Source organism: Micromonospora sp. NPDC005215, from assembly GCF_040607915.1.
Taxonomy (GTDB): Bacteria; Actinomycetota; Actinomycetes; order Mycobacteriales; family Micromonosporaceae; genus Micromonospora.
The window spans coordinates 1-109800 of sequence record NZ_JBEXHQ010000008.1 but is presented as its reverse complement, the minus strand read 5'-3'; the positions used below and the strand labels follow the sequence as shown (position 1 = coordinate 109800).

Below are 109800 nucleotides of genomic sequence, written 5' to 3'. Positions count from 1 at the left end.
GCCGATCGCCGGCGCGCCGGAGACGAAGCCGGTCGCGGCCCAGAGCAGCATCCCGGCCGCGAGCACCAGCCCGGCGCGGCGCATCGTCGCCGCTGCCGGCAGCGCGTGCCGGGCACCCCGACTCAGTCGTACCGCGAGCAGCACGGTGAGCAGCGTGTTGACAAGCAGCATGGCGGAGATCGTGACCGGCGGAGCGTCGGTGCGGGTCACCACCCACAGTGGCAGCAGCAGTGTCAGCGCCACCCAGTGCAGGGAGAGCACGGCCGATGCCCCGGCGACCGCGAGGAACCAACCGTCGCGCAACGCCCGGCCGGGTTTCGGCCGCAGGAGCCGCCGGACCGGCGGATACCCCGGCAGTCGCATGATCAGCGCCGCCGAGACCAGATAGGTCGCGGCGTTGCCGACCACGAGCAGTCGGTACGCCCACCCGGTGTCCGCCACCAGCGCGAACCCGGCCAGCCCCGCGCCGAGCGCCACCCCCAGGTTGGCCACCGCGCGCAGGGTGGCGAAGGCCTGCACCCGGCCCTCCGGCCCGCCGACCGCGGCGACAAGCGCGGCGCGAACCGCCAGGTTGCCGGAGATCAGCAGCGCGTCCAGTGTGGCCACCAGCAGAAAGACCGGGAACGAATCGACAAACAGGTACGCGACGGCGACGGCGGCCTGCACCAGCTGTAGGACCGCCCGGAGGCTTCGCGGATCACGCCGGTCGGCCAGCCCGCCGAGCGGCACGCTGGCGGTCAGCCCCACCAGACCGGCGAGCGTGAGCCCCAGCCCCACCCGCGTCGGGCTCAGCCCGACGACGCGAGTGAGGTAGAGCGCCGAACCGGTCACCCACAGCCCGGTCCCGACGGTGTTGGCGAGCGTGGCCAGCGACAGGGTACGCAGCCGACCCGGCGGCGGCAGCGGCGACAGAGACCGCCAGCGGCCGCGAATCCCCGCCCGGGTGCCCATCCACCGACCCTAGAGCCGACGCACGCACACCGATGTCCCGAACGCTGCGGCACCCGTCACAGCTCGCCTCCAATGTGTTCGTTGCCCCAGCGACCGCTACCCACAACGGGCCATCCGGATGCAGAGGCGAAGGGCCTGGTGAACGTCGAGGTCGTCAGCCTGGCGGTCCGTCCTCCTGGGGATGTTCACGTACCTGGATCCCGATAGCGGGCTGCACCTTCCGCCTATACGGAGGGCAAGCGAATTGGATAAGGACAGAGCAGCAGGACGACTACGACGACACGCCGCACTACCTAAAGTAGAGCGTTCGGCCTCTTGAGGCCCGTGACGCGGTTCGGCCGGCTACCACGTACCACCGGGCCGCATTCGCGTCTCTGGGGTGAGCTGAGAGCCCTTCGCGTTGGCCTCGCGTCGCATCGGTCGGATACCCTTGCCGAGTCCCGCCGCCGGTTGCAACCAGCGGTGGGGTACAGGGCCTGACTTCTGTATATTTGCGAGTGCTTAAAAGCAGCAGGAAGCTCTGGGGTAGGAGTCGCCGACGGCCTCTTGCCTAACTAAATCTTGTTCGCCAGTTTTCAATGTAGTCAAAGCGGAACATCGGGTGCCTTCGCAGGCACTCAATCAGATCTGAGATTCTGCTCAGTCGGTGCAGGAACTCAGCTTCACCAGTCGCGTACTGGTCGAGCTGAGCCCTGCATGGCCTCACTCGACCCGACCCGAGTGAGGAGAGACGGGCAGTGTGGCAGTCGATCATTGAGCCGGTGTTAGCCGCCGGACCCTGGGCGCTCGTAGCCCTCGCGGGGGTCCTCGTAATCGGAAAAGTCCTGGTGGCGCATATCGCCATCCCTGGGACTGAATCCAAAGACCGCGCAGTGATCATCAGAGCAATAGCGGAGATGTTTCGCTGGTGCCGGCGCAGGTAGCTGACGGACGTTGCGGTAGCCGGGTGTGGTGACCATCAGTGACCGCACCCGGCACCCTTGCTCACGCGTCGAACTTGCCGGCCTTGATCCCTTGGACGAAGTCAACCCATTGACCCGCGTTGAAAGCTAGCGCCGGTCCCTGCCGGTCCTTGGAGTCCCGTACCTGCGCGGTGTGGTCCGTGTACCGGGCCTCTACGCACGCGCCGTTGCCGCCGCTGCGGGTGCTGGTGCGCCACTGGTTATCGAGCGCCCTCATGGCGTCTCCTTGTCACGAAGTTTCTTGATCAATGTGGTTGATGCGGTAGGCGACAGCGCGGCTGCCCGCAGGTTGCTGAACACCCGTGCACACCTGTCGACGTCCTCGCCCTCAGCGTAGAGGTCACCGGTCAGTCCCTCGATGTAGACCACTCCGGGACCTTCCGCAAAGCCAAGGATATGGAAGCTGGACATCATCGACGCGTAAGCGCCCTCGCGAAACGGGATGACCTGGACAGTGACGTTCCAGCGCTTCTGGGCTTCGAGCAAGGTCGCGAGCTGTTCGGCCATGACCTCCGGTCCGCCGATCTGGCGGTGTAGTACCGCCTCGTCGATGACCGCAACGAGCTTCAGTTGACCCTCGGTCAGCAGCTTCTGTCGTTCCGTCCGTGCGGCGACTCGCTGGGCCACACCATCCGGGGTTGGTTGCGAGGCGTCGGCGCTGATGATTGCTCGGGCGTACTCAGCGGTCTGGAGTAGGCCGGGTACCACAAGCGTTTCGAAGTTGAGGATTTCGGACGCTGCGGATTCCAGGCCGATGTACTGGCGGTAGGAGTTCGGCAGGTCGCCGTACTTCGCCCACCAGCCGCGCTGCTTGCCGCTGCGGGCCATGGACAACAACGTCTCCCGCAGTTCGGCATCGACGACGCCGTACAGGTCGAGCAATGCGTTGAGCGCTGGACCCTTCAAGCCGACGCGACCCTGCTCGATCCGGCGCAAGGTGCTCGGTGAGACTTCGATCAACACGGCGGCTTGCTCGACAGTGACGCCTGCTTCCTCGCGTGCTCGCTTGAGCTGTGCGCCGAGCTGGAATCGCAGGAACGTCGGGCTCTCCATGAGCGCCATGATGCCTCGCCTCCCTCGCGTTCGTGCGGCCACACGCCGTGCGCCATTGACAACCGTAGGTCATTGACCCCGCTTAAGTGCGCGCGCAAGATGGTGGTGCGAACTACACCACGCAAACGCGAGGGAGTGAACATGTCCAGGCGCGTGCCCTACGGCGAATATTTGGCGGCGGTAGCGATGACCCTGGCTCGCAGGCATAGGCCCGTGTGGTCGTGGGTCAGGTGGCGGAACGTCTGCAAGTGCGGGAACGAGTTGCCATGTCAGGCCAGGCACAAGATCCCGATCAACCGGGGCCACTGGCCGGGTGAGAGCTGATGACCACACACGGACCGGTCCTGCCGCTCTGGCTGTGCGAGGGGTGCGACAAGCCTTGGCCCTGTGCCAGACGCCGCGCGGAGCTGCTGGCCGAACAGGAGCAGGTGCCGCTGGCGTACTACATGAGCCTGTGCCTGATCTCTGCCGGACAGGACATGAGTTGGGCACCCCCGGATGTGCTCCGACGCAGGTTCATCGGTTGGCTTGCATGAAGGCGGGAGACGTCGTGTTCATCGGCCCGGACTGCTCGGTGCAGTTCACGGGGGACCGGACGCTGTTGATGCGGGTGGTGTCCCTCGGCGAGGACGACCCCTACAACGACTGGGTGTGGATCACGGGATACGTGCTCGACGCGCAGGGTATGGCCACGGCCAAGCGTGAGCTGTACGTGATCAAGTCCGGGCTGCGTTCCTCCCCCGCACCCATGGTGATCGGAAAACCGGGGCGTAAGGAGCGCGTCAGTCGGCGCGTACGGGCCTAGCAGGTACGGGGCTATCGGGCACCCTCACCAACGCTCAGCGCATGCATCCGCCGGCTGGTGGCGCACGAGGGTCACGTTCGTCGGTGGTAGTGGTTGCGGCGGGGGACCTGTGTGGGGTCGAGCCAGGCGGGTGGGATGAATTCGGGGTGGCCGTCGCCGCCGAGTTGGATGGTCCAGTCGCTGTGGTGGAGGTGTCGGTGGTGGTGGCCGCAGAGCAGGACCGCGTTGGCCAGGCTGGTGTCGCCGCCGTCGGCCCAGTGCCGGATGTGGTGGCCGTCGCACCAGCGCGGCGGGCGGTCGCAGCCGGGGAAAACGCAGCCCCGGTCGCGCAGGACGAGGGCGCGGCGGAGCGGGCCGGCGATGAGCCGGCGTTGCCGGCCGACGTCGAGGACCTGACCGGCGCCGGTGAGGACGGCGGGCAGGATGCTCGCGTCGCAGGCGAGCCGCCGCACGGCCTCGGGGGTGAGCTGCAGGCCGGTGTCCAGAGCGCCGGTGCCCAACTGCCGAGTCAGCCCGTCGTAGCTCGTGGTGACGACCACCTGGGCGAGGTCGCCGCCGTTTTCGGGTAGCTCGCCGGTGCGCAGGGCCAGCCGGCAGACGTCGGCGATGGCGTCGTGGCGGCGCTGGCCCGGGGTGCGGGTGTCGTCGGGACCGGTGGGCGCGGTCAGCGGGTCGATGGCGGCTCGTAACGCGGCGGCGGCTTCGGTGTCGAGGATGCCGGCGAGGCGCAGCCGACCGTCGGACTGCTCGCTGATCGTGACGTGCCGGTCGCGGACGGCCCGGGACTCCTGTGCCCGCAGCGCGGCCTCGGCGGCGGCCTCGGCGACGTCCGGGGCGACGTGGTCGAGGATGCGGGTGCTGAGTTTTCGCAGCAGGGTGGCGTCGAACTGCGTCGCCCACTCGACGAGAACGCCGACGGCCTTGTCGGCCGCCTCCGCGCCGGCGCTGGCGTGGACGGTCTCGACCGTGCCGGCGATGACCCGCACCTGCTCCAGGTCGACAGTCCCGCCGGCCAACGCGTCCCGCACGCCGGCCGGGGCGGCATCGAGCGCCGCGGCCAGCTCGACCAGGCGTCGGGCGGCACCGACCCCGAGGCGTAACCGGTCACGTAGCCACACCGCAGTCGAGGACGCGCCCTGCGCGGTCGCGGTGCCTCGACCGTCCAGCTCGCGGACGAGGGTCAGCTTGACTGCGGCCAGGCGATGCTCGATGCGGTGTGTGGCGTCCAGCGCCGCCACGAGATCGCGCTCGGAGACGGCCCAGGCCGCCGTGTCGAAGCAGGCCGCCACGGCAGCCTCGGCCTGCTCCAACGCTTCAATCACACCCACAGATTAGAACAGACGTACGACAATTTCTGTCGTCTGGGCGCCCCGGGGAGCGCCACCCGAGTCTGGTGTGAGCGCGTCACAGCGGTACGAGGTAGAGGGTGCGCGGCCGCAGGACGGCGGCAGTGGTGACAGGCCCCGGATCAGCGCGCAGGATCGCGGTCAGGGCTCACCGCCCGAGTCGCTGGCGATGCCACTGTTGTAGGCCTGGTTGTCGTTGCCGCCGTACCCCTTGCCGCGCATGGTGCCCCGGCGTTGGCGGCGCTGACGGTGCCCGCTCGCCTGAATCGCCTGGCGCGCCCGGCGCATCGTCTCGTCGGTTCCGGCCGGGGCGCGACGCCGCCGCGCGAAGACCAGCAGCGTGGCGAGCAGCAGCGCAGCGAGCAGCAGGACGACTACCCCGACCAGGACCCACGCTCGTCCATCCATGCTCGCGATGGTAGGTGCGCGGGCCACGTGAGCCGGTGGCCCCCCGGGTGCGGGAGGCCACCGGCTCGACGAGCGTCGGTCAGGAGAGCGAGCAGGGTTTGCCGTTGACGGTGACCAGGCCCGGGTTCGGGTTGGCGCCGCCGGAGGTCGTCGCGTTGAAGCCGAACGTCACAGTGCCGCCGGGTGTGATCTTGGCGTTGTGTGACTCGTTGCGGGCGGTCACCGTGGCGCCGGACTGGGTGACCTTCGCCAACCACGCCTCGCGGACGCGCTGGCCGCCGGTGAATGCGAAGCGCACGCTCCAGCCGTTGACGGCTGTGGCACCGGTGTTGCGGATGGTCAGCTGTGCGGTGAACCCGGTGCCGCCCTGCCAGGTGCCGTAGTTGCTGTAGTTCACCGAGCAGGTGATGGCCGGCACCGCGCCGGCGTCACCCTGGTCGGCCAGGAACGAGGAGATCCAGGTCAGCGCCGAGTTCCAGTTGATCGCCACCTCGTTCGTCGAGTACGAGTTGATGTCGTCGACGTAGCAGAACATCGGGGCGCAGCCGGGGAGCAGCTGTGCCACGAACGGGTCCTGCAGGGCCGCGTTCGGGCCACCGGCGAGGGAGCCGGCGGGCGGGTGGGGCAGGTTCGGGTCGAGTTGGTTGCCGAAGATCCGGCTGTGCTGGTTCTGTGCGGCGTGCTCACCCCAGCCCGTGACGTAGGAGATGTTCAGGGCGTTGCGGCCGAGGATGTAGTCCATCGCCTGGACGGCGCCGTCGCGGTAGGTGGGGTTCCGGGTCAGGTCGAACGCGGTGGCCAGCACGACCGCGTTGTTGATGACGTTGCTGTTGCCGCCCCAGAAGTAGCTGTTGGCGTCCCCGGGCATCGGCAGCCCGTACGCCTGCCGGCGCAGCTCGGCGAGGTACGCGTCGGCCGCGGTGGTGACCGAGGCGCGGACCCGGGTGAGGTCGGCGGTGGGCAGCCCGCTCGGCACTGTGGCCAGGTCGAGGCGGCCCAGTGCCGCCGTGCTCTGCCAGCCGAAGCCGCGCGGGTCGAACACGTTCCCGGTGTGGTGCGGCGACGCGGTCAGGTCGGTCAGGTAGGTCTGCGCACCGGTGCTGAGGTACAGCTCGGCCGCCGCCCAGTAGAACTCGTCGGTGACGTTGCTGTCGTCGTACGCGCCGCCGCCGGTGCCGTCGGTCGGGCTGGCGTACACCGCGGGGTGGGCCTTGGCCGCGGCGTAGGCCTTGGTCGCGGCGGTGCCGCAGCGGGTCGCGAACGCCGCGTCGTAGGGGGCGAAGAGCCGCGCGCACTGGGCGGCGGTGGCGGCCAGGTTGAGGGTGGCCGCCGTCGACGGCGGGTGCAGCTCACGCGGCTGCGGGTCGTCCTGCGGGGCGAGCGGCAGCCCGGTCCAGTTCTGGTCGTGGATCTTGTGGTGGACCATGCCGGCCAGCGGTTTGCCGGCCGGTACCTGCATGCGCAGCAGGAACTCCAGCTCCCAGCGGGCCTCGTCGAGGATGTCCGGCACACCGTTGTCGCGTTCGGGCACCCGCAGCGTGCTGTCGCCCAGCTCCGCGCCGCCGTCGGCGGTGGCTGCGGTCTTGGTGCGCTCGAAGGTGTTCAACAGTTGGTAGGTGGCGATGCCGCCGTTGACCACGTACTTGCCGTGGTCGCCGGCGTCGTACCAGCCGCCGCGCACGTCCAGCGAGTAGTCGCAGACGCCCGGTTGGCAGGGCACGTTGGTGTCGCCCTTGTTGGGTGCCACGTCGAGATGACCGGCGGGGCGGGCGTACTCGTCGCCGATCAGGTCCCCGTCGATGGCGATGCCGCTGCGCTGGGCGTAGAAGAACTGCAGCGAGTCGGAGCGCAGCTGGTCGTAGAGGGCGCCGGAGATGTCGAACGGGTGACTGGTCTCGCCGTCGACGGTGAGCGTCAGTCCGCTGCCGGGGGTGCGGTAGCTGGAGAAGTCGACAGTCTGCACGTTCTGCCCGGAGGCGGCGTCGACGCCGCGTGCGGTGGTGGTGCCACTGGCCACGACGGCACCGGCACCGCTGCGCAGCTGCCAGGGCAGCGGGTCGGCGGACTCGGTGACAACTGTGGCGTTCTTCGGCCCACCGGGCAGGTAGCCGACCTGGTTGACGCGGACCCGTGGCCCGGTGTCCGGCACGTACGGCTCGGGCGGTTCGCCGCCGCGCAGCGAGACGTCGTCGAGGCAGATGGTCTGCGCCTGGGCGGAGCCACCGACCTGGAAGATCAGCTGGGCGCTGGGGTTGCCGTCCGGGACGGTGAAGGTCTGCTCGACCCGCTGGGCGGTGCCGGTCGCGGTGGCGTCCACTGCCGCGTACGTGGTGTACGGGGCGGTGCCGAGTTGCAGCACGGCCTTGACGGCGGCGCCGGGGGTGGCGGAGACGGCGAAGCCGAGGGTGTATTCGGCGCCCGCGATCAGCGGCACCCCGTCCTGGCCGATGCCGGCGTCCCAGGGGTTGGCCAACCCGGCCGGGACGGTGGTGCAGAGCCGGCCGTCGGTGACCGCGAGTGGGCCGGTGCCGAAGGAGAACCAGGGGCTCACCCCGGCGCTGAAGTCGCCGTTGTCGATCTGCTCCGGGGCGTCCGGTGGTGGCTCGGCGTAGGCCGCGCCGGCGCCCGCGCCGGTGAGGGCCAGGGTGGTCGCCGCAGCCAACAGGAGGCGGCGTCGGGATCTCGTCACGAGGAGTCCTTCCGGACGGGTGGGGGACGGTGGTGGTGACTGTTTACCTGGGAGCGCTCCCAGGTATCGGCTCGATGTTTCCAGCGGCGGCATCCCGTGTCAATTGATCTGACTGGATGGGTTCTGGCGCGCGACGAGGGCGAGCGCCGCTTCCGGCGCGGCCCGGAAGGCCGGCGGGCGGACGTGAGATTGGCCGCGCCACGCGCCGTCGTCCTGATCTCCTAGAGACAACTGCGCCCTTCGCCTGGCAGGCTGCCTCCCATGACCCTGAAGCTGCGTTCCGTGGGAACGAGCGACCGTGGGCTGATCCGCAGCGGAAACCAGGACGCCCTGCACGCCGGGAACTGGCTCGTCGCCGTCGCCGATGGCATGGGCGGGATGGCCGCCGGCGACCTGGCCAGCTCCCTCACCATCGACGCGGTGGCCCCGCTGGACGTGGAGACCCCCGAGGACGCTCTGGTGGCCGCGCTCGAAGGTGGCATCGCGTTGGCCACCTCCCGGATCCGGCAGGCGGTCGCCGAGGATCCCGAGCGCCAGGGCATGGGCACCACGCTGACCGCCCTGCTCTTCGCCCGGACCGGCAGCTGCCTGGCCCTCGCGCACGTCGGCGACTCCCGGGCCTACCTGTTCCGCGAGGGCGTGCTCAAGCAGGTCACCCGGGATGACACGTTCGTCCAGATGCTTGTGGACCAGGGCGTGATCACCGCGGACCAGGCCAGCAGCCATCCGCGCCGTGCCGTCGTCACCCAGGCCCTGCAGGGTGAGGAGGTCAGCCCGTCGTACTCGACGATGGTGCCCCGGGCCGGCGACCGCTGGCTGCTGTGCAGCGACGGCCTCTCCAACGTCGTCCGCCCGGACACCCTCACCGAGGTGCTCACTGAGTATCCCGACCGGACCGCCTGCACGGGCAAGCTGATCGATCTGGCACTGCACGCCGGCGCGCCGGACAACGTGAGTGTCGTGGTGGCCGACGTCCTGGAGGAATAGGGCCGGCGCTCAGCGTCGGCGTGGCGCGGCGCGCCGGGTGGGGGTCGCCGTTCGCGGATCCTCCGGCCACGGGTGCCGGGGATAGCGCCCGCGCAGCTCGGCGCGCACCTGCGGGTAGCCGGTACGCCAGAACGACGCCAGGTCGGCGGTGACCGCCACCGGCCGGCCCGCGGGGGAGAGCAGGTGCAGCAGCACCGGCGTCCGGCCGGCACCGACGCGGGGCGCCGCCGACCAGCCGAACGTCTCCTGAAGCTTCACGGCGAGCACCGGTGCGGCCGGGTCGGTGTAGTCCACCCGCACCCGAGACCCACTCGGCACCTCGATCCGCTCCGGGGCGAGCTCGTCCAGGCGGGCGGCCTGCGCCCAGGGCAGCAGCCGGCGCAGCGCCGACGTCACGTCCACCCGGGCCAGGTCGGACCGACGCCGAGCCGCGACCAACTCGGGGCCCAACCAGGTCGCGGCGGCGTCGAGCAACGCCTCGTCGGTGACCTCCGGCCACGGGGCGCCCAGGTGGTGCCGGAGGAAACCGAGGCGTTCCCGCAGTGCCCGTGCCGCCGGCGTCCAGGTCAGCAGCCCCAGCCCCTCCTGACGAAGACCGGTCAGCACGGCCGCCGCCACCTCCGCCCGCTCCGGCCGCTCCAGCCGCCGCTGGAGCAGCTCGATCGCGCCCAGCCGGGTCACTTCCCGGGCCACCACGTCGCCGTCGGACCAGCCGACCTCGCGACTCGTCCGCAGCAGCGGGGCGGCGGCCTCCCGGGCCGTCGCCTCGTCCACCGGCGAGGCCCGACGGATCCGGGCCGACGGCGCGCCGGGGGTGCGGTCCGCGACGGCCACCGCCAGCCAGTCGGACCCGGTCAGCCCCGACCCGGCCATCAGCTCCGCGGCGGTCCCGCCGGTCATCAGGTACGCCGATCCGCCCGGCCGCCGCACCCGGGCCAACCGCTCCGGGTACGCCAGACCGACAAGCAGCCCGGCAGCGAGATCGTCGCTCAGCCCGCCCGAGCCGGTGGCGGTGCGGCTGTCGGTTGGGGAGCCGGAGGGCAACGCCGCGCGCAGTCGACGTACCTCGGTGCGCCAGCGGGCGGTCGCACCCGCGTCGACGCCGCCGCGCAGCCGCCGCCAGCTGGCGACCAGGTCGTCACCGGGGCCGGCCGCGCTCTCCTCGGAGAGCAGGGCGACCACCTCGGCCGCCCGGTCGGCGCCGACCCGACCGGCACCGTCGAGCAGCGCCCGGGCCAGCCGTGGGTGCGCCCCGGCGGCAGCGATCGCCCGCCCCCGCGCGGTGATCCGACCCTCGGCGTCGACAGCGCCCAGGGTTTGCAGGGTGTCCCGGGCCACCGTCAGCGCGGCAGCCGGTGGCGCGTCGGGCAGCGCGAGCCCGACGCCGTCCGGCCGGCCCCAGGCGGCCAGCTCCAGTGCGAAGCCGGTCAGATCGGCGGTGGCGATCTCCGGCTCGGCTCGGGCGGGCAACCGTTCGTGGGTCGCCGCGGACCAGCAGCGGTAGACGAACCCGGGGGCCTCCCGGCCGGCCCGGCCAGCCCGCTGGGTGGCGGCGGCTCGGGAGACCGGCACGGTGACCAGCGCGCCCAGCCCACGGGCCAGGTCGATGCGGGGCACCCGGGACAACCCGGCGTCCACCACCACCCTTACGCCCGGCACTGTCAGGCTGGTCTCGGCCAGCGCGGTGGCCAGCACGACCCGGCGTCGATCGGCGGGGCGCAGGGCCGCGTCCTGCTCGGTGCCCCGCTGGCGACCGTGCAGCGGCAGCAGCGCGACGGTGTCCCGCAGGTCGGCCAGCCGACCGCTGACCGCCGCGATCTCGCCGGCTCCGGGCAGGAAGACCAGCACGTCACCGGCACGCTCGCGCAGCGCCCGCCGGACGGTCGCGGCCACGTGGTCGAGCAGGGCTCGATCCACCGGCCCGGCTCCGGACGCGACGATCGGGCGCGCCGGCGGTGCCCAGATCCGCTCAACCGGGTGCAGCGCCGAGTCGGCCCGTACCACCGGGGCCGGAGCGGACCCGCCGAGCAGCGCGGCGAAGCGGTCGGTGTCCGGGGTCGCGGACATCGCCAGCAGCCACAGATCCGGCCGGAGCGCGGCCCGCGCCTCCACAGTGAAGGCCAGCGCCAGGTCGGCGTCGAGTTGCCGCTCGTGGCACTCGTCGAGCAGCACCGCACCCGTACCGGGCAGCTCCGGGTCGTGGTGCAGCCGGCGGACCAGCAGGCCGGTGGTGACCACCTCCACCCGCGTCGCCGGGCTGACCCGACGCTCGCCGCGCACCGCGTAACCGACGCGGTCGCCGACCCGCTCACCGAGCAGCTCGGCCATCCGTCGGGCGGCGGCGCGCGCGGCCACCCGGCGGGGTTGCGCGATCACCACCCGGCCGCTCACCCGGTCGGCCACGGCCAGCGGCGCGAGGGTGGTCTTGCCGGTGCCCGGCGGGGCGACCAGCACGCCGGCCCCGGCCGCGTCGAGTGCCGCGACCAGCGCCGGCAGCGCCGGGCGTACCGGCAGGTCCACTGTTACGTCGGAGAGCACGGCCCAGTCTCGCACCGGCGCGGGTGCCTCAGGGGCGGCGGACCTCGCCGACGCCGAGCACGAAGGCCCGCCAGGCCACCGGGTCGAAGGCGAGCGAGGGGCCGGAGCGGTCCTTGCTGTCCCGGACGGCGACCTGGTCATCGGCTGTCGCGACCTCCACGCAGTTGCCGTTGCCGCTGCTGCGCGTGCTGGTGCGCCAGTCCGCCCGGGTCAGGTCGTGCGCCGTCATCCGTGGTACCTCTCGTCTGCGTCGGCGTGCCGCAGAGGCGGTCACGCAAAGTAACGAGAAGCCTGCTCCAGGCGGATAAACGATGCCGCCGGATCGAGCGCCATCCGGCACAGCTCCTCGTGCAGAAGGCTATACCGCAGCACCTGGTCGACATCCTCCAGCGCCAGTCCCATCGATAGGTTATCCAGGTAAACCACTGACGCGTCGGCGGTGTCGGCGAAGTTGAGGAGCACATAGGGGGTGCTCATCGCGGGATGCCCGCCGGCCGCGAATGGAAGTACCTGAATTGTCACGTTGGGTAACTGTGCGATTCGACTCATGTGGGCCAGTTGTTCGGCCATCACAGCGGTGCCGCCCACCGGCCGCAGCAGCACCGCCTCGTTGAGCACCACCGACAGGTGGACCGGATCGTCGCGGCGCAGCACCTCCTGGCGACGCAGTCGGGCGGCGACCTTGCGCTCCAGACCGTCCTCGCCGGCGGTGCGCCGGAAGATCTCCCGGGCGTACGCCTCGGTCTGCAACAGTCCGGGCACCGACTCGGCCTCGTACGTGCGCAGCGCCGCGGCCTCCGCTTCCAACCCGACGTAGAACTCGAACCACTCGGGCAGCACGTCGCTGTAGCTCTGCCACCATCCGCGTTGCTGCGCCCCTCGGGCGATCTCGATCAGCGCCTCGGCGTCCGCGCCGGTCACCTGGTACAGCGCGAGCGCCGCCCGGACGTCGCGGGGTTTGATGCCGATCAGCGCGTTCTCGATCCGGGAGAGGTTGCTCTTCGACATGTCGAGCTGGCGGGCGGCCACATCGAGGGTCATGCCCGCGCGTTCCCGAAGCTGGCGAAGCTCCCGGGCGATGCGTCGACGGCGCACGGTAGGGCTGGCGGCGGGTCGGCTGGCGGGGGTGGCGGTCACCGTCCGAGTCTGCCACGCCAAGATCCGCAGGTCGCGCCAGCACGGAGTGCAACTTTCAAATCTGGGAGTTGCGTTGCAGTAGCGGTCGGTGCATCCTTTCCCGGTCGCGATCACTGTGGACACATCTGTGCGGGAGGGCCGTTGCTCATCGCCGACGAGTTCTTTCTGGTCGCCCACAACGACAGTCGTGGCAAGGCGAAACTGCACCCGGCGGCGACCGGGCTCGGGCTGGCCGGCGGGCTGCTCGGCGAGCTGCTCATCTACGGACACATCCACATCTCGGCCGGACGGGTCACCGTCATCGACCGGCGTCCGCCGGCGGACGCGCTGGCGCACACAGTGCTCGACCAGCTCATTGGCGAGTCCCAGCACCAGGAGCTGCGTACCTGGCTCAGTTTCCTGGCGCAGAGCGCGACGACCTCGGTGGGGGAGCGGCTGGCCCGCGCCGGCGTGCTGCGCCGCCAGGAGAGCCGCCGGCTGCTGCGCACCTCGGTCAGCTACCTGCCGATCGACCTCAACGCGGTGGCCTGGCCGGCCACCCGGCTGCGGGCACTGCTCGACCGGCCGGACCCGCCGAGCGTGCCGGACGCCCTGCTGCTCGGCCTGGTCGTGGCCGCGGGGCTGACCCGCGAGGTGCTGTGGAGCGCCGGCCCCCGCGCGCACCACCGGCTGAACGTCCTCGTCCCCGCGCTGCCAGCCCCCCTGAAGGAACTCGTCGGGCACACCGAAGCCGCCGTCGGCGCCGCAGTGCTGCGCGGCATCCCCTGATTCCCCCGGTAACCCCCTACCCCTCCCCTCGACAACCGGAGTAGTCGCATGCCCCCGACATCGACAGTCGACAGACCCAGCAACGTCTCCGAAGCCCTGGCCCGAGGCCGTCTCGGCATCCCCTCGGTGATCTTCTTCGTGCTCTCCGCCGCCGCGCCGCTGACAGTGGTGGCCGGAGTCGTCACCACCGGCTACGGCGTCATCGGGGTGACCGGTATCCCGCTGGCCTTCCTGCTTGTCGCCGCGGTGCTCGCCCTGTTCTCGGTGGGCTACGTGGCGATGTCGCGGCGGGTGGAGAACGCCGGGGCCTTCTACGCCTACATCTCCCGTGGACTGGGTCGGCCGGCCGGCGTCGGTGCCGCCTGGGTCGCGCTGATCGCCTACAACGCGCTCCAGGTCGGGCTGTACGGCACCATCGGTGTGGCGGCCGAGCCGGTGCTCGACCGGATCTTCGGCGGACACCCGCACTGGGCCGTCGTGGCAGTGGTGGCGTGGGCGTTGGTCGGTCTGCTCGGTCTGCTCCGGGTGGACATCAACGGTCTGGTCCTGGCCGCGCTGCTGGTCGCCGAGATCGTCGTGATCCTCGTCTTCGACCTGGGACAGCTCGGCAACCCGGCCGGCGGTGAGGTCAGCTTCGCCACGTTCTCGCCGGACAACCTCTTCGTGCCCGGCGTCGGAGCGGTGCTGGTGCTCGCCATCCTCGGCTTCGTCGGCTTCGAGTCCGCAGTGGTCTTCAGCGAGGAGAGCAAGGACCCGAAGCGGACGGTGCCGATCGCGACCTACCTCTCGGTGGCGATCATCGCCGGGCTGTACGCGCTGTCGTCGTGGACCATGACGGTCGCCGTCGGGCCGGACCAGATCGTCGCCGCGTCCGGTGAGCAGAGCGTCGGGCTGATCTTCAACCTGGCCGCGGAGCACCTCGGCGACACCGCAGTCACCATCGGGCAGGCGCTCTTCCTGACCTCGGTGCTCGCCGCGATGATCTCGTTCCACAACACCACGGCCCGGTACACGTTCGCGCTCGGTCGGGAGCGGGTGCTGCCGGCGGTGTTCGGGCGGACCTCGACAAGCAGCGGCGCGCCGCGGGCCGCCTCGCTGGCGCAGAGCGCCCTCGGTCTCGTGGTCATCCTGCTGTACGCGATCAACGGCTGGGATCCGGTGGTGAAGCTGTTCTTCTGGGGCGGTACCACCGGTGGGTTCGGCGTACTGCTGTTGATCGCCACCACCTCGGTGGCGGTGATCGGCTACTTCGTCCGCTCCGGCGGCGACGAGAACCTCTGGCGGCGAGCCATCGCACCCGGCCTGGCCACCATCGCGCTCTTTGTGATCATCTGGTTGGCCGTGTCGAACTTCGCCAACCTGCTCGGTGTCGCGCCGGACTCCACCCTGCGCTGGGCACTGCCCGCCGTGTACCCGGTGGCGGCGCTGGTGGGCATCGGCTGGGCGCTGGTGCTGCGCAACAACCGTCCGGACACGTACGCCCGGATCGGCCTCGGCGCGGCGAGCGCCGCCGTCACGCCGGAGACGGCGGCGAAGGTGGAGGTGACCCGATGAGCGTGACCATCGAGCGACTCGGGCCCGAGGAGACCACGGTGGTGGCCAACCGGATCGCCGAGGCGTTCACCGCCCTGCGGGTGACGAACTGGCTGGTGCCCGACGCGAGCAAGCGGGAGGCGGTGCTGGCCGGTGACTTCGAGATTCTGGTCGGCCACGCGATGCGGCACGGCATGGTCCACGCCACCGCAGACCGGGCCTCGGTCGCCGTCTGGTTTCCGTCGGTCGGTGAGCCGGCTCCGCCACCGGTGGACTACGACGCCCGACTGGCCGCCGCCTGCGGCGAGTGGACCGACCGGTTCCAGCACCTCGACGAGCTGTTCGCGGCGAATCACCCGCACCCGGACCACCACCACCTGGCCTTCCTGGCGACCCAACCGGGCCGGCAGGGTGAGGGGTTGGGCAGCGCGTTGATGCGGCATCACCACGCGTGGCTGGACGCCAACGGGATGCCGGCGTACGTCGAGGCGAGCAGTCCGCGCAGCCGGGACCTGTACGCGAAGCACGGCTACCTGGCCGGCGAGCCGTTCCGGGTGCCCGACGGCACCCCGTTCTGGCCGATGTGGCGGCAGCCGGCCGACCGCTGACCCACCGCGGACGGACGGGCCGGCGCTGGCCGGGGACCCTTCCCCGTCCGTCACCTGAGCGGAGGTACGACGGTGGGCCGGGTCGACAGACCCGGCCCACCGTCGTGACCTACCTCAGTACGTGCCGTCGAGCTGGCCGCGCAGCTTGGTCAGCGCCCGGGTCAACAGCCGCGAGACGTGCATCTGCGAGACACCGATCTGGTCGGCGATCTGCGACTGGGTCAGGTTGCCGTAGAAGCGCAGCGTGAGGATCTTCTGCTCGCGCTCGTCGAGGGTGGCCAGCGCCGGGCCGAGGGCGACGCGCAGCTCCGCCAGCTCGAACTCGCTGTCCTCGCCGCCGAGCATGTCGCCCAGCTCGGTGGCGCGCTCGCCGTCACCGGTCGGGGTGGACAGGGAGACCGCGTTGTAGGCGCGGGCACCCTCCAGGCCCTCCAGCACCTCTTCCTCGGTGAGCTTGAGGTGAGCGGCGATGTCGGCGACCGTCGGCGAGCGGCCGAGGGTCTGCAGGAGCGAGCTGTTGGCGTCGGAGATGGCCAGCCGCAGCTCCTGGAGCCGGCGGGGCACCCGGATGTCCCAGGTGCGGTCGCGGAAGTGCCGCTTGAGCTCGCCGATGATGGTGGGGATCGCGTACCCGGCGAAGTCGACACCGCGGGACGGGTCGAACTTGTCGATGGCCTTGATCAGGCCGACCGCGGCGGTCTGGGCCAGGTCGTCGGTCGGCTCGCCGCGACCGCTGTAGCGGTGGGCCAGGTGGTTGGCCAGCGGCAGCCAGGCCTCGATGGCCCGGTCCCGCAGCGCGGCGCGCGACGGGTGGTTGGCGGGCAGCGCCGCCATGGCGTTGAGCAGGTCGGCGGCGCTGTCGGTGAGCGCGCGCGGGTCAAGCTTGGTGGTGGCCTTGGCAGTGGTGCTCGGCTGCTCGGTGATCGTTGGCGCGGTCATGGGTGGTCCTCCCTGCACCTCGTCCGCGGACAAAAAGGTGTGACGCTTCGGTTTAACTTTCAATGGGCCGTTCGGGACTCACCTTAACCTGATCGTCTCCCCGAAATCTAGCCGAAAGGCTGAGGTACTTAAGGGGTGTCGCACCACAAATAGCGCAAATCGGGCGAAGGTCGGGAGGGGTGTGATCACCCTTACCCAGGGTTGGGCGCCACTCAGCCGCTCGGCCAGCCCGGACCATCCGGTCAGCCCGCCGGCCCGACCGAGTGGTCAACATGAAATCCGACAGGTGGACAAGAGTGTCGACTATCCGTCGTTGTCCCGCCGGTGGGACCGGCCGTACCGTCGCGTGTACACACCCGGTTCGGAGGCACCGTGCTCGATCCAGCCGCTCCCCAGCTCGTCGTGAACAGTCGCACGCTCTACTTCAGCTGGGTTCCGGCGGACCCGGACGCCGTCGCCGCACTGGTCCCGCCGGGCCTGTGCCCGCGCCCCGACCACCAGGTGTTCCTCAATCAGTACGTCGTCGAGGACGAGACGCAGACCTCCGGCTTCGGCGCGTACTCACTGACCTACCTCGGCGTCTCGCTACTCGGCGTCGACGCGCCCGGCGGGCTCAACCCGGGCGGCTGGTGGACCACCTACGTGGCCTCCAGCAGTGTGGTCCGTGAGTACGCTGCCGCCCGCGGCGCCCCGGTGTTCACCGGCCGGACCCGGATCGAGGTGAACGGCGAGGCCCTGCTCTCCGAGACGGAGATCGACGGGACGACGTTGATCCGGGCACGGTGCCGAGTGGGGGAGACCGGCCACGCGATCAGCAGCGGGCACCACCGCTACTTCACCCGCCGCGACGGCCAACTCCTCAGCTCGGTCTACCCGTTCGTCGCCGAACCGGTCGCCCCGTTCGAGATCGAGTCGGTGGAGTTCCTCCAGCCAGGGCACCCGATGTACGCGCTCCGCCCGGCCAACCCGCTGACCATCGGCTTCGGCTACTACTCGCCGCGCTCCTCGTTCGCCTACCCCGGTGGGCTGAGCGTGCATCCCGTCGTCGCCGCGGCGGAGCCGATCCGGTCCACTCACCAGGTGCCGGCGAGCCTCGCCCGCAGCGGCCTGCCATCCGGGTCGTAGACCAGCCGGTACACCGGCAGCGCCCAGGCGCGGGTGAACCACGGCAGCCGCTCGGGGCGGTGCGGGCGCAGCCGGCCGGGCGGTCGCTCGCCCACCTGGCCGTCGTCGTACCACCGTTGTAGCGCGTCGGCGGCGCCCGTGACGGCCGCGACGGCGTCCGCCGGGTCGAGCAGGTCGGCGTCGTCCGCGCCGTCCGGGTCCCGGTCCAGGTGCTCGCGCCAGAGCCGTAGCCGCAGGTCCCGGGCGAAGGTCCGCGCACCGTCGCCCTGGCCGGCCGGGTCGGTGGGCGCCCGCTGGTCGCGGGTGTCGTCGAGCACCGCGCAGGACAACTCGCTGTCGTGCGTCCAGGACCGGCGGTTGAAGTTGTCGCTGCCCACGCTGGCCCAGACGTCGTCGATGACGCACACCTTCGCGTGCACGTAGACCGGGTCGCCGGCGTGGTTCTCCACGTCGAACACGTGCACCCGGTCGGGTGCGGCCCGTTCGCACAGCGACAGCGCCTGCTCGCGGCCGACCATGTTCGGCGGCAGCGCGAACCTGCCGTCCACGTCCGGGTGCCGGGGCACCACGGCGATCAGGTGCAGCTCCGGGTTGTCCCGCAGCGCGTGCGCGAACAGGTCCGCCACCTCGGCCGACCACAGGTACTGGTCCTCCAGGTAGATGAGTCGGCGGGCGCGGCGTACCGCCTTGGTGTAACCCCGGGCCACGGTCCGCTCGCCGTCGGGTGCGAACGAGTAACGCGGGCGGACGGCGGGGTAGGTGCGCAGCACCTGGATCTGGTGCGGACCACACTCGGGCGGGTCGGCGGGTTGCTCGGGCAGCGGGTCCGGCCGCAGGTCCGCGCCGCGCAACCGGTCCCGTAGGTAGGCCGTCGGGTTCTCCGAGTCCAGTGGCATCGGGTCGGTCCAGCGTTCCCGGAACAGCGTGTCCAACGCGCCGACCACCGGGCCGCGCACCGCGAGCTGCACGTCGTGCCAAGGCGGGTTGGGCCCGTACCGGGGCGACATCTGCACCGGCTGCGGATCACCGTGGTGAGCGGCGTCGTCGCGCCGGCTGTGGCACAGGTCGATCCCGCCGGCGAACGCGACGTCCCGTTCGGGCGCGGCCAGGTGCCGCAGCACCACGAGCTTCTGGTGGTGCGAGCCGCCCCGCCGGACCCGCTGGTCGAGCAGCACCTCACCGCCGGCCGCGGAGATCGTCTCGCTGAGGTCGCGGTTTTCCGCCTCGCTGTAGGCGAGCACGTCGAGGTGCGAGCGCCAGATCAGTCCCTTGACCACCACGCCGCGCTGGGCGGCCTGGGCGAAGAGTTGGGCCACGGTCGGGCCGTCGGGACGCAGCCGCTGGTCCGGGTCACCGCGCCAGTCGGTGAAGAACAGGTGGTCGCCGTCGGTCAACGCCTCCACCTCGTCGACCAGCCGGTCGAAGTACACGGCACCGTGAATCAACGGCTCGGCGAGGTTTCCCGTGGTCCAGACGGGTAACCCAGACACCGGGTTGGCACGTTCCTGCGCGGTGAGGAACCAGTCTTGTAACGGCACGTCCAGCCCCCCGGAGGTCGACTACGTCCTCACGGTAGGACCCCCGACGCGGGTCCGCATGCCAGGCCAGCCTAACGGTGACCTGGGTGACGCCCACGCCAGCACGCGATACAGCCGAGGAGGCCACACCATGCCCCGCGAAACAACGAATCCCGTGACCGAGTACCGCGAGCCGGCGGTGGAGAGCGAACGGGGCGCGCTGGTAGCGGTGTTGGTGATGGTGATTCTGGGTGTCGCCGGGATATTCGCGGTCTCCTGAGCCGCCTGGGCGCCCCGTCCGATCGACGGGGCGCCGGCGGCGATCTTGCTGGCTCAGGTCAGGGCCGCGCGCCCTGGCCGCCGGTGTGCGGGACCCGCTCGGTGGGGATCACGCCGAGCCGACCGGCCTTGAAGTCCTCGAACGCCTGGAGCAGCTCGTCGCGGGTGTTCATCACGAACGGGCCGTACTGCGCCACCGGCTCCCGGATCGGCTTGCCGCCCATGATGTAGAGATCCAGCGCCGGGGTGTTGCTGTCCTGCGCGGTGTCGGCGCCGAACCGCAGCGCGTCGCCCGGACCGTGCACGGCGAGCTGGCCGGTGCGTACCGGCCGCCGGTCGGTGCCGACCGTGCCGCGACCGCCGAGCACGTACACCAGGGCGTTGAAGTTGGGCTGCCAGGGCAGGTCGACCTGCGCTCCCGGTTGCACAGTGACGTGGGTGATGGTGATCGGCGTGAAGGTCGACCCCGGGCCGCGGTGCCCGGCGATCTCACCGGCGATGACCCGGATCAGCGCGCCGCCGTCGGGCGTGGTGAGAAGCGCCGACTGCCGGCCCCGGATGTCCTGGTAGCGGGGCGGGTTCATCTTGGCCGAGCGGGGCAGGTTGACCCAGAGTTGGGTGCCGTGGAAGAGCCCGCCGCTCATCACCAGGTGCTCCGGCGGCGCCTCGATGTGCAGCAGGCCGCTGCCCGCCGTCATCCACTGGGTGTCGCCGTCGGTGATGGTGCCGCCACCGCCGTTGGAGTCCTGGTGGTCGAAGATGCCGTCGATGATGTACGTGACGGTCTCGAAGCCGCGGTGCGGGTGCCACGGCGTGCCCTTGGGCTCGCCCGGCGCGTAGTCGACCTCGCCCATCTGGTCGAGGTGGATGAACGGGTCCAGGTCGGCTGTCGACACCCCGGCGAAGGCTCGACGGACCGGGAAGCCCTCACCCTCGAAGCCGGTGGGCGCGGTGGTCACCGTGCGGACCTTGCGGAAGGTGGTGCTGTCGCCGAGTTGGGGCAGGCGCGGCAGGACAACGACGTTGTCGACGGTGATCGCGGGCATCGGGGGGCTCCTTAGCGGGTGGCGTGGGTGGACGAGGCGGCTCGGGCCGCTCCCAGGCGGCGGCCGAGCCGGTCGAAGACCCGGGTGAGGCAGGCGACCTCGGCGTCGTCGAGGTCGTCCATGAGGTGGGCCCGGACCGACGCCAGGTGGTGCGGCGCGGCTTCGGAGAGGGCGAGCAGCCCGGCGGCGGTGAGCACCGCCTCGCTGCCGCGTCGGTCGTCCGGGCAGGGCTCCTTGCTGACCAGGCCGCGGCGCTGCATGGAGGAGATCTGGTACGTCAGGCGGCTGGGCGAGAAGATGAGCCGGTTGGCCAACTCGCCCATCCGCAGCCGCTGCCCCGGTGCCTCGGAGAGTAGGACCAGCACGTGGTAGTCGGCGAAGCTCAGCTCGCTGTCGGCGCGCAGGTCCTCTTCCAGCTGGGTGTAGAGACGCTGGCTGGCCTCGATGTAGGCGCGCCAGGCGGCCTCTCGGGTGCGGTCCAGGCTCTCGGTCATGACCACGACGATAGCACTACTTAAAAATTTAACTACCGGTGTCGAGCGTTGCCTGGGTCACCTTTTCGCGGTCGAACGGACGGTTCCTGCAACTTTTAAGGATCTGAACGTGAGACCGGCGGCGCGGTGCTGGCACGGTGTGCCAGACTGCCGCCTCGTGGAACATGTGGAACTCACCGCCGCCGACCTGCTGCTGCGTCCGTGGCGAGACGAGGACGCTCCGGCGGTGCGCGACGCCCTGCGCGACCCGGCCATCGCCCAGTGGAACCCGCAGGGTGGCGGCCCGATCGACGACGAGGTCGCTTTGCTCTGGGTCCGCCGCCGGGCTGACTGGACCGCCGGCGACCACGTCTCCATGGCGGTGACCTCGGCGGCCGACGGGAAGCTGCTGGGTTCGGTGTCGCTGCACTCCATCCACCACGGCGACGCGTCCATCGGTTACTGGACGGCGCCGGCGGCGCGCGGGCGGCAGGTGGCGGTGCGGGCCGTCGTCCGCCTCACCGACTGGGCGTTCACCGACCTGCGGCTGCACCGGGTGGAGCTGTGTCACGCGGTGGCCAACCCGGCGTCCTGTCGCGTCGCCGAGCGGGCGGGCTACCTCGCCGAGGGGACGCTGCGCGAGTCGTACCGGTACGGCGACGGTCGCCGCTACGACGAGCACCTGCACGCCCGTCTGGCCACCGACCGTCAGCTCACCCGTTGACCTTCCGGAGGAACGCCGTGAGGGTGGCCCGGACGCGGTCGATCCGCTCCGGCAGGGGCAGAGGCTCGGGCATCGGCGGCCCGGCGTGCTTCTTCCCCCGCACGTAGAGAGAGCAGGCCAGGTCGGAGCACATGTACGTGCCGACGGAGTCGCCCTGGCGTCCACTCGGACCGGCCTTGGGGGCGGTCATCAGCGAGACGCCGTCGCTCAGGTGCGTGGTCAGGCAGAGCGAGCACATGCTGCGCCGCACGCGCCCGGCCTGGTGCGTCGCGGCCCGCAGCACCACTGCGACGAGCCGGCCGTCGAATTCGGCGAGCAGGTAACCCCGCTGCGGCGCCGCCGGGTCCCGCCAGCCGAGGAAGTCGAGGTCGTCCCAGGGGCGCCCGGCCAGATCGTTCGGCACGGTCAGCCTCTTCGCCGCACCCTGACTGCAGTTGACGAACGATCTGCGGATGACGGATTCGGTAACGGCTAACATAGGTAGTAGCCTAGCCCTCTTAGGCAAACAATTAATAAGGCTAGGTTTGGGGTGTGCTGCATGGCACGTGCGGGGGTGACAGTCGAGCGCCTCACGCTCGCCGGGGCCGAGCTGGCCGACGAGGTGGGCGTGGAGAACGTGACAGTCGCCGCGCTCGCGCGCCACTTCGGCGTGAAGGACGCGAGCCTGTACTTCCACCTCAGGAACGCCCAGGACCTGCGGGTCAGGATCGCTCTGCTGGCTCTGGCGGAGTTGGCCGACCGGGTCGCCGCCGCCCTCGCCGGCCGCGCCGGCAAGGACGCGCTGGTGGCCTTCGCCAACGCGTACCGGGACTACGCGAGACAGCACCCCGGCCGCTACGCCGCCATGCAGATCGACCTCGACCCGGAGACCGCCGCCGCGAGCGCGGGCGTCCGACACGCCGAGATGGCCCGGGCGATCCTGCGCGGCTACCGGCTCTCCGAGCCCGACCAGACCGACGCCGTCCGGATGATGCACAGCACGTTCCACGGGTTCGTCAGCCTGGAGAAGACCGGCGGCTTCCGACACACCTCGCGGGCGGCGGACGACTCGTGGTCGCGCACCCTGGACGCCCTCGACGCCGTCCTGACCAACTGGCCGCCGCGATGACGGTCATGTCGTGGGCGCTGTGACGTTCACCAGCCAGTCGGTCCCGAACCTGTCGGTGCACCTGCCGTAGCGGGCACCCCACGGCGATCTGGCGAACGGCGCAGTGACCGTGCCGCCGGCGCAGAGTCGCTCCCAGTACCCGCTGAGTTCCGCCTCGTCGTCACCGCCGAGAGTGATCGACGCGCCGCCGCCGGCCCCGTCCCCGGGCGTCCGGTCCGAGCCCATCAGCACGATCCCGGTCGCCCCCTTGAGCATCGCGTGCGCGACCAACTCGTCCTGCGCGGCACCCGGCGACGCGTGCAGGTCGGCGAACGTGGTGATCTGGACGCTGCCCCCGAAGACCGACCGGTAGAACTCCATGGCCTCCCGGGCGTTGCCGTCGAAGCTGAGGTAGGGGCTGACCCGGGCGGTCATCGACTCACCGCCGCGGCGAGCGGGCGGCGCTGCGCGGTCCGCTGCCGGAGCAGGACGAATCCGAGGCCCGCCAGGAACCAGGTGGCCAGGACCGCGAGGGGTACCAGCGTGTGCGCGCCGTCGAAGTAACCGAAGTTGTTGACCGCGCGTACCGCCGCGCCTGGGGGGAGCTTCGCCGAGATCGCTTGCGCCCATCCTGGCAGCAGGTCCACCCCGATCGTCGCTCCGCTCGTCGCGTTGCCGATCGTGGTGAGGGTGAGGACGGCGAGGGCGATACCGGCCGGGCCGAGCCAGGCCCCGAGAGCCTTCGTCGTGAAGGCGCTGGCGGCCGACAGGAGAATGAGCGAGAGGGCGAGCAGTGGGAACGGTGCCGTCAGCGACCCGTACACCGGTCCCGCGACCGTCGCCGCGATCACGCCGATCAGTACGGCGAATCCACCCATCGCGAAGAGCCGGTGGCGGAGGCGCACCTTCGCGGTGACCGCCGTGAGCCCCTGCGCGAGGACGAACGACGAGAGGGTGACGCCGAACACCACGTAGAAGGCGGACAGTCCGCGGCTGTCGTAGGTCGCGAGCGGCACGATGTCGTGCTCCTGGACGGTCGCCCCGGCCCTCGCGGCGAGACTGGCGACGAGTTGACGCGCGGCGCCGCTCTCGCTGAACCCGCTCGCACCGGCATAGTCGAGTGTCAGCGAGCGGGGCGAGGCCGCGCCGAGTACCGCGACAGCGTCGCCGTCGCGCACCAGGGCCTCTCCGGCCGCGAGGCTCGGGACCTGCCTGACGGCGACAGCGTCGCCGAGCCCGGCATGGGCGGTGGTGGCCAACTGCTCACCCACCACGGCGATCGGCAGGTGCGTCGGCGCGGGACTGCGTTGCAGCCCGACATAGACGGCGATGAACGCCGTGCCGATGATCAGTCCGGTGAGCACGAGCGAGATCCAGGCTCGGCGTTGCGTGGTGACGGGTGCGTTCGCGTCCTACGAGGTTCGGGTGACGACGACATGGGCGCTTCCTCGGGTAGTGTGGTTTGAATGTCCAACCAGACGAACCGTAGCACCGATGGTTTGAAATCCAAACCAGAGCGGGACACTCTCGCTGTGGCGCTCGACGCAGTCAACGACAGGTGGTCGCTGCACATCGTGCGAGCGCTCGCCTTCGGTGCCTCCCGATACACCGAGATCCTGCGAGCCGTCGGCGCACCCAGGGACGTCCTCGCCGCCCGGCTGCGCAAGCTCGCCGAATCCGGCATTCTCCAGCCGCGCTCCACCGAGAACGGCAACGCCGCCGGGTACGAACTCACCCAGAAGGGTCGAGACCTCGGGCAGGTCATCCTTGTGCTCAAACGCTGGGGAGACACCTACAGCGACGCCGACGTACCCAAGGTCGATTTCATCCACGACGTCTGCGGCGAGGTGTTCGTCGCCGAGGTTCGTTGCCAGGCGTGCGGTCGGCCGCTGCGGTCCGGGGAGTTGTCCCTCGACCGAGCATCCGACACCTGCTGACGCCTAGGCTCGGTGGGTGGATGATCTGGAGTTGGCCGACTGGCGAGAGCGGGTCGCCCGGCTGTACCTGTCCGACGTCGACCTGACCGGGTTCCGCGCGGGGCGCGACGAACTGTTCGCCACCCACCCGCAGAGCCCGATCCCGGCGGCGGAGCGGAGCGGCTTCTCCGGGGTGCGCTATTTCCCGCCCAACCCCGACGCCGTGGTGGAGGCACCGCTCCGGCCGGCCAGCGGCGAGCTGCGGATCGACACCGGCGGCCCGGACGGGGTGGTCGCGTACCGGCGGGTGGCGGTGGCCGAGACGCCGTGGGGGCCGCTGACCCTGTGGTGGATCGAGGCGTACGGCGGCGGGCTGTTCGTGCCGCTGCGCGACGGCACCTGTGGGCGGGACACCTACGGGGGAGGCCGCTACCTCACCGACACGGTGAAGGGCACCTTCGGTCGGGGTGTCGAGCTGCTGTCCGGCGACCGCGTCCGGCTGGACGGCAACTACCTCTACAACCCGAGCTGTGCCTATGACGATCGCTGGGCCTGCCCACTGGCACCGCCGGAGAACCGGGTCGAGGTCGACATCCGGGCCGGGGAGTTGACATACGCGACACACGGCCACGGTGGTTGATCCGCGCCGCCACAACGGCACGACGAAACGGCCGCCCCGGCGTGCTGCCGGGACGGCCGGTCGAGCGTCGTTCAGCGGGCCCCGTCGTTCAGCGGGCCTTGTCGCTCATCGGGCGTTGTCGCTCAGCGCGCGTTGGCCGGCGAGCCGGGCATCTGCATCCGGCCCATCAGCTGTCGGGCCTGGTCGGCGAGCTGCGCGTCGACAGTCACCGCGTACTGGCCGGCGCGCAGCGAACTGGCCGAGGTGAAGTCCCTCTGCCCGCCCGTCATCGCGTGCGCGACCGCGCCGAACACGGCACCCCAGATCGCGCCGATGACCAGCCCGACCACGATCACCGCCAGCCAGTTGCCGACGGTGAAGATGCCGAACAGCAGGCCGATGAAGAGCCCGAACCAGGCGCCGGTGCCGGCGCCGAGCAGTCCGGCTCGACCGGTGGTCATCCGCCCGAGCACCGTCTCCACCAGGGTGAGGTTGGTGCCGACGATGGCGGTGTGCTCCACCGGGAAACGATTGTCGGCCAGATAGTCGACGACCCGCTGCGCGGCCGGATAGTCCGGGTACGAGCCGATCGTCACTGTCGGCGGGCCGGTCTCCGGCCCGTGGCCGTTACCGCCGTCCGGTCTCGACAGGCGACCGGCCGGTCCGGTTGGAAGCGGGTCGCCATCCTGTGTGCCGGGCCGCCACGCGGCGGTCGGCCCCGAAGCTGACGTCATGAGCATCCTCCCTCGTCAGCCTGCCGCGTTCCCGCCCACGTCGACCGGTAACACCGGCCGGCGCGGCGCGGGCCATCCCCGACCGAGGGGAATGGGTACGGGTGCCTCGGGTAGCCAGTCAGGTGGAGAACGGACAGATCAGTGACTACGGGTTCCTCGCCGACGGCCGCAGCGCGGCGCTGGTGGACGCCTCGGGCTCGGTGAACTGGTGGTGCCCGGGCCGGTTCGACGCCCCGTCGGTGTTCGGCCGGCTGCTCGACGACGGCGCCGGACACTGGTCGATCCGGCCTGAGGGCGACTTCACCGTGGAACGCTGCTACCTCGACGACACCCTGGTGCTGCGGACCGTCTTCCGCACCGCGCAGGGGGAGGTCGCGCTCACCGACGCGCTCGCCTTCGAGCCCGGCAGCCGTGGTCACGACATCGGGATGCACCCACCGCAGGTGCTGGTCCGCAGCGTGCGAGGACTCACCGGTGCGGTGCCGATGCGGGTGCACTATCGGCCCCGCTTCGAGTACGGGCGCACCATCGCGTACCTGGTTGAGCGGGAGGACATGCTCGAGGCGATCGCCGGGGCCGCGCGGCTCACCTTCCGCAGCAGCGTGCGGCTGGCGTGCGGCGACGATGGCGATGCCACCGCGACCTTCACCGTCCGTGCCGGCACGACCCACAACTTCACTCTCGGGTACGCCCCGACCTACGACGCCCCACTGCCGGAGGTGCCGGACGCCGACCAGACGATCGCCGACACCGTGGCCGGCTGGCGGTCCTGGGCCGACGAGCACGACTACGACGGCCTCTACGCCGAGCAGGTGCGGCGCAGTGGGCTTGTGGTGCAGGGCATGACGTACCGGCCCAGCGGCGCGGTGGTGGCCTCGGTGACCACCTCCCTGCCGGAGAAACTCGGCGGGGACCGCAACTACGACTACCGCTACGTCTGGGTACGCGACTTCAGCCACACCCTGCGGGCGCTGTGGCGGGCGGCGTGCTTCGACGAGGTGCGGCGACAGTTCGCCTGGTTGGGTCGGGCGATGGGCCGGATCGACGACCAGCCGGTGCCCATCATGTACGGGGTGCTGGGGGAACGGGACCTCACCGAGCACCGGCTGGACCAGCTCGGCGGATACCGCGACAGCCCGCCGGTGGTGACCGGCAACGACGCCTGGCGGCAGCGGCAGAACGACATCTACGGCGCGGCCATGGAGGCCGCCTGGCTGATGCGGGACCAGCTGGAGCCGTTCGACCCGGAGGTCTACCACCTGCTCCGGGTGCTCGCCGACCAGGCCGAGCGGGACTGGAAACAGCCGGACGCGGGGATGTGGGAGGAGCGTGGCGTCCAACACCACCACGTGTCCTCGAAGGTGGAGTGCTGGGTCGCACTGGACCGGGCGGTCCGCTTCGGCGACCGGCTCGGCGGGCCGCAGGACCTGGCCCGCTGGGCGGCGGCCCGGGACGAGGTACGCGCGGCGATCCTCACGCGAGGGTGGAGCGACAGGCTCCAGTCGTACACCGGGATCTTCGATTCCGACGAACTGGACGCGTCGGTGCTGGTGATGCCGCTTGTGGGTTTTCTGCGGGCCGATGACCCGCGGATGCGCTCGACGGTCCGCGCGGTGGAGCGAGGGCTGTCGCACGACGGCCTGCTGCGCCGCTGGGACGGTGACCCGGCGGGCTTCGTCATCTGTTCGTTCTGGCTGGTGAGTTGCCTGGCGTTGGCCGGTGAGCGGGAGCGGGCGCACGAGTTGTTTCGCGCTCTGGCTGGTCGGGTCAACGACCTGGGCCTGTTCGCCGAGCAGATCGACCCGCTCACCGGCGAACAACTGGGCAACTTCCCGCAGGCGTTCTCGCACATCGGCCTGATCAATGCCGCCGGTGTGCTCACCGACGTCGAGCGGGACCTGACGTTGCGCGAGTGCGGGATGCCTCCGGCGCACTTCACCCCGACGCGTCGCTGAGGCCGTACTTTCGTCTAAATCTTGACAACTTTCGATCCGTTGACGTGAAGTTCTATCGCCTTCCAGTGAAAGGCGTTAATGTCCGGGACACCGCGGTGCTCCTCCAGTCGGCGGGAGCGGCACCGAGATCCCCCGGACAGCTGGAGGTCTCGTGTCCCGCACTCCGCGTCGACGTCTCGTCGCCGCCACCACCCTGCTCACCGTCCTCAGCACCCTCAGTCTCGCCCCACCGGCCGCCGCGCGTGCTGGCACCGAACGCCCGGTCACTGTCGCCTCGGCCGGCGCGGCCCTGGCACCGCCCGCCACCGTCGGGTTCGAGAAGATCGCCCTCGACGGCGGGCTGTCCATGGGAGAACCGATCGAGTTGGCCGTCGCCCCCGACGGCAAGGTCTTCTCCATCAACCGGGGCACCAGCAGCGGCGGCGGCCAGGTCCGCCTCTACAACCCGGCGACGAGGTCCACCACCGTCGCGCTGACACTGCCACTGGACGCCCGCTTCGAGGACGGCCTGATCGGCATCACCCTGCACCCGAGCTTCGCGAGCAACCGCTGGGTCTACCTCTTCTACTCGCCCAAGGTCACCCCGTTGGTCAACCGGATCAGCCGGTTCACCTTCAATCCGTCCACGTCACTGCTCGACCCGGGCAGCGAGGACCTGCTCATCGAGTGGCCCACCGAACGGGAGCTGTGCTGTCACTCGGCCGGCTCGATGAGCTGGGACACCGCCGGCAACCTCTACTTCGCCGTCGGTGACAACACCAACTCCGGCGGCGACTCCGCCGGAATGGCCCCGATCGACGAGCGGACCAGCCGCAACGCGCAGTACGACGCCCAGCGCACCGCGGGCAACACCAACGACCTGCGCGGCAAGATCAACCGAATCCACCCGGAGAACGACGGCAGCTACACAGTGCCCTCCGGCAACCTCTTCGCCGCCGGCACCGCGCGCACCAGGCCGGAGATCTACGTGATGGGGGTGCGCAACCCGTACCGGATCTGGGTGGACCGCAAGGCCAACAACACCCTCTACTGGGGCGAGGTCGGCCCGGACGCCGGCGTCGACCTCGCCAACCGTGGCCCGGCGGCGTACGACGAGTTCAACCGGGCCAACGGGCCGGGCAACTACGGCTGGCCGTACTGCGGCGGCCCCAACGTCGCCTACAACGACTGGGACTTCGCCACCGCCTCGCCGCGCGGCTGGTTCCCGTGCGGCGGCTCGACCGGCCCGGTCAACAACTCACCCCGCAACACCGGTCTCCAGCAGCTCCCGGCGACGAAGCCGGCGCTGGTCTGGGAGCAGCACGGCGGCAGCGAGGACTGGCCGGCGCTGGACAACCCCGGTGGGTGCGGGTCGCCGAACCACGTCGAGGTCTACCACTACGACCCCAACCTCGTCTCGGACGTGAAGTGGCCGGCCTACTACGACAACAAGTGGCTCATCTCCGAGTACTGCCGCAACTGGATCAAGGAAGTCCAGTTCGACAACGGCAACCCGGCCACCGGCGTGCCCACTGTCATCGAGCCGGTGCTCGCCGGCATGAGGTTCGTCCACCCGATCGACTGGCAGTTCGGCCCGGACGGCTCGCTCTACCTGCTCGAATACGGAAGCGGCTACTTCTCCGGCGCCGCCGACGCCGGTCTCTACAAAATCAACTACGTGCAGGGCGGCCGATCGCCGCTGGCCAAGGCCACAGTCAACAAGGACAACGGGCTGGCTCCGCTGGCGGTGACCTTCTCCAGCGCCGGCAGCTCCGACCCGGACGGCGACCCCCTGACGTACGCCTGGGACTTCACCGACAACGGCAGCACCGACTCGACCGCCGCGAACCCTTCCTTCACGTACTCCGCAAACGGCACCCACAACGCCCGACTCACCGTCAATGACGGCACCGGACGCAGCGCGACCACGTTGGTGCCGGTGGTGGTCGGCAACAACCGGCCGACGGTCACGCTGAACGGGTTGCCCGCCGGCGGGCTCTTCGACTGGGGGCAGGACCTGACCGTGAGCGCCACCGCCAGTGACCCGCAGGACGGCACGCCGGCCTGCTCGGCGGTGGTCGTCCGGGCCGCGCTCGGCCACCAGGAGCACGCCCACGAGGAGGGGGAGGGGACCGGCTGCGGCGCGACCTTCAACACCGGCCCGGTGCACGCCGGCCCCGACTCGGTGCTGTTCTTCGTCCTGCGGGGCAGCTACACCGATCGCGGTGCGACCGGCTCGGCCGGCCTGACCGGGGAGAAGGAGATCATCCTCTTCCCGAAACAGTGGCAGGCCGAGCACCTCGTCCAACTCAACGGGCCCAAGGTGATCGACCAGGCGGCGGCCGAGGGCGGCAAGCGGCTGGGTGACATCCAGAGCGGCGAGAACGTCCGGCACCACGCCGTGAGCCTCAAGGGCATCACCGGCGTCCGAGCGCGCGTCTCCTCCGGCGGCCCCGGTGGCACCATCTCCTTCCGGTACGACTCACCGACCGGCACCGAGGTCGCCCGGATCCCGGTGCCGAACACCGGCGGCTGGGACAACTACACCGAGCTGAGCGCCACGGTGACCAGGCCCGACGACGGCACCCACGACCTGTACCTGGTCTTCACCGGCGGCAGCGGCGCGCTGCTGGACCTGGACAGCTACACCTTCACCGGCCCGGGGGTCGGCACCGGTGGGGCGCGCACCGGCGAGGTCAAGGCCCTCGGCAAGTGCGCGGACATCGCCTCCAGCCAGACCGCCAACGGCACCCCGGTGCAGACCTGGACCTGCAACGGCACCGCGGCGCAACGCTGGACCCTGCCCGGCGACGGCACGGTACGCGGACTCGCCAAGTGCCTGGACGTGAAGGCGAGCGGCACCACCGACGGCACCCTCGTGCAGCTCTACGACTGCAACGGCAGCGGGGCCCAGCAGTGGGCCGCACAGCCGGACGGCAGCCTGCGCAACCCGCAGTCCGGCCGTTGTCTGGACATCCCCAACTCCGACCTCACCGACGGTCGGCAACTGCGGATCTGGACGTGCAACGGCACCGCCGCGCAACGGTGGACCCTGCCCTGACCGGTCCCTGACCGGTTCCGTGTCCCCGCCGTCCACCCGCGTCCCCGGGTGGGCGGCCGGGGCGCGGGGGAGAATGCCGGGATGCGGCTGGTACTCACGGCGGACACCCACCTACCGAAGCGGGCCCGCGATCTGCCCGGGCCGCTCTGGGCGGCGATCGAGGAGGCGGACGTGGTGGTGCACGCCGGCGACTGGGTGGACGAGGCGTTGCTCGACGCGATGACCGCGCGGTCGCGCCGACTGATCGGGGTGTACGGCAACAACGACGGGCCGGCGCTGCGCGCCCGGCTGCCGGAGGTGGCCCGGGTCGAACTCGACGGCCTGCGCGTCGCCGTGGTGCACGAGACCGGACCACGTACCGGTCGCGAGAAGCGGTGTGCCGCCCGGTTTCCCGATGTCGACGTGCTGGTCTTCGGGCACTCGCACATACCCTGGGACACCGAGGCGCCCGGCGGGCTGCGACTGCTCAACCCCGGCTCGCCCACCGACCGGCGCTCCCAACCGCACGCCACCTACCTCAGCGCCACGATCCGCGCCGGCCGCCTGACCGAGGTGACGCTGCACCGCCTGACCCGCGACTGACCGCCGGCAACGGTGCTGGCCGGGTCCTGATCGACTCCGTTTCCTTGATGTCGCGGTGTCCAAGCCTCGCGGACACCGCACTGTCAAGGAAACGGAGTCGACCAAGGAGTGGGTTACTGGCCTCGGCCCGTCTCGGCCTGGAGCTCGTCGATGCGCTTGGACGCCTCGGCCTTGGTCAGGTCCGCGGGGAGCTCCGTGTCGGCCTCCCGGGCCAGCGTGCTCAGGTAGGACTCCTGCGCGGCCGTGGGCGGTTCGTCACCGGTGACCCACTCGTCCGGGTCCTTGATCGCGGCATTCTGGTCGGCCTGCTGGTTGCTGCGGTCCGTCATCGTCATCATCCTCTCTTCGAACAGGTGTGCCAGTACCCTGATCTCACTGGTTCATACCTGTCCGCCGGCCGCCACCTACGATCACCGGATGAGTGTGGACCCTTCGCGCGTGGTGGTGGTCGGGGCGGGCATCGCCGGGGTGGCCTGTGCGGTCGAGTTGACCCGGGCCGGGGTGCCGGTGCAGGTCCGGGAACGTGGGCACGTCTGTGGCGGCCGGATGGCCAGCAAACGCTTCGAGGGCCGGCCCGCGGACATCGGCGCCGCGTACTTCACCGCCAGCGACCCGGACTTCGCAGCGCTGGTCGAGCGGTGGCGCGCCGCCGGGCTGGTCCGGGAATGGACCGACACCTTCCAGGCCCACGACCGCACCGGGCGCCGGGACGTGCCCGGGCCGATGCGCTTCGCCGCGCCGCGTGGGCTGCGCTCCCTCGTCGAACACCTGGCCGGCGAGGTGCCGGTGACCGTCGACCGGCTGGTGCTCGGCGTGGAGCCCGGACCGACAGTGGACGGCGAGTCGTGCGCGGCGGTCGCGCTGGCCATGCCGGGCCCGCAGGCCGCCCTGCTCCTCAACCCGGACCTGACCGCCGCCACCCAGGTCGTGCAGGCGCAGCGCTGGTCACCGACACTGGCCGCGGTGCTGCGGTTCCCGACCCGGCGCTGGCCGGACTTCCGGGGCGCGTTCGTCAACGACCACCCGGTCCTCACCCTCGTCTGCGATGACGGCGACCGACGCGGCGACGGCGCGCCGGTGCTCGTCGCGCACACCCTGCCGGAGTTCGCCGCCGGGCACCTGGCCCAGCCCACCGGGGCCGGGCCGGCCATCGAGCAGGCCGTCCGGGACCTGTTGGGACTGCCCGAGCAGGCCGTTAACGTGCACGTGCACCGCTGGACCTACGCGAAGCCGACAAGCGCCGCCGCCGGCGACACCCACCACCTCGATGCCGACGGGATCGGTCTGGCCGGCGACGCGTTCGGCAAGCCCCGGGTGCAGAGCGCCTGGCGCTCCGGCCGGGACCTGGGCCGAGCCATCGCCGCCCGGCTGACCTGACCCGTGCCGACTCAGGCGTGGTCGGCTGGCCTGGTCGGTGCGCTCAGGCGTGGCCGGCTGGCCTGACGGGTGCGCTCAGGCGTGGCCGGCTGCGGCGACCGGCCGGGCGTCGGCGTCCCGCTCGGCCGGGTCGGAGGTCCGCTCGCCCTCCCGGTCGAGCAGCTGCATGACCGGGGTCGCCGTGATGCCGTGCGCCACCACGGACACGAGCACCACCAGCCCGACGGTCGCCCAGAGCAGCTCGGCCTGCGGGAAGTCCGCCTTCGTGGTGGCGTACGCGAGGTAGTAGAACGAGCCGACACCGCGGATGCCGAACAACGAGATCACCCAGTGCTCGGCCGGTCGTCCCGGCGCGCCCCGTAGCGACAACCAGCCGACCAGCGGCCGGACCAGGAACACCAGCGCCAACCCGACGGCGGCCGCCGGCCAGGTCAGCGGGGCCAGCAGACCACCCACGATCGCGCCGCCGAGCAGCAGCAACAGCACCAGGGTGAGCAGCCGTTCAACCTGCTCGGCGAAGTCGTGCAGCACCGAGTGGAACTCGTGGGTCCGCTCGGCGGCCCGGATGGCCCGCGCGGCCACGAACACCGCCAGGAAGCCGTACCCGCCGACCACCTCCACCAGCCCGTACGCCAGGAACGTGGCGGCCAGCGCCAGGAAGCCCTCGGCGTGCCGGGCCAGTCGCAGCTGACGGGGCGCGCGGAAGAACAACTTGCCGAGCAACCAGCCGATCAGCAACCCACCGCCGACCCCGACGCCCACCTTCCAGAGCACGTCCACGGTGAACCATTCGGCCATCCAGTCGCTGGGGGCGAGGCTGGTCGAGGCGATGGCGATGGCGGCGTAGACGAACGGGAACGCCAGCCCGTCGTTGAGGCCGGCTTCCGAGGTCAACGCGAAGCGGACCTCGTCCTCGGAGTCCTCCACGTCCGTCGGCTCGCCGACCTGCACGTCGGCGGCGAGCACCGGATCGGTAGGGGCCAGCGCGGCGCCCAACAACAGGGCGGCGGCCGGCACCAGGCCCGCCCACCACCAGCCGAGCAGGGTCACCGCCGCGATGCACAGGGGCATGGCGATCGCCAGCAGCCGCCAGGTGGACGACCACCGCCGCCAACTCAACGGTCGGTCGATCTTGAGCCCGGCGCCCATCAGCGCGACGATCACACCGATCTCGGTGAGGTGGGTGGTCAGCTCCGGGTGGGCCAGCGGGTCGGGTGTCGGCAGCCCGACCGGCAGCAGGAACACCAGCATGCCGAGGGCGAGGAAGGCGATCGGCATGGACAGCGGACGCCGCTCCAGCACCCGGGGCAGGATGCCCGCGAGCAGAGCGCCCAGACCCACCAGCGCGAACGCCACGTCTACCGGCTCCACGGCACCACCCTTCGACCGCACCCGCGGGGCGCGGGCAGGTGGTGACAGACCTTGCCCCGCAAGGGCTCCGGCTATGCGCGTACGTGCGGGTGAACGGAGTGACCCTCACCTCGGTCGGGTCAGCGGCGAGTCCGCCAATTCGTCGAGCAGCGCGGCCGGGTCGTCGTACACCGCCACCGCGCCGGCACCGGCGAGCTCGCCACGGCTGGTGCCGCCACAGGTCAACCCGACGCACGGGATGCTCAGCTTGCCGGCCGCGACGACGTCCCACACCGAGTCGCCGACGAAGACCACCCGCTCGGCGGCCAACCCGGACTGCTCCAGCGCGGCGACCAGGATGTCCGGGGCCGGCTTGCTCTGCTGGGCGTCCGCCGACGAGGTGACCGTGTCGATCACGTCGTCGGCGGCCAGCGCCCGGCGCAGCGCTCCCACCTCGGGTTCCGACGCGGAGGTGGCGAGCACCACCCGCAGGCCGCGCTCGGCGCAGGCGCGCAGCAGGTCGGCGGCCCGGGGCAGCGGGGTGAGACGTTCCCAGTACTCGGCGTACAGGGTGTCGTGCGCGTCGCGTAGCTTCGCGTCGGCGTCACGGTCCCGCTCGGGGCCGAGCAGATGGTCGAGGAGCTTGTCCGAGCCCATCCCGATCGAGCGGTGCACCACCGCCATCGGCACCGGCTGGTCGGTCTGGCGCAACGCCTCCCACCAACTCACAGTGTGCAGGTAGGTGCTGTCCACCAGGGTGCCGTCGACGTCGAAGAGGACTCCGGCGGGCTGGTCGGTACGCATGGGCGTCCTCCTACCCGTCGGACGTCTCAGGGATGCGCGGTCGGCGGCGTGAGAATCTCGAACCAGACAGTGGAGCCGCGGACCGACGGGTCGGTGCCCCAGGCGTCGCTGAGCTCCTCGATCAGGCCGAGGCCACGCCCACGACTGCTCAACGTGTCGGTGCGGGTCCGGGTCACGGTGCCCCGGGTGCCGGAATCGGCGACCGAGACCAGGAGACGCTCGGGGCTGAGGTCGATCTCCACTCGGGCGGCGGTGCCGGCGTGCAGCAACGCGTTGGTGGTCAGTTCGCTTGTGCACAGCACCGCCGCCCCGATCACCGACTCGGCCACCTGCCACTCGGTGAGCTGGCCGGTCATCCAGTGCCGCACCCGGCTGGGCGCGGTCGGCTCCGCGGGCACCTCCATGCTCGCCGAGCGACTCGGCTTGAGCGCGTGCTCGACCGCCAGCACTGCCACGTCGTCCTCGGTGCTGCCGGGCACCGCTGCGGTGGCCACGGCGCAGAGGGCGCGGGGGTCGCCACTGCCGGCCTTCGCGACGGCGTCGCCGAGGGTGGCCAGCCCGGCGGTGAGGCTCTGCCGACGACGCTCCACCACCCCGTCGCTGAACAGCAGCAGGGTGTCACCGGGGCGGAACGCGACAGTGGTGGTGGGCGGCCGGCCGCCCAGACCCAGCGGGGGGCCGGCCGGCATGTCGACGTACTCCGCGTAGCAGCGGCCCTCCGGGTCGCTGCGGCGGATCAGCGGCGCGGGGTGACCGGCGCTGGCCAGTGTCAGCTCCCGCCGCTCCGCGTCGATGACCCCGAACGCCACTGTGACGAAGAGTTCGTTGGTGCTGGCCTCCGCGCCCAGGCTGGTGACCAGCCGGTCCAACCCGGCCAGCACCGCGTCGGGGGCCGGGTCGGCCAGTGCCAGCGCGCGCAGCGCGGCCCGGACCTGTCCCATCCGCGCCGCGGCCTGCACGTCGTGACCCGCGACGTCGCCCAGCACCACGCCGAGCGCGCCGCCCGGCAGGAGGAACGCGTCGTAGAAGTCACCGCCGGCGGCGTTGCCGTCCACCCCCGGGTCGTAGCGGGCCGCCACCCGCAACCGGGGCAGGTCCGGCAGGTGCTCCGGCAACATGCTGCGTTGCAACAACTGGGCCGTGCCGTGCTGGGTCTCGAACCGGCGGGCCCGCTCCGCGGCCTGGCCGATCAGCTCGACCGACGCGGCCAGCAGCGCCCGCTCGGCGGGCGACCAGGTGTGCGGCACCTGGTAGCCGACCGCCAGCCCGCCGCGCACCACCGAGGTGCCCAGGGGCAGCGCCGCCATCGAGCGGACCTTCTGGTCGTGCCGGTCCACCGCGATCTCCCGCAGCGGTTGCCCGTCGCGGACGAAGAACGGGCCGCCGGAGCGGGCTGCCTGCACCACCGGGGCCGACCAGCCCGCCGGAGCGCGCCGCCAGAGCGGAGGAAGCCGCTCGTCGGCCTCGTCCAGCAACTCGCCGCGGACCCGGCGCACCATGCGCCAACCGCCGCCGCCCTCGTCGACCGCGAACGACGCCTGGTCCGGGTCGAACGTGGTGATCGCGTACCGCAGCGCCACCCGGGCCACGTCGTCGAGGGTGAGCGTGCCGGCGAGCGCGGCGGCCACCTCGCTGAGGCTCTGCAACTGCTCGGTGACGTGCGTGGTCTCGGTCGCGACCGTCAACGTGCCGACGATCTTCCCGGTGCTGTCCCGCACCGGCGAGTAGGCCCGGGTGAAGACCGCCTGCTCCACCGTCGCGGAGTGCCCCCGCACCAGCGGCAGGGTGGACTCCTTCTCCAGGAACGGCACGCCCTGCCGGTAGGTGCGCTCGAACACCTGACCGACGCCGGGCAGCGCCCAGATCTCGGCGAACACCTCGGCGGCCGGGCGGCCGAGGGCGCTCGGGTGTTTGGTGCCCAGCAGTTCGGCGTAGCCGGCGTTGTAGAGCAGGACGAGGTCGTCGCCGTACGCCAGGGCCATCGGCATCGGCGAGGCGAGGATCAGCTCGATCACGGCCCGGACCGCCACGTCCCAGCTTTCGGGTGGGCCCAGCGGGGTGCCGGCCCAGTCGTGGGCGAGCACGGCAGCGGCCGTACCGGTGCCGGTGGACGCATCCGGGACCGGAGTTGCTGGCGTGGGGACTCGCCCGACCGTTCCTGGCATGTTCGCAGCCTAGTCGGCCCGTCGGAAAAGGCATCCGATCATGGCGGTGGTGCGTCGCCGCCATCGTCGGGCTGCCCATTTGGGCAGTTCAGAACCCCTGATCGTCGGTCGGCCGGGAAAAACGCCGCGCGTTGCGCGGACTGCCGGACCGGTAGCCGGGTATGCGCCCGGCGCAGTCCATGCGACAGGAGGGACATCATGCTGAAAACCCTCGCGGTCCGGCAGGCCGACATCGGCGATGCCATCGCCGACACCTGGAGGTCGGTGCTGCTCTTCATCCCGAAGGCAGTGGCCTTCATCGTCATCCTGGTGGTCGGCTGGCTCATCGCCAGAGCCGTCCTCAAGATCGTGGATACGGTGCTGGAACGGGTGCACTTCGACCAGGCGGTCGAACGTGGCGGTATCAAACGGGCCCTGGAGAGAACGAAGTACGACGCCTCCGACATCCTGGCCAGACTGGCGTACTACGCCGTACTGCTGTTCACGCTGCAGTTCGCGTTCGGAGTCTGGGGGCCCAACGCGATCAGTGACCTGATCAGCGGCGTGGTGTCCTGGCTGCCGCGGGCGTTCATCGCGATCGTCATCGTGGTGGTGGCGGCCGCGATCGCCAACGCCGCCCGGGATCTGGTCACCGGGGCGTTGGGCGGGCTGTCGTACGGCAAGGTTCTGGCCGACCTCACGGCGATCTTCATCATCGCGCTCGGCGTGATCGCCGCCCTGAACCAGGTGGGTATCGCCACCACTGTGACGACCCCGGTGCTGATCGCGGTGCTCGCCACGGTGGCCGGCATCCTGATCGTCGGTGTCGGTGGTGGTCTCGTGAAGCCGATGCAGAACCGCTGGGACGGCTGGCTGGATCGGGCCGCCCGGGAAGCTCGGGCGGTGCAGCAGCAGCGTCAGGCCAACGCGGCCGGGCGGAGCGACGTGGAGCGGCAGATGGCCGACCGCGGGGGCGATCGTACCCAGGCGATGCCTCGGGTGGACGAGGCTTCGCAATACCGTTCGTAGCGAGGCGAGACGGCACGGCAGGTGGGGAGGGTGTTCCGCGTACGACGCGGGGCGCCCTCCCCGCGCCGGTCAGGCCCCGTCGAGCGAGCGGGCCAGCGCGCAGACCGCGAGCAGTCGGGTGAGCAGCCACTCGGGGCGGCTCCAGTCCATCGGCCCGTCCGGCGGCGCCCACCCGTGCTCCAGCGCGGCGGCGCGGACCCCTTCGGCGTAGCCGGCGAGGGCCGCGGCGGTCAGCGGCTGGCGGTCACCGTCGAGGCTGTCCCGCACGGCAGCCGCGTGCTGGTCGACGAGGGCCAGCAGCCCCGGTCGCGCGGCGGCGGCCGCGAGCCCGACGGTGCCGAGGGAGACGGTGAGGGCGGCCAGGGTGGACCGCGCCGAGTCGACGGCGGTACGGGTGGCGACCCGGTTGAACGGCACACGCATGGTGACCGAGGCTAACCGACAGGTGACGGCGTTGACGTCGGCCACTTGGCGGATGTCGGCTGCGCCACTGGACGTTCAGGGCTGACCGCGGGGGTTGATCCGGCGCAGACGGGGCAGCAGGAGAAGCAGAGGCGTTTCACGGCACGGAGGCAGACGATGGGACAGCAGCCGGACGGACCGGACGAGCAGCACCGGCGACCGTCCGAGGTGAGCGACGCGACGGTCGCCGCGCTCGGCAAGCTCAGCGAGGCGCTGGAGTGCGTGGAGCGGGCCCGGGGGCAGCTGTACTCGGTGCACCAGCTGATCGGGCACGCCGACCTCATCCTCGGCGACGCGGTGGAGCAGTTTCGCGCCGCCGGGCATGCGCAGCTCGCCGACCGGATCGACACGGAGTTGCTGGGCCGCAACGTCATCGCCGGGCGGTGGACGTTCCAGATCGTCGAGGACTTCGACGACGGCTATCATGCGCTGTTCCGGGAGTTGGACCAGCAGGCCCGTGACGAGTTGGTGGGCGGACGACGCCACCTCTACGAGGCGCAGATGAAGGAACGCCGTCGCAGCCGCGGCCGACCGGGGCACGAAGCCCGGCCGGGCAGCGCGGGTTAGTTCCTTGTCGCGTCGGCCGGGCGCCGCCGCGCCGCGTCATCGGCGATGATCACGGTCGCCACCATCAGGGCGACGCAGAGGCTGAACAGCCATGACTCGTCGGCGACCAGCCGGGCGGACACTGGTGCCTGCAGGGCGGCGAGCAGGAAGCCGAGCCAGGCGAGCCGGCGCTGAGGCGTCGAGAGGATTCCGGAGCCTTGATGCATCCTGAAATTCTTACGCGAGCCGGTCCGTTTGCCGTCCTCCGATCGGCCGATTCTGGATGAGCTGTCCGTTTTCTCGACCGTCCGGACACGACTTCTTTGCGTACCGCGCAATCGGGTGCCTGCGGCACTAGGGTGCCCCTGCGGCAGGATGGTGACCCGTGTCCACCGCGCCCGCACGTCCCCGTGCCGCCCTGCTCCTGCTGGCCTACCTCGCGTTCGTCAGCCTCGGCCTGCCCGACGGCCTGCTCGGTGTCGGCTGGCCCTCGATCCGGGGCGACTTCGACGTACCGACCGAGGCTGTCGGCCTGGTGCTCACCGCGGGCACCGTCGGTTATCTGACCTCCAGCGTGCTGGCCGGGTTCACGCTGGCCCGGGTCGGCGTGGGCGCGCTGCTCGCCGGCAGCACCCTGCTGGCCAGCCTGGCCCTGACCGGCTATGCCCTGAGCCCGGTGCTGGCCGTGCTGGTGGGTTGTGCGCTGCTGCTCGGGCTCGGGTCCGGCGCTGTCGACTCCGGGCTCAACGCGTACGCCGCCGGGGCCTTCGGGCCGCGCCACATGAACTGGTTGCATGCCTTCTTCGGCCTGGGCGTGGCGATCGGCCCGCTGATCATGACCGGGGCGCTGAGCGCCGGACTGACCTGGCGCTGGGGTTACGGCATCGTGGCCGCCGCCCAGCTCGCGCTCGCCACCGCGTTCGCGCTCACCGTGCGGGCCTGGCAACGCGGCCGCCCCGCCACCACCGGGGCCGCGACCGCACCGGCCGTGGGGGTTCCGATCCGGGCGACCCTGCGGTTGCCGGCGGTGTGGTCCGGGACGCTCGCCTTCGCGCTGTACGTCGCCATCGAGGTGTCCGCCGGCCTGTGGGCGTTCCTGCTGCTGACCGAGGGGCGGGGCCTGAGCGCGGCGGTGGCCGGCGGCTGCGTCTCCGCGTACTGGGGGAGCCTCTTCGTCGGCCGGGTCGTGCAGGGCGTGGTGGCCGAGCGCCTGGGGGCCACGCTGGTGTTGCGCGTCAGCCTCGTCGGAATGGCAGTGGGCGCCGGGCTGATCGCCGCCCCCGGGCCGGCCGCGCTGGCGGTGCTCGGCCTGGTCGTGGTGGGGTTCGCCGCCGCGCCGGTGTTCCCACTGCTCACCCTCACCACCGCCGAACGGGTCGGCGCGGCCCACGCGGACCGGGCCATCGGGTTGCAGATCGGCGCCGCCGGCATCGGCGCGGCGCTCGTCCCGGCCGGGCTCGGTGTGCTGATCGGCAACACGTCGGTGCAGGTGCTGGGCTCGGCCCTGGTGGTGCTCGCACTGGCGCTGATCGCGCTTTACGAGTGGGGCGCCCGTCGCTCGACCGGCCGGCCCACCGGGCCGCCGGTGCCCGCCCAACCCGCCGGGCAGGGTCAGACGTCCGGCCCGGTCCGGCCGGTGGTGGAGGGGCGGTAGGGGCGCTCCGGGTCGGTCGCCTCGCGACTGTTGCCCCGGGCCCGCCCGTCGCGGTCCGAGGCGGCCGGCCCGTGCCCGAACGCGGCTTCCTCGCCAGCGTCGTTGCCGGTCACGTCGTCGGCCTGCCCGTCGAGGCTGGAGCCCGACACGGCACGCTCCAGCTCCTCCAGCGGAAGCCGTTCCTCGTCCCGCCACACCCTGATGTTGTCGTCGGTCATGTCTTGAGCCGTACCCGGGCGCGATGATCGCAAACGGTGCCACGCGACCGGACCCGGGTACGGCGATGGCCGCCGGGGATTCCGGCGGCCATCGGGTGTCGTGCGGGCGGGGATCAGGGTTGCGGACGGTCCACCGCGCCGCGCCACGCGCCGGTCTCCTGACCGCGCCGCTCGATGTAGGTCTTGAACCGCTCCAGGTCGCCCTTGGCGCGCCGGTCGACGATGCCGAGCTTGTCGCCGGCCTGCTCGACCACGCCGTGCGGCTCGAACTCGAGCTGGAGGGTGACCCGGGTCTTGTCCGCGTCGAGCCGGTGGAAGGTCACCACGCCGGCCTGCTGGGTGCCGTCGGTCGAGCGCCAGGCGACCCGCTCGTCGGGAAGTTGTTCGGTGATCTCGGCGTCGAACTCGCGCTTCACCCCGGCGATGTCCACCGTCCAGTGGGTCATCGTGTCGGAGAGCTGCCGGACCTCCGACACACCCTCCATGAACTCGGGGAACTCCTCGAACTGCGTCCACTGGTCGTACGCGGTGCGTACGGGCACGGAAACGTCCACATGTTCGGTAACGCCACTCATCTGGGAACCTCCATCAGCCGCCGGTGGTCATCGGGTCGGGGGGCGACCCGTCACCAGCGAGTTGTCTCGTTCTTGTTGCCGAGAGCGGCCCACACCTCGGAGACCGTCTGGTAGAGGGTGCCCTCGGGCAGGCGTTCCAGAGCCGCCACGATGTCGTCCGGCGCCTCGTTCTCGCGGGCGCTGGCGATGAGCACCAGGCGGTCGCCCGGCAGCGCGCTCATCGAGATGAACCGGCCGAGCCGGCTGCGCTGCTCGACGTCCGTGGAACTCATCCCCTGTGGGGTGCCGGTGCGCAGGTCGCCGGCCGGGGCGGTGGTCGTCTCCGGCTGGTCCTCGCCAGCCGGCTCCGGCACCCGCGACTCGTCGACCCGAGAGCCACCGGTCCCCGGCCCCTGCACGAGGCCGCTGACCTCCTGACTCATCTGTTCGTCGATCCTCGGTCCGTGCTTGCTGTTGCCACGCTCCATGCCTTCTGCGCTACCCGGCACCCTGCCCGGTAAACCGGCACCGGGCCACGAACGGGCCCAGGGTCCGACTCCGAACCGGACGAGCGGCCCGAAACCGGTGGCTCAGTCGTCGGCGAGCTTGCGGGGCGGCAGCACCGGCCCGTCCGGGTCGACGTCACCGGCCTGCAACTGCCGCCCACGCTGCACCTCGGCGTTGATCTGCACTCCCAGCATCAGCGCCGAGTTGGACAGGTAGAGCCAGACCAGGAACGCGATGGCCGCGCCCAGACTGCCGTAGGTGGTGTCGTACGAGCCGAAGTTGGCGACGTAGAGGCCGAAGCCGAAGGAGACCGCCGTCCAGGAGACCAGGGCCACCACGCCGCCGGGGGTGAGCCAGCGGAAGCGGGGCTGGCGCACGTTCGGCGCGATCCAGAACAGCAGCGACAGCAGCACCATCATGACCATGGCGAGCACCGGCCACTTCGCCACGCTCCACGCCGTCCGGGCCAGGCCACCGGCGTTGATCAGGTCGCCGACCGCGTCGGTGACCGGACCACTGACGATCAACGCGAGGGCGACCACCGCCAGCAGCACCAGCGACAGCGCCGCCATACCGATCTGCAACGGGCGCAGCTTCCACACCGTCCGCCCCTCCCGCACCCCGTAGACGGCGTTGGAGGCCCGGGTGAACGCGCCGATGAAACCCGACGCGGACCACAGCGCACCGAGCAGACCGAAGCTCAGCAGCAGCTTGGGGTTGCTCTGGTCGAGCACCACGGCTCGGATCGCGCCGACCACGCCGTTCTCGTCGTCGGTCAGCACCGAGCCGGCACCCACCTGCTTGGCCAGGTCGACGACGGTGTCGACGGTCTGCTCGCCACTGAAGAGCAGACCGACAAGGGCCACCACCACGATGGCGGACGGAAAGAGCGCCAGGACCCCGTAGTAGGTAAGCGCCGCCGCCCAGTCGGAACAGTTGTCGTTGACGAAATTCTGCACGCTGCGGACCAGCACCCCACGCCAGGTCCGCCAGCTCAGCTGCCGCATCCGGTGGGGAACGGACGTGTCGCGCGCGCCATCGCGCGTCGTACCGGGCTCCGTGGTCGTCATGCCCGCTCCCTGCGCCCCGGCCACCGGTATGACCGGTCGTCCGGTCGGGCCTGGTCCCGCCGATACCCGGATCGGGAAATCGAGAAACCCGACCGCCGTGCGCGCCCGTTTAGGCCGGGACGCCGGGGGAACGTCAGGAGGTCTGACCGACACGGAGGAGGACGAGATGCCCGGGCGCGAAGACCTGCCCAGCACGCTGCGACGCTCCCCGGAGAAGGCGCAGCGCACCTGGGAGAAGACGCACGACTCGGCGGTGGAGACCTACGGCGAGGGGGAGCGGTCGCACCGCACCGCCTTCGCCGCGGTGAAGCACCAGTTCGAGAAGGTGGGCGACCACTGGGAGCCGAAGGGCCGCAAGGGGCCAAGCGACAGGCAGGCCGCCGGCGGCGGGCCGGAACGGCGAGCCCCCACCGCCGGTGGAGTCGACGCCAACGCCAGCAAGGACCACCTCCTGTCGGTGGCCCGCGAACTCGACGTACCCGGCCGGTCCAGCATGACCAAACCGGAGCTGGTCACGGCGATAGAGAAGGCCAACGACCGGGCCACCCGCAAGGCTCGCGGCGACTGATCCACCATCGCGGGCGGAAACCACGGACACGGTACGGGCGGACGCGCCACCCCTGCGTCCGCCCGTACCGTTCACCAGTGCCCGCCGCCCGGGGCCTCGATGTGCACCGCCTTCGTGGCGGTGAACTCGTCAAGCAGTTCCGGGCCGTAACCGAAGCCCTGCCCGCTGGCTCCGCGCGGGTGCGCGGCGCCACCCGGCGCGCCGCCGAACACCGCGTTGACCTTCACGGTGCCCACCGGCAGCTCCCGCCAGGCCCGCTGGGCGTGGCTCATCGACGTGGTCAGCACGGTGGCGGCCAGCCCGTACGGGGAGTCCGCGGCGCAGCGCAGCGCCTCGTCGAACGAGTCGACGACCACCACCGGGGCGACCGGACCGAACGTCTCCTCCCGCACCAACGGCATGTCGTGCCGGCAGTCGGTGACCACTGTGGCCGGATAGAATGCCCCCGGCCCGTCCGGCACCTCGCCGCCGAAACGCACCCGGGCGCCGGCCGCCACCGCCGCCGCGACCAGCCCGTGAACCTGGTCCCGGTGCCGCCGGTCCACAAGCGGACCCAGTTCGGTGTCCGGGTCCCGGCCCGGCCCGACCCGCAGGGCAGCGGCACGCCGCACCAGCGCGGCCACGAAGTCCTCGGCCACCTCCCGGTGCACGTAGATCCGCTCCACCGCCACGCAGAGCTGCCCCGCGTTGGCGAACGCGCCAAGCGCGGCCTGGCTGGCCGCCCACTCCGGATCCACGCCCGCGTCGACGATCAACGGATCGCTGCCCCCGTTCTCCAGCAGCACCTTCGCGCCGGTGCGGGCCGCGGCGGCGGCGATCGTCCGCCCGGTCGCAGTGGATCCCACGTGCGCCACCACGTCGACCTCCTGGGCGGCCAGCGCCGCACCGACCTCGGGGCCGCCGGTGAGCAGCGACAACACCCCGGCCGGCAACGCCTCATCCAGTGCCCGGGCCAGCAGCCACCCGGTCGCGGGGGTCCGTTCGCTCGGCTTGTAGAGCACCACGTTCCCGGTCACCAGGGCGGCGCCGAGCAGCCCGCAGGAGACCGCCACCGGGTCGTTCCAGGGCGTGAGCGCGGCCACCACACCGCGCGGCTGCGGGGACAGGAAGTCCAGCGCGTCCGTTGCGCCGTTCAGCGTCCGCCCGCCGCGCAGCGGGGCCAGCTCCGCGTACTGTCGCAGGGTGCCGATGCCCGCCTCGACGCCACCGCGGGCGTCCGCCGACGGCTTGCCCATCTCGGCGGTCACCGCCGCCGACAGCTCCCCGACGACCGCCGCCACCGCGTCCGCGGCCCGGTGCAGTGCGGCGGCCCGCTCGGCCGGCGCGGTCGCCGCCCACTGGGCGGCCACGTTGCGGGCCGCCTGCGTCGCCTTGCCGACCTCGTCGGCGGTGGCCACCGGCACCGTGCTGACCGGCGAACCGTCCGCCGGATCGCACACCACCAGTTCACCGCCGTCGCCGCCGGCGCCCCACACCCCACCCACCAACTGCGCAACCGTGTACATGCGGCGCTGCATGCCCCGGCCCCGGCGGGGCAAACGCGTTTCGCCCGGTTGCACGCCGGGTAGGCGGATCGGATGACAACCACCGCCGCGCAGAGCGCGGACGCCGTCGTCGTCGGGGCCGGTCACAACGGCCTGGTGGCGGCCAACCTGCTGGCGGACGCCGGCTGGGAGGTGGTGGTGCTGGAGGCGACAGCGGTGCCCGGCGGCGCGGTCCGCTCCGCCGAGGTGACAGCGCCCGGCTACCTGAGCGACCTCTACAGCTCCTTCTACCCGCTGGGGTACGCCTCACCGGTGCTGCGCGGGCTCGACCTGGGCCGGCACGGCCTTTCCTGGCGGCATGCGCCGGACGTGCTGGCGCACCTGCTGCCGGACGGTCGGGCCGCGGTGATCAACCGAGACCCCGACGTCACTGCCGCCTCACTGGAGCAGTTCGCCCCGGGCGACGGCGAGCGCTGGCTCAACGCCTACACCGACTGGTGTGCGGTGGCCGAGCCGATGCTGTCGGCGATCACCACGCCGTTCCCACCGGTGCGCGGCGGGCTGGGCCTGCTGCGTCGGCTGCGCGTCGCCGGTGCGTTGCGACTGGCGCGACGCCTGGTGGTGCCGGTCCGCAAGCTGGGTGACGAACTCTTCGACGGCGCCGGCGGGCCGGCCCTGCTGGCCGGTTGCGCCCTGCACACCGACCTGTCGCCGGAGGAGGCCGGCTCCGGGGTGTACGGCTGGCTGCTGGCCATGCTCGGCCAACAGATCGGCTGGCCGGTGCCCGAGGGCGGCGCGCAGCAGATCACCAACGCGCTGGTGGCCCGGCTACAGGAGCGCGGGGGGACGATCCTCTACGGCGCCCGCGTCGACCGGGTGCTCACCGCCCGCGGCCGGGCGATGGGGGTACGCACCGAGGGCGGCACGCTGTGGCGGGCCCGCCGGGCCGTGCTCGCCGACGTGCCCGCGCCGGCGTTGTTCCTCGACCTGGTCGGCGCGGCGGCCCTGCCGTCGCGGCTGGTGGAGGATCTGGCGCACTTCCGGTGGGACGGGTCGACGCTGAAGGTGGACTGGGCCCTCTCCGCGCCGGTGCCCTGGACCAACCGGGAGCTGGCCGGCGCCGGCACCGTGCACCTCGGCGCGGACCTCGACGGGTTGACCCACTACGCGGGTGAGCTGGCCCGTGGTGAGCTGCCCCGCGACCCGTTCCTGCTGGTCGGGCAGATGTCGGTGGCCGAACCCAGCCACTCTCCGCCGGGCACCGAGTCGCTCTGGGCGTACACCCACCTGCCGTTTCGTCGGGACTGGCGCGCCGAGGACGTCGCCGGGCACGTGCAGCGGATGGAGGACGCGCTGGAGGCGGCGGCACCGGGTTTCCGGCACCTGGTCGTCGGCCGTCACGTGGCCGGGCCCGCCGAGCTGGAGCGGGAAAATCCGAGCCTGGTCGGAGGCGCGCTGGGCGGCGGCACCGCTGCCGCGTACCAGCAGCTGTTCCTGCGCCCGATCCCCGGCCTGGGCCGAGCGGACACGCCGGTGGACCGGCTCTTCCTGGCCAGTGCGTCGGCGCACCCCGGCGGCGGGGTGCACGGCGCGCCCGGGGCGAACGCGGCCCGCGCGGCGCTGGCCCGCGACCGCGCCCTCACCGGCCGCGCGTACGCCGCAGCCATCGCCGCCGCCCACCGAACGATCTACCCCAACTAACCCCACCCCCTGCCCCACCCCCCTGCCAACCTCGGTGATCAAGAGATTGGCGTCAGATTTTGGAGCGTGGATGACGCGAACCTCTTGATCACCGAGACGAGGTTCGGAGGTTGGGGGTTGGGGGTTGGGGGTTGGGGGTTTTAGGGGGTTATGTTGCGGTGTTTGCTGCGCAGGCGGAACGGCATCAGGGCGCTCTCCACCTTGGTCGCGGTGGTCATCTTCGAGATGCCGTCGCGCCGCTCCTCGAAGCGGATCGGCACCTCCAGAATGGTGTGCCCCAACTTGGTGGCGAGGTAGTGCATCTCCACCTGGAAGCTGTAGCCGTTGGACTGCACCCGGTCCAGACCGATGTCGCGCAGCGCGTCGGCCCGCCAGATCTTGAAACCGGCGGTCAGATCCCGGATGCGCACCCGCAACAGGGTGTGCACGTAGAGGTTCGCCCAGCCGCTGAGGGCCCGGCGGTACAGCGGCCAGTTCTCGTCCAACTCCCCACCGGGCACGTAACGGGAACCGATCACCACGCTCGCCTGGGTGGACAGCAGCGCGCCCAGCATCCCCGGCAGCGCCTCCGGCGGGTGCGACAGGTCCGCGTCCATCTGCGCCACGTACTCGGCGCCGCCCTCGATGGCCCGGGTCATCCCGTCGACATACGCCCGGCCGAGGCCCTCCTTGCCGGCCCGGTGCACGACCTCCACCCGGTCCGGATGCTCGATGGCCAGCTTGTCGGCCACGTCGCCGGTGCCGTCGGGGGAGTTGTCGTCGGCGACGAGGATGCGCAGGCCGGGCAGCGGCAGGGTGAGCAGCCGCTCCACCAGCGTGGGCAGGTTGCCCGCCTCGTTGTAGGTGGGCACGACGACGGTCAGGCGTGCGTCCCGCCACGGCGACGGTAGCTGCACAGGCTCGATCATGCGGACATCCTCGGTTTGCGGACAGGGGGCTCCCGGAAAGGGTATCCAGTTGTCACATTCGGGTTGAAGAGGCACCCCTTCCGGGCGTTGCGGATGGCGGTGCAACGCCGCGCGGGGCATCGATCCCGCTGGTGGCGACTGGTGCGTGCCGGTGGCCGCGACGAGCGGTAAACGCTTGCGACCGCGTCGATGCCGCCGACCAGCGGTCACCGTCGGCGGCGGACGGCCCGACCGACGCCGGCGCTCGCTCCGGTCACCACAACGGTCCGCGTCACGGCGCACCCTTCTGCCGGGTGGCGATGTCGGAGAGTCGGTTCAACGTCTCCCTGTTACGCAGGTGCAGCACCAGATCGTTGATCTTGTTGCGGACCCAGCGCAGCGGACCGGCAGCGAAGTCCTCCCCGATGCGGACCCGGGTGGAACCCTCGCCAACGGGTTGCAGGGTGAACGTCACGATCGCCTCGCCAGCCGGCCAGAGACCGGCCCGCAGCACCAGCCGGTGCGGTGGCTCGCAGACCAGCACCGTCGACGCGTCCTGCAACGAGAACGGCCACGGGCCGGCCCGGTGGTGCAGTTGGCTGCCCACCCGCGGCCACGCGTCGTCGACGTCGCGTACGTGTGCGGTGCCGACCACCCAGTCGCTGTACGTCCACCCGTCGGCGAGCACGTCGAACACCTGCTGCGGGGGAGCTTCGATCACTTTCTCCACAATCGCCACTGGGCTCCCATACCCGCGTCACGGCAGGGCTAACGGTCGGCGGGTTAGCTTCTCCCGTGCGGCGGGTAAGGCCGACCCGGGGCACCGCTGGCGGCGCTGGCCCAGCGCGTTGTCGACGACGTTTACTCCTCGGGGCGCAGGGAACCCGCCGGCTGTGCGACAGGACCAGGAGGATCCGTATCAGCGCAGGTCAGCCCCGGTTTACGCCGCTGCTGACCGCGCCGGTTCCGCCGGGTCCGGGCGTACCGCCGCCGGGAGCCCCCGACCCGTCCTGTACGACGCGGTGTTGCTGGACCGCGACGGCACCCTGATCGAGGACGTGCCGTACAACGGCGACCCGGAGAAGGTGCGGTCGGTGCCGGGGGCGCGGGCGGCCCTGGACCGGTTGCGGGCGGCCGGGCTGCGACTGGCGGTCGTGACGAACCAGTCGGGCCTGGCCCGGGGCTATTTCACCGGGGCGCAGATGCGGGCCGTGCACGCCCGCGTCGAGGAGTTGCTGGGCCGGTTCGATGCCTGGCTGGTCTGTCCGCACGACGACGCCGACGGCTGCGACTGCCGCAAGCCGGCGCCCGGGCTGGTGTACGCCGCAGCCCGCGAGCTGGGCACGACCCCGTCCCGGTGCGTGCTGGTGGGCGACATCGGCCGGGACGTCGCCGCCGCGCTGGCTGCGGGGGCGGCGGGAGTGCTGGTACCCACCCCGGTGACCCGGCCGGAGGAGATCGCCGCCGCCGGTTGGGTGGCCACCGATCTGCCGGCGGCGGTGGACGAGATCCTGCGCCGCCAACAGGCCGTGCAGCCCGCGACCCGGCCCGGGGGACCGGTGCGGACAGCGTTGGTGGTCCGGTCGGATTCGGCGGGGGACGTGCTGGTGACCGGGCCGGCGATCCGCGCCGTCGCGGCCGGGGCGCAGCGGGTGGTGCTGCTGTGTGGTCCACGCGGCCGGGCCGCCGCCGACCTGCTGCCCGGGGTCGACGAGATCATCGAGCACCCGCTGCCCTGGATCGACCCGACGTCGGGGCCGGTCGACCCGTCGGCCCTGCGGAGCCTCACCGCGCGGCTGGGCGCGGTCGGTGCGGACCAGGCGGTGGTGTTCACCTCGTTCCACCAGTCCGCGCTGCCGCTGGCGCTGCTGCTGCGGATGGCGGGAATCGGCCGGATCGCGGCGATCAGCGACGACTACCCGGGTTCGCTGCTGGACATCCGGCACCGGGTGCCGGTGGGCGTCCCCGAACCCGAACGTGCCCTCTCCCTCGCCGCCGCCGCCGGCCACCGGCTGCCCGACGGCGACGAACCCGTGCTCCGGCTGCGCCGCGACGCCGTGCCGCCGCGCCCGGCCGATCTCGGCGACCCGGGGTACGTGGTGCTGCACCCCGGCTCGGCCGCGTCCAGCCGGGCCTGCCCGCCCGAGGTGGCGACCCGGATCGCCGGGGCACTGACCGCCGCCGGGCACCGGGTGCTGGTCACCGGCGGCCCGGACGAGCGTGCGGTCACCGCCCGCGTGGCGGCGGCCGGCGGCACCGACCTGGGTGGCCGAACCGACCTGGCCGGGCTGGCCGCGATCATGGCGGACGCCAGCGCGATAGTGGTCGGTAACACCGGTCCCGCGCACCTGGCCGCCGCGGCCGGCGTGCCAGTGGTGAGTCTCTTCGCGCCGACCGTCCCGTTCGGCCAGTGGGGGCCCTACCGGGTGCCCACCGTCCGGCTCGGCGACGCCGCCGCACCCTGCCGGGACACCCGCGCGACCAACTGCCCGGTCCCCGGGCACCCCTGCCTGCACGGCATCGACCCGGACGAGGTGGTCGACGCGCTGCGGACGCTCACCGTCAGCGGCGGTGGCCGGCGATGAACATCCTGCTCTGGCACGTGCACGGTTCCTGGACCACGTCGTTCGTGCACGGCAGCCACCGCTACCTGATCCCCACCACACCCGACCGCGGCCCCTACGGCCTCGGCCGGGCCCGCACCTACCCCTGGCCGGACAGCGCGGTCGAGGTCACCCCGGAGGACCTGCCGGACGCCGACGTCGACGTGGTCATCCTGCAACGGCCCGAGGAGATCGACCGGGCCGAGGCGTTGCTGCGCCGCCGGCCGGGTCGCGACATCCCCGCCATCTACGTCGAACACAACACCCCGAAGGGCGACGTGCCGAACACCCGGCACCCGATGGCCGACCGCGACGACCTGCTCATCGCCCACGTCACCGGGTTCAACCAGATCTTCTGGGACACCGGGGCCACCCGCACCACTGTGGTCGACCACGGCATCGTCGCCCCCGCCGTCTCCTACACCGGTGAACTCGACAGGCTCGCCGTGGTGATCAACGAGCCGGTCCGGCGGGGTCGGGTCACCGGCACCGACCTGCTGCCCCGGTTCGCCGAGATCGCCCCGCTGGACGTGTTCGGGATGGGCGTCGCCGGCCTGGCCGACCACCTCGGGCTGCCCGCCGACCGGCTCATCAGCCACGACGACGTACCCCAGGACCGGATGCACGCCGAACTGGCGCGGCGGCGCGCGTACCTGCACCTGTGCCGGTGGACCTCGCTCGGGCTCAGCCTCATCGAGGCGATGGCGATCGGCATGCCGGTCGTCGCGCTCGCCACCACCGAGGCGGTGACGGCGGTGCCGCCGGAGGCGGGCGCCCTCGCCACCCGGACCGACACCCTGCTCGACGCCGCCCGCCGGTTCATCGCCGAACCGGCGACCGCGCGCCAGGCCGGCGCGGCGGCGCGCGCCGCCGCGCGGGACAGGTACGGCCTCGACCGTTTCCTCGCTGACTGGGACCGGCTGCTGGAGGAGGAAGTATGCGGATCGCGATGATCTCGGAGCACGCCAGCCCGCTCGCCGTCCTCGGAGGGGAGGACGCCGGCGGCCAGAACACGCACGTCGCGGAGCTGTCCGCCGCGCTCGCCGCCGCCGGGCACGAGGTGCGGGTCTACACCCGCCGCGACGCGCTCGACCTGCCGGTGACCGTCCGCAGCCCGGACGGGTACGACGTGGTGCACGTGCCCGCCGGCCCGGCCGAGCCGGTGGCCAAGGACGCGCTGCTGCCGCACATGCGTGAGTTCAGCAGCTGGCTGATCGAGCGCTGGCGGGGCGGGGACTGGGTGCCCGAGGTGATCCACGCGCACTTCTGGATGAGTGGCCTGGCGGCGCTGACCGCCGGTCGGCAGACCGGGGTGCCGGTGGTGCAGACCTACCACGCGCTGGGCACCGTGAAGCGCCGCTACCAGGGCGTGCAGGACACCAGTCCGGCCCGCCGGGTGTCCTATGAGCGCGAGTTGGGCCGCTCGGTGGACCGGATCGTCGCGCAGTGCCGCGACGAGGTGGGCGAACTGGTCCGGATGGGCGTACCCCGGTCCCGGATGACAGTGGTGCCCTCCGGAGTCAACCTCGCCACGTTCGCCCCGCTCGGGCCGGCCGCCGAGCGTGAGCCGGGACGGGCCCGGATCCTCACCGTGGGGCGGCTTGTCGAACGCAAGGGCTTCCAGACCGTGATCCGGGCGATGGCCCTGGTCGGTGACGCCGAGTGCGTGGTGGTCGGCGGCCCGCCCGAGGGGCTGCTGGAGACCGACCCGTACGCCCGGCGGCTGCGGGCCCTGGCCGAGACCTGCGGGGTGGCCGACCGGGTGCACCTGGTCGGCGCGGTACCCCGGGAGGAGATGGGCCGCTGGTACCGCTCGGCGGACCTGCTTGTCGCCGCACCCTGGTACGAGCCGTTCGGGCTGACCCCGCTGGAGGCGATGGCCTGTGGGGTGCCGGTTGTCGGCACCGCCGTCGGCGGCATCCGGGACACGGTTGTCGACGGGACGACCGGTGACCTCGTGCCGGCCCGGGACCCGCAGGCGCTGGCCGCTGCCATCCAGGGCTTGCTCGACGACCGGATCAGGCGGTTCACGTACGCCACGGCGGCGCGTGAGCGGGCCCGCGCGCGGTACTCGTGGGCGGCCACCGCCGAGCGGCTGGTGGAGGTCTACAGCGAGGTCGCCGCCGTTCGCCGACCGGCGCGGGTGGTGGCCTGATGCCGGCCGGCAGCCTGCTCGACACCCACCTGACGAACCTCGCCGCGGCACTGGTGCCGTACCGGCGGTGTGAGTCCCAGTTGGCCCGCTGGGGTGCGGACCTGGCCCACCGGCTGGCCGCCGGGGGACGCCTGCTGGTGGCCGGCAACGGCGGCAGCGCGGCCGAGGCCCAGCACCTCACGGCCGAGCTGGTCGGCAAGCTCCACCACGACCGGCAGCCGCTGTCCGCGATCGCGCTGCACGCCGAGACGAGCGCGCTCACCGCCATCGCGAACGACTACGGCTACACCGACGTGTACGCCCGTCAGGTGCGCGCCCACGGCCGCCGTGGCGACGTCCTGCTGCTGCTCAGCACCAGCGGCAGCAGCCCGAATCTGGTCAGCGCCGCCCAGGCCGCCCGAGACGCCGGCCTGACCACCTGGGCACTCACCGGCGCCGCCCCGAACCCCCTCGCCGACGCCTGCGACGAGGTGCTGGCCGTCGCGTCGCCGGACACCCAGGTCGTGCAGGAGTTGCACCTCGTGACCAGTCACCTGCTCTGTGAGTACCTCGAACAGGAGTTGGCCGCGACCACGGACCCGGCGGTCGGCCACCACGTGCCGGCGGATCCCGCCCCGGCCGGTCGGCTCGGGTCCGGGCCGGTGCGCGCCGGGGTCGACGTGGTGCTCGACGGTGGGTCCGGACAGCAGGTCGACGCGTGAGGGACGGGGAGGTAGGCGTGAGGGGACCGGTGGTGGTGCTCGGGGACACCCTGCTCGACCGGGACGTGGAAGGGGTGGTGAACCGGCTCTGCCCGGACTCCCCGGTGCCGGTCCTGGACGAGAGCGCCGCCAGCGACCGTCCGGGTGGCGCCGGTCTGGCGGCGGTGTTCGCCGCCGCGCAGGGCGCCGAGGTGGTGCTGGTGACCGCGCTCGCCGACGACGCCGGAGGGGCCCGACTGAGCGCGCTGCTCGCCGCGGCCGGCGTGCAGGTGTACCCGCTGGCACTGGCCGGTGCGACGCCGGAGAAGATCCGGCTGCGGGCCCGGGGGCGGGTGCTGCTGCGCCACGACCGGGGCGGCACGTTCGGGGAGCCGGGTCAGCCCTCCGACGAGGTGCTCCGGGTGATCGGCGCGGCGTCCGCGGTGCTGGTCAGCGACTACGGCCGGGGAGTGGCTCGGCAGCCGGCGCTGCGCGACGCGTTGTCCGCCACCCGCGCGCCGGTGGTGTGGGATCCGCACCCGCGCGGCCCGGCGGCTGTCCCCGGCGTCCATCTGGCCACTCCGAACGAGTCGGAGGTGCGCGAACTGGTCCCCGCACTGCCCGGTGCCTCCCGGCTGGCCACCGCGTCGCGGGGTGCGCAGGGGCTGCGGCGACGGTGGCGGGCCGGTGCGGTAGCGGTGACGCTGGGTGGGGACGGCGCGCTGCTCTGCCACGCCGGGTCGACACCGCTTGTGGTGCCGACCCCGGGCAGCGCCGAGGGGGACACCTGCGGGGCTGGCGACCGGTTCGCGGCCGCCGCCAGCCTCGCGTTGGCCCAGGGCGCGCTGGTCTCCGAGGCGGTGCAGGCGGCGGTCGCCGAGGCGTCCGCGTACGTGGCCGGTGGGGGAGTGGCGGCGGCGCTGCCACCGCCGGTGCGTCCCACGCCGACGAGCTTCGCGGGTCCGGGCGGCGACCGGGTGGGCGTCGCGGCGGTCGCCACGCTCCTCGGTGAGGTACGGGCCGCGGGCGGCACTGTGGTGGCCACCGGCGGTTGCTTCGACCTGCTGCACGCCGGGCACGTGGCCACCCTGCAGGCGGCCCGCCAGCTCGGCGACTGCCTGATCGTTTGCGTGAACTCGGACGCCAGCGTGGCCGGGCTGAAGGGGCCGGATCGGCCGGTGATGTCCGAGGGTGACCGCGCTCGACTGCTGGCCGCGCTGAGCTGTGTCGACGCGGTGCTCATCTTCGACGAGCCGACCCCGGACGCGGCGCTGTCCTGGGTCCGGCCGGACATCTGGGTCAAGGGTGGCGACTACGCCACCGGCGGTGGCGACGACGCCGCCACCCTGCCGGAGGCGGAGGTCCTGCGCCGGTGGGGTGGGAACACGGTGGTGGTGCCCTACCTGGACGGTCGCTCCACCACCGACATGATCGTTCGCTCCATCGGGGAGCGCACCCGATGACCGCCACGCGGCCCGGCGCCGGGCCCACCGTCCTGGTCACCGGCGGCGCGAGCGGGCTCGGTGCCGCGGTGGTCGCCGCGGTGGCCGCCTCCGGCGGTCGGCCGGTCGTGCTGGACCGGCAACCGCCGGCCGACGGCGTGTCCTGGACCGAGTGCGACCTGGCCGACACCCGGGCCGCCGAGGTGGCCACCAAACACCTCGCCGAGCAGGCCGGCGGCCTGGACGCGGTGGTCACCGCCGCCGGCACGGACGTCCCGGGTCGACTCGCCGACGTGCCGGGGGAGACCTGGGACCGGATCGTCGCAGTGGATCTGCTCGCCACCGCGGCGGTGATCCGGGCCGCCCTGCCGTTCCTGCTGACGTCCCGGGGCCGCATCGTCACTGTCGCCTCCACGCTGGGCGTCAAGGCGGTCAGCGACGCCACCGCCTACTGCGCGGCGAAGTTCGGCGTGGTGGGCTTCACCCGCGCGCTCGCCGCCGAACTCGCCGGTCAGGTCGGCGTCACGCTGCTCATTCCGGGCGGGATGCGCACGTCGTTCTTCGACGAGCGCGACCCGCAGTACAAGCCGGGGCCGGACGCGATCCTCAACGATCCCGCCGACACGGCCGCCGCGATCATGTTCGCGCTCCACCAGCCGCCCGGCTGCGCGGTGCGGGAGCTGGTGGTCTGCGCCGAGCAGGAGACCTCGTACCCGTGATCCTCGTGCTGCGCGCGCTCGGCGTCGGCGACCTGCTCACCGCGGTGCCCGCGCTGCGGGCGTTGCGGGCCGCGTACCCCGGTCCGGAGTTGGCGCTCGCCGCGCCCGTCTGGCTGGCGCCGCTTGTCGACCTGGTCGGCGGCGTCGACCGGCTGGTCGACACCTGCGGGTTGGATCGGCCCCTGCGGGCCGGGTCGGCGGTGTCGGTCGCTGTCAACCTGCACGGACGCGGCCCGCTGTCGCACCGGTTGCTGGCGGCCACCCGGCCGGGCCGGCTGCTGGCCTTCGCGAACCCCGGTGCCGGCTGCGTCGACGGTCCGCGGTGGTCCGTCGACGAGCACGAGGTGGACCGGTGGTGCCGGCTGCTGTCCTGGTACGACATTCCCGCCGACGCCACCGACCTCGGTCTGCGTCGGCCCGGGTCGGCCGGGCTGCCCACCGGTGTCACAGTGCTGCACCCCGGCAGCAAGGTCCCCGCCAAGCGGTGGCCCGCCGAGCGGTTCGCCGCGCTGGCCCGGACGCTCACCGACCAGGGGCACCGGGTCCTGCTCACCGGCTCGGCCGACGAGCGGGCACTGGCCGCCCGGGTGGCCGACGCGGCCGGCCTGCCGTCCGACGCCGTGTTGGCCGGCCGGACCGACCTCGGCGCGCTCGCGGCGTTGGTGGCCAACGCCCGGCTGGTGGTCAGCGGGGACACCGGCGTGGCTCACCTGGCCACCGGGTTCGGCACCGCGTCGGTCGTCCTCTTCGGGCCGGTGCCGCCAGCGCACTGGGGGCCGCCGGTGGACCGGCCCCGGCACCGGGTGCTCTGGGCCGGCGAGGGAGATTGGCCGAAATGGGACGGGGTAGGAAGCCACCCGACGATGGCGGCTCTGCGCCTCGACGAGGTGCTGGCCGCCGTCCAGGAGGTGGAAAGGGTGGTGCGGGTCTCCGGTGCGGTTGCGGCGTAGCGACCCGGGTCGACCGGGGTACGGACGGCGGCGGCGCGGTCGGGGCTGGCTCTTCGTCGACCCGACCGGAGATCCGGTCCGTGATCCGGCGGTGCTGGCCCGGTTGCGGGAGCTGGTCATCCCGCCGGCCTGGCAGAACGTCTGGATCGCGCCGCACGTCAACGGGCACATCCAGGCGATCGGGATCGACGCGGCCGGGCGCAGGCAGTACATCTACCACCCGCTGTGGCGCGAGCAGCAGGACGAGGCGAAGTTCGACCACATGCTGGAGGTGGCCCGGCGGCTGCCGGTGCTGCGGGAGCGGGTGGGCCGTGACCTGGACGACCGAGGGCTGGGCCGGGACCGGGTGCTGGCCACTGTGGCCCGACTGTTGGACATGGGCATGTTCCGGGTCGGCAGCGACCAGTACGCGGCCGGCGACGACCCGACGTACGGGGTGTCCACGTTGCGCCCCGAGCATGCCCGGTCCCGGCGCGGCTGCGTGGTCCTGGTGTTTCCCGCGAAGGGTGGCATCGAACAGGTACGCCGGATCGAGGACCCGGAGCTGTGCCAGGTGCTTGTCAATCTGCGTCGCCGCCGGCGACAGGCGGACCGGCTGTTCGGCTACTGGGATGGCCGGGAGTGGCGCGACGTGCGCAGCGACGAGGTCAACGGCTACCTGCGCGACGCCAGCGGCGGGGAGATGACCGCCAAGGACTTCCGCACCTGGCACGCCACAGTGCTCGCCGCCACCGAGTTGGCCACCGCCGGCCCGGCCCGCTCGGTGACGGCCCGGCGCAGGGCGGTGGTCGCGGTGATGCGCGAGGTGGCCGAGCTGCTGGGCAACACCCCGACGGTGGCTCGCGCGTCGTACGTGGATCCGCGGGTGGTCGACCTCTACCACGACGGGGTGGTGGCGTCGGTGGACCCGCGGGCGCCCCGCGAGGAGGCCGAGCGGATCGTCCTGGAGTTGCTGGAGAAGGCCTGACCGGGCGTGGGTTCAGGCCGTTCGCCGCCGGATCAGGGCGTCGATGCCGTCGAGGATCCGGTCCAGGCCGAAGGTGAACTCGTCGTCGGGGTCGTCGTCCTGGTTGAGCACTCCGGCGTCCAGCACCCGCTGGAGTGCCGGGAAGCGGGCCGGGTCGATGAGTCGGGCCACCAGCCGGCCGTACGCCGGCATCATCTCGCTGGGCTCGACGCCGGCCGCCCGGCTGCCCTCGGCGATCTGCGACGTGAGGGTTGCCTCGTTGCGGACGTACCCGGTGATCAACAGGAGCGCGGACATCTTCTCGCCCTCGGCGAGCGCGGTGCCGTCGAGGCAGCGCAGCCCGTCCTCCATCCAGCCGAGCTGCTGGGGGGTGATCGGCGGGCCGCTGATCGGCACGTGCAGCAACCAGGACCGGTGCCGCAGCGCCCTGTGCTCGGCCCACGCCCACCGGGTGAGGCCGGCGCGCCAGTCGTCCTCCGGCGGGGGCGGGCCGGGGGACGGGCCGTACCCCATGTCCACCATGAGCATCAGCAGCTCGTCCTTCGAGCCGACGTACCGGTAGAGGGCCATCGTGGCGGCGCCCAACTCCTTTGCCACCCGGCTCATCGAGACGGCGGCCAGACCGTCGGCGTCGGCCACCCGTACGGCGGCGTCCACGATGGCGGGCACGCTCAGGCCCGGCCGGGGGCCCTTGGGTGGGCGGTCCCGCAGCCCCCAGGCGTTCTGGATGGACGCCGGGAGCACCGGTCCGCTGTCGTCTGTCTTCGCCGCCACATTTCCTCCTTGCCCCGTCATCCTAGTTCTGCGTATGGTCTACGCATAACAGCGTACGCCATACGCAGAGAGGAAATGGATCATGACGAGGATGACCACACCGGCACCACGGGCGGGCCGGCGGGAGTGGATCGGGTTCACGGTGCTGATGTTGCCGCTGCTCCTGGTCTCGATGGACGTGTCGGTGCTCTACTTCGCCGTCCCGTTCATCAGCGCGGAGTTGCGCCCCTCCGCCACCCAGCAGCTCTGGATCTTCGACATCTACGGCTTCGTGCTGGCCGGGCTGCTCATCACCATGGGCGCCCTGGGTGACCGGATCGGCCGACGCCGGCTCCTGCTGATCGGCGCCGGCGCGTTCGGAGCGGCGTCGCTGCTGGCCGCGTACGCCGACAGCACCGCGACGCTGATCGCCGCGCGCGCCGTGCTCGGCGTCGGTGGGGCCACCCTGATGCCCTCCACGCTCGCCCTGGTGCGCAACATGTTCCACGACGCCAAGCAGCGCGGCACCGCCATCGGCATCTGGACCGCCACCCTCACCGGCGGCATCGCGATCGGCCCGGTGCTCAGCGGCATCCTGCTGGAGCACTTCTGGTGGGGCTCGATCTTCCTGATCAACATCCCGGCGATGCTGATGCTGCTCCTGCTCGCCCCGCTCCTGGTGCCCGAGTTCCGCACCGCGGCGACCGGGCGGTTCGACCTCGTCAGCGCGGCCCTGTCGCTCGGCGCGCTGCTGCCGGTGATCTACGGCATCAAGGAGATGGCCCGCGACGGCCTCAGCCCGGTGCGGGTGCTCGCCATCGTCGGCGGCCTGCTGGTGGGCGCGCTCTTCCTGCACCGGCAGCGGACCCGGGCGTACCCGATGGTCGATCTCGCGTTGTTCCGCCGTCGCGGCTTCGCCGGGTCGCTCGCTGTCAACCTGCTGGCGATGTTCGCCATCATCGGCTTCGCCATCTTCACCACCCAGCACCTCCAGCTGGTGCTCGGCCTGAGCCCGCTGCGGGCGGCACTGTGGAGCCTCGTGCCGTCCCTGGCGGTGGGTGGAGTCGCACCGGCCGCCGCGGCGCTCGCCCAGCGCGTCGAACGGGCGTACCTGATCGGCGCGGGCTTCGCGATCGCCGTGCTTGGTTTCGTGGTGCTGACCCAGGTCACCCCGGACTCGGCGCTGTGGGTGCTGCTTGTCGGCGCGAGCATCTACGCGGGCGGCCTGGTGATGGTGATGTCGCTCGTCACCGAGCTGGTCCTCGGCGCGGCGCCGCCCGAGCAGGCAGGTGTGGCATCGGCGCTCACCGAGTCCAGCAGCGAACTGGGCGGCGCGCTGGGCATGGCGATCCTCGGCAGCGTGGGCGCGGCGGTCTACCGCCGCGAGATCGTCGACGGCCTGCCGGCCGGGCTGCCCGCCGACACCGGCGCCGCGGCCCAGGAGACCCTGGGCGGTGCGCTCGCGGTCGCCCAGGGGCTGCCGGCGGAGCTGGCCGACGCGGTGCGGCACGCCGCCGGAGTCGCGTTCACCGACGGGCTGCACCTGGCCGCGTACGCGGCGATGGTGGTGATGCTGGCGGGCGCGGTGACCGCGCTGGTGACACTGCGCGGCCTCCGGCCGGGCGACCCGACCGCGACCGAGGCGCTCCCGGCCGACCGCGCGCCGTCCGGGCACCCGGACCCGCTCCCGGCGTCGCACGCTGCGGCGTCGGCCGAGGCGTAGCCGCCCGCCCCGTGTCGCCGGGCAGTCCGCTCGGGGGCGGTCAGTCGGTGAGCACGTGTGCGAGCCGGTCGCGGAAGCGCCGCTCGGAATCGCTTACCGACTCGCCCCCGATGCCCAGCAGCCCACCGCTGGACGCGGCACCCACCACCTGCTCGGCGATCTTCACGAGCCAGTGCTTGTACGCGCCGGCCTCGCCCTCGTCGATGCGGCCGGCCAGCAGCGCGGCGGCCTGGCCGGCCCGCACCAGCACGTCGTCGATCAGCGCCCGCGGGTCGTCGGGCGCGATGACCGGCAGCTCCGCACCGGTCTCCGGGTCACCGACGCGGGTGACGATCTCGCCGGCCACGGCGGCGACCAGGGGGCTGGCCGACTCCCGGCCGGCGGAGATGGTCTCCAGCCCGGCCGCGGTCTCCGCCATGGTCCGGCGGGTGCCGTCGGACTCGGCGGCGCTCGCCGCGGTCAGGACCGACTGCGGCAGGCCGACAAGCAACCCCCACTCCCCGTCGGAGAATCCGAACCCGGTGTACGCCGGCTGCTCGATCACGACAACGCCCCTTCCGCCCTGCTCTGCTTGGTCAATCGGTGCTCTGCTTGGTCAATCCACCGGGCCCGACACCGGTGCCCGGGTCAGGCTAGTCCAGGGTCAGCAGGCCCTGTTCGGACACCACGCGCACCGACAACGTCTTGTACCCGACCTCATCGAAGAGAACCGTCATCTTGTCCTCCTCGTAGGAGAGCACCATGCCGACTCCCCACTCCGGGTGACGTACGTGGCTGTGCACCGGGAACGGCCCGACCGCACCCTGGTCGGCGACGCTGGTGCCGTTGTGGCAGTTGTCGCAGTGCCCGCAGACCTCGGTCATCTGCTCACCGAAGTAGGCAAGCAGGGTCTGCCCCCGGCAGGCGTTGGTCTCGGCGAAGGCCCGCATCATGTCGGTGCGGGACCGGGTCACTGTCTGCTGGCGCTCCGCCTCGGCCAGCGCCGCGGCGGCGGCGTCCACCGGGGTGGGGGAGTAGCGCGGGGCGCCGATGCGCTGCCGCGCGCGTGGTTCGGCGGCGCCGATCTGCTCCAGCAGGGAGAGGTACTGGCCCAGCTTGCGCGGCCCGAGGCCGGTGGTCTCGCGAAGCTCGGTCTTGGTCGCCGCCTTGCGGCGCAGCAGAGCGGCAAGGTCGCGTAGCTCGTCGACGTCGGGCAGACCGCCGCTGAAGAACCGTTGCAGGCCCACGTCCTCGGCCCGCCAGAGCAGCAGCACCCGGGCCGGTTGCCCGTCGCGCCCGGCCCGGCCGATCTCCTGGAAGTAACTGTCTGGCGAGTCGGGCAGCGCCATGTGCGCCACCCAGGCGATGTTCGGCTTGTCGATGCCCATGCCGAACGCCGAGGTCGCCACCATGATGGGGACCTCGTCGGCGAGGAACGCCTCGTGCAGCTCGGCGCGCGCGCCGACCGCCATCCCACCGTGGTAGCACTGCGCCGGCAGGCCGGCGTCGGTCAACCGGGTGGCCAGCTCCTCGGCCGCGCGGCGGGTTGGCACGTAGATGATCCCCGGCCGCCCCTCGTCGCGCAGCAGCGTCATCAGACGTCGCCACCGGTAGTCCTCGTCCGGGCAGTGCGCCACCTCGAGGAACAGGTTCGACCGGTCCAGCCCGGAGACCACCACGTCCGGCTCGCGCAGCCGCAGCCGGGCGATGATGTCGTCGCGTACCGGTGGAGAGGCGGTGGCGGTCAGCGCGACCACCGGCGGCCGGCCGATGCCCTCGATGAGGTGCCCGAGCGCCAGGTAGTCGGGCCGGAAGTCGTGCCCCCAGGCCGAGATGCAGTGCGCCTCGTCGATCGCCACCAGCGCCGGTTTCAGTGCCGCGACCTCCGCCATCCGGTCCGGGTTGCTCAGCTGCTCCGGTGTGATGAACAGGAACTCCGCCCGGCCCTCGCGGACCTCGGTGATCGCCTGGGCCTGTTGGCTGGGCGACTCGTTCGAGCTGATCCGCACCGCCCGCAGTTCCGGGCGTTGCCGCTCGTTGAGAGAGGCGATCTGGTCCTGCTGGAGGGCCAGCAGCGGGGAGATCACCACGGTGGGGCCGGGGATCAGGCTGGCCGGGATCTGATAGATGGCCGACTTGCCGGCCCCGGTGGGCAACACCACCAGAGCGTCACGTCGCTTCATCACCGCGCGCATGGCGGCCAGTTGGTTGGGCCGTAGCGCCTTCCAGCCAAAAAGGCTGCGGGCCGCGCGGCGCAACGTCATCGAATGCGTTGACAGTTTCATCGAGGGCCGGAGGTACCCGACCCCACGACCGCCGAAACGCGTTTGGGCGATCATGGGGTCGGCGGATCCGGCGTCAGCGCAGTCGGGGCAGCACCTCGCGCTGGTAGAGGTCGAACAGGCCCTGGTAGTGCGGGCCGGTGTTGGCGACGTAGACCTCGTCGAAGCCGGCCTTGGCGTACTTGTCGATCATCTCCAGGTGTGCGTCGACGCTGTTGCCGCAGACGAACGCCTCCTTGACCATCTCCGGCCTGACCAGCTCGGCGACCTGCTCGAAGTGTCGGGGTGAGGGCAGCACCTGGGACAGCTCGCCGGGCACCCCGGCGTTGGGCCAGCGCTCGTACGCGATGCGGACGCCCTCGTCCTCGCTGTCGGCGTACGCCGCCTTGAAGCCGGCCTGGCACGGCTTGTCGCCGCCGCCGTTCGCGCGGAAGCGCCGGACCATGTCGCCGTCGGGCATGGTGCTCACGTAGCCGTCGCCGATGCGGGCGGCCAGGTCGATGGACTTCGGGCCGAAGCCGGAGACGTAGATCGACGGTGGCGTGTCGGGCAGCGTGTAGATCCGGGCGTTCTCCACTGTGTAGTGCTTGCCGCGGTGGTTGACGAAGCCGCCGTCCCACAGCTTGCGCAGCACCTCGACGGCCTCCTCCAGCATCTCCAGCCGGACGTCGGCCGGCGGCCAGGCGTCGCCGAAGATGTGCTCGTTGAGGGCCTCGCCGGTGCCGACGCCGAGCACGAAACGCCCGCCGTGCAGCACCGCGCTGGTCGCCGCGGCCTGGGCGATCACGGCCGGGTGGATCCGCACCGTCGGGCAGGTCACGGCGGTGGTCACCGGTAGCGAACAGACCTGGCTCAGCGCGCCGATCATCGACCAGACGAACGGGCTCTGACCCTGCGCGTCCACCCAGGGGTGGTAGTGGTCGGAGATCCACAGCGCCTCGAAGCCGGCCCGTTCGGCACCGCGCGCCTGCTCCAGCAGCTCGGCCGGCGTGAACTCCTCACTGGACAGGAAGTATCCGATCTTCATCGTTTCCCCTTCGGCGCGCGGACCTGCTGATGGGGAATGCCGTACCCCGGTCGCGGTCGGCCACACACGGCTCGCCGGACCCGGATCGGTGCGGGGCGCTCAGCGCCGACCGAACATCGCCCGGATCGCGGCGAGCAGCAGCAGGGCGCCGACCACCAGGCCGAGCAGGCGTACGCCGGGGATGTCGGCCGGGCTCGTCGCGTCGGCCAGCAGGGCAGGGTCCATCCCCGCACTCTCCCGGGGAGCGGGCGGCCAGGCAACTGTAAGGTTTATTGACTATTGAATCGCCCGGTGTGACCATGGCATGACCGCCTGCCGGTGGCGGTGCGCCGAGGGCGCGTGAGAGATGGGGTACGGGGGCCGCATGAGCGAGCGCAACCAGTGGGTCGACGGGGGCGCACCGTCGCCGGTGATCGACGCCGAGCGCCAGGAGGGGGTGGCGTGACCACACCCACCGGGCACCTCCCGGCCCTCGCCGCCGCCGTCCTCCAGCCCGGTTTCGTCGGCACCACCCCGCCAGCCTGGGTGTGCCGTTGGCTCGGCGAGGGCCTCGGCTCGGTGGTGCTCTTCGCCCGCAACGTCGTCGACCCCGAGCAGGTGGCGGCGCTCACCGCGACGCTGCGCGCCGAGCGTCCGGACGTCGTCGTGGCGATCGACGAGGAAGCCGGCGACGTCACCCGACTCGAGTCGGTCCAGGGCAGCTCCCGGCCCGGCAACTTCGCCCTCGGGGTGGTCGACGACCCCGAGCTGACCGAGGCGGTCGCCCGGGACCTCGGCGTCGAGCTGGCCGCGGCGGGGGTCACCCTCAACTACGCCCCGGACGCCGACGTCAACTCCAACCCGGCGAACCCGGTGATCGGCGTCCGCTCGTTCGGCGCCGACCCGGCGCTTGTCGCGCGGCACACCGCCGCCTGGGTCAGCGGGCTCCAGGCCGGCGGCGTGGCGGCCTGCGCCAAGCACTTCCCCGGGCACGGCGACACCCGTGTCGACTCACACCACGACCTGCCCCGGATCACCGCCGACCGGGACCGGCTGGACACCTGCGAGCTGGTCCCGTTCCGGGCCGCCGTCGCGGCCGGGGTGCAGGCGGTGATGACCGGCCACCTGCTGGTACCCGCGCTCGATCCGCAGCTGCCGGCCACCCTGAGTCAGCGCATCCTGGGTGGGCTGCTCCGCGACGAGATGGGCTTCTCCGGGGTGGTGGTGACCGACGCCGTGGAGATGCGCGCGGTCGCCGACCGGTACGGCTTCGCCGGGGCGACGGTCCGCGCCCTCGCCGCCGGAGCCGACGCGATCTGCATCGGCGGCGAACGGGCCGACGAGCAGGCGGCCCGCGAGCTGCGCGACGCCATCGTGGCCGCTGTCGTCTCCGGTGAGCTGCCCGAGGAACGCCTCGCCGAGGCGGCCAAGCGCGTCGGCCAACTCGCCGCCTGGACGATGGCCGCGCGTGCCGCCGGACCGGCCGGAGCCCGCGGCGCCGCCGACGTCGGGCTCGTCGCCGCCCGTCGGGCCGTCCGGGTCACCGCCACCGGCAGCGCGGCCGGCGCGCTGCCGTTGACCCGCGCGGCGCACGTCGTCGAGTTCGAGCCGCTGCGCAACATCGCCATCGGCGCGGAGACCCCGTGGGGCATCGGCGCACCGCTGGGTGAGCTGCTGCCCGGCACGAGCACGGTCCGCTACGCCGAACCCGACGTGCCGGCCGACCCGGGTGCCGGGGCGGGGGCCCGCCCGCTGGTGCTGGTGGTCCGGGATCTGCACCGCCACGACTGGATGCGCGCCGCCGTGCGACGGGCTCTCGCCGCCCGACCGGACGCGGTGGTGGTCGAGCTGGGCGTGCCCGAGGTGGTCACCGGGGCGGTGCACCTGGCCACCCACGGTGCCACCCGGGCCAGTGGCCGGGCAGCCGCCGAGGTGCTTACCGGCGCCCGCTGAGCCGACCGTCGGGCTTACGGCAGGTCGGCGACCAGGTCGGCGTACTCGGGGTTCTTGTCGATGTACGCGGCCATGAACGGGCACTGCGGCACCACCGTGGTGCCCCGGGCGCGGACCTGGTCCAGGGTGCCCCGCAGCAACGCCCCGCCCACGCCCCTGCCCTGGAAGCCCCGGTCCACCTCGGTGTGCGTGAAGACCAGGACCTCCCCGCGCATCAGGTACGCGGTGAAGCCGGCCAGCGCGTCGTCCACCAGGATCTCGAAGCGGTGCTTCGCCGGGTTGTCCTCGACCAGGGTGCTCATCCGGCCATTCTCCCCGCCCCGTCGGCCACCGCGTCCAGTTCGCCGAGCAACCGGTCCACCTCGTCGGCCGTGTTGTAGTGGTAGATGCTGGCCCGCACCGCGCCGCCGCTGTCGCGCAGACCCATCAGCTGGAAGTACTCGTAGGCGTAGTAGTCGCCGACGGAGAGGCAGAACCCGGCGGCGCCCAACGCCTGCTGGGTGGCCGCCGGTGACATCCCGGCGACCCGGAACGACACAGTGGGGCAGCGCCGGGCCGGCGAGCCGTACACGGTGATCGCCGGCCGCTCCGCCAGCCCGGCGAGCAGCCGGTCCAGCAGCGCCTCCTCGTGCGCCTGGGCGGCGGCCAGGCCGGCGCGCAGCCGCGCCCGCCGATCCCCGACCGCGTCCGGGTCCAGACCCGCCAGGTGGTCCACCGCGGCGGTCACGCCGGCCAGCAGCGGGAAGCTGGGGGTGCCGTACTCGAACCGGTCCGGCACGGCGTCGGAGGACGGAACCAGCTTCGCCGGGCGCAGCGCCGCCCACCGGGCCGGGTCGGCCACCATCGCCGCCAGGTGCGGTCCGGACCACTTGTACGCGCTGGTGACCAGCACGTCGGCGCCGAGCGAGGCCAGGTCGGACGGCCCGTGCGGAACCGAGTGCACCCCGTCGACGCAGACCAGCGCGCCGACCGCGTGTGCGATCTTGGCGATCGCCGGCACGTCCGGCACGGTGCCGATGGCGTTGCTGCCGGCGGTCACCGCGACCAGCCGGGTCCGCTCGCCGACCAGGTCGGCGTACTGGGCCGCGGGCAGCTCGCCGGTGTGCCGGTCGACCTCGGCCCAGCGCACCGTCGCGCCGGCCGCCTCGGCGGCCTGCACCCACGGTCGGACGTTCGCGTCGTGGTCGAGCCGGGACACCACCACCTCGTCACCGGGACGCCAACCCGCGCCGAGCGTGCGGGCCAGGGTGTACGTCAGCGCGGTGGCGCTCGGGCCCAGCACCACCCCGGCCGGGTCGGCGCCGAGCAGGTCGGCCACCGCCGCGCGGGCCTCGGCCACCAGCTCCAACGACCGGCGACCCGGTATGAAGGCGGCACTGCGGTTGCCGACCGCCGTCCGCATGGCGTCGGTGACCGCGTCGATCACACCGATGGCGGTCTGGGTGCCCCCGGCCCCGTCGAAGTGCACGAAACCCTCGGTCAGGGCGGGGTAGGCGGCCCGGGTGCGGGCGATGTCGAAGGGCATGTCCCGGACCCTAGCCGGTACGCCCCGGCCCCTGGTCGGCCACCAGGTGATCACCGTTGGGTGGAGGTGTCGCCGATGTCTCGTACCCTTGGCGAGGTGACGAACCGACCCGCCACCATGCCCATTCCCCCCGTCCGCCGCGCCGCCGGTCTGTTCGCCGGTCTGGCGCTCGGCCTCGCCGTGCTCGCCGGTTGCAGCTCCCAGGGCGCCTCCACCGACTGCGGGCTCGACGCCTGCACCGTCACCTTCGAGCGGGGTGTCGACGCGAGCGCCACCATCCTGGGCGTCGAGGCCAAGCTGGTCGGGGCCGATGGTGACCAGGTGACCGTCGAGGTCGCCGGCGAGCAGCTCAGCCTCACGATGGGGCAGCAGGCCGCCGAGGCCGGCGGCTTCGCGGTCACCCTGGACAGCGTCACCGACCAGCAGGTCAAGATTCGCGTATCGCGCAACCCGGGCAGCTGACCTGGGCGGGCGGCGGTGGCCGACGTTTGGGGATCTCCAGAATCGGAGATTGTGGCAGCATGTCACTCACCCGTAGCGCCGAAGCCACCGCCTCCCGAACGGCGGACAGCCGGTGGCTGGAACTCCTCGCCCGGGCCGGCTTCATCGGCTACGGCATCGTCCACCTGCTCTTCGCCTGGTTGGCGTTGCAGATCGCCTTCGGCACGTCGTCCGACGACGGCGACCAGTCCGGCGCGCTGCGTACCCTCTCCGAACAGCCCCTGGGCAAGTTCCTGGTCATCGCCACCGCGGTCGGCCTGCTCGCGATGGCGATCTGGCAGGCGCTGGAGGCGGCGGTCGGGCACCGCGCCGAGCGCGGCAGGGAACGCGTCACCGAGCGGCTCGCCTCGGCCGGCCGGACCATCGTCTACCTCTACTTCGCCTGGACCGCCTTCAAGGTCTTCAAGGATGTCGGGTCGAACAGCGCCGACCAGCAGGAGGCGTTGACCGGCAAGCTGATGACCTCCAGCGGTGGCCGCTGGCTGGTCGGCCTGGCCGGGCTGGTGCTCGCCGCGATCGGTGTCGGCCTGGTCATCTACGGGGCGGTCAAGCGGTTCGAGAAGCACCTGAAGACCGGCGAGATGAGCCCGAAGACCCGGACGCTGGCCCGCCGGCTGGGCATGGCCGGATACATCGCCAAGGGCGTCGCGTACGGCATCGCCGGTCTGCTGGTCATCGTGGCGGCGGTGAAGTACGACCCGGAGAAGGCCCGAGGTCTGGACGCCGCGCTGCACACGCTGCGCGACCAGTCGTACGGCGTGTTCCTGCTGACCCTGGTCGCCCTGGGCATCGCCGCCTTCGGCGTCTACTGCTTCCTCCAGTCCCGGTACCGCAAGGTCTGAACTGGTCGATTACAGGAACGTCGGGCACTCTTGGGCTTTTGCCCGAAGTGCCCGACGCCTGGTCGAAGGGAAGCCCCGAAAACGTGCAGAGTTATCTCGAAACGGTCGTCGCCGCGCTCGTCGCGGCGGCGGTCGCCCTGTTCCTGGTCGAGGTCGTCCACCGGCTCACCCGGCGGTTCGGCCGCCGGTCGCAGCTGCTGACCGAGCTGACCGACCACGCGCACCGCCCGTTCCAGGTCGCCGGGACGGTCCTCGCCGTCCAGTTCGCCGTCCGCTTCAGCACCGGGTACGCGGTTGGCGAGAGCTGGCGGCAGCAGCTGCTGCACCTGCTCGTCCTGGCCGTCATCGCGACCGTCGCCTGGCTGGTCGCCGCGCTGCTGGTCGTCGTCGAGGACACCGCGCTGGCCCGGTTCCGGGTCGACGTGCCCGACAACCGGCACGCCCGGCGGGTCCGGACCCAGGTGGTGATGCTGCGTCGCCTCACCATCGCGGTGATCGTCATCCTGACCGTCGGCGTGATGCTGATGACCTTCCCGAGCGTGCGGGGCATCGGCGCTGGTGTGCTGACCTCGGCCGGCGTGGTCGGTGTGGTGGCCGCGCTCGCCGCGCAGAGCCTGCTCGGCAACGTCTTCGCCGGCCTCCAGCTCGCCTTCAGCGACGCCGTCCGGCTCGACGACGTGGTCGTCGTCGAGGGGGAGTGGGGTCGGATCGAGGAGCTGACCCTCAGCTACGTCGTCGTGCAGATCTGGGACGACCGGCGGTTGATCCTCCCCACCTCGTACTTCACCAGCAAGCCGTTCCAGAACTGGACCCGGACCGAGTCGGCGGTGCTCGGCACCGCCGAGTTCGACGTGGACTGGGCGGTGCCGGTGCAGACCATGCGCGAGGAGCTACGCCGCCTGGTCGAGGGCACCGAGCTGTGGGACGGGCGGGTCTGCGTCCTGCAGGTCACCGACGCCACCGGCGGGATGGTCCGGGTGCGGGCTCTGGTCAGCGCCGCCGACGCGGGCAGTCTGTGGGATCTGCGCTGCCTCGTCCGGGAGCACCTGGTGGCCTGGATCCGGGACAACCGTCCGACGGCGATGCCCCGGATGCGCACCGAGCTGGGCGACGCCAGCAGCAACCTGCCCTGGCAGTGGGTGCAGCCGAGGCGGCCAGCACGCCGCCCGTCCGACACCGAGGCGCCCGACGACGCCCGCGTCTTCGGCGGCAGCGACGACGGCGACGCCCGCAGCGAAGCCTTCGTGGGCCCCGAAGAAGCCCGCACCTGACCCTGGGAGGTTTGGGCCGGCTTGGGCGGGGGATGTGCTGCCGGACATCTCTGGCGTGATCGGCTGAGCCGACTCTTCGGCGCGGCGTCCGGAAACGGGAACGGTGGGCCGCTCGTCGCGTTTTAGGATTGACGGGCGGCAACTCCGGGCATACAGCGCGGTGATAGGGAAAGGAGGACAGCATGGCTGACGTGGCGAACGCCCGCACATCCCACAACGGGAGCGAGCCCTCCACCGCCGAGTTGGTGCAGCGGGCCACCGAGCAGGTCTCCCGCCTCGTACGGGACGAACTGGCGCTGGCCCGGGCGGAGTTGACCCAGAAGGGCAAGCACGCCGGCATCGGGATCGGCCTGTTCGGCGGCGGCGGCGCGCTGGCGTTCTTCGGCCTGGGCGCCCTGGTCGCCACGGCGATCCTGCTTCTCGACCTGGTGCTGCCCGCCTGGGCCGCCGCGCTGATCGTGGCGGTGGCCTGCTTCCTGGTGGCCGGCATCCTCGCCCTGGTGGGCAAGAAGCAGGTCAGCCGTGCCGTCCCGCCGGTGCCGGCGGCCACGGTTCGCAGCCTCCGGGCCGACGTGGACACCGTCACCGCCGCGGTGAAGGACAGGGGACGGCAATGACGGGCAACGGGACCGGCGACACGGACGCGCTCCGCGAGGAGATCCGCCGCACCCGGGTCGAGTTGGGCGAGACGATGGAGGCGTTGGCCGCGAAGGCCGACGTCAAGGCGCGTCTGAAGGAGTCCGCCGAGCAGGCGAAGGAGCGGATGCGCGAGCAGGCGGCGCAGACCGTCGCCCGGGTTCGCGGGCAGGCCGTGCGGGGCGCCGGGAAGGCGCGGGCACAGGCTTACGAGAAGGGCGGGATGGTGCGCGCGCAGGCGCACGACAAGGGCGAGTTGGTGCGCCGCAACCCGGTGCCGTGGGCGGCGATCGCCGCCGGTGCGGTGGCGACAGTGGTGGTGCTGATGATCGTGCGGGGGAGGCGTAGGTGAGCAGGAGCATCGGCAGGGTCGCGTACCGGCCCGTCGGCGTGTTGTTGGGTATCGCCGCGGGCGCGGCGGCCGGGGCGATCTTCCGGCAGGTCTGGAAGGTCACAGCGGGCGACGGTGAGGCGCCCAACGCCACCGACGAGGATCGCGGCTGGGGCGAGATCCTGGCCGCCGCGGCGTTGCAGGGGGCCATCTTCGCGGTCGTCCGGGCCGCCGTGGACCGGGGCGGGGCGGTCGGTGTCCGCCGGATGACCGGCAACTGGCCGGACTGACCACCCAGCGACGTCAGCCCTCTTCCCGCATCGATGGGAAGGGGGCTTTCGCATGGCTTCGGACGCCGCCCAGCGGAACTGAGGCATCCGTCAGGTCACATGTCGGAGAAATTCGTCGGAGAGGTCGTGACAGACTTTTTGCCTCCGTGATTTGCTGGTCCACGCTGCTGAGAGATGGCGTGGGTTGAGAGAAGTCTCCTTCGTGGAGGCCGCCTCAGACGCCGCTGCTCGAAACGGCCAATCGGCCGCACGGCGTGCACGGCCACCAGTTTTTAGAGGGAGATTCACATGGCTCAGGGAACCGTGAAGTGGTTCAACGCTGACAAGGGCTTCGGCTTCATCACCGTCGATGGTGGGGGTGCTGACGTGTTCGTCCACTTCTCGGCCATCCAGTCCAGCGGCTACCGCTCGCTGGAGGAGAACCAGCGGGTGGAGTTCGAGATCGCTCAGGGTCAGAAGGGCCCACAGGCCGAGCAGGTCCGTCCCATCTGAGTGAGACGGCCGGCTCCCGCCGGCCAGTGGGACGATCCGGTCAGGGTCGTTTCGAAGCCCCGTATCCCGTCCGGGATACGGGGCTTCGCCCCCGGCGGGTCAGTTCCGGCGGCGCGAGCGCAGGCCGAGCCAGAGCACCACCAGCCCGGCCAACGCCACGAGCGGGCCGAGCACCGCCCAGATCCTCTCGTCGGTCATGACGCTGCCGGTGACGTAGCCGAGGCCCTGCACCGTCCACACCGCACCGATCACCACGGCCACCAGGCCGAGGGTGAGCGAAAGCCAGCCCCTCATCGCGATTCCTCTCCGCCGCCCGGAGCGGCACGCCGTCCACCAGCATCCCTGGTCGGGCGGCGCGACGCGAGCTCCCCGGGCGCGCCAGTCACCACCGGTCGTGCACCTGCGGGCGGATCAGCTCGTCGTAGATCTCGCGTACGGCGGCCAGCTGGCCGTCGGTCAGCGGCGACAGGGCCGCCGTCTCGGCGTTGCGCCGGGCCTGCTCCGCGTCGCGGGCACCGGGGATGACGACGGTGACGCCCGCCTGGTCCAGCACCCAGCGCAGCGCGAACTGCGCCATCGTGCGGTCCGCGTCGACAAGCGGCGCCAGCCGGCGTACGGCGGCCAGGCCCCGCTCGTAGTCGACCCCGGAGAACGTCTCCCCGACGTCGAAGGCCGCGCCGTGCCGGTTGTAGTTGCGGTGGTCGTCGGCGGGGAACTCGGTGTGCTCGTCGTACCGGCCGGAGAGCAGGCCGCTGGCCAGCGGCACCCGGGCGATGATGCCCACCCCGGCGGCGGCGGCCGCCGGAAGGACCCGCTCCAGGGGCTTGTGGCGGACCGCGTTGAGGATGATCTGCACGCTCGCCACCCCCGGTCGGGCGATCGCGGTGAGCGCCTGGTCGCAGGTCTCGACGCTGACGCCGTACCCGGCGATGGCCTTCTCGGCGACGAGGGTGTCCAGGCCGTCGAAGACCTCGTCGGAGGAGAAGACGGCGGTGGGCGGGCAGTGCAGCTGGACCAGGTCCAGGGTGTCCATGCCCAGGTTGGCCCGGGACCGGTCGGTCCACTGCCGGAAGTTGTCAAGGGTGTACGCCTCCGGCCGCTGCTCGACGCGACGGCCCATCTTGGTGGCGACGGTCAGCCCGGCGTCGGGTCGGGTGCGCAGGAAGCGGCCGATCAGCTGCTCGCTGCGGCCGTCGCCGTACACGTCTGCGGTGTCGAGGAAGGTGACCCCGTCGTCCACGGCGGCGGCGAGCACCGCCATCGCGTCGGCCTCGCTGACGGTGCCCCAGTCTGCGCCGAGTTGCCAGGCGCCCAGGCCGACCGCCCCGACGGTCCGGCCGAGCCGGTTGAAGCTGCGCTGTTCCATGCCCCGAGCCTAGTGATCGGGTTGCCGGCCTGCCACGCGAGCCGTACGGTAGCAAGACGGACGTACGGTTTGGGAGGCAGTGATGTGGGATCCGACAACCTACCTGCGCTACGGCGACGAGCGATCTCGGCCGTTCCACGACCTGGTCGCGCGGATCCCGGCCGACCGGCCCCGGACGGTGGTCGACCTCGGCTGCGGCCCCGGCCACCTCACCGCCACCCTCGCCGAGCGCTGGCCGACGAGTCGGGTGCGCGGCCTGGACTCCTCGCCGGAGATGATCGACCGAGCCACCGCCCTCGGCGCTCCCGTCGACTTCGCCGTCGCCGACCTGCGCGACTGGCGTCCCACCGGCGACGAGGACGTGGTGGTCAGCAACGCGGCGCTCCAGTGGGTGCCCGGCCACCAGGAGCTGCTGCGTCGCTGGGCCGCCGAGCTGCCCACCGGCGCGTGGCTCGCCATGCAGGTTCCCGGCAACTTCGCCGCCCCCTCGCACCGCGCGTTGCGCCAGGTCGCCGACGGGCCGGCCTGGCGGGCCGCTGTCGCCCCGCTGCTGCGCGCCGACCCGGTCGACGACCCAGCCGACTACGCGGCCCTGCTGACCGCCGCCGGCTGCGCGGTGGACGCCTGGGAGACTACCTACGTGCACCTGCTGCCCGCCCGGCCCGCCGCCGACCACCCGGTGCTGGCCTGGATGGAAGGCACCGCGCTGCGTCCGGTCCGGGCCGCGCTGGACGCCGCCGGCTGGTCGGCCTTCCGGGCCGAGTTGGGGGTACGCCTCGCCGCCGCCTACCCGGTCCGGCAGGGTCAGGTGTACTTCCCGTTCCGCCGCGTCTTCGTCGTCGCCCGCACCGGCGACAGTGCAGAGGAGAGTCCGTGACCGACCCGTCCGCCTTCATCGCCGGCCTGCCCAAGGTGGAGCTGCACGTGCACCACGTCGGCTCCGCCTCGCCCCGGATCGTCGCCGAGCTGGCCGCCCGCCACGAGGGACGCACCCCCGTGCCGGCCGACCCGGAGGCGCTCGCCGACTACTTCGAGTTCCGCGACTTCGCGCACTTCATCGAGGTCTACCTGAGCGTCGTGGACCTCATCCGCGACCCGGAGGACGTCTGGATCCTCACCCACGAGGTGGCCCGGGAGTTGGCCCGCCAACAGGTCCGGTACGCGGAACTGACAATCACCCCGTACTCGCACGTGCGTCGGGGCATCCCCGCGCCGGCGTTCTGCGAGGCGATCGAGGACGCCCGCAGGCGCGCGGCTGCCGACTTCGGCATCGAGCTGCGCTGGTGCTTCGACATTCCCGGCGAGGCGGGCCTGCCCGCGGCCGAGGAGACGCTGCGCGTCGCGCTGGAGGAGCGCCCGGACGGGTTGGTCAGCTTCGGTCTGGGTGGCCCGGAGATCGGCGTACCCCGACCGCAGTTCCGGCCCTACTTCGACAGGGCCCGCGCCGCCGGGCTGCGCTCGGTGCCGCACGCGGGGGAGACCACCGGGCCGCAGACCGTCTGGGACGCGCTGAACGAGCTGGGCGCCGAGCGGATCGGGCACGGCATCTCCGCCGCGCAGGACCCGGAGCTGCTCGCCTACCTGGCCGAGCGGCAGATCGCTTTGGAGATCTGCCCGACGTCCAACGTCCGGACCCGGGCGGTGGCCAACCTCGACGAGCACCCCCTGCCCCGGCTGGTCGAGGCCGGGCTGCTTGTCACCATCAACTCCGACGACCCGCCGATGTTCGGCACGACCCTCAACGACGAGTACGCGGTGGCGGCCCGCCTGCTCGGGGTCGGCCCCGAGGGGCTGGCCGGGCTGGCGCGCAACGCGGTGACCGCGTCCTTCCTCGACTCCGACGGCAAGCAGCGCATCACGGCCGAGATCGACGCGTACCTCGCCGCCGCCGGTTGAGCCGGTCCGGCCCGTCGCGCCTGATCGCGTGGGGAGCAGGGCGCGCGGCGGGAGCGTGGGTGTGGGGGGACCTGTGACTCCCGCCGCGCGCGCGGCTTCACCGGTCGTGGGTGCGCGTAGGCGCTCGGCCGGTGAAACTGGTGGGTTCGCGTACTGATCCTGTCAGCTCGCGGCCGGTCCAGCCCGCTCGTTAACCGCGATCTAAGGAAGACTTGCGACGGCCCACAACCCGGTCAGTCGTCGGTGGGGCGCTGGCGCGGCCAGCGCCGTCCGGTGGCCTTGGTGTCCCGGGCGTCGCGTGCCATCCGCCCGACCAGGCCGAAGCGGCTGACCTGTCGCGGCGTCGCCTCCGGGTCGGCGAGGAGCATCACCACGCTGGCCCCGCCGAGCCGGGCCCGGTCGATGCTCACCGACCCGTTGGCCTGCAATGCCACCCGCTTGGCGATGTCCAGGCCGAGCCCGGTCGAGCCCTGGTCACTGGTGCCCCGGCGCAGCGCACGGTCCGGGTTGGCGATGCCGGGGCCGGCGTCGTCGATCCGGATCGCCACGTAACCGTCGCGCCGGGACACGGCCACCTCGAACGCGGTGCCCTGCGGGGTGTACCGGAAGACGTTGCCGATCACCGCGTCCAGCGCGGCGGCCAGCTCGGCCCGGGGCACCGGCGCGGGGATGCGCAGTTGCGCGCCGCTCACCCGCTGTGGCCGGTTCTGGTCGCCGGCCAGCGCCGCCCAGAACACCATCCGGTCCCGGACCACCTCGCTGACGTCACACATCGCCGGCCCGGCCTCGTGCGCCACCGACTTGCGGGTCGTCTTGATCAACACGTCGATCTCACCCTCCAGGGTGACGATCGCCTGCCGGATCCGCCGGATGCCGCGAAGCCGGTCCAGCTCCGCCGGGCTGAACGAACCCACGCTGGTGTCGTCGGACTCCAACGCCTCGGCGTCCAACCGCAGCACTGTCAGCGGGGTACGCAGACGATGCGACAGGTCGGCCACCAGCTCACGCTCATCGGTGCGGGCCGCGTCCAGCCGGTCGGCCATCCGGTTGAAGGCGTACCCGGCCTCGGCCAGCTCACGCGGGCCGTTCGGCTCGACGCGCACGCCCAGATCGCCGTCGCCGATGGACAGCGCGGCCTTGACCAGACCTCGGGTCGAGTCCACCGCGCGGGCGGCGACCCGGTCGACCACCAGCACCGCCGCGCCGGCCATCGCCGCGCCGACAGCGAACAGCAGCAGCCAGGTGCCACCGGCGCCCTCGCCCAGCGTCGAGTCCGGGAGGAACACCTCGACCACGGCCGTCCGGTCGCCGAGGACGACCGGGTCGAGCCGGATCACGCCCCCGTCCACGTCGACGACCAGCGACCGCCGGTCGGCACGGGCCCGGTCCAGGTCGCTGCCGGTGGCCCGACCGGCGGATTCGTCAAGGCCCAGGCCGTGCACCACGGGCCGGGTCGGCGCGCCCTCGGCGCTCGCCACCACGGCCCGCTCGACGACTGCCGGGTCGGTGCTCACCGCCAGCGCGCCGGTGACCAACGCGCTGCGTCGGGCCGCGTCGGCGATCGCCTCGTCCCGGCTCTGCTCACGCAGGCTGAGGCCGAGCGGGATCAGGAACGCGAGCGCGACGAGGCTGCACATGCCGGCCGTGAGCAGGGCCAGCGCCGTCCTCAGTCCGGTGCCACCAGCCGGAATCCGACCCCCCGCACGGTGCGCAGGTAGCGCGGCTTCGCCGCGGACTCGCCCATCTTTCTGCGGAGCCAGTACAGGTGAACGTCGATGGTCTGGTCCTCGCCGACCGATGGCTGCCGCCATACCTCCTCCAAGAGTTCCCGGCGGGACACTACCCGCCCGGGTCGTGCGGCGAGATAGGCCAGCAGGTCGAATTCCTTGCGGGTCAGCGCCAGCGGCTCCCCGTCGAGCTGGGCGCTGCGCTCGCCCACGTCCACCCGTAGGCCGCCGACGCTGTGCACCGCCGGCTGCACCGTCCGGCTGGCCCGTCCGGCCCGCCGCAACACGGTGGTGATCCGGGCGTCCAGGTGCGCCCCGGTGAACGGCTTGACCATGTAGTCGTCGGCCCCGGCACGCAGCAGTTTGACCACCGACTGCTCGTCGTCCCGGGCGGTCGCGATGATGATCGGGATGTCGGTGATGCCGCGCAGCATCCGCAGCGCGTCCGAGCCGTCCAGGTCGGGCAGGCCGAGGTCCAGCACCACCAGGTCAGGTGTCTCCGCGGCGACCCGGCGCAGGGCGTCCAACGCCGTACCCACGGCGTGCACGGCGTGCCCCCGGTCGGTGAGGGACCGCAGCATCGCGCCGCGTACGACGTGATCGTCTTCGACCAGGAGCACGGAGGCCACGACAAGACGGTACTGGGCCTGGCAAGTTGATCGCATTGCGACGTGCCTGGCGAGCGGGCAAGCTGGTACGACGATGTCGTTCACCCTGTTCGTCGATGCCCGTCTGGCGCTCGCCCGGGACAGCCTCGCAGGTCTCTCCACCGGCGACGCGCTCGGCGCGCAGTACTTAATGCCGGGGGCCGCGTCCCCGGATCTCACCGCGGGCGCACTGCCGCCGACCCCCTGGGAGTGGACCGACGACACCGAGATGGCCTGCTCGGTCCTCGCCGAGCTGGCCCACTCCGGCGGCGTCGACCCCGACCGGCTGGCCCTGGCCTTCGCCGAGCGGTGTGCTCCGCGCCGGGGCTACGGCGCTGGCGCGCTGGCGATCCTGCGGCTGATCCGTACCGGCACCCCCTGGCCGCTGGCCGCCGCATCCGCCTTCGACGGCCAGGGCTCCTGCGGCAACGGCGCGGCGATGCGGGTCGGCCCGCTGGGCGCGTACTTCGCCGACTCGACCGCCCGTGCCGCGGCGCAGGCCCGCGCCTCGGCCGAGGTGACCCACGCGCACCCGGAGGGGATCGCCGGGGCCGTGGCGGTGGCCGTGGCCGCCGCGCTTGCCGCCCGGGGCCGCCTCGACGGGCACCGGCCGGCTCCCCAGCGCCTGCTCGCCGGGATCGCCGCCGCGCTGGAGCCGGGCACCGAGGTGCACCGGAGCGTGAGCCGGGCGGCCGGGCTGCTCGGCCGACCGGTGGACCGGGTGGTGGCGGAACTCGGCAACGGCTCCCGGGTGACCGCCCAGGACACCGTCGGGTTCACCCTCTGGGTGGCCGCCACCCACCTCGACGACTATCCGGCGGCGATCCGGAGGTGCGTCCAGGCCGGCGGTGACATGGACACCACCGCCGCCATCGTCGGAGCGATAGTGGCCGCGTACACGGGTGTCGGCACCCCCGGCGGCGTGCCCGAGTCGTGGCTGGCCGCCCGCGAGCCGTTACCTACCTGGCTGCCCTGACGCGGTCACCTCGGCGGGCGTCGCGGCCTCGTCCTCGTCCGCGCTGCCGGTCACCTCGGCCAGCGCCGTGGCCTCGGCCGGGTCGCGTCGGCGCCACCGGCTGACCAGCCAACCGATCGCCGCACCGCCGCCCAGCCCGGCCAGCAGGCCGGCGGCCAACATCCCGTCGGCGCTGCCGGACTCCTCGCCAGCACCACCCGCACCAGCGGCCGGGGCGTCGACACCGCTGTCCGCTGCGGCTGGCGGGTCGGCCGCCGGGCCGCCGTGTGCACCGTGGGCGGCCGGGCCCGCCGCGCCGGGCGCCGCCGGCAGCAGGGTGAGCGCCGGGGCCCGGTGCGGACCGGCGGCGTCCGCCCACCGGACCACAGTGCCATCGGCGTACGTCTGGACGACCTCGAAGGTGAGCCGCTCCGCCTGCGGCATCGGTCCCATGGACAGTGCCAGCCGGGCCGGGCCGCTGTCGCTCTCGCCCACCCGGACCCAGGTCACCGCGGTGGTCACAGTGCTCACCCCGGAGGAGTGGATGCCCGCCACCGGCTTGTCCAGGGTGCGGGAGCTGATCCGGGGTGCCCAACCGTTCACCGACATCGGGTAGACCTCGGCGATCGGCGCGTCGACCGGCAACCGGACCTCGATCTGGTTGGTCTTCGTACCGGCCCGCTCCTCCGGCACTGTGAACTCCAGGCGTACGGCGTCGCCCTGCCGAGCCTGGGTCGGGGTGGTCGTCACGTCCGCCGCCTGTGCCGCGCTGGGCCAGAGCAGCAGCCCGGCGGCGGTCAGCGCGGTCACCGCCACGACCCGCCGCCGGCGCTCGCCGCCGTACGTGCTCGCCATCTCGTGCCCCCATCCGTGTCCGCGCGACCGACACCGGTTCCGGCCACACCCTGTAGTTCGGCTCCGAGGTGCGAAAGGTTCAACGCGGCCGTGAGGAAGGTGCCGTTCCCGATCGGGGACAGCGCGACCGATAGCATCGGCAGGAGCCGAGGATCGGCACCGTTTCGTACCGCTTGGAGGAGTCACCGTGTCCGCACCCCGTACCCCCGCCGTGGCCGACCCCGTCGTCGTCGCCGCCGGGACCACGGCGGCCGACGCGGTGGCCGCGGCCGGACTGCCCGCGAACGGCCCCAAGGCGATCGTCGTGGTCCGTGACCCGCAGGGTCAGCTGCGCGACCTGGACTGGTCGCCGGCCGAGGAGACGGTCGTCGAGCCGGTCAGCCTGGACTCGCCCGACGGGCTCAACGTGCTGCGCCACTCCACCGCGCACGTGCTCGCCCAGGCCGTGCAGGACATCTTCCCCGAGGCCAAGCTGGGCATCGGCCCGCCCATCGAGAACGGCTTCTACTACGACTTCGACGTCGACAAGCCGTTCCAGCCCGATGACCTCAGCAAGCTCGAGAAGCGCATGCAGGAGATCATCAAGTCCGGGCAGCGGTTCCGCCGTCGCCGCTTCGGCAGCCTGGACGAGGCGCGCTCCGAGCTGGCCGACGAGCCGTTCAAGCTGGAGTTGATCGAGGTCAAGGGCGAGGGCCTGGACACCGACGAGGTGATGGAGGTGGGCGGCGGCGAGCTGACCATCTACGACAACCTCGACGCCAAGGAGGACAAGGTCTGCTGGTCGGACCTGTGCCGGGGCCCGCACCTGCCGACCACCCGCCTGATCGGCGCGTTCAAGTTGATGCGCTCGGCCGCCGCCTACTGGCGTGGCTCGGAGAAGAACCCGCAGTTGCAGCGGGTGTACGGCACCGCGTGGCCGACCCGCGACGAACTCAAGGCGTACCTGAAGCTGTTGGAGGAGGCCGCCCGGCGCGACCACCGCAAGCTCGGCGCGGACCTCGACCTGTTCAGCTTCCCCGACGAGATCGGCTCCGGCCTGGCGGTCTTCCACCCCAAGGGCGGCATCATCCGCCGCGAGATGGAGCACTACTCCCGCCAGCGCCACGAGGCCGCCGGGTACGAGTTCGTGAACACCCCGCACATCACCAAGGCGCAGCTGTTCCAGACCTCCGGTCACCTGCCGTACTACGCGGACACCATGTTCCCGCCCATGCAGCTGGAGGGCGCGGACTACTACCTCAAGGCGATGAATTGCCCGATGCACAACCTGATCTTCAGGTCGCGCGGGCGGTCGTACCGGGAGCTGCCGCTGCGGATGTTCGAGTTCGGCACGGTCTACCGGTACGAGAAGTCCGGCGTGGTGCACGGCCTCACCCGGGTCCGTGGCCTGACCCAGGACGACTCACACATCTACTGCACCCGCGAACAGATGGCCGGCGAGCTGTCCGCGCTGCTCAGCTTCGTGCTGGACCTGCTGCGGGACTACGGTCTGGACGACTTCTACCTGGAGCTGTCGACCCGGGACGATTCGCCCAAGTTCATCGGGGCCGAGGAGGACTGGGCGGAGGCCACCGAGGCGCTCCGGACCGCCGCCGCGACCTCCGGCCTGGACCTGGTGCCCGACCCGGGCGGCGCGGCGTTCTACGGGCCGAAGATCTCCGTGCAGGCGCGGGACGCGATCGGCCGGACCTGGCAGATGTCCACCATCCAGGTCGACTTCAACCAGCCGGAGCGGTTCGGCCTGGAGTACCAGGCCGCCGACGGCAGCCGGCAACGGCCCGTCATGATCCACCGGGCGCTGTTCGGGTCGATCGAGCGGTTCTTCGGGGTGCTCACCGAGCACTACGCGGGCGCGTTCCCCGCCTGGCTGGCCCCGGTGCAGGTAGTCGGCATCCCGATCCGCGAGGACCACACCGACTACCTGCACGGCTTCGTCGCGGCGCTGCGCGCCGAGGGGATCCGGGCCCAGGTGGACGCGGGTGACGACCGGATGCAGAAGAAGATCCGTACGGCGCAGCAGCAGAAGATCCCGTTCATGGTGATCGCCGGTGACGACGACGTCGCCGCCGGCACGGTGTCCTTCCGATACCGTGACGGCTCCCAGCGCAACGGGGTGCCGATCGCCGAGGCGGTGACCCACGTCCTGGACGTGGTCAGCTCACGGACGAACATCGGCCCCTCCGCCGCCGCCGAGTAACGCGATCAAGCCCCGGTGTCAGATGCCGCAGTTCGGCGCCGACCAGCCGCCGACGGCCGCCACGTGGGTGTGGTCGTTGTGGTCCGGGTAGCCGGGGCCGAGGATCTGCCCGAAGCCGTGGTAGCGGGCCTGCTGGGCCAGCCGGCAGAACGACGGTGACCCGACCAGGTCCACCGCGTCCCCGTACAGGTGCCGGCTGTTGGACGCCCCGCCGACCGCGCTGTTGCAGGCGTAGCTGCGGAAGCTGCTGCTGATCGAGATGGACACGTCGCCGAGGGCGTGCCGCAGGGCCTGGAGCTTCCACATCGAGACGAGCGCGTTGGACCGCGCGGTGCTCGCCGCGACCGCACCGCCGGACCAGTCGCTGTTGCACTTGTTCAGCTCGGGATAACTGAAGTTGGCCGGTGTGCAGTCGTCGTCCTGCAGGGCGTAGAGCCGGTTGAACGTCTGCGGGCCGGCGATGCCGTCCGCGGGCAGCCCGTACGCCTGCTGGAAGCGGATCACCGCCGAGCGGGTGGCCGGCCCGAACGCGCCGTCGATGGTGAGCACGGCACCGTAGCCGGGGTAGCCGGCGACCCGGATCTGGAGTTGCCGGACGTCTTCGCCGGACGCCCCCTGGGACAGGGTGCGACCCCAGGTGTAGCAGCCGTCCGCCTGTGCGGTGCCGGCGGTGAGGGTGATGCCGGCCACTGTGGTGGCGGCGGTCAGGGCGAGTGCCGCGAGGAGCCGGCCGAGCCGTCGGATCATGGGTGACCCTCCATCGATACATGCACGGTTCTGGATGCATGGAATCTTCAGGTTTTGGCATTGATCCGTCAAGAATTTGCAGCAAGGAGTTTTCCCGGCGGCGGGTGTCGCGACTCGACGGGATGGCTCCGTAGGATCGGCTCGTGACAGGGGCGGAACGGCACACGGACACCGGCGGCATGGCGGACGGCCTGGAGCGGCTCTGGACGCCGCACCGGATGACCTACATATCCGGCGAGGACCGCCCGGCCGAGGGCTACGAGAAGCCCACCGGTTGCCCGTTCTGCCGGGCGCCCAAGCTGCCGCCGGAGGACAGCCTGGTGGTGGCCCGAGGCGAGCACGTCTTCGTGGTGCTCAACCTCTATCCGTACAACCCGGGGCACCTGCTGGTCTGCCCCTACCGGCACGTCGCCGACTACACCGACCTGGACGTGCCGGAGACCACCGAACTGGCGTCGTACACCCAGACCGCGATGCGGGTGATCCGCAAGGTGAGCAACGCGCACGGCTTCAACCTGGGCATGAACCAGGGCGGGGTGGCCGGCGCCGGGATCGCCGCGCACCTGCACCAACACGTGGTGCCGCGCTGGGGCGGCGACGCGAACTTCATGCCGGTGATCGGCCGCACGAAGGTCCTGCCGCAACTGCTCGGCGACACCCGCGACCTGCTCGCCCGCGCCTGGCCGTCCTGACCAGCGGCCACCCGATGTCCGGCTACGCGACCGTCCGCGCCGGGCACGGCTAGTCGGCGCGCAGCAGCAACCACTGCACGCTGCGCCGCTCGGTGGCCTCGCCGCACTTGGACACCAGGTGCACCTCGTCGAACGTCGGGCCGAGCGCCGCGAGCGCGTCGAACGCCCCGTCGACCATGGGGGTCCGCAGGTAGTGCGCACCGAAGAACGAGGTGTCGGCATCCCCGTCGGCCGGCTCGATGAGCACGCCGCCGATGTCCACACCCAGCCTCCGCATGTGGCTGATCATGCCGCACCGGCCGGTCGGCTCGCATCCGCGATTCCGGCCCCGGGATCTGCTACGCCCCGGCCCGTGGAGGTGGCACGATCGGCCGATGGCAGTCACGACACGGACGTTGGGGCGCAGCGGCATCGAGGTCAGCGCCCTCGGCATGGGGTGCTGGGCGATCGGCGGGCCCTGGGCGGAGGGCGTCCAACCGCTGGGCTGGGGCGCGGTCGACGACGACGAGTCCGTGCGGGCGGTTCACCGGGCACTCGAGGAGGGCATCACGCTCTTCGACACCGCCGACACGTACGGCGCCGGGCACGGCGAGCGGGTCCTCGGCCGAGCGCTCGCGGGCCGCCGGGACGAGGCCGTGATCGCCACCAAGTGGGGTTACACCTTCGACGAGGCGAGCCGACAGGCCACCGGGGAGGACGCGTCGCCCGGGTACCTGCGCCGGGCCGTGACCGACTCGCTGCGCCGGTTGGGCACCGACCGGATCGACCTCTACCAGCTGCACCTGGCCGACCTGCCGGTGCCGCGGGCACAGGCGCTCGTCGGCACCTGCGAGGACCTGGTGGCCGAGGGCCTGATCCGGGCGTACGGGTGGAGCACCGACCGCCCCGACCGGGCCACCGCGTTCGGTCACGCCGCCGCCAACGCCACCGCCGTGCAGCACACCCTGTCGGTGTTGCGGGACGCCCCCGAGCTGCTCGCCGTCTGCGACAAGTACGACCTGGCCAGCGTCAACCGGGGCCCGCTGGGGATGGGGCTGCTCACCGGCAAGTACTCGGCCGGGTCGGTGCTGCCCCGCGACGACGTACGCGGGTTGGCCCCCGGCTGGTTGGAGTGGTTCCGTGGGGGCCGGCCCGCACCGGAGTGGCTGCGTCGGGTCGGCGCCGTCCGCGCGGCGCTCACCGCCGATGGGCGCACCCTCGCCCAGGGGGCGCTGGGCTGGATCTGGGCGCGCAGCGGCCGCACCATCCCGATCCCCGGCTGCCGTACGGTCGCCCAGGTCGAGGAGAACGCCGCCGCGCTGCACCGGGGCCCGTTGCCGGCGGACCAGTTCGTCGAGGTGGAGCGCCAGTTGGCGGCTCTGCGCACCGCCGCCCTGCTCGACGCCGACCGCCCCCACTGGCCCCCGCCCACGCACCCCACCATCCACCCCTGAGCGGAACACCCGCACCCGTCCGACCCGCACCCGTCCGACCCGCACCCGTCCGACCCGCACCCGTCCGGTCCGCGCCGTCACCGCGTCGGGACTCGGGTGCGCACCCCCACATGTCGGTGCGGTCTCCTGTAGAGCTGCCCCGTATCTGGGGCGGCGGCTCGGTCAGGTCTCGGCTCGCGGGTAGTGCTGCCCCACCTCTGGGGCAGCTCTACAGGGTGTGGACAGGGGCAGGCCAACCCGCCTCGCCGCCCCCGTCGATCATGACTGGTGGTGCCTCGCGGATCGACGGGACCGGGCGGGGCGGAGCGCGGTCAGGGAGTGTGTTCCTTGCGGATCTGGTCGGCGAGGTGGGCGGGCATGGGGTCGTGGCGGACGAACTGGCGGCGGAAGGTGCCAGTGCCGGCCGTCATGGAACGCAGCTCGACGGCGTAGCGCAGCAGCTCGGTGGCCGGCACCTCGGCGCGGACGAGGGTGCGGCCCTCGGTGTCCGGGTCCGGTTCGGTGCCGAGCACGCGGCCGCGTCGGCCGGACAGGTCGCCCAGCACCGCGCCCACCGAGCCGTCCGGCACCCGGATGGTGACCTCGTCGATCGGCTCCAGTAGCGCGGGCTGACCACGGTCGGCGGCGTCCCGCAGGGCCAGCGCGCCGGCGGTCTGGAAGGCCGCGTCGGAGGAGTCGACGCTGTGCGCCTTGCCGTCGACCAGGGTCACCCGCAGGTCCACCACCGGGTGGCCGGCGACCAGGCCGCGCTCCAGTTGGGCGCGGACGCCCTTCTCCACCGACGGGATGTAGGTGTGCGGCACCGCGCCGCCGACGACCCGGTCGACGAACTCGAAGCCGCTGCCCGGGGGCAGGGGCTCGACCTCGATGTCGCAGACCGCGTACTGGCCGTGCCCGCCGGACTGCTTGACGTGCCGGCCGTGCCCCTTCGCGGGCACCGTCAGCGTCTCGCGCAGCGACACCTTGACCGGCTCGGTGTCCAGCTCGACGCCGCCGGCGCGCAGCCGGTCGAGCAGCACGTCGGCGTGCGCCTCGCCCATGCACCAGAGCACCAACTGGTGGGTCTCCGGGTTGCGCTCCAGCCGCAGTGTGGGGTCGCCGGCGACCAGCCGGGCGAGGTTGCGGGCCAGGGCGTCCTCGTCGGCGCGGCTGCGGGCGGCGACCGCTACCGGCAGCAGCGGCTCCGGCATCTCCCAGGGGGCGATCAGCAGCGGGTCGTCCTTGGCCGCGATGGTGTCGCCGGTCTCGGCAGTGCCCGACTTGGTGATCGCGCAGATGTCGCCCGCCACGCAGAACGGCACCTCCCGCAGGGTGGCGCCCAGCGGGGTGTAGAGGTGCCCGACCCGCTCGTCGGCGTCATGATCGGGGTGGCCGCGTTCGGTCATCCCGTGCCCGCAGATGTGCACGGTCTGTTCGGGGCGCAGCGTGCCGGAGAAGACCCGGACCAGCGAGACCCGACCGACGTGCCGGTCGACTGTGGTCTTGACGACCTCGGCGACGAGCGGCCCGTCCGGGTCGCAGGTCAGCGGCGGGCGGGGCGAGCCGTCCACGCCGGTCACCGCCGGCAACTCGTGCTCCAACGGCGACGGGAACGCGGCGGTCAGCACCTCCAGCAGCACGTCCAGCCCGACCCCGGTCCCGGCGCAGACCGGCACCACCGGGTAGAAGTGCCCCCGGGCGACGGCCTTCTCCAGGTCGTCGATGAGTACCTCGTCGCTGATCTCCTCGCCGTCGAGGTAGCGGTCCATGAGGGTCTCGTCCTCGCTCTCGGCGATGATTCCCTCGATCAGCTCGTCGCGGGACTCGTCGATAGCCCGCTGGTGCTCGGGGTCGGGATCGCGGACGTCGGCGGGAAGCCCGGCGGTGTAGTCGAAGACCCGGCGGGTGATCAGGCCGAGCAGCCCTTCGGTGGACACCCCGTCGTCGCCGAGCATCGGCAGGTAGAGGGGCATCACGTTGTCGCCGAAGAGGCGCTGGCAGAGCGCCACCGTCTCGTCGACGTCGGCGCGGGGCTGGTCCAGTCGGGAGACCGCGACCGCGCGGGGCAGGTCGACCGCCGCGCACTCCTCCCACAGGGCGACGGTGGCCGCGTCCATGCCGCCCGCCGCGGAGACGACGAAGAGGGCGGCGTCGGCGGCCCGCAGCCCGGCGCGCAGTTCGCCGACGAAGTCGGCGTACCCGGGGGTGTCCAGCAGGTTGACCTTGATGCCGTTGTGCAGCAGCGGTGCGCAGGACAGGCTGACCGACCGCTGTTGGCGTACGGCGGCGGGGTCGTGGTCACCGACCGTGGTGCCGTCGACAACGGTGCCGGCCCGGCCGATCGTGCCGGTCGCCGCGAGCAGGGCCTCGACGAGGGTCGTCTTGCCCGCTCCGGAGTGCCCGACGAGCACGACGTTGCGTACCCGCTCGGGCTCGGTGACCACCGGCGTGCCGCCGGTGGAACCCTTCTCATGCTTCTGCGCCATGGGGCGCACCTCCCTCAGCCGGTGGTGGGTGGCGACCGCCGCGCGACGGTAAGCGGCCCGGGGCGAGTGCGCGGCGATATCCTCCGGTGGTCTGCCGCACAGCGGGAACGGGACGGGTGGACGGGTGAGCTGGCTCACCCTCCGGCTCGATCTCACACCCGTTGTCGGGTAGGCACAAGCCTCTCCCGGGCGGGTCGAAGGGGCGGCCGTATCGCCGGAGCTGGGCGGACCGTTATCGTGGGGACCGCCATGGCGAAGATCTTCCAAGTGTCGGCCCGCGCGGGGATGACCCGCGTCGTCGAGCCGATTGCCCGCGCCCTGCTGCGCTCGGGCGTCACCCCCAATGCCGTCACCGTCGCGGGCACCGTTGGTGTGCTCGTCGGCGCGCTCGGCTTCGGTGCTCGCGGCCATCTGGTCGCGGGCGCGTTAATCGTTACCGTTTTCGCGCTCACCGACCTGCTCGACGGGACGATGGCCCGGATGAGCGGCGGCTCCACCAAATTCGGCGCGTTCCTCGACTCAAGCATGGACCGGGTCGCCGACAGCGCCGTCTTCGGCGCTGTCGCGTACTGGCTGGCCACGCAGGGCAACCACTCCGGGGTGGCGGCCGCGCTGGTCTGCCTGGCCGCCGGCAGTCTGGTCTCCTACGTCAAGGCCCGCGCCGAAGGGCTCGGCATGACCTGCAACGTGGGCATCGCCGAGCGCACCGAGCGGCTGTTGATCGTCGGCGTAGGCGGAATCCTCACCGGCCTCCACGTCGACCCGGCGTTGGAGATCGCGCTCTGGCTGCTCGCCGCAGTGTCGATCTTCACGGTGGGGCAGCGGATGGCGCACGTCTACCGCCAGGCCCAGCAGCTCCAGCCGGACGGCCAGGCGTGAGCGGCGCGGTGGCGGCCCGGCGCCGGACGACCGGCGGCCGGGCCGAGTGAACCTCACCGAGCTGGGCTACGTCGCCGGCTGGCGGGTGGTCCGCGCGCTACCCCGGCCGCTGGTGGCGGCGGCGTTCCAGGCGGGCGCGGACCGCGCCCACCGCCGCCCCGGAGGGGGTACGGCCCGACTCCGCGCGAACCTGCGCCGGGTGGTCGGCCCGGAGCTGCCCGAGGCCGAGCTGGACGATCTCGTCAGGCGCGGGCTCCGCTCGTATGCCCGGTACTGGATGGAGGCGTTCCGGCTGCCCGCGTTGAGCCGTGCGCAGATCCTGTCCGGCTTCCGCCTCGACGGCGCGGAATTGCTCGCCGCCGACGTGGCCGCCGGCCGGGGCGCGGTGGTGGCGCTGCCGCACGCCGGCAACTGGGACGCCGCGGGCGCCTGGGTGGCGGCCACCGGTTGGCCGATCACCACAGTCATGGAGCGGCTCAAACCGGAGGGCGTCTACAAGCGTTTCCTGGCGTTCCGAGAGGTCCTCGGGATGGAGATCCTGCCGACCCACGGTGGGCCGCGCCCGGCGTTCGACGTGCTGCTGGACCGCGTACGTGCCGGTGCGGTGGCGCCGTTGCTGGCCGACCGGGACCTCTCCGCCCGTGGGATTGAGGTGGACTTCTTCGGTGGGAAGACCCGGATGCCCGCCGGGCCGGCGCTGCTCGCCCTGCACACCGGCGCGCCGCTCTACGTGGCCTCGATGTGGTACGAACCGGATGCCGCGTGCGCGTCGCTCGCCGGCCCGTTGCCGGTGCCGGGGCCCGAGGTGGGGCCTCTGGACCAGCGGGTCCGGTCGCTGACCCAGCTGATCGCCGACCGTCTGGCGGCGGGCATCGCCCGGCATCCGGAAGACTGGCACATGATGCAGCGGATGTGGCTGGACCAGCGGGGGTCGGGGGGCGGCGCGGCGCGGCCCTCCCCGGCCGCCGGTCAGGCCTGAGGAGGTGGTGGGCACTGTGGGACGGTGTTCCGCTGTCGAGGGCGGGAGGCGCTGACGCATGCGGATCGGCATCGTGTGCCCGTATTCCTTCGATGTCCCCGGCGGGGTGCAGAACCACGTGATGGACCTGGCCGAGGCGCTGATCGCGCTCGGCCACGAGGTCAGCGTGCTCGCTCCGGCCGACGAGGATTCGCCGCTGCCGGAGTACGTGGTGTCCGCCGGTCGTGCCGTGCCGCTGCCGTACAACGGCTCGGTGGCCCGGATCGCGTTCGGCCCGGTCTCCACCGCCCGGGTCCGGCGTTGGATCACCAACGGGGACTTCGACGTGCTGCACGTGCACGAGCCGCTCACGTTGAGCCTGTCGCTGCTGGCCGTACTCTCCGCGCGCGGCCCGGTGGTGGCCACGTTCCACACCGCGATGACCCGTTCGCGGGTGCTGGCCGCCGCGCAGGGTGTGCTGCAGATCGTGCTGGAGCGGATCACCGCCCGGATCGCGGTCAGTGCGCTGGCCCGCAAGGTGCAGGTCGAGCACATGGACGGCGGCGCGGTGGAGATCCCCAACGGGGTGGCGGTGGCCAAGTTCGCCGACGCCGAGCCGTTGCCGGGCTGGCCGGGGGAGTGCGCCCCGGGCACCGGCGGCACCCTGGGCTTCCTGGGCCGGTTCACCGAGGCGCGCAAGGGCTTCCCGGTGCTGCGCGACGCGTTCGTGGCGATGGCCGCCACCCGGCCCGGGCTGCGGTTGCTCGTCGCCGGCCCGGGTGACCCGGACGACCTGTACGACCAGTTCCCGGCCGAGCTGCACGAGCGGGTCACGTTCCTCGGCCTGGTCACCGAACCGGACAAGGCGCGGATGTTGCGCAGTGCGCACCTCTACGTGGCACCGAACACCGGCGGCGAGTCGTTCGGCATGATCCTGACCGAGGCGTTGGCCGCCGGTACCACTGTGGTCGCCAGCGACCTGGACGCGTTCCGGCGGGTGCTCGACGGTGGGCGCGCCGGTCGGCTCTTCCCCACCGGTGACCCGGCCGGGCTGCGCCACGCGGTGACCGAGTTGCTTGACGACCCGGCCGGGCGGGCCGCGCTGAGCGCCTGCGGCGATCAGGTCGTGGCGAATTTCGACTGGCCGGTGGTTGCTCGCCGTGTTCTGGAGGTATACGCAGCGGCGATCGAGGCAACCGACGGGCGGGTCATCGACCAGGAGTGGGTGGGGCTGGGCTGAGCCGGGTGTGACGGATGGTGCGGACGACGACCGGGGTGACCGGTGTGGCCGCGCCCAATCGGAGGCGAAACGGAGCAGCACTACGATGCGGCACATGTGGTGGGTGGTGGCCGCGATCGTGGTCCTGGGGCTGGTCGCGGCGTACCTCGTCTGGACCGCCGGCCGGGTGGAGCGGTTGCAGGGCCGCGCGGAGCTGGCGGCTCGGGCCCTCGACGCCCATCTGCTGCGCCGGGCCGCGGCGGCCGCCGTGCTGGCCGAGCGGCGCTTCGGTGTCGAGTTGTACGCGGCGGCCCGGAGCGCCCTGGACGCCAGTCCGGACGAGCGGGAGGCGGCGGAGAACGACCTGACCCGGCAGTTGCGGGGCGTCCAGTTGGATCCGGGCGATCCGGACTGTGGTGCGGTCATCGCCGCCAGTCGCCGGCTCGCCCTGTCCCGGCAGGTGCACACCGACCTGGTTCGGGACGCCCGCTCGGCGCGCAGCCGACCGTTGGTGCGGTTGTTGCGGATGGAACGGGGCCGGGAGTGGCCGCGCTACTTCGACATCGACGACCCGACGCTCACCGTTCCGGCGGACGTCCCCGCCACCTGACCGGTGATCAGGGCCACAGGGCAGGCCACCGGGGGTCTGATTGGCTGTCGGTGCGGCGTTGACCCGCGCGTAGCATTTTCGCTGCCACCCCCAGGAGCCCGTCCAAGGAGCGATGACCCGTGCCCGAAAACACCGCCTCGAACACCGGTACCGGTACCGCCCCCGTCGTCGGCACTGCCCGCGTGAAGCGCGGCATGGCCGAGATGCTCAAGGGTGGCGTGATCATGGATGTGGTCAACGCCGAGCAGGCCAAGATCGCTGAGGACGCCGGCGCGGTCGCGGTGATGGCCCTGGAGCGGGTCCCCGCGGACATCCGCGCGCAGGGCGGCGTCTCCCGGATGAGCGACCCCGACATGATCGACGGGATCATCGAGGCGGTCTCCATCCCGGTGATGGCCAAGGCCCGCATCGGCCACTTCGTGGAGGCGCGGATCCTCCAGTCGCTCGGCGTGGACTACGTCGACGAGTCCGAGGTGCTGACCCCGGCCGACTACGCGAACCACATCGACAAGTGGGCGTTCACGGTGCCCTTCGTCTGTGGCGCGACCAACCTGGGCGAGGCGCTGCGCCGGATCACCGAGGGCGCGGCCATGATCCGCTCCAAGGGCGAGGCCGGCACCGGCGACGTCTCCAACGCCACCACCCACATGCGGAGGATCCGCCAGGAGATCGCCCGGCTGTCGTCGTTGCCAACCGACGAGCTGTACGTCGCGGCCAAGGAGTTGCAGGCCCCGTACGAGCTGGTCAAGGAGGTCGCCGAGAGCGGAAAGCTGCCGGTGGTGCTGTTCACCGCCGGCGGGATCGCCACCCCGGCCGACGCGGCGATGATGATGCAGCTCGGCGCGGAGGGCGTCTTCGTGGGCTCCGGCATCTTCAAGGCCGGCAACCCGGCTCAGCGAGCCGCCGCGATCGTCAAGGCCACCACCTTCCACGACGACCCGGACGTGCTGGCGAAGGTGTCCCGTGGTCTCGGTGAAGCCATGGTCGGCATCAACGTCGACGAGATCCCGCAGCCGCACCGCCTGGCCGAGCGCGGTTGGTGAGTGCTCTTTCCGGGCGGCGTGACGCGGAGAGGAACGGTGCGAACGTGACGGCACCCAGGATCGGTGTGCTCGCGCTCCAGGGCGACGTCCGGGAGCACGTGACGGCGCTGGCCGCGGCGGGGGCGGACGCCCGCCCGGTCCGCCGTCCGGCGGAGCTGGACGCGGTGGACGGCCTGGTCGTCCCCGGTGGGGAGTCCACCACCATCAGCAAACTCGCCGACATCTTCGAGATGCGCGAGCCGATCGACAAGCGCATCGCCGACGGCATGCCGGTCTACGGCTCCTGCGCGGGCATGATCATGCTGGCGACCGAGGTGCTCGATGGTCGACCCGACCAACGGGGCTTCGCCGGCATCGACATGACCGTCCGGCGCAACGCGTTCGGCCGGCAGGTCGACTCGTTCGAGGCGCCGGTGACCATCACCGGGGTGCCGGGTGAGCCGTTCCACGCCGTCTTCATCCGAGCACCGTGGGTCGAGCGGGTCGGTGCCGGCGTCCAGGTGATCGGGTCGGTGACCGGTGGGCCGGCCGCCGACCGGATCGTGGCGGTCCGGCAGGGCAACCTGCTGGCCACCTCGTTCCACCCGGAGCTGACCGGTGACCTGCGCGTACACGCGTACTTCGTGGATCTGGTCCGCACCGTCTCCTGACGGCGCGTTCGCTCAGCCGGCGACCGCGCGCAGCTGCCCCGGGCGGCGGCCCGCCAACTCATCGAGCGCAGTCGCCGTGGCGGCGTCGGCGGGCAACTGCACCACCACGCCGGGCGACGGCCGGGAGGCGGAGCTGTCCACGATGCTCGACGAGGTCGTGACCTGGTCGCGGGCGTTGCGTCCGGCGGACCGGGCGTTGCTGGGGTCGTAGCCGTTCCGAGGGATTTCGTCCCGTCTGCCCCGGTCCGGGCGGGCGGGACGAAGCCGCCGCGCGCGGTGGATGACAGCGGCCCCGGGGACGTCGGTAGGATTGTCGAGATTCGGCAGGGCCATCTGCCCGCCACGGCTTCCACCAGAGCTGACCGGCACCTCCGCGTGCGCCGGCGGGAGCAGGGCGTGAGCGGTGCGGTTGATGCAGACGGCGGGTAGCAACGGAGGTAGCAGATGTCCGGCCACTCAAAGTGGGCGACGACCAAGCACAAGAAGGCCGTCATCGACGCCAAGCGCGGCAAGATGTTCGCCAAGCTGATCAAGAACGTCGAGGTGGCCGCGCGGATCGGTGGCGGCGACCCCTCCGGTAACCCGACCCTCTTCGACGCGATCCAGAAGGCGAAGAAGAGCTCGGTGCCGAACGACAACATCGACCGTGCCGTCAAGCGCGGCTCCGGCCTGGAAGCCGGCGGCGCCGACTGGCAGACGATCATGTATGAGGGGTACGGCCCGAACGGCGTGGCCATGCTCATCGAGTGCCTCACCGACAACCGCAACCGGGCGGCCACCGAGGTGCGGACCGCGCTGACCCGCAACGGCGGCTCGCTCGCCGACGCCGGCTCGGTGTCGTACATGTTCACCCGCAAGGGCGTGGTGATCGTGCCCAAGGAGGGCACCAGCGAGGACGACGTGATGATGGCCGTCCTCGACGCCGGCGCCGAGGAGGTCAACGACCTCGGTGAGGCGTACGAGGTGGTCTCCGAGCCGACCGACCTGGTCCCGGTGCGGACCGCGCTGCAGGACGCTGGCATCGAGTACGAGTCGGCGGAGTCCTCCCTGATCCCCAGCATGAACATCCCGCTGGACGAAGAGGGCGCCCGCAAGATCTTCAAGCTGATCGACGTCCTGGAAGACTGCGACGACGTGCAGAACGTCTACGCCAACTTCGACATCAGCGACGACGTGATGGCGGCGGTCGACGCCTGAGGGCGGTCGACTCGGATTCACTGACGCCGGGGTGTCCCTCGCGCGGGGACACCCCGACGTCCGCAGAGCCGAGGTGACCAAGCGATGGCGTCGAACGTGGAGGTGGGGGAGTGGCGGCGAACCGGTTCGCGCCCGGTGACACGGTGGTGCGGCGTGAGGTGCTGCGCGGCGAGGTGTGGTTCGGCTGCCCGACGATCGTTGTCGAGGACTCGCCCGACCTGCTCGCCCTCTACCTCCCACCGGGGGCCGAGTTCGGCTTCCCGGCGACCGGCGTCTTTCCGTGCGGGCGCCACCCGTGGGAGACCGCCGGGCACCGCTCCTGGTCGGGGCACGGCAAGTTGATGCTGCAACGCCCCGGCGAGGCGCACTCGGTCGACGTGTTCTGGACGGGGCCGGGTCGCGACTTCGCCGGCTGGTACTTCAACCTCCAGGACCCGGTGCGGCGTACCCCGATCGGGGTGGACACCCTCGACCACGAGCTGGACCTGTGGTGGGGCGCGGACGCCGACCGGTACGTCTGGAAGGACGTGGAGATGTTCGCCCAGCGCCTCGTCGAGGGGCGCTACCCCGGGATGGCTGACGCGATCCAGGCCGAGGGTGACCGGATCGCGGCGCTGCTCGACGCGGGCGAGCGTTGGTGGGACCCGGCGTGGGCGCAGTGGCAGCCCGATCCGGCCTGGTCGACGCCGCCGCTGCCCGCCGGCTGGGACCGGGTGCCGCCCGCCCGCTGAACGCCCAACGGGCGCCGGCGTCCGATCAGGACCGACGCCCGCGCGGCGAACCATCGGCTCAGCCGATCGTCTCCCGCTCCCGCCACGCGGTCCGCAGGGACGTCCGGCCGTTCGTGCGCAGCAGCGACCCCTCGTACACCCGAGCCCCGGCGAGCAGGAACGCACCGGCGGCGAGCAGCAGAATGACAAGCGAGACGAACGGCTCCCAGCCGGCCGCGTCACCGGTGAACAGCCGCAGTGGCATGGCCGTGGGCGACGAGAACGGCAGGTAGGACAGCACCCGCATCGCTGTGTCGTTGTCGTTCAGGAAGATCACCGCGAAGAACGGCAGCATGACCGCGAGCTGCACGGGCGTCGACACGGCCGCGATGTCCTCCTGCCGGTTGGCCAGGGCACCGGCCGCCGCCCACATCGCCGCGAGCAGCACGAAACCGAACAGGAAGAACGGTACGAACCAGCCGATCGCCGGGGCGAGCAGGGTGAGCAGACCACCACTGTCGCCGATCTGGAGCCCGATCACCGCCACCACCGCGATCAACGCGATCTGCGCGAACGCCAGGATGGCGCCGGCCACCACCTTCCCGGCCAGCAGCGCCCGCACCGGCACGGCGGCGACCAGGATCTCCACGATCCGGGTCTGCTTCTCCTCGATGACGCTCTGGGCGATCTGCACCCCGAACGTCTGCGAGGTGATGAAGAAGACGAACGCGAAGACGAACGGCACCAGGAACGCCACCACCGGGTCCACCGCGTCCGGGTCGAGCAGGCGTACGGTCGGCTGGCTGCTCAGCGCCTGCACCACGTCGTCGGGGGCTTCGTCCAGGGCCAGCACGGCCGGCCCGGCGACCACAGCGGCGTCCACGTCGTCGTCGCGGACGGCCTGCTCGGCGGCCCGGTCGTCGGCGACCACCCGGACCTCCAGGCCGGCGGCGCGCAGCGGACCGGCCGCGCTCTCGGTCACCGCCACAGTGGACGGCCCACCGGAGAGCAGCGGCGGCAGGATGGTGCCCGCCGCGGCGATCAGCAGAAAGAAGAGTGTGCCGAACAGGAAGGTCCGGTCGCGTAGCTTGACCCGGATCTCCCGTTCGGCGACCAGCCGGGTGGCCTGGGTGATGTTCACTGGGTGACCTCTCGGAAGATCTCGGTGAGCGAGGGGCTGACCGGGCGGAAGGCGCGGACCGGGCCGCGCGCGAGGGCCGCCCGCAGCACGGGTTGTTCGTCGGCGCCGGCCGGCAGGTCGAAGACCACGCGCGGGCCGTCCAGCTCGACCAGGGTGACCCCGGGTTGGTCGCGTACCCAACCGGCGTCGGTCGCCACCACCAACTCGTAGCGGGGCACGGTGTACGAGTCGCGCAGCTGCTGTCGGCTGCCGGCGGCCCGGATCGCCCCGTCCCCGATGATCACGAGGTCGTCGCAGAGGCGTTCCACGACGTCGAGCTGGTGGCTGGAGAAGAGCACCGGCGCTCCGGCCGAGGCCCGTTCCCGCAGCACTGTGACGACGGTGTCGACGGCGAGGGGGTCGAGGCCGGAGAACGGCTCGTCGAGCACCAGCACCTCGGGGTCGTGCACCAGCGCGGCGGCGATCTGCGCGCGTTGCTGGTTGCCCAGCGACAGGGTCTCCAGCAGGTCGTCGCCGCGTTCACCGAGGCCGACCCGGTCCAGCAGCGTGTCGGTGGCACGCCGGGCGGCGGGTGCGTCCAGGCCGTGCAGCCGGCCCAGGTAGGTCACCTGCTCCCGGGTGCTCATCTTCGGGTAGAGGCCCCGCTCCTCCGGCATGTAGCCGAAGCGTCGCCGGTCCTGCCGGGTCAGCGTGGTGCCGCCCCAGCTCACCTCGCCGGCGTCGGGGGCGAGCACACCCAGGATGATTCGCATGGTGGTGGTCTTGCCGGCGCCGTTGGCGCCCACGAAGCCGGTCATCCGGCCGGCGGCCACCTCGAAGGACACGTTCTTGAGCACCTGCCGGTCGCCGAAGCTGCGGTCGATGCCGTCGAGGCGAAGCGTTCTGGTCACGCACCCACGCTAGATCGGATACCCCGTCCCGCCGTCCGCCCGATGGGTGAGGGGGCGGTCCGCCGCGCGACGGACGGCGGTCACCCGCCGGGCCGGACCACCCCGTTCTCGTACGCGAACACCACCGCCTGCACCCGGTCGCGCAGGCCGAGTTTGGCAAGTACCCGACTGACGTGGGTCTTCACCGTCGCCTCACCCAGGTGGATGGTCGCGGCGATCTCCGCGTTGCTCGATCCGGCGGCGAGCAGCACCAGCACCTCCCGTTCCCGTGGAGTCAGCCCGGCCAGCGCGGCGTCCGCCTCCGGCCCCCGGTGGGCGGTGCCCGCCGGGTCTCCGGGACGGGCGAACGTGGAGATCACCCGGCGGGTGATCTCCGGGGCGAGCAGGCCATCGCCCCTGGCCAGCACCCGGATCGCCTCGATCAGCTCCTCCGGTGTGCCGTTCTTCAACAGGAAACCGCTGGCACCTTCCCGCAGCGCGGCGAACAGGTAGTCGTCGCGGTCGAAGGTCGTGAGGATCAGCACCGCGGGCCCACCGGGCCCGTCGGCGGTGATCTGCCGGGTGGCCTCCAGGCCGTTCATCCGGGGCATCTCCACGTCCATGAGGACGACGTCGGGGCGGGTGGCTCGGGTCATGGCGACGGCCCGTTCGCCGTCGGCGGCCTCGCCGACCACCTCGATGTCGTCCTCCACCTCCAGGATGACCCGGAAGCCGGTGCGGACGAGGTGCTGGTCGTCGGCGAGCAGCACCCGGATGGTCTGACCCGGGCCCGACGTCTCGTGGGCAGGCGCGGCGCTCATGCCGACAGCTCCGCGTCGACGGCCGGCTGGCGCTCGTCGCGCGGCTCCCGTTGCGTGCCGACCGGCGGGTCGGCCGCCGCCAGCGGGAAGCGGGCGCGTACCCGCCATCCGCCGCCGGCACGCGGCCCGACCTCCAGGTCGCCGTCGTGCGCGGTGACCCGTTCGCGCATCCCGATCAGGCCCAGCCCGACGGCGTCGACCCGGCCGCCGGCTCGTCCGTCGTCGGTCACGTCGACCTCCACCTCCCGGGCCAGGTAGCGGACCCGCACGTCCAGCAGGTCCGCACCGGCGTGCTTCAGGGTGTTGGTCACCGCCTCCTGCGTCACCCGGTACACCGCCTGCGAGACCGATTCGGGCAGCGCGACCGGGTCGCCGTACACCCCGAGGGTTGCCGTCAGGCCCGCGGCCCGAGCCCGCTCGACCAGCTCGCCGATCCGGTCGACGTCGCCGCCGGCCGGCGGCCCGGCGTCGGCCGTGCCGGTGGTCCGCAGCACGCCCAGCATCCGGCGTAGCTCGTCGACAGCGGTGCGGGCGCTCTGCTCGATGGCGGCGAGCGCGGTGCGGGCCTTGCCGGGGTCGCGGTCGAACACCCGGCGGCAGGCGGACGCCTGCACTCCCATCACCGACACGTGGTGGGCGACCACGTCGTGCAGCTCCCGGGCGATCCGGACCCGCTCGCCGAGGACCGCCCGTTCCCGAGACTCGGCCTGCGACCGACGCAGGTCCTCGGCCTGGGCGTGCAGCTCGTGCTCGCGACGTGCGGCCACCCAGGCGGTCTCCCCGAAGAAGTACGCGAAGCCGAGCGTCAGCAGATTGACAAGCACGCCGGTGACGATCGCGGCGAGCACGGGTGGCACCGGACCGACCGCGTCGTCGAAGGCATCGGGCGGAATGTGGTCGATCATCACCGCGTAGTAGACCCCCAGCCAGGCGAACATCGTGGCGATCACGCCGATCCGCAGCCGGCGGGCCAGCTGGCGATCCTTTCCCCAGGCGCCAGCGGTGTAGAGGACGCAGAACAGGGCCCAGGCGGAGAACTGGGTCTCGGGGGCCGATCGTGCCTGCGCGGCGATGAACACCACCGCGACGACCAGCAGGGTGGTGATCGGCCAGCGCCGCCGCCAGATCAGCGGCAGCGTCACCGCGACGGTCCAGAACAACTGCTCCGGCCCGGACGGCGGCGGGCCCAGCAGGAACGCCCCCGTGCTGCGAGCCAGGGTGAGGCTGACCAGCGCCAGACCGGTCGTCCCGAGGCCGATCCAGAGATCATTGCGGCGCTGCTCCGCCGTTGGACCCGGACGGCGCCATTCGTCTCGCGGTGCCACGGTCATCCCGGAACGATGCCACGCCGGCCGCCACGACCGTCGAGCGGGCGGACCGGTGCCGGCGGGTCCGGTCAACGGGCAGGCGGCCCGACGCGGGGTACGCGTCGGGCCGCCTGGTCTGCTGCCGCTCAGGCTCATGCCGCCTGACGGCGGGTCTTGGTGGTGGTCTCGATCAGGTCCCAGACGAGGATCACGGCCACGCCCACCGCGATGGCAGCGCCCAGGGTGTTCCGGTTGTCACCGTCCGCCAGCCAGCTCAGTCGGTCGCCCAGGGCCGGGTTGAGCAGCCGGTCAGAGAGCGCGAGCCACGCCAGCGGCAGCGAGAACGCCAGGTTGAGCAGGGCCTTCACCCCGAACAGGGTCCAGCTCCAGTGCCCGATCCGGTACTTGAGGATCTCGAACACCACGTCGGCCAGCAGCACCACGATCAGCGCCGGCAGCCAGAACGACCACAGAGCCGGATCGAGGATCGGGATGTTGCTGCCGTCGGTCTCGTGCACCCACGACTGGTAGTGCTGGAACGGCAGGTAGCCGATGGTCAGCACCAGCATGGCCACCGACGCGATGGTGTCGGTGAGGGAGATGTCCCGGTGCACCGGAGCGTCGGGCAGTTGGTCGACGGTCCAGTCGGGCAGGCTGGCGACGGGTTGGAAACGGTCTATGAGGGCGAAGGTCAGAGTGAGCCAGAAGGCGATCTGCACCGCGACCTCGATGGCGGTGCCGATGCCGCTGCCGATGGCCCCGAAGCCCTTGCCGTCCGCCACGTCGATGACCGCGATCACCGTGCCGACGAGCGCCGGGATGAAGCTGAGCAGCAGCTTCAACAGCCGCAGCCAGACCAGGTAGTAGGTCGGCCCGATGAGCTGTAGCCGGCGATCGGCGTACCGGGCGGCCAGCAGGTCCGGGTTGCCCAGCTCGGTGAGCACCTCCCGTTCGGCGGTGACGGGGTCCGCGCCACCGTCGGTCCGGCCCTCGATCATGTCGTCGATGGAGGCCCTCAGCTCGGTGGCGATCTCGTCGCGACGTTGGGCGGGCACCGAGCGCAGGGTGGCGGCGAGGTAGCGGTTGGTCAGGGTGTTCATCGGTCCACTCCTTGGATCAGCCCGGTGATGGAGGTCTGCACGGCGGCGAGGTCGTCGAGCAGCCGGCTCAGCATCGACTCGCCCTCGTCGCTGGTCCGGTAGAACTTGCGCGGCCGGCTCTCCTCCGTGTTCCACTCGCTGGTCAGCAGCCCCTGGTCCTCCAGGCGGCGCAGCAGCGGGTAGAGCGTGTTGGCGTCCACCGGGAAGCCGTGGTCGGTGAGCCGTTGCAGCAGTGCGTAGCCGTAGTCCGGTCGGCGCAGCGCGACCAGGCTGGCCACCACGACGGTGCCTCGACGCAACTCCTGTAGGTGCGTCCGTAGAACGTCCTCGCTAACCATGTGTCACACCATAGTGTGTGCCACACAGCATTGTCCAGCGATACATCATCGTGTCGTCCGCGGGTCGATGCTCCGGGCAGCACGCGGGGCGCCCGGCACGAACCGGACGCCCCGACGGTTGACGCTGGTCAGCAGGCCGGTCCCTGCCGGAAGTTCCGCTCGACGAAGCTGGCCGGACCAACCTGGAAGTAGCCCACGCCCGGCCGGATCGGGTGCCCGGTGAACAACTCGACCCGCGAGCCCACCCGCACGAGGTACGCCTCGGCGTCCCCCGCGTCGTTGCGGATCAACGAACCCCGCCGGCCGTAGATGTCCTCCAACTCGGCGAAGGACATGCCCACCATCGCCCCGGCGGGGGAACGCGGCGGCGCGGTGGCCGTACCCACCTCCACCAGCCGATCGTCACGGAAGGCCAGGATGAGCACGCCGGCCCAGGAACCGGTCGCGCCGGCGTGCACCACCGACCCGCAGCCCGGCGCCGTCCAGTCGATGTGCCCGCCCGTGGTGAGCGCCGCCAGGCTGGCGCCGATCCGGTACGCCCCGGCGCCGCCGACGCCGAGCACCTGCGGGTGGCTGTGCCCGGTGACCATCGAGGCGGCGAGCGGGACACGGGCCGAGGCTGGCGCGGTGCCGCCGGCCACCCCTGCCGAGGCCGGACCGGCGACGGTCAGCGGGACGAGCGTGCCGAACGCCAGCGCGGCGGTGGTGGTGGTGAGGACGATCCACTGACGGTTCATGGTGGCTCCTTCGGTGATGGGTCTCCTGCCCTGTTAGTCACCGCGCCGAGGCCAACGGTTCGTCGGGTTGCCGACCGACCCGGTCTACTGTGCAGAGAAACGCCGACCGACAGTGCGGCCGGGGGTGACACGGTGACCGCTCCGCTGCGGATCGGGCCCTACGCCATCGAACGGCTGCTGGGCGTCGGCTCGTTCGCGACCGTCTGGCTGGGCTACGACCCGGCGCTCGACGCGCACGTGGCGATCAAGGTGCTGGCCGAGAACTGGAGCCACGACCTGCGGGTCCGGGAACGCTTCCGCGACGAGGCCCGACTGCTGCGGCGACTGGAGCACGAGCGGTTGGTCCGGGTGCACGCCGTCGGCGAACTGCCCGACGGCCGGCCGTACGCGGTGCTGGCCTGGGCGGACGGAGGCAGCCTGCGAGACCGGCTGGCCGCCGGCCCGATGCCCGGCCCGACGGCGCTGCGCCTGCTCGGCGAGGTCTGCGCGGGAGTGACAGTGCTGCACCGGCACGGTGTCGTGCACCGCGATCTCACCCCGGGCAACATCCTGTTCCGCTCCGCCGGCACGGGCACCGACACCGCGTCCGCCGGCACGGGCACCGGCGCCGAGCGGGTCCTGATCGCCGATCTCGGTCTCGCCAAGGCGTTGGCCGCGGCCTCCGGCCTCACCGCACGGGCCGGTACCCCCGGCTACATGGCACCGGAGCAGGACGACCCGGGCGCGGTGATCGACACCCGCGCCGACGTGTACGGGCTCGGTCGGCTCGGCATCCGGCTGCTCGCCGCCGATCCCCACGGCGTCTGGCCCGACCCGCCCCGATCGGCCGACGTCCTGCGACTGCGCGACGGCGTACCGGCACCGGTGGCGGCGGTGCTCATCCGGGCCACCGCCCACCGGCCGGCCGACCGCTACCCGGACGCCGCCGCGCTGCACGCCGCGCTGAACCGGGCCACCAACCCGGTACGGCAGCCGCCGTCACCGGCACCGGTGACCCGTCGCCGGTACCGGTTGCCGCTGGCCGTGACGATCGTGGCGGCCGTCGCGGTGGTGGGCGCCGAGCCGGGCGGCGTCGGGGCCGGACCGCCCGGTGGTGGCACGTACACCGCCGGACCGCTCAGCGTGACACTGCCGGACGGCTGGTCGGCGACCGGCACGGCCTGGGCCGGTCAGTACGGCGTCGACGGCGAAACCGAACCGGCGCTGGTGATGTCGCCGCAGCCTCGCCGCTGGGCCGCCGACCCCCGGGTGCCCGGCGCGTTCGTCGGCGTGTCCGCCAGCACGGCGGCGCGCACCACGCCCGCCGGGTTCCTGGCCGAGCGCACGCACGGGGACTGCGCGTCCACGCCGGCGCGCACCACCCGCCAGGCCGGCGTCGAGTGGACCGTGGTGACCTACCACTGCGACCGGGGTCGGCCGCGGATCGTCGAGTCCGCCGGGCGGCATCCCGACCGCGCCGCTCTGCTGTACGCGCAGATCGTGCCACCCGTGGACGGTGCGCCCGACTTCGTGGACGTTCTGCTCGCCGGCGTACGCCTGCGGTAGGTGCGGCTGAACGCGCCCGGCCGCGGCCTCGCAGGTGTGAAGCTGTCCCTGTGGCGGAGAAGCGTGAGCCGGTGGCCGGCGGCACGCGTCGGGCACCGATCCGTGGGCCGAACGGGTCGCCGCGTACGGATCTGCTGGAGCTGTTCTTCGACCTCGCCCTGGTCGCCGGTCTGGCGATGACCTCGCGGAAGATGGCCGCCGAGCAGAGCTGGACCGGCATCGCCCAGGCGTTGCTCCTCCTGTCGACGCTGTTCGCGGTGTGGGTGACCACCACGTTGATCACCGACAGCTACAGCCCTCAGCGGCCACCCATCCCGCTGCTGCTCCTGGGCACCATGTTCGGCCTGATGCTGATGTCCGCCGCGCTACCCACGGCGTTCGGTGACCACGGACTGATCTTCAGCGGCACCTGGGTCGTGATCTTTCTGGTCCGCGGGCTGGTGCTTGCCTGGTCGCTGCGGGGCCACCCGGAGCAGGAGCGACCCGTACGCGCCCTGATCTGGGACGTCTGCTCGGGGACCCTCTGGGTGGCCGGCGCTCTGGTGGCCGAGCCCGGCTGGCGGCTCGGACTGTGGCTGGCCGCGCTGACTGTGGACTACACCGCGTACGGGTTGCGCTTTCCGATCCCCGGTCGGACGCCGCTGCCGCGGTACCAGGTGGTGCCGGAGCACCTCGCCGAGCGCTACCAGCAGATCTACATTCTCGCCCTGGGCGAACTCGTCCTGGTCAGCGTCCTCAGCCTGGGCCACCAACCGTTCACCGCGGACCGGGTGGCCACGTTCGGCACCGCGTTCCTCACGGCTGTGGTGCTCTGGTGGAGCTACGCCCGGGGAGCCGGCGCGACCCTGCGCGCCGCCATCGAGTCGTCACCCCACCCGACCCGGCTGGTGCAGACCAACCCGTACGCACACTGGCTGATGATCGCCGGCGTGGTCGGCACGGCCGCCGGTGTCGAACGAATCATCGAGCACCCCGGCGAGCGGCCGGGCGCTCCGATGACCGCGCTCATCCTGGGCGGGGCCGGGCTGGTGCTGTGCGGTCGGGCAGTGCTCGAGTATGAGGTCTACGAGCGGTTGCCGTTGTCCCACGTCGTCGGCGTGGTCGTGACGATCGCCCTGGCTCCGGTCGCGCCGCACCTGCCGGGCCTGGCGGTGGGCGTCGCCGCCGGTCTGGTGCTGTGGGGAGTCGCCGCCGCTGAGTTCCTCAGGGCCGGGCGTCCACCCACGCGTTAGCGGACCACCACCGTGATGGTGTGCTCCCGGGCATCCTTCGGGATCGTGACGTCGACGGTGCCGGGGCGGACGAACCGGATGTCCACCACCCCGGCCTCGTAGTGCTGTGAAACCAGCTCCGGGCGGTCCACGGTGACCAGGCCGGGGCCGATGCCCTGGATCCGCAGCACCGCGCCGGTGGCGAAGCAGAGGGAGCGCAACAGGCTGAGCTCGGTCTCGGCCAGTGGCAGGTCGTAGCGGACCGCGCCCTGACACGCCGGGGGCGCGTCGGTCGGCGGGGGAGTCGTTCGGGGCGTACCCCTCGGTCTGGTCGGTGTGGGCGGCATCGGCACGGGCCGCCCGGCGGTCGACGGCGGCCGGGACGGCGACCCGATGGGGCTGGGTGTCACCGGCGGCGTCGGCGGTGTCACCGGCGGTGTCGTCGGCGTCGACGGGGACGGATCGCCCGGCTGGACGGGCAGCGGCGAGACCGCGTCGGTGCCGCAGGCGGTGACCGCCACGGTGGCCGCGAACGCGGTGACCGCACCGGCGACGGCACGACGCAGCGAGATCATCCGGCCCTCTCCCTGGTCGCCACCGCCGACGGACCGGCTCAGCCCCTGTCGACGCCGAGTCGTTGCCGGACCTGCCGTCGGGCCAGGTGCAGCCGGGACTTCACAGTGCCCACCGGCACGTCGATCAGTGCGGCGATCTCGGGGTAGCTCAGCCCGAGGACGTCGCGCAGGGCCACCACCTCGGCCAGGTCGGGATGGACCGCGTCGAAGGCGTCGAGCAGGTCGAGGCGGGTGCCGGCGACCACGCTGGTGCGCCGCGGGTCGGCCCGGTCCGGCACGGGTACGCCGCCGGCCTCCAACCGGCAGCGGCGGCGCAGCGTGCGGTACGTCGAGCGGGCCCGGTTGGCGGTCAGCCGGTGCAGCCAGGTGCGGAACGAGGAGCGTCCCTCGAACCGGGTGATGCCGTTGGCCAACGCCAGCAGGGTGTCCTGGCAGGCCTCCTCGGCGTCCTCCCGGTTGGGCAGGAACCGTGCGCACAGCCGCAGCACCTCGGGGCGTACCGCGAGCAGCAGGGTGTCCAGGGCGGCCGGGTCGCCGTGTGCGGCGGACCGGGCCAGGGCGTCGATGTCGTGCGCGTCGGACATGCCGGGGGTCCAATGCTCGCCGGTGCCGATCCCCGAGCGTACGACCGGCGCGGCCGGTGTGCCCCCGTACGGTCCGGCACCCGACCCGGACCGGCGCGTTACTCGAAGCGGGACACGTCGCCGGCGCCCCGGCGCAGGATCTCCGGCTCGGGGCCGGACAGGTCGATCACGGTCGTCGGCTCCTTGCCGCAGTCGCCGGCGTCGAGCACCGCGTCGAGTTGGTGGTCGAGCCGTTCCTTGATCTCCCACCCCTGGGTCATCGGCTCGTCGTCGCCGGGCAGGACCAGGGTGCTCGACACCAGCGGCTCGGCCAGCTCGGCCAGCAGCGCCTGGGTGACGCTGTGCCGGGGTACGCGCACACCGACTGTGCGTTTCTTCGGGTGCAGCATCCGGCGGGGCACCTCCCGGGTGGCCGGGAGGATGAAGGTGTAGCTGCCCGGGGTGGACGCCTTGACCAGGCGGAAGACCGAGTTGCTGATCTGGACGAACTGGCCGAGCTGCGCGAAGTCCCGGCAGACCAGCGTGAAGTGGTGCCGGTCGTCGAGCTGGCGGATCTGGCGGATCCGGTCCAGCCCGTCCTGGTTGCCCAGCTGGATGCCGAGCGCGTAGCAGGAGTCCGTCGGGTAGGCGACCAGTCCGCCGCCGCGGATCAGGTCGGCGACCTGGCCGATGATCCGGGGCTGCGGGTTCTCCGGGTGCACGTCGTAGTACCTCGCCATGCCGACGAGCCTATGCTCATTTCTCCCGACCGGGAGACGTGGGCTCGGCGGACTGCCCGGCGGACGAGACGCGGGCCACGGCCGTCGGCGCGGACGGTGGAGCCGTCGAGATCACCTCGGTAGGGTAGGTCCCGGTCGGCTCCGACCACCAAGATCCACACCGCCGGGGGGCGCCAGGCATGGCCGATTCGTTCGCGCATCTGCACGTGCACACCGAATACTCGATGCTCGACGGAGCGGCCCGGCTGAAGGACCTGTTCGCCGAGGCCAACCGGCTGGGCATGCCGGCGGTGGCGATCACCGACCACGGCAACATGCACGGCGCGAACGACTTCTACAACCAGGCGATGGCCGCCGGGATCACGCCGATCCTGGGCGTCGAGGCGTACGTGGCGCCGGAGTCGCGCTACCACAAGGCGCGGGTCAAGTGGGGTCGGCCAGAGCAGAAGAGCGACGACATCTCGGGTAACGGCGCGATCACCCACAAGACCATGTGGGCGAAGAACGCGCGGGGCCTGAAGAACCTGTTCACCCTCAACTCGCGCGCGTCCATGGAGGGGCACTACGTCAAGTGGCCCCGGATGGACATGGAGCTGATCGCCGAGCACGCCGAGGGGATCATGGCCACCACCGGCTGCCCGTCCGGCGCGGTGCAGACCCGGCTGCGGCTGGGCCAGTTCGACGAGGCGCTCAAGGTCGCGGCGAGCTACCAGGACATCTTCGGCAAGGACAACTACTTCCTGGAGATCATGGACCACGGCCTCTCCATCGAGAGCCGGGTCCGTGCGGGGCTCACCGAGATCGCCCGCAAGCTGGACATCCCGCCGGTGGTCACCAACGACTCGCACTACACCCACGAGGCGCAGGCCACCGCCCACGACGTGCTGCTCTGCGTGCAGACCGGCAGCAACATCGACGACCCCAACCGGTTCCGCTTCGAGGGTGGCGGTTACTTCGTCAAGAGCGCCGACCAGATGCGCGCGGTGGACTCGTCGGAGCTGTGGCAGGAGGGCTGCCGCAACACCCTGCTGGTGGCCGAGAAGGTCGACCCGACCGGGATGTTCGAGTTCCACAACCTGATGCCGCGCTTCCCGGTGCCCGACGGCGAGACCGAGGAGTCCTGGTTCCGCAAGGAGACGTTCGCCGGCCTGGCCCGCCGCTACCCGAACGGCATCCCGGAGGGGCACGTCGTCCAGGCCGAGTACGAGCTGGGCGTCATCAACCAGATGGGCTTCCCGTCGTACTTCCTCGTGGTCGCCGACTTCATCCAGTGGGCCAAGAGCCAGGGCATCTCGGTCGGTCCGGGTCGTGGCTCGGCCGCCGGCTCCCTCGTCGCGTACGCCCTGGGCATCACCGACCTGGACCCGATCCAGCACGGCCTGATCTTCGAGCGGTTCCTCAACCCCGAGCGTGTCTCGATGCCGGATGTCGACATCGACTTCGACGAGCGTCGGCGCGGTGAGGTGATCAAGTACGTCACCGACAAGTGGGGTGAGGACAAGGTCGCCCAGATCGCCACCTTCGGCACGATCAAGGCGAAGGCCGCGATCAAGGACTCGGCCCGGGTGCTCGGTTTCCCGTACGCGGTCGGCGACCGGATCACCAAGGCGATGCCGCCGGCCGTGATGGGCAAGGACATCCCGCTCACCGGCATCTTCGACACCAAGCACCCCCGCTACGCCGAGGCGGGCGAGATCCGCGGCCTGTACGACTCCGACCCGGACGTCCGCAAGGTGATCGACACCGCCAAGGGCATCGAGGGGCTGATCCGGCAGACCGGTGTGCACGCCGCCGGCGTCATCATGTCGGCCGAGCCGATCATCGAGCACATCCCGTTGACGCGCCGCGACGCCGACGGGGCGATCATCACGCAGTTCGACTACCCGACCTGCGAGTCGCTCGGGCTGCTGAAGATGGACTTCCTCGGCCTGCGCAACCTGACGATCATCGACGACGCGGTCAAGAACATCGAGCTGAACCACGGCCTCAAGCTCGACCTGCTGGCCCTGCCGCTGGACGACCAGGCCGCGTACGACCTGCTGGCCCGCGGTGACACCCTCGGCGTGTTCCAGCTCGACGGTGGGCCGATGCGCTCGCTGCTGCGGTTGATGAAGCCGGACAACTTCGAGGACATCTCCGCGGTCCTGGCCCTGTACCGGCCCGGCCCGATGGGCGTCGACTCGCACACCAACTACGCGCTGCGCAAGAACGGCCTCCAGGAGATCACCCCGATCCACCCGCAGCTGGAGGAGCCGCTGCGAGAGATTCTGGAGCCGACCCACGGCCTGATCGTCTACCAGGAGCAGGTGCAGCGCGCCGCGCAGATCCTCGCCGGCTACACCCTCGGTCAGGCGGACCTGCTGCGCCGGGCCATGGGTAAGAAGAAGAAGGAGATCCTCGACAAGGAGTTCATCCCGTTCCGGGACGGCTGCCGCGAGCGCGGCTACTCCGACGAGGCGATCCAGGCGGTGTGGGACGTCCTGGTGCCCTTCGCCGGCTACGCCTTCAACAAGGCGCACTCCGCCGCCTACGGGCTGGTCTCCTACTGGACCGCGTACCTGAAGGCGCACTACCCGGCCGAGTACATGGCCGGGCTGCTCACGTCCGTCGGTGACGACAAGGACAAGATGGCGCTCTACCTGTCCGAGTGTCGCCGGATGCGGATCCAGGTGCTGCCGCCGGACGTGAACACCTCGGCCGGCCCGTTCACCCCGGTCGGCACGGACATCCGCTTCGGCCTGGCCGCCGTGCGCAACGTCGGCGCGAACGTTGTCGCCTCGATCATGCGGTGCCGCGAGGAGAAGGGCGACTACGCCGACTTCTACGACTTCCTGTCCAAGGTGGACGCGGTGGTCTGCAACAAGAAGACAATCGAATCGCTGATCAAGGCCGGCGCGTTCGACTCGCTGGACCATCCCCGCAAGGGTCTGCTCGCGGTGCACGCGGACGCCATCGACGCGTACGCCGACGTGAAGCGCAAGGAGGCGGTCGGCCAGTACGACCTCTTCGGTGCCGGCTTCGGTGACGCCGACACCGGCAGCACCACTGTGATGCCGACCATCGGTGACAGCGAGTGGGACAAGCGCGACAAGCTGGCGTTCGAGCGCGAGATGCTCGGCCTGTACGTCTCCGACCACCCGCTGTTCGGCCTGGAACACATCCTCGGCCCGGCGGCCGACACCACAATCGCCTCCCTCGCCGAGGACGGCGCGGTGCCCGACGGGGCGGTCGTCACCCTCGCCGGCATCCTGTCCGGGGTGCAGCGCCGGGTCACCAAACAGGGCCGCGCCTGGGCCTCGGCCACCCTGGAGGACCTGGCCGGTGGGGTGGAGGCGCTCTTCTTCCCCAACACCTACGAGGTGATCGGGCAGTACATCGCCGAGGACGCCATCGTGGTGGTCAAGGGCCGGATCGACCGCCGCGACGACACCCCGCGGCTCATGGCGATGGACATGTCCATGCCGGACGTCAGCACCAGCGCCAGCAACAAGCCGGTCACCCTCACCATCCCGGTGCACCGGTGCACACCACCGCTTGTGGAGAAACTCAAGGAGACCCTGGTGCTGCACCCCGGCGACACCGAGGTGCACGTCAAACTCCAGAACGGCGGTCGCACCACCACCCTGCGGCTGGGTCCGTTCCGGGTGGCGGCGACGACCGCGCTGATGGGTGACCTGAAGAGCGTCCTCGGCCCGGCCAACGTGAGCTGACCGCGCCACGGCCCGGCCGGCGTACGTCCGGCCGGGCCGTCCGGGTCAGCCCCGGTCGGGGGCGCTGATCTCCCGCAGCTGGCCGTCGGCCAACCGCAACCACCGCTGCACGCCGATCTCGGCGAGGAACCGTTCGTCGTGGCTGACCACCACGAACGCACCCTGGTACGCGGACAGCGCGCTCTCCAGTTGGGCGACGCTGACCAGGTCCAGGTTGTTTGTCGGCTCGTCGAGCAGCAGCAGTTGCGGCGCCGGCTCGGCGCAGAGCACACAGGCGAGGGTCGCGCGCAGGCGCTCGCCGCCGGAGAGCACCCCGACGGGCAGGTTGATCCGGGTGCCCCGGAACAGGAACCGGGCGAGCAGGTTCATCCGCTTGGCGTCCGGCAGGCTCGGCGCGTAGGCGGCGAAGTTCTCCGCCACCGTACGGTCGAGGTCCAGCAGGTCCAGCCGCTGCGACAGGTACGCGATCCGCCCGTCGCCACGCCTCAGCTCACCGCCGGACGGTTCGAGGTCACCGCTGACGAGGCGCAGCAGTGTCGACTTGCCGACGCCGTTCGCCCCGGTGAGCGCGATCCGCTCCGGCCCCCGGATCACCAGCTCGGCGCCGTCGCCGCCGAACAGCTCCCGGTCGTCGAAGCGGGCCCGCATCCCGCGGCCGGAGAAGACAGTGCGCCCGCCCGGGACTGTGGTGTCCGGCAGGTCGACGGTGATCCGGTCCTCGTCGCGGACCGCCCGCCCGGCCTCGTCGAGTCGGGCCTTTGCCGAGCCGAGCCGCGCGGAGTGGGTCTCCTGCGCCTTGCCCGCCGACTCCTGCGCGCTGCGCTTCAGCCCACCGGCCACGATCCGCGCCAGTCCGGCGTTCTTCAGGTTCTTGGAGGCGTTGCTGGCCCGCCGGTCGGCCCGCTCCCGGGCCTGCTGCATCTCCCGCTTCTCCCGCTTGACGTCCTGCTCGGCGTTGCGCAGGTTGCTCTCGGCCACGTCCCGCGCCGCCTGCACCGCCTCGGTGTACGCGGTGAAGTTGCCCCCGTACCAGCGCATCTCGCCGCGGTCCAGCTCGGCGATGCGGTCCATCCGGTCCAGCAGCTCCCGGTCGTGACTGACCAGCAGCAGGCACCCCGACCAGTCGGTGAGCACGTCGTAGAGCTTGTGCCGCGCCTGGACGTCCAGGTTGTTTGTCGGCTCGTCGAGCAGCAGAACGTCCGGGCGGCGCAGCAGCTGCGCCGCCAGGCCGAGGGAGATCACCTGGCCGCCGCTGAGGGTGTGCAGCCGCCGGTCGAGGGACAGTTCACCAAGGCCGAGTCGGTCCAGCTCGGCGTGGGTGCGCTCCTCGATGTCCCAGTCGTCGCCGATCGTGGCGAAGTGCGCCTCGCTGGCGTCGCCGGCCTCGATGGCGTGCAGTGCCGCGATCCGCTCGGCGACGCCCAGCACCTGCGCCACGGTCAGGTCGCCGACCAGCGGCAGCGTCTGCGGAAGGTAGCCGAGCAGCCCGTCGACGGTGACGCTGCCGCCGCTGGGCCGCAGCTCCACAACGCGCTTGTCGCGTACGAGATCGCTCCGGAGATGACCTGGGCGGACGCGATGGGCCTGGTGGTGATCGAAGGTGTGATCATCGCGGTGCTGG

General features: G+C 72.1%; 112 protein-coding genes (1 of these 112 only partly in view). 55 read left to right on the top strand and 57 right to left on the bottom strand.

The window, feature by feature from the left end; all coding sequences use genetic code 11:
* The 3 genes from ABZU25_RS09470 to ABZU25_RS09460 form a co-directional block, all read right to left on the bottom strand.
* Window positions 1–951, bottom strand: partial view of an MFS transporter gene (locus tag ABZU25_RS09470; protein WP_355028863.1) — the 5' portion only. It extends 324 nt beyond the left edge of the window; only the first 951 of its 1275 coding nucleotides appear in the window; the start codon lies at window positions 949–951; its stop codon lies off the left edge, out of view.
* Between the two features lie 984 nt (window positions 952–1935).
* Complete coding sequence (locus ABZU25_RS09465) at window positions 1936–2130, bottom strand: DUF397 domain-containing protein (RefSeq protein ID WP_355028862.1); 195 nt, start codon at window positions 2128–2130, stop codon at window positions 1936–1938.
* Window positions 2127–2975, bottom strand: a complete 849-nt coding sequence (locus ABZU25_RS09460; RefSeq protein WP_355028861.1) for a helix-turn-helix transcriptional regulator — start codon at window positions 2973–2975, stop codon at window positions 2127–2129. The genes ABZU25_RS09465 and ABZU25_RS09460 overlap by 4 nt, the downstream gene beginning before the upstream one ends.
* A gap of 314 nt (window positions 2976–3289) precedes the next feature.
* Here ABZU25_RS09460 and ABZU25_RS09455 point away from each other — a divergent pair, with 314 nt between their 5' ends.
* Both ABZU25_RS09455 and ABZU25_RS09450 read left to right on the top strand, forming a co-directional pair.
* Window positions 3290–3502: a hypothetical protein gene (locus ABZU25_RS09455; RefSeq protein ID WP_355028860.1), complete on the top strand. Its 213-nt coding sequence runs from the start codon at window positions 3290–3292 to the stop codon at window positions 3500–3502.
* On the top strand, window positions 3499–3771 hold the full coding sequence (locus ABZU25_RS09450) for a hypothetical protein (protein WP_355028859.1): 273 nt from the start codon (window positions 3499–3501) through the stop codon (window positions 3769–3771). The genes ABZU25_RS09455 and ABZU25_RS09450 overlap by 4 nt, the downstream gene beginning before the upstream one ends.
* Before the next feature lie 71 nt (window positions 3772–3842).
* Here ABZU25_RS09450 and ABZU25_RS09445 read toward each other — a convergent pair whose 3' ends face one another.
* The 3 genes from ABZU25_RS09445 to ABZU25_RS09435 all read right to left on the bottom strand — a co-directional run bounded on the left by ABZU25_RS09445 (window position 3843) and on the right by ABZU25_RS09435 (window position 8214).
* A complete protein-coding gene (locus ABZU25_RS09445) occupies window positions 3843–5093 on the bottom strand; it encodes a DUF222 domain-containing protein (RefSeq protein WP_355028858.1) in 1251 nt (416 codons plus the stop codon).
* A 165-nt stretch (window positions 5094–5258) separates the two neighbouring features.
* A complete protein-coding gene (locus ABZU25_RS09440) occupies window positions 5259–5525 on the bottom strand; it encodes a hypothetical protein (protein WP_355028857.1) in 267 nt (88 codons plus the stop codon).
* 79 nt (window positions 5526–5604) lie between these two features.
* Window positions 5605–8214, bottom strand: coding sequence for a glycoside hydrolase family 9 protein (locus tag ABZU25_RS09435; RefSeq protein ID WP_355028856.1), 2610 nt, complete (start codon window positions 8212–8214; stop codon window positions 5605–5607).
* A gap of 261 nt (window positions 8215–8475) precedes the next feature.
* Here ABZU25_RS09435 and ABZU25_RS09430 point away from each other — a divergent pair, with 261 nt between their 5' ends.
* Window positions 8476–9201, top strand: coding sequence for a protein phosphatase 2C domain-containing protein (locus ABZU25_RS09430; RefSeq protein WP_355028855.1), 726 nt, complete (start codon window positions 8476–8478; stop codon window positions 9199–9201).
* Between the two features lie 9 nt (window positions 9202–9210).
* Here ABZU25_RS09430 and hrpB read toward each other — a convergent pair whose 3' ends face one another.
* Genes hrpB through ABZU25_RS09415 form a run of 3 tightly spaced genes read right to left on the bottom strand, consistent with a single transcriptional unit; the run spans window position 9211 to window position 12834 of the window.
* Window positions 9211–11739 carry an ATP-dependent helicase HrpB gene (gene hrpB, locus ABZU25_RS09425; RefSeq protein ID WP_355028854.1) on the bottom strand — a complete coding sequence of 843 codons (2529 nt, stop codon included), beginning with the start codon at window positions 11737–11739 and terminating at the stop codon, window positions 9211–9213.
* 28 nt (window positions 11740–11767) lie between these two features.
* Window positions 11768–11968: a DUF397 domain-containing protein gene (locus ABZU25_RS09420; RefSeq protein ID WP_355028853.1), complete on the bottom strand. Its 201-nt coding sequence runs from the start codon at window positions 11966–11968 to the stop codon at window positions 11768–11770.
* A 41-nt stretch (window positions 11969–12009) separates the two neighbouring features.
* Window positions 12010–12834 carry a helix-turn-helix transcriptional regulator gene (locus tag ABZU25_RS09415; protein ID WP_355028903.1) on the bottom strand — a complete coding sequence of 275 codons (825 nt, stop codon included), beginning with the start codon at window positions 12832–12834 and terminating at the stop codon, window positions 12010–12012.
* 183 nt (window positions 12835–13017) lie between these two features.
* Here ABZU25_RS09415 and ABZU25_RS09410 point away from each other — a divergent pair, with 183 nt between their 5' ends.
* Genes ABZU25_RS09410 through ABZU25_RS09400 form a run of 3 tightly spaced genes read left to right on the top strand, consistent with a single transcriptional unit; the run spans window position 13018 to window position 15785 of the window.
* Window positions 13018–13644 carry a GPP34 family phosphoprotein gene (locus ABZU25_RS09410; RefSeq protein ID WP_355028852.1) on the top strand — a complete coding sequence of 209 codons (627 nt, stop codon included), beginning with the start codon at window positions 13018–13020 and terminating at the stop codon, window positions 13642–13644.
* Window positions 13645–13692: 48 nt separating this feature from the next.
* A complete protein-coding gene (locus tag ABZU25_RS09405) occupies window positions 13693–15198 on the top strand; it encodes an APC family permease (protein ID WP_355028851.1) in 1506 nt (501 codons plus the stop codon).
* Entirely contained in the window at window positions 15195–15785 is a 591-nt protein-coding gene (locus ABZU25_RS09400) for a GNAT family N-acetyltransferase (protein WP_355028850.1), read from the top strand. Before ABZU25_RS09405 ends, ABZU25_RS09400 begins: the two co-directional genes overlap by 4 nt.
* A 114-nt stretch (window positions 15786–15899) precedes the next feature.
* On the opposite strand, the gene ABZU25_RS09395 is transcribed toward ABZU25_RS09400, so the two are convergent.
* Entirely contained in the window at window positions 15900–16724 is an 825-nt protein-coding gene (locus tag ABZU25_RS09395; RefSeq protein WP_355028849.1) for a SigB/SigF/SigG family RNA polymerase sigma factor, read from the bottom strand.
* Between the two features lie 372 nt (window positions 16725–17096).
* Here ABZU25_RS09395 and ABZU25_RS09390 point away from each other — a divergent pair, with 372 nt between their 5' ends.
* Complete coding sequence (locus ABZU25_RS09390; protein WP_355028848.1) at window positions 17097–17849, top strand: hypothetical protein; 753 nt, start codon at window positions 17097–17099, stop codon at window positions 17847–17849.
* Here ABZU25_RS09390 and ABZU25_RS09385 read toward each other — a convergent pair.
* Window positions 17798–19387 carry a phospholipase D-like domain-containing protein gene (locus ABZU25_RS09385; RefSeq protein WP_355028847.1) on the bottom strand — a complete coding sequence of 530 codons (1590 nt, stop codon included), beginning with the start codon at window positions 19385–19387 and terminating at the stop codon, window positions 17798–17800. The two genes, ABZU25_RS09390 and ABZU25_RS09385, sit on opposite strands and share 52 nt — an antisense overlap.
* Window positions 19388–19517: 130 nt before the next feature.
* Between ABZU25_RS09385 and ABZU25_RS09380 the strand changes: the two genes are divergently transcribed.
* Window positions 19518–19646: a hypothetical protein gene (locus ABZU25_RS09380; protein ID WP_255421212.1), complete on the top strand. Its 129-nt coding sequence runs from the start codon at window positions 19518–19520 to the stop codon at window positions 19644–19646.
* Between the two features lie 58 nt (window positions 19647–19704).
* Here the strand turns inward: ABZU25_RS09380 and ABZU25_RS09375 are convergent, their stop codons facing one another.
* Entirely contained in the window at window positions 19705–20691 is a 987-nt protein-coding gene (locus tag ABZU25_RS09375) for a pirin family protein (protein WP_355028846.1), read from the bottom strand.
* Between the two features lie 11 nt (window positions 20692–20702).
* The gene (locus ABZU25_RS09370) at window positions 20703–21185 is read right to left on the bottom strand and encodes a MarR family transcriptional regulator (RefSeq protein WP_355028845.1); all 483 of its coding nucleotides are present in this window, start codon (window positions 21183–21185) and stop codon (window positions 20703–20705) included.
* 157 nt (window positions 21186–21342) lie between these two features.
* Between ABZU25_RS09370 and ABZU25_RS09365 the strand changes: the two genes are divergently transcribed.
* Window positions 21343–21888, top strand: a complete 546-nt coding sequence (locus tag ABZU25_RS09365; RefSeq protein WP_355028844.1) for a GNAT family N-acetyltransferase — start codon at window positions 21343–21345, stop codon at window positions 21886–21888.
* Here ABZU25_RS09365 and ABZU25_RS09360 read toward each other — a convergent pair.
* Window positions 21878–22366, bottom strand: a complete 489-nt coding sequence (locus ABZU25_RS09360; RefSeq protein WP_355028843.1) for an FBP domain-containing protein — start codon at window positions 22364–22366, stop codon at window positions 21878–21880. The genes ABZU25_RS09365 and ABZU25_RS09360 overlap by 11 nt on opposite strands.
* A 60-nt stretch (window positions 22367–22426) precedes the next feature.
* Between ABZU25_RS09360 and ABZU25_RS09355 the strand changes: the two genes are divergently transcribed.
* Entirely contained in the window at window positions 22427–22996 is a 570-nt protein-coding gene (locus ABZU25_RS09355; protein WP_355028842.1) for a WHG domain-containing protein, read from the top strand.
* A gap of 3 nt (window positions 22997–22999) precedes the next feature.
* Here the strand turns inward: ABZU25_RS09355 and ABZU25_RS09350 are convergent, their stop codons facing one another.
* Both ABZU25_RS09350 and ABZU25_RS09345 read right to left on the bottom strand, forming a co-directional pair.
* Entirely contained in the window at window positions 23000–23410 is a 411-nt protein-coding gene (locus ABZU25_RS09350; protein ID WP_355028841.1) for a VOC family protein, read from the bottom strand.
* Window positions 23407–24339: a hypothetical protein gene (locus tag ABZU25_RS09345; RefSeq protein WP_355028840.1), complete on the bottom strand. Its 933-nt coding sequence runs from the start codon at window positions 24337–24339 to the stop codon at window positions 23407–23409. Before ABZU25_RS09345 ends, ABZU25_RS09350 begins: the two co-directional genes overlap by 4 nt.
* 168 nt (window positions 24340–24507) lie before the next feature.
* Between ABZU25_RS09345 and ABZU25_RS09340 the strand changes: the two genes are divergently transcribed.
* Window positions 24508–24912, top strand: a complete 405-nt coding sequence (locus tag ABZU25_RS09340; RefSeq protein ID WP_355028839.1) for a helix-turn-helix domain-containing protein — start codon at window positions 24508–24510, stop codon at window positions 24910–24912.
* A gap of 16 nt (window positions 24913–24928) precedes the next feature.
* Window positions 24929–25531 (top strand): DUF1684 domain-containing protein, encoded by a 603-nt coding sequence (locus tag ABZU25_RS09335; RefSeq protein ID WP_355028838.1) that lies wholly within the window; start codon window positions 24929–24931, stop codon window positions 25529–25531.
* A 122-nt stretch (window positions 25532–25653) separates the two neighbouring features.
* On the opposite strand, the gene ABZU25_RS09330 is transcribed toward ABZU25_RS09335, so the two are convergent.
* Window positions 25654–26244, bottom strand: a complete 591-nt coding sequence (locus ABZU25_RS09330; protein ID WP_355028837.1) for a general stress protein — start codon at window positions 26242–26244, stop codon at window positions 25654–25656.
* A 122-nt stretch (window positions 26245–26366) separates the two neighbouring features.
* Between ABZU25_RS09330 and ABZU25_RS09325 the strand changes: the two genes are divergently transcribed.
* From ABZU25_RS09325 to ABZU25_RS09315, 3 genes are all read left to right on the top strand, one after another.
* Window positions 26367–28199 (top strand): glycoside hydrolase family 15 protein, encoded by a 1833-nt coding sequence (locus ABZU25_RS09325; protein ID WP_355028836.1) that lies wholly within the window; start codon window positions 26367–26369, stop codon window positions 28197–28199.
* Window positions 28200–28350: 151 nt separating this feature from the next.
* On the top strand, window positions 28351–31239 hold the full coding sequence (locus tag ABZU25_RS09320; protein ID WP_355028835.1) for a ricin-type beta-trefoil lectin domain protein: 2889 nt from the start codon (window positions 28351–28353) through the stop codon (window positions 31237–31239).
* Between the two features lie 81 nt (window positions 31240–31320).
* On the top strand, window positions 31321–31821 hold the full coding sequence (locus tag ABZU25_RS09315) for a metallophosphoesterase (RefSeq protein WP_355028834.1): 501 nt from the start codon (window positions 31321–31323) through the stop codon (window positions 31819–31821).
* A gap of 113 nt (window positions 31822–31934) precedes the next feature.
* Here ABZU25_RS09315 and ABZU25_RS09310 read toward each other — a convergent pair whose 3' ends face one another.
* Entirely contained in the window at window positions 31935–32150 is a 216-nt protein-coding gene (locus tag ABZU25_RS09310; RefSeq protein WP_355028833.1) for a DUF3072 domain-containing protein, read from the bottom strand.
* 88 nt (window positions 32151–32238) lie between these two features.
* Between ABZU25_RS09310 and ABZU25_RS09305 the strand changes: the two genes are divergently transcribed.
* Window positions 32239–33198 (top strand): FAD-dependent oxidoreductase, encoded by a 960-nt coding sequence (locus ABZU25_RS09305; RefSeq protein WP_355028832.1) that lies wholly within the window; start codon window positions 32239–32241, stop codon window positions 33196–33198.
* A 75-nt stretch (window positions 33199–33273) separates the two neighbouring features.
* Here the strand turns inward: ABZU25_RS09305 and ABZU25_RS09300 are convergent, their stop codons facing one another.
* The 3 genes from ABZU25_RS09300 to ABZU25_RS09290 form a co-directional block, all read right to left on the bottom strand.
* Window positions 33274–34569, bottom strand: coding sequence for a cation:proton antiporter (locus ABZU25_RS09300; RefSeq protein WP_355028831.1), 1296 nt, complete (start codon window positions 34567–34569; stop codon window positions 33274–33276).
* 105 nt (window positions 34570–34674) lie between these two features.
* The gene (locus ABZU25_RS09295) at window positions 34675–35352 is read right to left on the bottom strand and encodes an HAD family hydrolase (protein WP_355028830.1); all 678 of its coding nucleotides are present in this window, start codon (window positions 35350–35352) and stop codon (window positions 34675–34677) included.
* Window positions 35353–35378: 26 nt separating this feature from the next.
* Window positions 35379–37517 carry a SpoIIE family protein phosphatase gene (locus tag ABZU25_RS09290; protein ID WP_355028829.1) on the bottom strand — a complete coding sequence of 713 codons (2139 nt, stop codon included), beginning with the start codon at window positions 37515–37517 and terminating at the stop codon, window positions 35379–35381.
* A gap of 198 nt (window positions 37518–37715) precedes the next feature.
* Here ABZU25_RS09290 and ABZU25_RS09285 point away from each other — a divergent pair, with 198 nt between their 5' ends.
* Complete coding sequence (locus tag ABZU25_RS09285; protein WP_355028828.1) at window positions 37716–38525, top strand: hypothetical protein; 810 nt, start codon at window positions 37716–37718, stop codon at window positions 38523–38525.
* A 69-nt stretch (window positions 38526–38594) separates the two neighbouring features.
* On the opposite strand, the gene ABZU25_RS09280 is transcribed toward ABZU25_RS09285, so the two are convergent.
* Complete coding sequence (locus ABZU25_RS09280; RefSeq protein WP_355028827.1) at window positions 38595–38948, bottom strand: DUF6401 family natural product biosynthesis protein; 354 nt, start codon at window positions 38946–38948, stop codon at window positions 38595–38597.
* A gap of 156 nt (window positions 38949–39104) precedes the next feature.
* On the opposite strand from ABZU25_RS09280, the gene ABZU25_RS09275 reads away from it, so the two are divergent.
* Window positions 39105–39554, top strand: a complete 450-nt coding sequence (locus tag ABZU25_RS09275) for a hypothetical protein (protein WP_355028826.1) — start codon at window positions 39105–39107, stop codon at window positions 39552–39554.
* On the opposite strand, the gene ABZU25_RS09270 is transcribed toward ABZU25_RS09275, so the two are convergent.
* Window positions 39551–39760, bottom strand: coding sequence for a hypothetical protein (locus tag ABZU25_RS09270; protein WP_355028825.1), 210 nt, complete (start codon window positions 39758–39760; stop codon window positions 39551–39553). The two genes, ABZU25_RS09275 and ABZU25_RS09270, sit on opposite strands and share 4 nt — an antisense overlap.
* Window positions 39761–39918: 158 nt before the next feature.
* On the opposite strand from ABZU25_RS09270, the gene ABZU25_RS09265 reads away from it, so the two are divergent.
* Complete coding sequence (locus ABZU25_RS09265; RefSeq protein ID WP_355028824.1) at window positions 39919–41187, top strand: MFS transporter; 1269 nt, start codon at window positions 39919–39921, stop codon at window positions 41185–41187.
* Here the strand turns inward: ABZU25_RS09265 and ABZU25_RS09260 are convergent.
* The 4 genes from ABZU25_RS09260 to ABZU25_RS09245 form a co-directional block, all read right to left on the bottom strand.
* The gene (locus ABZU25_RS09260) at window positions 41145–41405 is read right to left on the bottom strand and encodes a hypothetical protein (protein WP_355028823.1); all 261 of its coding nucleotides are present in this window, start codon (window positions 41403–41405) and stop codon (window positions 41145–41147) included. The two genes, ABZU25_RS09265 and ABZU25_RS09260, sit on opposite strands and share 43 nt — an antisense overlap.
* A gap of 113 nt (window positions 41406–41518) precedes the next feature.
* Window positions 41519–41980 (bottom strand): SRPBCC family protein, encoded by a 462-nt coding sequence (locus ABZU25_RS09255; RefSeq protein WP_355028822.1) that lies wholly within the window; start codon window positions 41978–41980, stop codon window positions 41519–41521.
* A gap of 50 nt (window positions 41981–42030) precedes the next feature.
* Entirely contained in the window at window positions 42031–42447 is a 417-nt protein-coding gene (locus ABZU25_RS09250) for a DUF2795 domain-containing protein (RefSeq protein WP_110564927.1), read from the bottom strand.
* A gap of 102 nt (window positions 42448–42549) precedes the next feature.
* Window positions 42550–43536: a YihY/virulence factor BrkB family protein gene (locus ABZU25_RS09245; RefSeq protein ID WP_355028821.1), complete on the bottom strand. Its 987-nt coding sequence runs from the start codon at window positions 43534–43536 to the stop codon at window positions 42550–42552.
* A 166-nt stretch (window positions 43537–43702) separates the two neighbouring features.
* On the opposite strand from ABZU25_RS09245, the gene ABZU25_RS09240 reads away from it, so the two are divergent.
* Window positions 43703–44104, top strand: a complete 402-nt coding sequence (locus tag ABZU25_RS09240; protein WP_355028820.1) for a ChaB family protein — start codon at window positions 43703–43705, stop codon at window positions 44102–44104.
* Between the two features lie 71 nt (window positions 44105–44175).
* Here the strand turns inward: ABZU25_RS09240 and ABZU25_RS09235 are convergent, their stop codons facing one another.
* Window positions 44176–45609 (bottom strand): aldehyde dehydrogenase family protein, encoded by a 1434-nt coding sequence (locus tag ABZU25_RS09235; protein ID WP_355028819.1) that lies wholly within the window; start codon window positions 45607–45609, stop codon window positions 44176–44178.
* A gap of 72 nt (window positions 45610–45681) precedes the next feature.
* Between ABZU25_RS09235 and ABZU25_RS09230 the strand changes: the two genes are divergently transcribed.
* Window positions 45682–47289, top strand: a complete 1608-nt coding sequence (locus ABZU25_RS09230; protein WP_355028818.1) for an NAD(P)/FAD-dependent oxidoreductase — start codon at window positions 45682–45684, stop codon at window positions 47287–47289.
* A 140-nt stretch (window positions 47290–47429) separates the two neighbouring features.
* On the opposite strand, the gene ABZU25_RS09225 is transcribed toward ABZU25_RS09230, so the two are convergent.
* Together ABZU25_RS09225 and ABZU25_RS09220 are read right to left on the bottom strand one after the other, a co-directional pair.
* Window positions 47430–48197, bottom strand: a complete 768-nt coding sequence (locus tag ABZU25_RS09225) for a polyprenol monophosphomannose synthase (RefSeq protein ID WP_355028817.1) — start codon at window positions 48195–48197, stop codon at window positions 47430–47432.
* 271 nt (window positions 48198–48468) lie between these two features.
* Entirely contained in the window at window positions 48469–48915 is a 447-nt protein-coding gene (locus ABZU25_RS09220) for an SRPBCC family protein (protein ID WP_355028816.1), read from the bottom strand.
* Between the two features lie 271 nt (window positions 48916–49186).
* On the opposite strand from ABZU25_RS09220, the gene ABZU25_RS09215 reads away from it, so the two are divergent.
* The 8 genes from ABZU25_RS09215 to ABZU25_RS09180 are packed head-to-tail and all read left to right on the top strand — an operon-like array spanning window position 49187 to window position 57692.
* A complete protein-coding gene (locus ABZU25_RS09215) occupies window positions 49187–50761 on the top strand; it encodes an HAD-IIIA family hydrolase (protein WP_355028902.1) in 1575 nt (524 codons plus the stop codon).
* The gene (locus ABZU25_RS09210; protein ID WP_355028815.1) at window positions 50758–51732 is read left to right on the top strand and encodes a glycosyltransferase; all 975 of its coding nucleotides are present in this window, start codon (window positions 50758–50760) and stop codon (window positions 51730–51732) included. Before ABZU25_RS09215 ends, ABZU25_RS09210 begins: the two co-directional genes overlap by 4 nt.
* Window positions 51717–52934, top strand: a complete 1218-nt coding sequence (locus ABZU25_RS09205; RefSeq protein ID WP_355028814.1) for a glycosyltransferase — start codon at window positions 51717–51719, stop codon at window positions 52932–52934. Before ABZU25_RS09210 ends, ABZU25_RS09205 begins: the two co-directional genes overlap by 16 nt.
* Window positions 52931–53635, top strand: coding sequence for an SIS domain-containing protein (locus ABZU25_RS09200; protein ID WP_355028901.1), 705 nt, complete (start codon window positions 52931–52933; stop codon window positions 53633–53635). Before ABZU25_RS09205 ends, ABZU25_RS09200 begins: the two co-directional genes overlap by 4 nt.
* A 17-nt stretch (window positions 53636–53652) precedes the next feature.
* On the top strand, window positions 53653–55077 hold the full coding sequence (locus ABZU25_RS09195) for a PfkB family carbohydrate kinase (RefSeq protein ID WP_355028813.1): 1425 nt from the start codon (window positions 53653–53655) through the stop codon (window positions 55075–55077).
* Window positions 55074–55775, top strand: a complete 702-nt coding sequence (locus tag ABZU25_RS09190; RefSeq protein ID WP_355028812.1) for an SDR family oxidoreductase — start codon at window positions 55074–55076, stop codon at window positions 55773–55775. Before ABZU25_RS09195 ends, ABZU25_RS09190 begins: the two co-directional genes overlap by 4 nt.
* Window positions 55772–56725 carry a glycosyltransferase family 9 protein gene (locus ABZU25_RS09185; RefSeq protein ID WP_355028811.1) on the top strand — a complete coding sequence of 318 codons (954 nt, stop codon included), beginning with the start codon at window positions 55772–55774 and terminating at the stop codon, window positions 56723–56725. Before ABZU25_RS09190 ends, ABZU25_RS09185 begins: the two co-directional genes overlap by 4 nt.
* Entirely contained in the window at window positions 56709–57692 is a 984-nt protein-coding gene (locus tag ABZU25_RS09180) for a DNA topoisomerase IB (RefSeq protein ID WP_355028810.1), read from the top strand. The genes ABZU25_RS09185 and ABZU25_RS09180 overlap by 17 nt, the downstream gene beginning before the upstream one ends.
* Window positions 57693–57704: 12 nt before the next feature.
* On the opposite strand, the gene ABZU25_RS09175 is transcribed toward ABZU25_RS09180, so the two are convergent.
* Window positions 57705–58466: a TetR/AcrR family transcriptional regulator gene (locus tag ABZU25_RS09175; protein ID WP_355028809.1), complete on the bottom strand. Its 762-nt coding sequence runs from the start codon at window positions 58464–58466 to the stop codon at window positions 57705–57707.
* Between the two features lie 91 nt (window positions 58467–58557).
* Here ABZU25_RS09175 and ABZU25_RS09170 point away from each other — a divergent pair, with 91 nt between their 5' ends.
* Window positions 58558–60168, top strand: coding sequence for an MFS transporter (locus ABZU25_RS09170; RefSeq protein WP_355028808.1), 1611 nt, complete (start codon window positions 58558–58560; stop codon window positions 60166–60168).
* 40 nt (window positions 60169–60208) lie between these two features.
* On the opposite strand, the gene ABZU25_RS09165 is transcribed toward ABZU25_RS09170, so the two are convergent.
* From ABZU25_RS09165 to ABZU25_RS09150, 4 genes are all read right to left on the bottom strand, one after another.
* The gene (locus tag ABZU25_RS09165; RefSeq protein ID WP_355028807.1) at window positions 60209–60712 is read right to left on the bottom strand and encodes a hypothetical protein; all 504 of its coding nucleotides are present in this window, start codon (window positions 60710–60712) and stop codon (window positions 60209–60211) included.
* An 88-nt stretch (window positions 60713–60800) separates the two neighbouring features.
* Window positions 60801–62432: a RecQ family ATP-dependent DNA helicase gene (locus tag ABZU25_RS09160; RefSeq protein WP_355028806.1), complete on the bottom strand. Its 1632-nt coding sequence runs from the start codon at window positions 62430–62432 to the stop codon at window positions 60801–60803.
* Between the two features lie 73 nt (window positions 62433–62505).
* On the bottom strand, window positions 62506–63456 hold the full coding sequence (locus tag ABZU25_RS09155) for a TIGR03557 family F420-dependent LLM class oxidoreductase (RefSeq protein ID WP_355028805.1): 951 nt from the start codon (window positions 63454–63456) through the stop codon (window positions 62506–62508).
* A 99-nt stretch (window positions 63457–63555) separates the two neighbouring features.
* Window positions 63556–63681: a hypothetical protein gene (locus ABZU25_RS09150; RefSeq protein ID WP_255421242.1), complete on the bottom strand. Its 126-nt coding sequence runs from the start codon at window positions 63679–63681 to the stop codon at window positions 63556–63558.
* Window positions 63682–63897: 216 nt separating this feature from the next.
* Between ABZU25_RS09150 and ABZU25_RS09145 the strand changes: the two genes are divergently transcribed.
* Window positions 63898–65388 carry a glycoside hydrolase family 3 N-terminal domain-containing protein gene (locus tag ABZU25_RS09145; RefSeq protein ID WP_355028804.1) on the top strand — a complete coding sequence of 497 codons (1491 nt, stop codon included), beginning with the start codon at window positions 63898–63900 and terminating at the stop codon, window positions 65386–65388.
* 14 nt (window positions 65389–65402) lie between these two features.
* Here the strand turns inward: ABZU25_RS09145 and ABZU25_RS09140 are convergent, their stop codons facing one another.
* Window positions 65403–65690 (bottom strand): GNAT family N-acetyltransferase, encoded by a 288-nt coding sequence (locus ABZU25_RS09140; RefSeq protein WP_355028803.1) that lies wholly within the window; start codon window positions 65688–65690, stop codon window positions 65403–65405.
* A complete protein-coding gene (locus ABZU25_RS09135; protein ID WP_355028802.1) occupies window positions 65687–66913 on the bottom strand; it encodes a cysteine desulfurase-like protein in 1227 nt (408 codons plus the stop codon). The genes ABZU25_RS09140 and ABZU25_RS09135 overlap by 4 nt, the downstream gene beginning before the upstream one ends.
* 75 nt (window positions 66914–66988) lie before the next feature.
* Between ABZU25_RS09135 and ABZU25_RS09130 the strand changes: the two genes are divergently transcribed.
* From ABZU25_RS09130 to ABZU25_RS09100, 7 genes are all read left to right on the top strand, one after another.
* Complete coding sequence (locus ABZU25_RS09130) at window positions 66989–67375, top strand: hypothetical protein (protein ID WP_355028801.1); 387 nt, start codon at window positions 66989–66991, stop codon at window positions 67373–67375.
* Window positions 67376–67434: 59 nt separating this feature from the next.
* Window positions 67435–68256, top strand: coding sequence for a DUF1206 domain-containing protein (locus tag ABZU25_RS09125; RefSeq protein WP_355028800.1), 822 nt, complete (start codon window positions 67435–67437; stop codon window positions 68254–68256).
* Between the two features lie 83 nt (window positions 68257–68339).
* The gene (locus tag ABZU25_RS09120) at window positions 68340–69527 is read left to right on the top strand and encodes a mechanosensitive ion channel family protein (RefSeq protein WP_355028799.1); all 1188 of its coding nucleotides are present in this window, start codon (window positions 68340–68342) and stop codon (window positions 69525–69527) included.
* A gap of 182 nt (window positions 69528–69709) precedes the next feature.
* Window positions 69710–70144: a phage holin family protein gene (locus tag ABZU25_RS09115; RefSeq protein WP_088990414.1), complete on the top strand. Its 435-nt coding sequence runs from the start codon at window positions 69710–69712 to the stop codon at window positions 70142–70144.
* Complete coding sequence (locus ABZU25_RS09110; protein ID WP_355028798.1) at window positions 70141–70515, top strand: DUF3618 domain-containing protein; 375 nt, start codon at window positions 70141–70143, stop codon at window positions 70513–70515. The genes ABZU25_RS09115 and ABZU25_RS09110 overlap by 4 nt, the downstream gene beginning before the upstream one ends.
* Window positions 70512–70784 (top strand): DUF4235 domain-containing protein, encoded by a 273-nt coding sequence (locus tag ABZU25_RS09105; RefSeq protein ID WP_355028797.1) that lies wholly within the window; start codon window positions 70512–70514, stop codon window positions 70782–70784. Before ABZU25_RS09110 ends, ABZU25_RS09105 begins: the two co-directional genes overlap by 4 nt.
* Window positions 70785–71072: 288 nt before the next feature.
* Window positions 71073–71276 (top strand): cold-shock protein, encoded by a 204-nt coding sequence (locus ABZU25_RS09100; RefSeq protein WP_088962828.1) that lies wholly within the window; start codon window positions 71073–71075, stop codon window positions 71274–71276.
* Between the two features lie 99 nt (window positions 71277–71375).
* On the opposite strand, the gene ABZU25_RS09095 is transcribed toward ABZU25_RS09100, so the two are convergent.
* Together ABZU25_RS09095 and ABZU25_RS09090 are read right to left on the bottom strand one after the other, a co-directional pair.
* Entirely contained in the window at window positions 71376–71570 is a 195-nt protein-coding gene (locus ABZU25_RS09095; RefSeq protein ID WP_355028796.1) for a hypothetical protein, read from the bottom strand.
* An 88-nt stretch (window positions 71571–71658) separates the two neighbouring features.
* The gene (locus tag ABZU25_RS09090; protein ID WP_355028795.1) at window positions 71659–72642 is read right to left on the bottom strand and encodes an aldo/keto reductase; all 984 of its coding nucleotides are present in this window, start codon (window positions 72640–72642) and stop codon (window positions 71659–71661) included.
* An 82-nt stretch (window positions 72643–72724) separates the two neighbouring features.
* Between ABZU25_RS09090 and ABZU25_RS09085 the strand changes: the two genes are divergently transcribed.
* Together ABZU25_RS09085 and ABZU25_RS09080 are read left to right on the top strand one after the other, a co-directional pair.
* Window positions 72725–73519 (top strand): trans-aconitate 2-methyltransferase, encoded by a 795-nt coding sequence (locus ABZU25_RS09085; protein ID WP_355028794.1) that lies wholly within the window; start codon window positions 72725–72727, stop codon window positions 73517–73519.
* Complete coding sequence (locus ABZU25_RS09080) at window positions 73516–74538, top strand: adenosine deaminase (protein WP_355028793.1); 1023 nt, start codon at window positions 73516–73518, stop codon at window positions 74536–74538. Before ABZU25_RS09085 ends, ABZU25_RS09080 begins: the two co-directional genes overlap by 4 nt.
* A gap of 233 nt (window positions 74539–74771) precedes the next feature.
* Here the strand turns inward: ABZU25_RS09080 and ABZU25_RS09075 are convergent, their stop codons facing one another.
* The gene (locus ABZU25_RS09075; RefSeq protein ID WP_355028792.1) at window positions 74772–76175 is read right to left on the bottom strand and encodes a HAMP domain-containing sensor histidine kinase; all 1404 of its coding nucleotides are present in this window, start codon (window positions 76173–76175) and stop codon (window positions 74772–74774) included.
* A 29-nt stretch (window positions 76176–76204) separates the two neighbouring features.
* Window positions 76205–76894: a response regulator transcription factor gene (locus ABZU25_RS09070; RefSeq protein ID WP_355028791.1), complete on the bottom strand. Its 690-nt coding sequence runs from the start codon at window positions 76892–76894 to the stop codon at window positions 76205–76207.
* Between the two features lie 73 nt (window positions 76895–76967).
* On the opposite strand from ABZU25_RS09070, the gene ABZU25_RS09065 reads away from it, so the two are divergent.
* Window positions 76968–77888: an ADP-ribosylglycohydrolase family protein gene (locus ABZU25_RS09065; RefSeq protein WP_355028790.1), complete on the top strand. Its 921-nt coding sequence runs from the start codon at window positions 76968–76970 to the stop codon at window positions 77886–77888.
* On the opposite strand, the gene ABZU25_RS09060 is transcribed toward ABZU25_RS09065, so the two are convergent.
* Complete coding sequence (locus ABZU25_RS09060; protein WP_355028789.1) at window positions 77868–78722, bottom strand: DUF1775 domain-containing protein; 855 nt, start codon at window positions 78720–78722, stop codon at window positions 77868–77870. The genes ABZU25_RS09065 and ABZU25_RS09060 overlap by 21 nt on opposite strands.
* A 187-nt stretch (window positions 78723–78909) precedes the next feature.
* On the opposite strand from ABZU25_RS09060, the gene thrS reads away from it, so the two are divergent.
* Entirely contained in the window at window positions 78910–80919 is a 2010-nt protein-coding gene (gene thrS, locus ABZU25_RS09055) for a threonine--tRNA ligase (RefSeq protein ID WP_196927348.1), read from the top strand.
* 18 nt (window positions 80920–80937) lie between these two features.
* On the opposite strand, the gene ABZU25_RS09050 is transcribed toward thrS, so the two are convergent.
* A complete protein-coding gene (locus ABZU25_RS09050) occupies window positions 80938–81666 on the bottom strand; it encodes a D-Ala-D-Ala carboxypeptidase family metallohydrolase (RefSeq protein WP_355028788.1) in 729 nt (242 codons plus the stop codon).
* A 179-nt stretch (window positions 81667–81845) separates the two neighbouring features.
* Here ABZU25_RS09050 and ABZU25_RS09045 point away from each other — a divergent pair, with 179 nt between their 5' ends.
* Window positions 81846–82358: an HIT domain-containing protein gene (locus tag ABZU25_RS09045; protein WP_355028900.1), complete on the top strand. Its 513-nt coding sequence runs from the start codon at window positions 81846–81848 to the stop codon at window positions 82356–82358.
* A gap of 49 nt (window positions 82359–82407) precedes the next feature.
* Here ABZU25_RS09045 and ABZU25_RS09040 read toward each other — a convergent pair whose 3' ends face one another.
* A complete protein-coding gene (locus ABZU25_RS09040) occupies window positions 82408–82635 on the bottom strand; it encodes a hypothetical protein (protein WP_355028787.1) in 228 nt (75 codons plus the stop codon).
* Window positions 82636–82732: 97 nt separating this feature from the next.
* Here ABZU25_RS09040 and ABZU25_RS09035 point away from each other — a divergent pair, with 97 nt between their 5' ends.
* Window positions 82733–83791 carry an aldo/keto reductase gene (locus ABZU25_RS09035; RefSeq protein ID WP_355028786.1) on the top strand — a complete coding sequence of 353 codons (1059 nt, stop codon included), beginning with the start codon at window positions 82733–82735 and terminating at the stop codon, window positions 83789–83791.
* A gap of 311 nt (window positions 83792–84102) precedes the next feature.
* Here ABZU25_RS09035 and ABZU25_RS09030 read toward each other — a convergent pair whose 3' ends face one another.
* On the bottom strand, window positions 84103–86256 hold the full coding sequence (locus ABZU25_RS09030; RefSeq protein ID WP_355028785.1) for an elongation factor G-like protein EF-G2: 2154 nt from the start codon (window positions 86254–86256) through the stop codon (window positions 84103–84105).
* A 249-nt stretch (window positions 86257–86505) separates the two neighbouring features.
* Between ABZU25_RS09030 and pgsA the strand changes: the two genes are divergently transcribed.
* The 6 genes from pgsA (at window position 86506) to pdxT (ending at window position 91615) form a co-directional block, all read left to right on the top strand.
* Complete coding sequence (pgsA, locus tag ABZU25_RS09025) at window positions 86506–87135, top strand: phosphatidylinositol phosphate synthase (RefSeq protein WP_355028784.1); 630 nt, start codon at window positions 86506–86508, stop codon at window positions 87133–87135.
* Window positions 87136–87181: 46 nt separating this feature from the next.
* Window positions 87182–88114 carry a phosphatidylinositol mannoside acyltransferase gene (locus ABZU25_RS09020; RefSeq protein ID WP_355028783.1) on the top strand — a complete coding sequence of 311 codons (933 nt, stop codon included), beginning with the start codon at window positions 87182–87184 and terminating at the stop codon, window positions 88112–88114.
* Window positions 88115–88172: 58 nt separating this feature from the next.
* Window positions 88173–89333 carry a glycosyltransferase family 4 protein gene (locus ABZU25_RS09015; protein ID WP_355028782.1) on the top strand — a complete coding sequence of 387 codons (1161 nt, stop codon included), beginning with the start codon at window positions 88173–88175 and terminating at the stop codon, window positions 89331–89333.
* 94 nt (window positions 89334–89427) lie between these two features.
* Window positions 89428–89922, top strand: a complete 495-nt coding sequence (locus tag ABZU25_RS09010; protein WP_355028781.1) for a hypothetical protein — start codon at window positions 89428–89430, stop codon at window positions 89920–89922.
* A gap of 119 nt (window positions 89923–90041) precedes the next feature.
* Complete coding sequence (pdxS, locus tag ABZU25_RS09005) at window positions 90042–90965, top strand: pyridoxal 5'-phosphate synthase lyase subunit PdxS (RefSeq protein WP_355028780.1); 924 nt, start codon at window positions 90042–90044, stop codon at window positions 90963–90965.
* Window positions 90966–91009: 44 nt separating this feature from the next.
* Window positions 91010–91615, top strand: a complete 606-nt coding sequence (gene pdxT, locus ABZU25_RS09000; RefSeq protein ID WP_355028779.1) for a pyridoxal 5'-phosphate synthase glutaminase subunit PdxT — start codon at window positions 91010–91012, stop codon at window positions 91613–91615.
* Window positions 91616–91627: 12 nt separating this feature from the next.
* On the opposite strand, the gene ABZU25_RS08995 is transcribed toward pdxT, so the two are convergent.
* Window positions 91628–91948: a hypothetical protein gene (locus ABZU25_RS08995; protein ID WP_355028778.1), complete on the bottom strand. Its 321-nt coding sequence runs from the start codon at window positions 91946–91948 to the stop codon at window positions 91628–91630.
* Between the two features lie 111 nt (window positions 91949–92059).
* Between ABZU25_RS08995 and ABZU25_RS08990 the strand changes: the two genes are divergently transcribed.
* Both ABZU25_RS08990 and ABZU25_RS08985 read left to right on the top strand, forming a co-directional pair.
* Window positions 92060–92812, top strand: coding sequence for a YebC/PmpR family DNA-binding transcriptional regulator (locus ABZU25_RS08990; protein WP_355028777.1), 753 nt, complete (start codon window positions 92060–92062; stop codon window positions 92810–92812).
* 110 nt (window positions 92813–92922) lie between these two features.
* Window positions 92923–93543, top strand: a complete 621-nt coding sequence (locus ABZU25_RS08985; protein WP_355028776.1) for a DUF402 domain-containing protein — start codon at window positions 92923–92925, stop codon at window positions 93541–93543.
* Between the two features lie 58 nt (window positions 93544–93601).
* Here the strand turns inward: ABZU25_RS08985 and ABZU25_RS08980 are convergent, their stop codons facing one another.
* From ABZU25_RS08980 to ABZU25_RS08950, 7 genes are all read right to left on the bottom strand, one after another.
* A complete protein-coding gene (locus tag ABZU25_RS08980; protein ID WP_355028775.1) occupies window positions 93602–94663 on the bottom strand; it encodes an ABC transporter permease in 1062 nt (353 codons plus the stop codon).
* Window positions 94660–95553 (bottom strand): ATP-binding cassette domain-containing protein, encoded by an 894-nt coding sequence (locus ABZU25_RS08975; RefSeq protein ID WP_355028774.1) that lies wholly within the window; start codon window positions 95551–95553, stop codon window positions 94660–94662. The genes ABZU25_RS08980 and ABZU25_RS08975 overlap by 4 nt, the downstream gene beginning before the upstream one ends.
* Before the next feature lie 80 nt (window positions 95554–95633).
* Window positions 95634–96353 (bottom strand): response regulator transcription factor, encoded by a 720-nt coding sequence (locus ABZU25_RS08970; RefSeq protein WP_355028773.1) that lies wholly within the window; start codon window positions 96351–96353, stop codon window positions 95634–95636.
* Window positions 96350–97684, bottom strand: coding sequence for a sensor histidine kinase (locus ABZU25_RS08965; protein WP_355028772.1), 1335 nt, complete (start codon window positions 97682–97684; stop codon window positions 96350–96352). Before ABZU25_RS08965 ends, ABZU25_RS08970 begins: the two co-directional genes overlap by 4 nt.
* Window positions 97685–97812: 128 nt before the next feature.
* The gene (locus ABZU25_RS08960) at window positions 97813–98760 is read right to left on the bottom strand and encodes a permease prefix domain 1-containing protein (RefSeq protein ID WP_355028771.1); all 948 of its coding nucleotides are present in this window, start codon (window positions 98758–98760) and stop codon (window positions 97813–97815) included.
* A complete protein-coding gene (locus ABZU25_RS08955) occupies window positions 98757–99098 on the bottom strand; it encodes a PadR family transcriptional regulator (RefSeq protein ID WP_110564981.1) in 342 nt (113 codons plus the stop codon). Before ABZU25_RS08955 ends, ABZU25_RS08960 begins: the two co-directional genes overlap by 4 nt.
* Window positions 99099–99226: 128 nt before the next feature.
* Window positions 99227–99835: a hypothetical protein gene (locus ABZU25_RS08950; protein ID WP_355028770.1), complete on the bottom strand. Its 609-nt coding sequence runs from the start codon at window positions 99833–99835 to the stop codon at window positions 99227–99229.
* A 132-nt stretch (window positions 99836–99967) separates the two neighbouring features.
* On the opposite strand from ABZU25_RS08950, the gene ABZU25_RS08945 reads away from it, so the two are divergent.
* Together ABZU25_RS08945 and ABZU25_RS08940 are read left to right on the top strand one after the other, a co-directional pair.
* On the top strand, window positions 99968–101380 hold the full coding sequence (locus ABZU25_RS08945; RefSeq protein WP_355028769.1) for a serine/threonine-protein kinase: 1413 nt from the start codon (window positions 99968–99970) through the stop codon (window positions 101378–101380).
* Window positions 101381–101430: 50 nt separating this feature from the next.
* The gene (locus tag ABZU25_RS08940) at window positions 101431–102612 is read left to right on the top strand and encodes a low temperature requirement protein A (RefSeq protein ID WP_355028768.1); all 1182 of its coding nucleotides are present in this window, start codon (window positions 101431–101433) and stop codon (window positions 102610–102612) included.
* Here ABZU25_RS08940 and ABZU25_RS08935 read toward each other — a convergent pair.
* The 3 genes from ABZU25_RS08935 to ABZU25_RS08925 all read right to left on the bottom strand — a co-directional run bounded on the left by ABZU25_RS08935 (window position 102609) and on the right by ABZU25_RS08925 (window position 104469).
* The gene (locus ABZU25_RS08935; RefSeq protein WP_355028767.1) at window positions 102609–103166 is read right to left on the bottom strand and encodes a hypothetical protein; all 558 of its coding nucleotides are present in this window, start codon (window positions 103164–103166) and stop codon (window positions 102609–102611) included. The genes ABZU25_RS08940 and ABZU25_RS08935 overlap by 4 nt on opposite strands.
* A gap of 38 nt (window positions 103167–103204) precedes the next feature.
* Entirely contained in the window at window positions 103205–103750 is a 546-nt protein-coding gene (locus ABZU25_RS08930; protein ID WP_355028766.1) for an RNA polymerase sigma factor, read from the bottom strand.
* Window positions 103751–103848: 98 nt separating this feature from the next.
* A complete protein-coding gene (locus tag ABZU25_RS08925; protein ID WP_355028765.1) occupies window positions 103849–104469 on the bottom strand; it encodes an L-threonylcarbamoyladenylate synthase in 621 nt (206 codons plus the stop codon).
* Window positions 104470–104648: 179 nt separating this feature from the next.
* On the opposite strand from ABZU25_RS08925, the gene dnaE reads away from it, so the two are divergent.
* A complete protein-coding gene (gene dnaE / locus ABZU25_RS08920; RefSeq protein ID WP_355028764.1) occupies window positions 104649–108179 on the top strand; it encodes a DNA polymerase III subunit alpha in 3531 nt (1176 codons plus the stop codon).
* A gap of 45 nt (window positions 108180–108224) precedes the next feature.
* Here the strand turns inward: dnaE and ABZU25_RS08915 are convergent.
* Window positions 108225–109800, bottom strand: a 1576-nt coding sequence (locus tag ABZU25_RS08915; RefSeq protein ID WP_355028763.1) for an ATP-binding cassette domain-containing protein, incomplete at its 5' end; no start/stop codon positions are given.

Excerpts from the sequence above, each read along its gene's own strand:
- ABZU25_RS09465 (WP_355028862.1), bottom strand. The coding sequence starts at position 2,130 with ATGAGGGCGCTCGATAACCAGTGGCGCACCAGCACCCGCAGCGGCGGC.
- ABZU25_RS09460 (WP_355028861.1), bottom strand. The coding sequence starts at position 2,975 with ATGGCGCTCATGGAGAGCCCGACGTTCCTGCGATTCCAGCTCGGCGCA.
- ABZU25_RS09455 (WP_355028860.1), top strand. The coding sequence starts at position 3,290 with ATGACCACACACGGACCGGTCCTGCCGCTCTGGCTGTGCGAGGGGTGC.
- ABZU25_RS09450 (WP_355028859.1), top strand. The coding sequence starts at position 3,499 with ATGAAGGCGGGAGACGTCGTGTTCATCGGCCCGGACTGCTCGGTGCAG.
- ABZU25_RS09440 (WP_355028857.1), bottom strand. The coding sequence starts at position 5,525 with ATGGATGGACGAGCGTGGGTCCTGGTCGGGGTAGTCGTCCTGCTGCTC.
- ABZU25_RS09430 (WP_355028855.1), top strand. The coding sequence starts at position 8,476 with ATGACCCTGAAGCTGCGTTCCGTGGGAACGAGCGACCGTGGGCTGATC.
- ABZU25_RS09420 (WP_355028853.1), bottom strand. The coding sequence starts at position 11,968 with ATGACGGCGCACGACCTGACCCGGGCGGACTGGCGCACCAGCACGCGC.
- ABZU25_RS09405 (WP_355028851.1), top strand. The coding sequence starts at position 13,693 with ATGCCCCCGACATCGACAGTCGACAGACCCAGCAACGTCTCCGAAGCC.
- ABZU25_RS09400 (WP_355028850.1), top strand. The coding sequence starts at position 15,195 with ATGAGCGTGACCATCGAGCGACTCGGGCCCGAGGAGACCACGGTGGTG.
- ABZU25_RS09395 (WP_355028849.1), bottom strand. The coding sequence starts at position 16,724 with ATGACCGCGCCAACGATCACCGAGCAGCCGAGCACCACTGCCAAGGCC.
- ABZU25_RS09380 (WP_255421212.1), top strand. The coding sequence starts at position 19,518 with ATGCCCCGCGAAACAACGAATCCCGTGACCGAGTACCGCGAGCCGGCG.
- ABZU25_RS09375 (WP_355028846.1), bottom strand. The coding sequence starts at position 20,691 with ATGCCCGCGATCACCGTCGACAACGTCGTTGTCCTGCCGCGCCTGCCC.
- ABZU25_RS09370 (WP_355028845.1), bottom strand. The coding sequence starts at position 21,185 with ATGACCGAGAGCCTGGACCGCACCCGAGAGGCCGCCTGGCGCGCCTAC.
- ABZU25_RS09360 (WP_355028843.1), bottom strand. The coding sequence starts at position 22,366 with ATGTTAGCCGTTACCGAATCCGTCATCCGCAGATCGTTCGTCAACTGC.
- ABZU25_RS09355 (WP_355028842.1), top strand. The coding sequence starts at position 22,427 with ATGGCACGTGCGGGGGTGACAGTCGAGCGCCTCACGCTCGCCGGGGCC.
- ABZU25_RS09350 (WP_355028841.1), bottom strand. The coding sequence starts at position 23,410 with ATGACCGCCCGGGTCAGCCCCTACCTCAGCTTCGACGGCAACGCCCGG.
- ABZU25_RS09330 (WP_355028837.1), bottom strand. The coding sequence starts at position 26,244 with ATGACGTCAGCTTCGGGGCCGACCGCCGCGTGGCGGCCCGGCACACAG.
- ABZU25_RS09315 (WP_355028834.1), top strand. The coding sequence starts at position 31,321 with ATGCGGCTGGTACTCACGGCGGACACCCACCTACCGAAGCGGGCCCGC.
- ABZU25_RS09310 (WP_355028833.1), bottom strand. The coding sequence starts at position 32,150 with ATGACGGACCGCAGCAACCAGCAGGCCGACCAGAATGCCGCGATCAAG.
- ABZU25_RS09305 (WP_355028832.1), top strand. The coding sequence starts at position 32,239 with ATGAGTGTGGACCCTTCGCGCGTGGTGGTGGTCGGGGCGGGCATCGCC.
- ABZU25_RS09295 (WP_355028830.1), bottom strand. The coding sequence starts at position 35,352 with ATGCGTACCGACCAGCCCGCCGGAGTCCTCTTCGACGTCGACGGCACC.
- ABZU25_RS09290 (WP_355028829.1), bottom strand. The coding sequence starts at position 37,517 with ATGCCAGGAACGGTCGGGCGAGTCCCCACGCCAGCAACTCCGGTCCCG.
- ABZU25_RS09285 (WP_355028828.1), top strand. The coding sequence starts at position 37,716 with ATGCTGAAAACCCTCGCGGTCCGGCAGGCCGACATCGGCGATGCCATC.
- ABZU25_RS09280 (WP_355028827.1), bottom strand. The coding sequence starts at position 38,948 with ATGCGTGTGCCGTTCAACCGGGTCGCCACCCGTACCGCCGTCGACTCG.
- ABZU25_RS09275 (WP_355028826.1), top strand. The coding sequence starts at position 39,105 with ATGGGACAGCAGCCGGACGGACCGGACGAGCAGCACCGGCGACCGTCC.
- ABZU25_RS09270 (WP_355028825.1), bottom strand. The coding sequence starts at position 39,760 with ATGCATCAAGGCTCCGGAATCCTCTCGACGCCTCAGCGCCGGCTCGCC.
- ABZU25_RS09260 (WP_355028823.1), bottom strand. The coding sequence starts at position 41,405 with ATGACCGACGACAACATCAGGGTGTGGCGGGACGAGGAACGGCTTCCG.
- ABZU25_RS09255 (WP_355028822.1), bottom strand. The coding sequence starts at position 41,980 with ATGAGTGGCGTTACCGAACATGTGGACGTTTCCGTGCCCGTACGCACC.
- ABZU25_RS09250 (WP_110564927.1), bottom strand. The coding sequence starts at position 42,447 with ATGGAGCGTGGCAACAGCAAGCACGGACCGAGGATCGACGAACAGATG.
- ABZU25_RS09245 (WP_355028821.1), bottom strand. The coding sequence starts at position 43,536 with ATGACGACCACGGAGCCCGGTACGACGCGCGATGGCGCGCGCGACACG.
- ABZU25_RS09240 (WP_355028820.1), top strand. The coding sequence starts at position 43,703 with ATGCCCGGGCGCGAAGACCTGCCCAGCACGCTGCGACGCTCCCCGGAG.
- ABZU25_RS09235 (WP_355028819.1), bottom strand. The coding sequence starts at position 45,609 with ATGTACACGGTTGCGCAGTTGGTGGGTGGGGTGTGGGGCGCCGGCGGC.
- ABZU25_RS09230 (WP_355028818.1), top strand. The coding sequence starts at position 45,682 with ATGACAACCACCGCCGCGCAGAGCGCGGACGCCGTCGTCGTCGGGGCC.
- ABZU25_RS09225 (WP_355028817.1), bottom strand. The coding sequence starts at position 48,197 with ATGATCGAGCCTGTGCAGCTACCGTCGCCGTGGCGGGACGCACGCCTG.
- ABZU25_RS09210 (WP_355028815.1), top strand. The coding sequence starts at position 50,758 with ATGAACATCCTGCTCTGGCACGTGCACGGTTCCTGGACCACGTCGTTC.
- ABZU25_RS09205 (WP_355028814.1), top strand. The coding sequence starts at position 51,717 with ATGCGGATCGCGATGATCTCGGAGCACGCCAGCCCGCTCGCCGTCCTC.
- ABZU25_RS09190 (WP_355028812.1), top strand. The coding sequence starts at position 55,074 with ATGACCGCCACGCGGCCCGGCGCCGGGCCCACCGTCCTGGTCACCGGC.
- ABZU25_RS09170 (WP_355028808.1), top strand. The coding sequence starts at position 58,558 with ATGACCACACCGGCACCACGGGCGGGCCGGCGGGAGTGGATCGGGTTC.
- ABZU25_RS09160 (WP_355028806.1), bottom strand. The coding sequence starts at position 62,432 with ATGAAACTGTCAACGCATTCGATGACGTTGCGCCGCGCGGCCCGCAGC.
- ABZU25_RS09155 (WP_355028805.1), bottom strand. The coding sequence starts at position 63,456 with ATGAAGATCGGATACTTCCTGTCCAGTGAGGAGTTCACGCCGGCCGAG.
- ABZU25_RS09150 (WP_255421242.1), bottom strand. The coding sequence starts at position 63,681 with ATGGACCCTGCCCTGCTGGCCGACGCGACGAGCCCGGCCGACATCCCC.
- ABZU25_RS09140 (WP_355028803.1), bottom strand. The coding sequence starts at position 65,690 with ATGAGCACCCTGGTCGAGGACAACCCGGCGAAGCACCGCTTCGAGATC.
- ABZU25_RS09135 (WP_355028802.1), bottom strand. The coding sequence starts at position 66,913 with ATGCCCTTCGACATCGCCCGCACCCGGGCCGCCTACCCCGCCCTGACC.
- ABZU25_RS09130 (WP_355028801.1), top strand. The coding sequence starts at position 66,989 with ATGTCTCGTACCCTTGGCGAGGTGACGAACCGACCCGCCACCATGCCC.
- ABZU25_RS09125 (WP_355028800.1), top strand. The coding sequence starts at position 67,435 with ATGTCACTCACCCGTAGCGCCGAAGCCACCGCCTCCCGAACGGCGGAC.
- ABZU25_RS09115 (WP_088990414.1), top strand. The coding sequence starts at position 69,710 with ATGGCTGACGTGGCGAACGCCCGCACATCCCACAACGGGAGCGAGCCC.
- ABZU25_RS09110 (WP_355028798.1), top strand. The coding sequence starts at position 70,141 with ATGACGGGCAACGGGACCGGCGACACGGACGCGCTCCGCGAGGAGATC.
- ABZU25_RS09100 (WP_088962828.1), top strand. The coding sequence starts at position 71,073 with ATGGCTCAGGGAACCGTGAAGTGGTTCAACGCTGACAAGGGCTTCGGC.
- ABZU25_RS09095 (WP_355028796.1), bottom strand. The coding sequence starts at position 71,570 with ATGAGGGGCTGGCTTTCGCTCACCCTCGGCCTGGTGGCCGTGGTGATC.
- ABZU25_RS09090 (WP_355028795.1), bottom strand. The coding sequence starts at position 72,642 with ATGGAACAGCGCAGCTTCAACCGGCTCGGCCGGACCGTCGGGGCGGTC.
- ABZU25_RS09085 (WP_355028794.1), top strand. The coding sequence starts at position 72,725 with ATGTGGGATCCGACAACCTACCTGCGCTACGGCGACGAGCGATCTCGG.
- ABZU25_RS09075 (WP_355028792.1), bottom strand. The coding sequence starts at position 76,175 with ATGTGCAGCCTCGTCGCGCTCGCGTTCCTGATCCCGCTCGGCCTCAGC.
- ABZU25_RS09065 (WP_355028790.1), top strand. The coding sequence starts at position 76,968 with ATGTCGTTCACCCTGTTCGTCGATGCCCGTCTGGCGCTCGCCCGGGAC.
- ABZU25_RS09060 (WP_355028789.1), bottom strand. The coding sequence starts at position 78,722 with ATGGCGAGCACGTACGGCGGCGAGCGCCGGCGGCGGGTCGTGGCGGTG.
- ABZU25_RS09050 (WP_355028788.1), bottom strand. The coding sequence starts at position 81,666 with ATGATCCGACGGCTCGGCCGGCTCCTCGCGGCACTCGCCCTGACCGCC.
- ABZU25_RS09045 (WP_355028900.1), top strand. The coding sequence starts at position 81,846 with ATGGCGGACGGCCTGGAGCGGCTCTGGACGCCGCACCGGATGACCTAC.
- ABZU25_RS09040 (WP_355028787.1), bottom strand. The coding sequence starts at position 82,635 with ATGCGGAGGCTGGGTGTGGACATCGGCGGCGTGCTCATCGAGCCGGCC.
- ABZU25_RS09035 (WP_355028786.1), top strand. The coding sequence starts at position 82,733 with ATGGCAGTCACGACACGGACGTTGGGGCGCAGCGGCATCGAGGTCAGC.
- ABZU25_RS09030 (WP_355028785.1), bottom strand. The coding sequence starts at position 86,256 with ATGGCGCAGAAGCATGAGAAGGGTTCCACCGGCGGCACGCCGGTGGTC.
- pgsA (WP_355028784.1), top strand. The coding sequence starts at position 86,506 with ATGGCGAAGATCTTCCAAGTGTCGGCCCGCGCGGGGATGACCCGCGTC.
- ABZU25_RS09015 (WP_355028782.1), top strand. The coding sequence starts at position 88,173 with ATGCGGATCGGCATCGTGTGCCCGTATTCCTTCGATGTCCCCGGCGGG.
- ABZU25_RS09010 (WP_355028781.1), top strand. The coding sequence starts at position 89,428 with ATGTGGTGGGTGGTGGCCGCGATCGTGGTCCTGGGGCTGGTCGCGGCG.
- ABZU25_RS08995 (WP_355028778.1), bottom strand. The coding sequence starts at position 91,948 with ATGGCCCTGCCGAATCTCGACAATCCTACCGACGTCCCCGGGGCCGCT.
- ABZU25_RS08990 (WP_355028777.1), top strand. The coding sequence starts at position 92,060 with ATGTCCGGCCACTCAAAGTGGGCGACGACCAAGCACAAGAAGGCCGTC.
- ABZU25_RS08970 (WP_355028773.1), bottom strand. The coding sequence starts at position 96,353 with ATGAGCGCCGCGCCTGCCCACGAGACGTCGGGCCCGGGTCAGACCATC.
- ABZU25_RS08965 (WP_355028772.1), bottom strand. The coding sequence starts at position 97,684 with ATGACCGTGGCACCGCGAGACGAATGGCGCCGTCCGGGTCCAACGGCG.
- ABZU25_RS08960 (WP_355028771.1), bottom strand. The coding sequence starts at position 98,760 with ATGAACACCCTGACCAACCGCTACCTCGCCGCCACCCTGCGCTCGGTG.
- ABZU25_RS08955 (WP_110564981.1), bottom strand. The coding sequence starts at position 99,098 with ATGGTTAGCGAGGACGTTCTACGGACGCACCTACAGGAGTTGCGTCGA.
- ABZU25_RS08950 (WP_355028770.1), bottom strand. The coding sequence starts at position 99,835 with ATGAACCGTCAGTGGATCGTCCTCACCACCACCACCGCCGCGCTGGCG.
- ABZU25_RS08935 (WP_355028767.1), bottom strand. The coding sequence starts at position 103,166 with ATGATCTCGCTGCGTCGTGCCGTCGCCGGTGCGGTCACCGCGTTCGCG.
- ABZU25_RS08930 (WP_355028766.1), bottom strand. The coding sequence starts at position 103,750 with ATGTCCGACGCGCACGACATCGACGCCCTGGCCCGGTCCGCCGCACAC.
- ABZU25_RS08925 (WP_355028765.1), bottom strand. The coding sequence starts at position 104,469 with ATGGCGAGGTACTACGACGTGCACCCGGAGAACCCGCAGCCCCGGATC.
- dnaE (WP_355028764.1), top strand. The coding sequence starts at position 104,649 with ATGGCCGATTCGTTCGCGCATCTGCACGTGCACACCGAATACTCGATG.